Origin of the sequence: Clostridium sp. DL-VIII, assembly GCF_000230835.1 — a bacterium.
Taxonomy (GTDB): Bacteria; Bacillota; Clostridia; order Clostridiales; family Clostridiaceae; genus Clostridium.
The window spans coordinates 5,416,279-5,531,621 of the sequence record NZ_CM001240.1 but is presented as its reverse complement, the minus strand read 5'-3'; the positions used below and the strand labels follow the sequence as shown (position 1 = coordinate 5,531,621).

The 115,343-nt window shown below is 30.5% G+C and carries 97 protein-coding genes and 1 other annotated feature (2 of these 98 only partly in view); of the genes, 83 read left to right on the top strand and 14 right to left on the bottom strand.

The annotated features are described in order from the left end of the window. The 3 genes in view from CDLVIII_RS25275 to CDLVIII_RS25265 are tightly spaced (at most 34 nt apart) and all read left to right on the top strand, a layout consistent with a single transcriptional unit that may run on beyond the window. Positions 1 to 788 carry the 3' portion of a hypothetical protein gene (locus CDLVIII_RS25275; protein ID WP_009172331.1) on the top strand. Its footprint begins 1,468 nt before the window's first position, so only the last 788 of its 2,256 coding nucleotides appear in the window; the start codon falls outside the window, past its left edge; it ends in the stop codon at positions 786 to 788. Positions 789 to 803: 15 nt separating this feature from the next. After that, on the top strand, positions 804 to 1,922 hold the full coding sequence (locus CDLVIII_RS25270) for a glycoside hydrolase family 172 protein (RefSeq protein WP_009172330.1): 1,119 nt from the start codon (positions 804 to 806) through the stop codon (positions 1,920 to 1,922). A gap of 34 nt (positions 1,923 to 1,956) precedes the next feature. Then, a complete protein-coding gene (locus tag CDLVIII_RS25265) occupies positions 1,957 to 2,898 on the top strand; it encodes a carbohydrate kinase (protein ID WP_009172329.1) in 942 nt (313 codons plus the stop codon). An 85-nt stretch (positions 2,899 to 2,983) separates the two neighbouring features. On the opposite strand, the gene CDLVIII_RS25260 is transcribed toward CDLVIII_RS25265, so the two are convergent. Next, positions 2,984 to 3,778 (bottom strand): nitroreductase family protein, encoded by a 795-nt coding sequence (locus tag CDLVIII_RS25260; protein WP_009172328.1) that lies wholly within the window; start codon positions 3,776 to 3,778, stop codon positions 2,984 to 2,986. Between the two features lie 277 nt (positions 3,779 to 4,055). Continuing rightward, positions 4,056 to 5,291, bottom strand: coding sequence for an MFS transporter (locus tag CDLVIII_RS25255; protein ID WP_009172327.1), 1,236 nt, complete (start codon positions 5,289 to 5,291; stop codon positions 4,056 to 4,058). A gap of 85 nt (positions 5,292 to 5,376) precedes the next feature. Here CDLVIII_RS25255 and CDLVIII_RS32360 point away from each other — a divergent pair, with 85 nt between their 5' ends. The 6 genes from CDLVIII_RS32360 to CDLVIII_RS25230 all read left to right on the top strand — a co-directional run bounded on the left by CDLVIII_RS32360 (position 5,377) and on the right by CDLVIII_RS25230 (position 11,147). Further along, positions 5,377 to 5,877 carry a transposase family protein gene (locus CDLVIII_RS32360; RefSeq protein WP_050816292.1) on the top strand — a complete coding sequence of 167 codons (501 nt, stop codon included), beginning with the start codon at positions 5,377 to 5,379 and terminating at the stop codon, positions 5,875 to 5,877. Further along, positions 5,870 to 6,616, top strand: a complete 747-nt coding sequence (locus CDLVIII_RS32355) for an ISL3 family transposase (protein WP_050816291.1) — start codon at positions 5,870 to 5,872, stop codon at positions 6,614 to 6,616. The genes CDLVIII_RS32360 and CDLVIII_RS32355 overlap by 8 nt, the downstream gene beginning before the upstream one ends. A 244-nt stretch (positions 6,617 to 6,860) precedes the next feature. Further along, positions 6,861 to 7,679, top strand: a complete 819-nt coding sequence (locus tag CDLVIII_RS25245) for a helix-turn-helix transcriptional regulator (protein ID WP_009172326.1) — start codon at positions 6,861 to 6,863, stop codon at positions 7,677 to 7,679. A gap of 144 nt (positions 7,680 to 7,823) precedes the next feature. Continuing rightward, positions 7,824 to 8,501: a response regulator transcription factor gene (locus tag CDLVIII_RS25240; protein WP_009172325.1), complete on the top strand. Its 678-nt coding sequence runs from the start codon at positions 7,824 to 7,826 to the stop codon at positions 8,499 to 8,501. Further along, the gene (locus tag CDLVIII_RS25235) at positions 8,498 to 9,568 is read left to right on the top strand and encodes a HAMP domain-containing sensor histidine kinase (protein ID WP_009172324.1); all 1,071 of its coding nucleotides are present in this window, start codon (positions 8,498 to 8,500) and stop codon (positions 9,566 to 9,568) included. The genes CDLVIII_RS25240 and CDLVIII_RS25235 overlap by 4 nt, the downstream gene beginning before the upstream one ends. Positions 9,569 to 9,788: 220 nt before the next feature. Continuing rightward, positions 9,789 to 11,147, top strand: a complete 1,359-nt coding sequence (locus CDLVIII_RS25230; RefSeq protein WP_009172323.1) for an MATE family efflux transporter — start codon at positions 9,789 to 9,791, stop codon at positions 11,145 to 11,147. 17 nt (positions 11,148 to 11,164) lie between these two features. Here CDLVIII_RS25230 and thpR read toward each other — a convergent pair whose 3' ends face one another. Together thpR and CDLVIII_RS25220 are read right to left on the bottom strand one after the other, a co-directional pair. Further along, on the bottom strand, positions 11,165 to 11,707 hold the full coding sequence (thpR, locus tag CDLVIII_RS25225; RefSeq protein WP_009172322.1) for an RNA 2',3'-cyclic phosphodiesterase: 543 nt from the start codon (positions 11,705 to 11,707) through the stop codon (positions 11,165 to 11,167). A 261-nt stretch (positions 11,708 to 11,968) separates the two neighbouring features. Beyond that, a complete protein-coding gene (locus tag CDLVIII_RS25220; protein ID WP_009172321.1) occupies positions 11,969 to 12,823 on the bottom strand; it encodes an NAD(P)-dependent oxidoreductase in 855 nt (284 codons plus the stop codon). Positions 12,824 to 12,960: 137 nt separating this feature from the next. On the opposite strand from CDLVIII_RS25220, the gene CDLVIII_RS25215 reads away from it, so the two are divergent. Beyond that, a complete protein-coding gene (locus CDLVIII_RS25215; RefSeq protein ID WP_009172320.1) occupies positions 12,961 to 13,788 on the top strand; it encodes a helix-turn-helix transcriptional regulator in 828 nt (275 codons plus the stop codon). Between the two features lie 152 nt (positions 13,789 to 13,940). Here the strand turns inward: CDLVIII_RS25215 and CDLVIII_RS25210 are convergent, their stop codons facing one another. Continuing rightward, positions 13,941 to 14,501 carry a nitroreductase gene (locus CDLVIII_RS25210; protein ID WP_009172319.1) on the bottom strand — a complete coding sequence of 187 codons (561 nt, stop codon included), beginning with the start codon at positions 14,499 to 14,501 and terminating at the stop codon, positions 13,941 to 13,943. Between the two features lie 440 nt (positions 14,502 to 14,941). On the opposite strand from CDLVIII_RS25210, the gene CDLVIII_RS25205 reads away from it, so the two are divergent. The 10 genes from CDLVIII_RS25205 (at position 14,942) to CDLVIII_RS25160 (ending at position 26,692) form a co-directional block, all read left to right on the top strand. Next, positions 14,942 to 15,835, top strand: a complete 894-nt coding sequence (locus CDLVIII_RS25205; RefSeq protein WP_009172318.1) for a LysR family transcriptional regulator — start codon at positions 14,942 to 14,944, stop codon at positions 15,833 to 15,835. A gap of 433 nt (positions 15,836 to 16,268) precedes the next feature. Further along, on the top strand, positions 16,269 to 17,039 hold the full coding sequence (locus CDLVIII_RS25200) for a phage replisome organizer N-terminal domain-containing protein (RefSeq protein ID WP_009172317.1): 771 nt from the start codon (positions 16,269 to 16,271) through the stop codon (positions 17,037 to 17,039). A gap of 155 nt (positions 17,040 to 17,194) precedes the next feature. Further along, positions 17,195 to 20,137 (top strand): SNF2-related protein, encoded by a 2,943-nt coding sequence (locus tag CDLVIII_RS25195; protein WP_009172316.1) that lies wholly within the window; start codon positions 17,195 to 17,197, stop codon positions 20,135 to 20,137. 165 nt (positions 20,138 to 20,302) lie between these two features. Further along, positions 20,303 to 21,439, top strand: a complete 1,137-nt coding sequence (locus CDLVIII_RS25190) for a tyramine oxidase subunit B (RefSeq protein ID WP_009172315.1) — start codon at positions 20,303 to 20,305, stop codon at positions 21,437 to 21,439. 33 nt (positions 21,440 to 21,472) lie between these two features. Then, positions 21,473 to 21,784, top strand: a complete 312-nt coding sequence (locus CDLVIII_RS25185; RefSeq protein ID WP_009172314.1) for a (2Fe-2S)-binding protein — start codon at positions 21,473 to 21,475, stop codon at positions 21,782 to 21,784. 27 nt (positions 21,785 to 21,811) lie between these two features. After that, positions 21,812 to 23,389: an FAD-dependent oxidoreductase gene (locus CDLVIII_RS25180; RefSeq protein WP_009172313.1), complete on the top strand. Its 1,578-nt coding sequence runs from the start codon at positions 21,812 to 21,814 to the stop codon at positions 23,387 to 23,389. An 11-nt stretch (positions 23,390 to 23,400) separates the two neighbouring features. Next, entirely contained in the window at positions 23,401 to 23,730 is a 330-nt protein-coding gene (locus CDLVIII_RS25175) for a (2Fe-2S)-binding protein (protein WP_009172312.1), read from the top strand. Position 23,731: 1 nt separating this feature from the next. Then, positions 23,732 to 24,859, top strand: coding sequence for an FAD-binding oxidoreductase (locus CDLVIII_RS25170; RefSeq protein ID WP_009172311.1), 1,128 nt, complete (start codon positions 23,732 to 23,734; stop codon positions 24,857 to 24,859). A gap of 101 nt (positions 24,860 to 24,960) precedes the next feature. Continuing rightward, positions 24,961 to 25,365 (top strand): Rid family hydrolase, encoded by a 405-nt coding sequence (locus tag CDLVIII_RS25165; RefSeq protein ID WP_009172310.1) that lies wholly within the window; start codon positions 24,961 to 24,963, stop codon positions 25,363 to 25,365. 478 nt (positions 25,366 to 25,843) lie between these two features. Further along, a complete protein-coding gene (locus CDLVIII_RS25160; protein WP_009172309.1) occupies positions 25,844 to 26,692 on the top strand; it encodes a helix-turn-helix domain-containing protein in 849 nt (282 codons plus the stop codon). 88 nt (positions 26,693 to 26,780) lie between these two features. Here the strand turns inward: CDLVIII_RS25160 and CDLVIII_RS25155 are convergent, their stop codons facing one another. Then, the gene (locus tag CDLVIII_RS25155) at positions 26,781 to 28,109 is read right to left on the bottom strand and encodes an APC family permease (RefSeq protein WP_009172308.1); all 1,329 of its coding nucleotides are present in this window, start codon (positions 28,107 to 28,109) and stop codon (positions 26,781 to 26,783) included. 432 nt (positions 28,110 to 28,541) lie between these two features. Between CDLVIII_RS25155 and CDLVIII_RS25150 the strand changes: the two genes are divergently transcribed. From CDLVIII_RS25150 to CDLVIII_RS25075, 16 genes are all read left to right on the top strand, one after another. After that, entirely contained in the window at positions 28,542 to 29,258 is a 717-nt protein-coding gene (locus tag CDLVIII_RS25150) for a CoA transferase subunit A (protein ID WP_009172307.1), read from the top strand. 12 nt (positions 29,259 to 29,270) lie between these two features. Further along, positions 29,271 to 29,924, top strand: a complete 654-nt coding sequence (locus CDLVIII_RS25145) for a 3-oxoacid CoA-transferase subunit B (protein WP_009172306.1) — start codon at positions 29,271 to 29,273, stop codon at positions 29,922 to 29,924. A gap of 326 nt (positions 29,925 to 30,250) precedes the next feature. Next, on the top strand, positions 30,251 to 31,279 hold the full coding sequence (locus tag CDLVIII_RS25140; RefSeq protein WP_009172305.1) for an iron-siderophore ABC transporter substrate-binding protein: 1,029 nt from the start codon (positions 30,251 to 30,253) through the stop codon (positions 31,277 to 31,279). After that, positions 31,276 to 32,274, top strand: a complete 999-nt coding sequence (locus CDLVIII_RS25135) for an iron chelate uptake ABC transporter family permease subunit (protein WP_009172304.1) — start codon at positions 31,276 to 31,278, stop codon at positions 32,272 to 32,274. Before CDLVIII_RS25140 ends, CDLVIII_RS25135 begins: the two co-directional genes overlap by 4 nt. Beyond that, complete coding sequence (locus tag CDLVIII_RS25130; RefSeq protein ID WP_009172303.1) at positions 32,271 to 33,302, top strand: iron chelate uptake ABC transporter family permease subunit; 1,032 nt, start codon at positions 32,271 to 32,273, stop codon at positions 33,300 to 33,302. The genes CDLVIII_RS25135 and CDLVIII_RS25130 overlap by 4 nt, the downstream gene beginning before the upstream one ends. Next, positions 33,302 to 34,102, top strand: coding sequence for an ABC transporter ATP-binding protein (locus CDLVIII_RS25125; RefSeq protein WP_009172302.1), 801 nt, complete (start codon positions 33,302 to 33,304; stop codon positions 34,100 to 34,102). The genes CDLVIII_RS25130 and CDLVIII_RS25125 overlap by 1 nt, the downstream gene beginning before the upstream one ends. Before the next feature lie 285 nt (positions 34,103 to 34,387). Further along, complete coding sequence (locus tag CDLVIII_RS25120) at positions 34,388 to 34,708, top strand: multidrug efflux SMR transporter (protein ID WP_009172301.1); 321 nt, start codon at positions 34,388 to 34,390, stop codon at positions 34,706 to 34,708. A gap of 517 nt (positions 34,709 to 35,225) precedes the next feature. Further along, a complete protein-coding gene (locus tag CDLVIII_RS25115; protein WP_009172300.1) occupies positions 35,226 to 35,888 on the top strand; it encodes an ABC transporter permease subunit in 663 nt (220 codons plus the stop codon). Next, positions 35,869 to 36,549 carry an amino acid ABC transporter permease gene (locus tag CDLVIII_RS25110; RefSeq protein WP_009172299.1) on the top strand — a complete coding sequence of 227 codons (681 nt, stop codon included), beginning with the start codon at positions 35,869 to 35,871 and terminating at the stop codon, positions 36,547 to 36,549. The genes CDLVIII_RS25115 and CDLVIII_RS25110 overlap by 20 nt, the downstream gene beginning before the upstream one ends. A gap of 42 nt (positions 36,550 to 36,591) precedes the next feature. Then, positions 36,592 to 37,329 carry an amino acid ABC transporter ATP-binding protein gene (locus tag CDLVIII_RS25105; RefSeq protein WP_009172298.1) on the top strand — a complete coding sequence of 246 codons (738 nt, stop codon included), beginning with the start codon at positions 36,592 to 36,594 and terminating at the stop codon, positions 37,327 to 37,329. 86 nt (positions 37,330 to 37,415) lie between these two features. Then, positions 37,416 to 38,279, top strand: a complete 864-nt coding sequence (locus CDLVIII_RS25100; RefSeq protein ID WP_009172297.1) for a transporter substrate-binding domain-containing protein — start codon at positions 37,416 to 37,418, stop codon at positions 38,277 to 38,279. A 445-nt stretch (positions 38,280 to 38,724) separates the two neighbouring features. Then, a complete protein-coding gene (locus CDLVIII_RS25095; RefSeq protein ID WP_009172296.1) occupies positions 38,725 to 39,498 on the top strand; it encodes a class I SAM-dependent methyltransferase in 774 nt (257 codons plus the stop codon). A 133-nt stretch (positions 39,499 to 39,631) separates the two neighbouring features. After that, the gene (locus tag CDLVIII_RS25090) at positions 39,632 to 40,729 is read left to right on the top strand and encodes an L-dopachrome tautomerase-related protein (protein WP_009172295.1); all 1,098 of its coding nucleotides are present in this window, start codon (positions 39,632 to 39,634) and stop codon (positions 40,727 to 40,729) included. A gap of 481 nt (positions 40,730 to 41,210) precedes the next feature. After that, positions 41,211 to 41,486 carry a CD3324 family protein gene (locus tag CDLVIII_RS25085; protein WP_009172294.1) on the top strand — a complete coding sequence of 92 codons (276 nt, stop codon included), beginning with the start codon at positions 41,211 to 41,213 and terminating at the stop codon, positions 41,484 to 41,486. A 310-nt stretch (positions 41,487 to 41,796) separates the two neighbouring features. Then, positions 41,797 to 42,798, top strand: a complete 1,002-nt coding sequence (locus CDLVIII_RS25080; protein WP_009172293.1) for an acyltransferase — start codon at positions 41,797 to 41,799, stop codon at positions 42,796 to 42,798. 221 nt (positions 42,799 to 43,019) lie between these two features. Further along, positions 43,020 to 44,573, top strand: coding sequence for an ABC-F family ATP-binding cassette domain-containing protein (locus CDLVIII_RS25075; RefSeq protein ID WP_009172292.1), 1,554 nt, complete (start codon positions 43,020 to 43,022; stop codon positions 44,571 to 44,573). Positions 44,574 to 44,873: 300 nt separating this feature from the next. Here CDLVIII_RS25075 and CDLVIII_RS25070 read toward each other — a convergent pair whose 3' ends face one another. Both CDLVIII_RS25070 and CDLVIII_RS25065 read right to left on the bottom strand, forming a co-directional pair. Beyond that, complete coding sequence (locus CDLVIII_RS25070) at positions 44,874 to 45,695, bottom strand: methyl-accepting chemotaxis protein (RefSeq protein ID WP_009172291.1); 822 nt, start codon at positions 45,693 to 45,695, stop codon at positions 44,874 to 44,876. Positions 45,696 to 46,005: 310 nt separating this feature from the next. Continuing rightward, positions 46,006 to 46,824 (bottom strand): helix-turn-helix domain-containing protein, encoded by an 819-nt coding sequence (locus CDLVIII_RS25065; RefSeq protein ID WP_009172290.1) that lies wholly within the window; start codon positions 46,822 to 46,824, stop codon positions 46,006 to 46,008. A 99-nt stretch (positions 46,825 to 46,923) separates the two neighbouring features. On the opposite strand from CDLVIII_RS25065, the gene CDLVIII_RS25060 reads away from it, so the two are divergent. From CDLVIII_RS25060 to CDLVIII_RS25050, 3 genes are read left to right on the top strand one after another with little or no spacing between them, the layout of a single operon-like run. Further along, a complete protein-coding gene (locus CDLVIII_RS25060) occupies positions 46,924 to 49,035 on the top strand; it encodes an FAD-dependent oxidoreductase (protein WP_009172289.1) in 2,112 nt (703 codons plus the stop codon). 15 nt (positions 49,036 to 49,050) lie between these two features. Continuing rightward, positions 49,051 to 50,298: an NADH-ubiquinone oxidoreductase-F iron-sulfur binding region domain-containing protein gene (locus tag CDLVIII_RS25055; RefSeq protein ID WP_009172288.1), complete on the top strand. Its 1,248-nt coding sequence runs from the start codon at positions 49,051 to 49,053 to the stop codon at positions 50,296 to 50,298. Between the two features lie 42 nt (positions 50,299 to 50,340). After that, the gene (locus CDLVIII_RS25050; protein WP_009172287.1) at positions 50,341 to 51,798 is read left to right on the top strand and encodes an FAD-dependent oxidoreductase; all 1,458 of its coding nucleotides are present in this window, start codon (positions 50,341 to 50,343) and stop codon (positions 51,796 to 51,798) included. A 99-nt stretch (positions 51,799 to 51,897) separates the two neighbouring features. On the opposite strand, the gene CDLVIII_RS25045 is transcribed toward CDLVIII_RS25050, so the two are convergent. After that, positions 51,898 to 53,310 (bottom strand): DUF4317 domain-containing protein, encoded by a 1,413-nt coding sequence (locus tag CDLVIII_RS25045; RefSeq protein WP_009172286.1) that lies wholly within the window; start codon positions 53,308 to 53,310, stop codon positions 51,898 to 51,900. 413 nt (positions 53,311 to 53,723) lie between these two features. Between CDLVIII_RS25045 and CDLVIII_RS25040 the strand changes: the two genes are divergently transcribed. The 9 genes from CDLVIII_RS25040 (at position 53,724) to CDLVIII_RS25005 (ending at position 62,813) form a co-directional block, all read left to right on the top strand. Continuing rightward, positions 53,724 to 54,125, top strand: coding sequence for a nucleotidyltransferase domain-containing protein (locus CDLVIII_RS25040; RefSeq protein WP_009172285.1), 402 nt, complete (start codon positions 53,724 to 53,726; stop codon positions 54,123 to 54,125). Then, entirely contained in the window at positions 54,115 to 54,264 is a 150-nt protein-coding gene (locus CDLVIII_RS31635; protein WP_009172284.1) for a hypothetical protein, read from the top strand. The genes CDLVIII_RS25040 and CDLVIII_RS31635 overlap by 11 nt, the downstream gene beginning before the upstream one ends. 261 nt (positions 54,265 to 54,525) lie before the next feature. After that, positions 54,526 to 55,035: a QueT transporter family protein gene (locus CDLVIII_RS25035; protein ID WP_009172283.1), complete on the top strand. Its 510-nt coding sequence runs from the start codon at positions 54,526 to 54,528 to the stop codon at positions 55,033 to 55,035. A gap of 413 nt (positions 55,036 to 55,448) precedes the next feature. Continuing rightward, on the top strand, positions 55,449 to 57,215 hold the full coding sequence (locus CDLVIII_RS25030; RefSeq protein WP_009172282.1) for a right-handed parallel beta-helix repeat-containing protein: 1,767 nt from the start codon (positions 55,449 to 55,451) through the stop codon (positions 57,213 to 57,215). Positions 57,216 to 57,433: 218 nt separating this feature from the next. Further along, on the top strand, positions 57,434 to 58,051 hold the full coding sequence (locus tag CDLVIII_RS25025) for a hypothetical protein (protein WP_009172281.1): 618 nt from the start codon (positions 57,434 to 57,436) through the stop codon (positions 58,049 to 58,051). Positions 58,052 to 58,085: 34 nt separating this feature from the next. Then, positions 58,086 to 58,670: a nitroreductase family protein gene (locus CDLVIII_RS25020; protein WP_009172280.1), complete on the top strand. Its 585-nt coding sequence runs from the start codon at positions 58,086 to 58,088 to the stop codon at positions 58,668 to 58,670. A gap of 305 nt (positions 58,671 to 58,975) precedes the next feature. Next, the gene (locus tag CDLVIII_RS25015) at positions 58,976 to 60,031 is read left to right on the top strand and encodes a serine hydrolase domain-containing protein (RefSeq protein ID WP_242835801.1); all 1,056 of its coding nucleotides are present in this window, start codon (positions 58,976 to 58,978) and stop codon (positions 60,029 to 60,031) included. A gap of 192 nt (positions 60,032 to 60,223) precedes the next feature. After that, positions 60,224 to 61,564 (top strand): hypothetical protein, encoded by a 1,341-nt coding sequence (locus CDLVIII_RS25010; protein WP_009172278.1) that lies wholly within the window; start codon positions 60,224 to 60,226, stop codon positions 61,562 to 61,564. Positions 61,565 to 61,802: 238 nt separating this feature from the next. Then, positions 61,803 to 62,813 carry a U32 family peptidase gene (locus CDLVIII_RS25005; RefSeq protein WP_009172277.1) on the top strand — a complete coding sequence of 337 codons (1,011 nt, stop codon included), beginning with the start codon at positions 61,803 to 61,805 and terminating at the stop codon, positions 62,811 to 62,813. Positions 62,814 to 62,956: 143 nt separating this feature from the next. Here CDLVIII_RS25005 and CDLVIII_RS25000 read toward each other — a convergent pair whose 3' ends face one another. Continuing rightward, positions 62,957 to 63,829: a LysR family transcriptional regulator gene (locus tag CDLVIII_RS25000; protein WP_009172276.1), complete on the bottom strand. Its 873-nt coding sequence runs from the start codon at positions 63,827 to 63,829 to the stop codon at positions 62,957 to 62,959. A gap of 184 nt (positions 63,830 to 64,013) precedes the next feature. Here CDLVIII_RS25000 and CDLVIII_RS24995 point away from each other — a divergent pair, with 184 nt between their 5' ends. Together CDLVIII_RS24995 and fliB (CDLVIII_RS24990) are read left to right on the top strand one after the other, a co-directional pair. Further along, entirely contained in the window at positions 64,014 to 65,471 is a 1,458-nt protein-coding gene (locus CDLVIII_RS24995; RefSeq protein WP_009172275.1) for an MFS transporter, read from the top strand. 110 nt (positions 65,472 to 65,581) lie between these two features. Further along, positions 65,582 to 66,724, top strand: a complete 1,143-nt coding sequence (gene fliB / locus CDLVIII_RS24990) for a flagellin lysine-N-methylase (protein WP_009172274.1) — start codon at positions 65,582 to 65,584, stop codon at positions 66,722 to 66,724. Positions 66,725 to 66,992: 268 nt separating this feature from the next. On the opposite strand, the gene CDLVIII_RS24985 is transcribed toward fliB (CDLVIII_RS24990), so the two are convergent. Next, positions 66,993 to 67,859: a MurR/RpiR family transcriptional regulator gene (locus tag CDLVIII_RS24985; protein WP_009172273.1), complete on the bottom strand. Its 867-nt coding sequence runs from the start codon at positions 67,857 to 67,859 to the stop codon at positions 66,993 to 66,995. A gap of 110 nt (positions 67,860 to 67,969) precedes the next feature. Here CDLVIII_RS24985 and CDLVIII_RS24980 point away from each other — a divergent pair, with 110 nt between their 5' ends. The 7 genes from CDLVIII_RS24980 to CDLVIII_RS30270 all read left to right on the top strand — a co-directional run bounded on the left by CDLVIII_RS24980 (position 67,970) and on the right by CDLVIII_RS30270 (position 78,755). Next, on the top strand, positions 67,970 to 68,818 hold the full coding sequence (locus tag CDLVIII_RS24980; RefSeq protein WP_242835800.1) for a Cof-type HAD-IIB family hydrolase: 849 nt from the start codon (positions 67,970 to 67,972) through the stop codon (positions 68,816 to 68,818). 265 nt (positions 68,819 to 69,083) lie between these two features. After that, entirely contained in the window at positions 69,084 to 72,188 is a 3,105-nt protein-coding gene (locus CDLVIII_RS24975; protein WP_009172271.1) for an efflux RND transporter permease subunit, read from the top strand. Positions 72,189 to 72,253: 65 nt separating this feature from the next. Continuing rightward, on the top strand, positions 72,254 to 73,495 hold the full coding sequence (locus CDLVIII_RS24970; RefSeq protein WP_009172270.1) for an efflux RND transporter periplasmic adaptor subunit: 1,242 nt from the start codon (positions 72,254 to 72,256) through the stop codon (positions 73,493 to 73,495). Between the two features lie 563 nt (positions 73,496 to 74,058). Continuing rightward, the gene (locus CDLVIII_RS24965) at positions 74,059 to 74,736 is read left to right on the top strand and encodes a response regulator transcription factor (RefSeq protein WP_009172269.1); all 678 of its coding nucleotides are present in this window, start codon (positions 74,059 to 74,061) and stop codon (positions 74,734 to 74,736) included. After that, positions 74,733 to 76,109, top strand: coding sequence for a HAMP domain-containing sensor histidine kinase (locus CDLVIII_RS24960; RefSeq protein WP_009172268.1), 1,377 nt, complete (start codon positions 74,733 to 74,735; stop codon positions 76,107 to 76,109). The genes CDLVIII_RS24965 and CDLVIII_RS24960 overlap by 4 nt, the downstream gene beginning before the upstream one ends. Positions 76,110 to 76,361: 252 nt before the next feature. Then, positions 76,362 to 78,383, top strand: a complete 2,022-nt coding sequence (locus tag CDLVIII_RS24955; RefSeq protein WP_009172267.1) for a Na+/H+ antiporter — start codon at positions 76,362 to 76,364, stop codon at positions 78,381 to 78,383. 207 nt (positions 78,384 to 78,590) lie between these two features. Beyond that, entirely contained in the window at positions 78,591 to 78,755 is a 165-nt protein-coding gene (locus CDLVIII_RS30270; protein WP_009172266.1) for a DUF3787 domain-containing protein, read from the top strand. A 40-nt stretch (positions 78,756 to 78,795) separates the two neighbouring features. Here CDLVIII_RS30270 and nifJ read toward each other — a convergent pair whose 3' ends face one another. Further along, positions 78,796 to 82,323 (bottom strand): pyruvate:ferredoxin (flavodoxin) oxidoreductase, encoded by a 3,528-nt coding sequence (gene nifJ, locus CDLVIII_RS24950; protein ID WP_009172265.1) that lies wholly within the window; start codon positions 82,321 to 82,323, stop codon positions 78,796 to 78,798. A gap of 284 nt (positions 82,324 to 82,607) precedes the next feature. Here nifJ and CDLVIII_RS24945 point away from each other — a divergent pair, with 284 nt between their 5' ends. Then, positions 82,608 to 84,059, top strand: a complete 1,452-nt coding sequence (locus tag CDLVIII_RS24945; RefSeq protein WP_009172264.1) for an MDR family MFS transporter — start codon at positions 82,608 to 82,610, stop codon at positions 84,057 to 84,059. A gap of 113 nt (positions 84,060 to 84,172) precedes the next feature. Here the strand turns inward: CDLVIII_RS24945 and CDLVIII_RS24940 are convergent, their stop codons facing one another. Continuing rightward, positions 84,173 to 84,601, bottom strand: coding sequence for a hypothetical protein (locus CDLVIII_RS24940; protein ID WP_009172263.1), 429 nt, complete (start codon positions 84,599 to 84,601; stop codon positions 84,173 to 84,175). Between the two features lie 350 nt (positions 84,602 to 84,951). On the opposite strand from CDLVIII_RS24940, the gene CDLVIII_RS24935 reads away from it, so the two are divergent. From CDLVIII_RS24935 to CDLVIII_RS24895, 9 genes are all read left to right on the top strand, one after another. Then, positions 84,952 to 85,932, top strand: coding sequence for a substrate-binding domain-containing protein (locus CDLVIII_RS24935; RefSeq protein ID WP_009172262.1), 981 nt, complete (start codon positions 84,952 to 84,954; stop codon positions 85,930 to 85,932). Beyond that, complete coding sequence (locus CDLVIII_RS24930; RefSeq protein WP_242835799.1) at positions 85,913 to 87,418, top strand: sensor histidine kinase; 1,506 nt, start codon at positions 85,913 to 85,915, stop codon at positions 87,416 to 87,418. Before CDLVIII_RS24935 ends, CDLVIII_RS24930 begins: the two co-directional genes overlap by 20 nt. Next, entirely contained in the window at positions 87,396 to 88,703 is a 1,308-nt protein-coding gene (locus CDLVIII_RS24925; protein WP_009172260.1) for a response regulator, read from the top strand. Before CDLVIII_RS24930 ends, CDLVIII_RS24925 begins: the two co-directional genes overlap by 23 nt. Positions 88,704 to 89,549: 846 nt before the next feature. After that, positions 89,550 to 90,179, top strand: a complete 630-nt coding sequence (locus CDLVIII_RS24920) for a cyclase family protein (RefSeq protein ID WP_009172259.1) — start codon at positions 89,550 to 89,552, stop codon at positions 90,177 to 90,179. A 254-nt stretch (positions 90,180 to 90,433) separates the two neighbouring features. After that, positions 90,434 to 91,516, top strand: a complete 1,083-nt coding sequence (xylF, locus tag CDLVIII_RS24915) for a D-xylose ABC transporter substrate-binding protein (protein WP_009172258.1) — start codon at positions 90,434 to 90,436, stop codon at positions 91,514 to 91,516. Positions 91,517 to 91,578: 62 nt separating this feature from the next. Then, the gene (locus tag CDLVIII_RS24910) at positions 91,579 to 93,156 is read left to right on the top strand and encodes a xylose ABC transporter ATP-binding protein (RefSeq protein WP_009172257.1); all 1,578 of its coding nucleotides are present in this window, start codon (positions 91,579 to 91,581) and stop codon (positions 93,154 to 93,156) included. Position 93,157: 1 nt separating this feature from the next. Next, complete coding sequence (locus CDLVIII_RS24905; protein WP_009172256.1) at positions 93,158 to 94,327, top strand: sugar ABC transporter permease; 1,170 nt, start codon at positions 93,158 to 93,160, stop codon at positions 94,325 to 94,327. Between the two features lie 287 nt (positions 94,328 to 94,614). Beyond that, positions 94,615 to 96,753, top strand: a complete 2,139-nt coding sequence (locus CDLVIII_RS24900) for a PTS transporter subunit IIABC (protein ID WP_009172255.1) — start codon at positions 94,615 to 94,617, stop codon at positions 96,751 to 96,753. Between the two features lie 24 nt (positions 96,754 to 96,777). Next, a complete protein-coding gene (locus CDLVIII_RS24895) occupies positions 96,778 to 97,614 on the top strand; it encodes a PRD domain-containing protein (protein ID WP_009172254.1) in 837 nt (278 codons plus the stop codon). 98 nt (positions 97,615 to 97,712) lie between these two features. Here the strand turns inward: CDLVIII_RS24895 and greA are convergent, their stop codons facing one another. Continuing rightward, positions 97,713 to 98,177, bottom strand: coding sequence for a transcription elongation factor GreA (greA, locus tag CDLVIII_RS24890; RefSeq protein WP_009172253.1), 465 nt, complete (start codon positions 98,175 to 98,177; stop codon positions 97,713 to 97,715). Between the two features lie 155 nt (positions 98,178 to 98,332). On the opposite strand from greA, the gene fliB (CDLVIII_RS24885) reads away from it, so the two are divergent. From fliB (CDLVIII_RS24885) to CDLVIII_RS24810, 16 genes are all read left to right on the top strand, one after another. Continuing rightward, positions 98,333 to 99,550, top strand: a complete 1,218-nt coding sequence (fliB, locus tag CDLVIII_RS24885; protein WP_009172252.1) for a flagellin lysine-N-methylase — start codon at positions 98,333 to 98,335, stop codon at positions 99,548 to 99,550. Positions 99,551 to 99,823: 273 nt separating this feature from the next. After that, entirely contained in the window at positions 99,824 to 101,026 is a 1,203-nt protein-coding gene (locus tag CDLVIII_RS24880) for a 5-bromo-4-chloroindolyl phosphate hydrolysis family protein (protein WP_009172251.1), read from the top strand. Between the two features lie 51 nt (positions 101,027 to 101,077). Beyond that, on the top strand, positions 101,078 to 102,226 hold the full coding sequence (locus CDLVIII_RS24875) for a toxic anion resistance protein (RefSeq protein WP_009172250.1): 1,149 nt from the start codon (positions 101,078 to 101,080) through the stop codon (positions 102,224 to 102,226). An 83-nt stretch (positions 102,227 to 102,309) separates the two neighbouring features. Continuing rightward, positions 102,310 to 102,569: a binding site (T-box leader), on the top strand. Between the two features lie 181 nt (positions 102,570 to 102,750). Beyond that, a complete protein-coding gene (locus tag CDLVIII_RS24870) occupies positions 102,751 to 103,824 on the top strand; it encodes an iron-containing alcohol dehydrogenase family protein (protein ID WP_009172249.1) in 1,074 nt (357 codons plus the stop codon). Between the two features lie 407 nt (positions 103,825 to 104,231). Then, on the top strand, positions 104,232 to 105,131 hold the full coding sequence (locus CDLVIII_RS24865; protein ID WP_009172248.1) for a chemotaxis protein: 900 nt from the start codon (positions 104,232 to 104,234) through the stop codon (positions 105,129 to 105,131). A gap of 301 nt (positions 105,132 to 105,432) precedes the next feature. After that, positions 105,433 to 106,671, top strand: a complete 1,239-nt coding sequence (locus CDLVIII_RS24860) for a L,D-transpeptidase family protein (protein WP_009172247.1) — start codon at positions 105,433 to 105,435, stop codon at positions 106,669 to 106,671. A 229-nt stretch (positions 106,672 to 106,900) separates the two neighbouring features. Beyond that, a complete protein-coding gene (locus CDLVIII_RS24855; RefSeq protein ID WP_009172246.1) occupies positions 106,901 to 108,046 on the top strand; it encodes an alanine--glyoxylate aminotransferase family protein in 1,146 nt (381 codons plus the stop codon). 61 nt (positions 108,047 to 108,107) lie between these two features. Continuing rightward, positions 108,108 to 108,641, top strand: coding sequence for an ECF transporter S component (locus CDLVIII_RS24850; protein ID WP_009172245.1), 534 nt, complete (start codon positions 108,108 to 108,110; stop codon positions 108,639 to 108,641). A gap of 260 nt (positions 108,642 to 108,901) precedes the next feature. Then, complete coding sequence (gene rpiA, locus CDLVIII_RS24845; protein ID WP_009172244.1) at positions 108,902 to 109,582, top strand: ribose 5-phosphate isomerase A; 681 nt, start codon at positions 108,902 to 108,904, stop codon at positions 109,580 to 109,582. A gap of 131 nt (positions 109,583 to 109,713) precedes the next feature. Beyond that, a complete protein-coding gene (locus CDLVIII_RS24840; RefSeq protein WP_009172243.1) occupies positions 109,714 to 110,682 on the top strand; it encodes a Gfo/Idh/MocA family oxidoreductase in 969 nt (322 codons plus the stop codon). Positions 110,683 to 110,723: 41 nt separating this feature from the next. Beyond that, on the top strand, positions 110,724 to 111,575 hold the full coding sequence (locus CDLVIII_RS24835) for a MurR/RpiR family transcriptional regulator (RefSeq protein ID WP_009172242.1): 852 nt from the start codon (positions 110,724 to 110,726) through the stop codon (positions 111,573 to 111,575). A gap of 162 nt (positions 111,576 to 111,737) precedes the next feature. Beyond that, a complete protein-coding gene (locus CDLVIII_RS24830; RefSeq protein ID WP_009172241.1) occupies positions 111,738 to 112,658 on the top strand; it encodes an aldo/keto reductase in 921 nt (306 codons plus the stop codon). A 121-nt stretch (positions 112,659 to 112,779) separates the two neighbouring features. Beyond that, entirely contained in the window at positions 112,780 to 112,959 is a 180-nt protein-coding gene (locus CDLVIII_RS31630; RefSeq protein ID WP_035301924.1) for a hypothetical protein, read from the top strand. A gap of 200 nt (positions 112,960 to 113,159) precedes the next feature. Then, positions 113,160 to 113,726 (top strand): sigma-70 family RNA polymerase sigma factor, encoded by a 567-nt coding sequence (locus CDLVIII_RS24820; protein WP_009172240.1) that lies wholly within the window; start codon positions 113,160 to 113,162, stop codon positions 113,724 to 113,726. Further along, positions 113,727 to 114,629, top strand: a complete 903-nt coding sequence (locus CDLVIII_RS24815) for a DUF4367 domain-containing protein (RefSeq protein ID WP_009172239.1) — start codon at positions 113,727 to 113,729, stop codon at positions 114,627 to 114,629. A gap of 159 nt (positions 114,630 to 114,788) precedes the next feature. Next, positions 114,789 to 115,343, top strand: the 5' portion of a protein-coding gene (locus CDLVIII_RS24810) for a M15 family metallopeptidase (protein ID WP_009172238.1). Its footprint extends 126 nt past the window's final position; only the first 555 of its 681 coding nucleotides appear in the window; it begins with the start codon at positions 114,789 to 114,791; the stop codon falls past the right edge of the window.

Here is a 115,343-nt window from a genome sequence, read left to right as displayed (position 1 = left end):
AATTTTGGGATGAAGGAATTGATTTCTTATATGACGTAAATGATGGAGAGAATATAAATTTATTAATGCATGATGGAGAAGAATCAGATACTACTTTAATTCCTTATTATGGGTATAAAAAATATGATGATGAAATATTAAGAAATTATGAGAAATTTTCTGCTAGTGATAATAATCCAACATATTCTTGCTTAAGCAGAGGTATTAAATGGGGAAATAAATCTGGAGCTACATTTCCAGGGTATATTACATTTTTATGTGCTTCTGTAAATCATGATAGTATGAGCGGTAACAATGGATATATGACTGAACTTAAGAGATTAATAGATTTAGATGGATCTTGGTGGTGGTGGCCGTATAAGTTAAATAGTAAGACAGGAAATGTGGAGAGAATGAACGAATGTGGAAAGTGTTCATGGGGATCTGGAGTTTTTTCCACTATTTTCATAACACAGTTTTTAGGAGTTAACTATGATGCACCAACTAAAACTTTATTATTTAGACCATTTTCACCTTCAAGCAATTTTCACTGGGAAAATGCTAAATTTGGATACAGCAGCTTTCATTTAAAATATTGTATAGATAATAATTCAACAGAGATATCAGTAACCAACAATAATAATTACAGTATTACTTTAGAAGCAGAAATAATAGGAAGCGGACTTCCAACTATATGTAAAACTGGTGAAAAACTAAATTATTCAAGAGGAAAGTTTTTGAATAATGAAACTGTATTAGTAAAGAAAGAATTATTACCTTATGAAGAAATTGAAATAATATTAAAATAGAAGAGGTGAAATTATATGAATTTATTAGATAACATAACTATATTTAATAATGAGAGGTCTAGAGCCATAACTCCTGAAAATCCAACAGGAGAAAAGGGAAGAGCTTGTATGGCTGATAGCTGTCTTGGAAAAGGCAGAAAGGGAAAATCTAACATAAAGCTTCCGATGAATGAAGAAACCGTAATAGCTGATATAGAAGGTCCAGGAATAATAAAGCATATGTGGATGACTATTAGAGATAGAACTGAAAAAGGAGCATTTGTATTAAGAGATGTAGTGCTTAGAATATATTGGGATGGATGTAAAGTGCCTGCAGTTGAAGCGCCTATTGGAGATTTTTTTTGTAACGGATTCGGTGAAAGATGTGATATAGCTTCTCTTCCTATCGTAGTATGTCCTAATGGAGGATTTAACTCTTATTTTAGAATGCCATTTAAAAAAAGAGCTAAAGTTACTATAATAAATCAACATCCAAAAGATATAACAGCTTTTTTTTATACAATAAATTATTCGTTGGTTGACGAGATTGATAATGATTCTTTGTATTTCCATGCAGTATGGAATAGAGAAAAAATTACTAGATTGCAGGAAGATTATACTATACTTGAAAAAATAAAAGGTAAAGGATGTTATGTAGGAACATATATAGCTCTTACAGCATTAGAAAGATATTGGTGGGGAGAGGGAGAATTTAAATTTTATATAGATGGAGACGAGCAATATCCAACAATATCATCTACTGGATCAGAAGATTATTTTGGAGGAGCATGGGCATTTCATCAACTAGATAAAATGGGAAGACCATCTGCCAAAAACTATTCGACTTTATTTTTAGGGTATCCATATCAGTCTCACAGGGATCCTTCAAGAGACAGATTTGAAACCGGAAAATTAAATGCAGTTCATGCTTTTGGAGACGATTCACTACCTAGACATGGATTATATAGATGGCATATTCTAGATCCAATTATATTTTTTGAAGATATAAAAGTTCAACTTCAACAAATAGGAAATGATGATTTGGAATTATTTGAACGTCAAGATGATATTGCCAGTGTTGCATATTGGTATCAAGATTCTCCAGAAGGCATTTTTAGAAAGTTTCAAGGTAGAAGAGATAGAATTCCTAGATAAATATTGAACTTTAATAATGGGGAGGAAATTAATTATGAAGAGTGTAGTTTGTATGGGTGAAGCATTAATAGATTTTATACCAATCAATGCAAGAAAAAATTTAAAGTTAGTAGAAGAGTTTGTAAAAAAGCCTGGTGGAGCACCAGCTAATGTGTCTGCCGCTATATCAAAATTAGGAGGAAAAGCATACTTTTTAGGATCTGTTGGTGATGATTCGTTTGGAGATTTTTTAAAGGATAAATTTATATGTAACAATATAAATTCGGAATTTATGTATAAATTAAAAAATAAAAAAACTACTGTTGCGTTTGTATCACTAACCGAGGAGGGAGAAAGAGATTTCGAGTTTATACGAGGTGCCGACGAATTTCTAAATTATGAATTAATAAAAGACGAATTAATCGATTTTGATTTATATCATTTTGGGAGTGCTACGGCTTTTTTGGGAGGATATCTAGAAGATAGTTACTATAAATTGAAACGATATGCATTAGATAACAATAAAATCATTTCTTTTGATGCAAATTACAGAGAAGATTTATTCAAAAATAATAAACCTAAGTTTATAAAAGGATGTTTAGACTTTATAAAAGATAGTGATATAGTAAAGTTAAGCGAAGAAGAAGCTTATTTGATTAGTGAAAAAAAAGATATTGAGAATGCAGCAGATTATATATATAAATTAGGGTGTAAAAACTTAATTATTACTTTAGGTAGGAGAGGTGCAATGCTGATAAATAATGAAAAAAGAATTATAATACCATCACATGAAGTAAAGATGGTAGACTCAACAGGAGCTGGAGATGCTTTTATAGGAGCAGTAATTGCTCAGATATTAAATGATAAAAAGAATATAGAAGAAGTTATAAAATTAGCAAATTTAGTTGGAGCTATTACTACAACACGAGTTGGAGGGTTTGAATCTATACCTGATTGGACAGAAGTCAATAACTATATAAAAGATAACAATTTATAAATGTCTTTTACTACTAAAGGAGTATTAGAGAACATAATAAAAGCCACCCGCTGTTTGCGGGTGGTTACTTACATATAAAGTAATATCACTGATTTATAAAAGTAACCTCTAATGGATTTTTATCAACTAATCTTGAATAAGTATATTTAGGATATCCCACCATAATAGCACCAGTGATTTTCTTATTTTCAGGGATGTTAAATAATTTAAGTAATGGGGAATTATCTTTCATAGCAATTCTTTCAAACATCCCAGCCCAACATGAGCCTAAGCCTAGTGTTGGTGCATATAACTCCAAATATGTTAATGAAAGAATTGAATTTTCTCTTCCTCGTGGAAAGTTTGAATCAGCAGTTGCTAGGACAAGACTGGATGCTCCACGCAAAATTGTATCAATTCCTTTTTCACGGTATGGTTTTGTAAATTCGCTCGATACATTAACCTTTTCAAATTCTTCAATAACAATTTTAACAGCTTTATCAAGTATCTTTCTATCATCTATGATAGTATAAGATATTCCTTGAAGATTATGTCCACTAGGAGCAAAATGTGCAATATTCACAAGATCTATTAATTTTTCTCTTGGGACAGGAGTTTCTTTATATGAGCGGATTGAACGCCTTGAACGAAGGAAGTGTTCTGCCTCTTCAGGGCTTAGTTTTGGAAATTTTTTTGAGCTGGTTTGATTGGCTAATGGTGTTTTTATATTATCAATTGCTTCCCGTGGACATATGGCCACACAATGACCGCAGGAAATACACTCTTCACCGCAAATTTCTTTAGGTCCATTTTCACTAAGTTCTAATACACGTTCTGGGCACTCATTTACGCACAAACCACATTTAATACATTTATCTTGATTTACAGTTATTAAATTCATTTTTATCTTCTCCTTTAATTTAAACATATTCCTTTAAGTAATAAGATTTATTTAATAGTATTATCGTATTAAAGATATCTATAATATGCTTAACAATACAAAATTAATGAAAGTAAATTCTTTTTAATCCATTATACAATTAAAGAATTCTTTTAAATAGATGATAAATTATCATAGGATAAATAATCACAGCAGTATTATCATTATTAGCAGTAAATAATTTTTTAGGAATATGAGTTTGTTATTTTTTTGATTATATCTTAAAGTATTTTACAAATTACTGATGAGTTGGTTGATTTTTAGAGACAAATACACTTGAAGATTTAGCACGATCGTCTCTATTTAAAAGATTGTTAGTGATTAAATAATAAACACCTGCTAGTAAAAGTACGCTGCAGCTTGCAATTGTAATTCCAATAACACCAAATGAGTGATATACAGAGGTACTTATCCATGAGCCAAGGGATCCACCTAAGTAATATCCAACCATATAGAGGGAATTTAATCTACTATGATTTTGGAGACTAAGCTTATAAATCCTTCCTTGATTTAAAGACATATTCATCCTTGAACCAACATCTAAAGTAAATGTTACAAGAATTATAATTATGAGTTTAGACCAGCCTATACCTAAGATTAAAAAAGAGACAAACATTATAGCTAAAGCAAAAAGGTTCCATAAGCTTACTTTTTTGCTATTTGTAAGTTTTCCTGAAAATCCAGCAGCTAACGCACCTGCTATACCTAAAAATCCAAAGAGTCCGACTATTGCACTTCCATAATTATAAGGAGAACCTTCTAAAATAAAAGACAATGAAACCCAGAAAATATTAAAGGCACAAAAGGCAGCAGCACCAAAAACTATTGTTTCTCTTAATACTTTTTCTTTTTTTAATAATGGAGGTAAAGATAATATGATATTTTTATAGGAACTTTCCTTTTCTACATTATCCTTTGGAAGAGAATAAAATAAATATACTGCAAAAATTAATAAAACTATTGCCGCAAATTCATGTACTCCTCTCCAACCAATTAATTGGCCTAGAACTCCACCTAGTACTCTTCCGAGTAAAACTCCAAGAAATACTCCGGTTAATAAGTGACCAACTATTATACCTCGTTTTTCTGACGAGATATTTGATGAAACAAATGGGATTATAAGTTGCGCTGAAACACTTGAAATCCCCATAAAAAAGCCTACAACTACTATTAAATTAAAGGTAGAGACTAAAGTCATTAAATATAATAATATAGCTGAACAAATAATACTTAAAATTATTAATTGCTTTCTACTATACCTGTCTCCTAGTGGAACAATAAACAACAATCCCATTGTATAGCCTATCTGTATAGCTGTTATAAGTTTACCAGATGCTGAAGCAGGTATAAAAAAATCATTGGAAATATTGGTTAATAAAACTTGATCGTAGTACAAATTAGCTATTATAATTGCACAAATAATTGATAAAATTAATAATAATTTGGGCTCAACACTAAAAACTGTGCTTGACATAAAATAATTATAAAATTAAATGAAAAATGCATTCAAATTCCTGTATTCTATAAGTGACTAATCCAATAGAATTGAAGGAGTTTAAATGCAATTACAGGATATCACTAATATATTAAATTTACAAGGAATAAATGTTATCAATTTTATCTATGGTTTTGAAGATAGAATTTGTATTGAAATCCAACCTACAGAATATACTCAACCTTGTCCGTGCTGTAAGAGTTTTAAAATAATAAGACGAGGCTCATCTGGAATTAGAAGAGTAAGGCATCTTCCTATATTTCAAAACGAGGTAATATTAAAGGTTCCTAAAATAAGAATGTCCTGTAAGGATTGTAATGCCTCTTTTTCATGGCAATATTCATTCCTGACTGGAAAGAGTCGTTATACTAATGAATTTCAAGAGTTTATTGCAACTAAAGTACCAGGAGCAACGGTTATTCACTGTGCTAGAACATTGAAAATACCATATTCTACAGTTGAAAGAATATATAAAAATTATATTGACTATGTTGTTCCACAATTGCAAGCAAAAGTTATATTAGAAAGTTCTAACACTAACAAGCTTATAACTTGGAATGGATGATTTTGCTATAAGGAAAGGACATAGTTATAATACTGGAATTCATGACCTTCGTAACGGAACATTACTTGAAATAATTCCAGGAAGAAAACTTGAAGAGCTTAGAAGTCATAAGACTGTAAATCCAGAACTTTTTGAGCTCCGACCTTTTGCTATAGTAATGGATTTGGCTCCATATTATCACACATTTGCAAAAGAAGTATACCCAGATGCTATACGTATTGCGGATAGGTTTCATGTTAATAGCTATGCTATGGAAGCTCTTAGAGGCGTAAGAAAACGCATAAGTTGTGATTTAACTCCTGCGGCACGGACAGTATTGAAAAGAAATAAATCAGTACTTGAAAAACGGAATGAATATCTTACATCAAAAGAGGTTGAGATGCTCCAGCAGTTGTTGTCATTATCACCTGACCTAAAAGCAGTATATGAGTGGAAAGAGGAACTTATTGAGTGGTATGACTGTTGTTCAAGTGTTATACAGGCAACAAATGTATTTGATAAATGGTGTAAAAAAGGACATTCACTAAATATACCTGAGGTAGAACGTGCTTTGGTTACTTTTGAAAACTGGAGACAAGAAATAATTAACTATCATCATTGTAGATATACCAATGCCGCTGTTGAAGGTAGAAACGGTAAAATTAAAGCAATTCAACGCAGACACTATTTTACAAGGAATAAAGACTACTACAAAGGAAGAATTTTATTAGAATGTAATAACCATTTCTTGACAGCTTAAGCTGTCAAGAACATATTTTGATGTTGAGCCATAATTTGTTTGAAAAATTTTTGTTTTTTAAAGCTTTATCCATTTTCACATCTTCCTCTCTATAGCTTATGAAGATAGTGTATAATGAAAGTATTATTTTAAATAGAACCTAAGTTATCATATGATTAATAATACTATGTTTAGCAGATAAGAAGTAAGTGATAAAATTATTTGTATTATCATTAATGATTAAATATAAATGGGAGAGATAATAATGATATCTAAAAACAAAGAACTTGGATTATTTTTAAAAAAGAAAAGGTCAACATTAAGACCAGAACAATTTGGACTTAATTTCGATAAAAAAAGAAGAGTGAAAGGGCTAAAGAGAGAAGAAGTTGCAGATTTAGCGGGAGTGAGCATTGACTGGTATGTCCGCATTGAACAAGGACAAAATGTTAATCCATCAATAGATGTGTTGCTTTCTTTGAGCAGAGTTTTGCAATTAAATAATGAAGAAAAAAGATATTTATTTAATTTATCAGATAAAAAATTGCCTATAGAAGACAGTGCCACCGTTACTATTTCTAATACATTACAAAAATTCTTGGACAATCAAAATCCTAGCATAGCTTATGTTACAGATAGTAAATTAACAATGATTGGATGGAATACGGCAGCGCTAAAGGTTTATGGCAATTATGAAGAAATGAATGAAAAAGAAAGAAACTCAGTTTGGAGAGCTTTTAATGTTGATTATCTAAAGGAACTATTAGATAATTGGGAAGGTCATTCTAAATTACGTGTTGAACAATTGAGAGCAAATTACGGCTATTATGAGAATGATAACACAATAAATGCAATTATAAATGAATTAAATGAAAAAAATCCTCTATTTAATAAATGGTGGAATAATCGAGGTATCATGGGAACACCAGAGGGTCAAAAACTTTTACATCATCCTTTAGTAGGAGATTTATATCTAAGTTATATTTCATTTAGATCTACAGAAATAGAGGGGGCAAGTATCACCATTCAAATGCCTATAGATGATTATACAAAAGACAAATTAAAGCAGCTTATGTTAACATAAATTATGTTGCTTAATTGTGTACATAATATATTAGTGGATTTTAAGTGCCATGCTTTGCGTATGCCTAATAAAAACTAGAATTTTAATTCGGTTTATATTGCATTTACATTCATAGTATATATTTACAAGAGGAAGGTGATAGATTTGAATAAAATTTTAGTTATAGATGATGACGGTTATATTAGAGAGCTTATTTGCACAGTACTCAAAAATGAAGGATTTTCTGTGTCAGAAGCTGTAAATGGGAAGGATGCCTTAGAAAAGTTTGGAGAGGAAAAAATTGATCTTTGTGTTCTTGATATTATGATGCCTCAAATGGATGGCTACGAATTTTGTAAACAAGTACGCAGATATTATGAAGATATGCCAATTTTAATGCTGACTGCCAAAAGTGAACTTTCCCAAAAGGTAAAGGGCTTTGAACTTGGTGCAGACGATTATTTAACAAAACCCTTTGAGGTTGATGAGCTGCTTGTTCGAATAAAGGCGCTTTTAAGGCGTTATAAAGTAGCGGCTTCGCAGGCTATTACTATTGGTAATTTAGTCATGGATAAAAGTAGTTACAGCGTTATTAGTAACAATGAACAATGCGATATACCCATGAAGGAATTTGAACTTTTATTCATGCTTGGAAGTTATTCTGGTAAAACCCTTTCTCGTGATAGGCTGATTGAAGAGGTTTGGGGTATTGATTTTGAAGGAAACGAACGAACCCTTGACGTTCATATAAATCGTCTTAGAGAAAGATTTCCATTTGAGGTTTACAAGTTTAAAATTACTACAATTCGTGGACTTGGCTACAGATTGGAGGAAGTGAAGTGAGAGGAAACGAACCTTGGATTTCAATGATACTAATTTTTTTTACAACATTACTTGGTATTACTAGTGGATATTATATTTTCATATTTATTTCAGGGCAATTAGAAAGCATGCCTTTATATCTAATCTTTATTGTTCAAAGTTTTCTTTCAGTTGTGATATATTTTGTAAGCTTGAAAATATATTTCTATTTACACCGGCGATTTACTAATAAGAATAGAAAATTTGACCTTTCACGTTTTCAAATATTAAGTGGAGCTATTGAAGCTATGAACAAGATAGCTTCTGGTGATTTTAATGTCCTTGTTAAAACAAACGAGCTTGACCCTTTTAATGAAGTAGCAGATAATTTTAACAAGATGGCTAAAGAGCTGGGTTCCTTGGAAAAACTGCGTCAAGATTTTATATCAGATGTATCACATGAAATACAATCACCGTTAACATCTATCTCAGGATTTGCTGCGCTTTTAAAAAAAGGAAATTTAAGTGAAAGCCAAATATCACATTATGCCAATATAATAGAAACTGAAAGTAGAAGGCTATCTAAATTAAGCGAAAATCTATTAAGATTATCTAATTTGGAATCAGAAGATAATAATTTAAACTTAAAGAAATATCAAATAAATAAGCAGATTGAAAGTATTTTACTCATGCTAGAACCGCAGTGGTCGATAAAAAATATAACACTTGATGTTTCTCTTGAGGAAACCATAATATGCGGAGATGAGGATTTATTAAGCCAGGTATTTATAAATTTGCTTAATAATGCTATTAAGTTTACGCTAGAAAACGGAAATATAGGCGTTAACTTATCAAGCGATGAAAATTCAATTGTATGTAAAATCTCCGATACAGGTATAGGCATTTCACCGCAAGATCAACCGCGAATTTTCGAACGGTTTTATAAAGCAGATAAATCTCGTGACCGTTCTCTAGGTGGAAACGGACTTGGACTTTCAATAGTAAAAAAAATTATTGATTTACATGGTGGGAAAATATCTCTCATAAGTGAAATTGGAAAAGGTACAAAATTTACTGTTTGGCTTCCTAAGGTACAATCAAATAAATAGAAATTAATATATTTATAACCACAGTCTGAGTTAATAGATTGTGGTTTTTCTTTTTGTTTACATTGCGTTTAAATTCCATTTAAGTTTAGTTTAAATAGAAACTATATACTATGTTTGTAGAAATCAAACAGGAATTAGAATTAATAATATTGAAAAAAGGTTGGGCCTTATTGTTAAATGCTAATTTCATTACTTATACGACATGAAAGGAGTTTTTTATATGGAAAACATAGAAAATATGGATCAAAAATCACTATACTATCTAGAAAAGGCACCTGTTACGAAAGCAATAATACACATGGCTTTTCCTATGATACTAAGTAGTATCACATCAGTTGTCTATAATATCATCGATGCTTTTTTTATAGGTAAGCTTAATAATACTGCAATGATGGCGGCAGTGATGCTTGCACTGCCATTTTCATCAGTATTAATGGCACTTGGGCAAATGTTTGGGGTAGGTTCAGGAACATATATATCAAGACTTTTAGGTGAGGGCAATACAGATGATACCAAAAAAGTTAGTTCAATTAACTTTTGGTCATCAATGCTTATGGGTATTATTTTTATGATGATATGTCTGCCCTTTTTATCTTCTATTTTGCCGATTTTAGGAGCAAGTGGTGAAACTCTGCAACATACAAGAAATTTTATTATGATACTTGTTATTGGTGCTCCAGTTATTATTGTTAATATGGCGCTTGAAGCAGCTGTACGTGCGGAGGGAGCATCAACTGTTTCTATGACTGGTACTATAGGTGGTATTATAATTAATATAATACTTAATCCTTTATTCATTTTCGGTCTTAATATGAATGTTATGGGATCAGCGTTGGCGTCTGTTTGTGGTAATATAGCTTCCGTTTTGTATTTTATATATTATCTACAAAAGAAGAGTACTGTTCAGAGTTTGTCAATTAAGTACTTTAAACCAAGTAAAAAAATTTATGGTGAAATTTTTAAGGTTGGAGTTTCAGCTTTATTACTTAGTGGATTTATGGTCATTATAGGTCTGCTTTTCAATAATTATTCTATGATTTATGGTGACAATGTTGTGGCTGGATTTGGAGTTGCACAAAGAGTTGTTCAAATTGTAGATTGTATTGGTATGGGCTTTGCAATGGGAGTTGTACCACTAATTGCATTTGCTTACTCTGCTAATAACCAAAATCGTCTCATGGAAATTGTTAAAAAAACCATATTGTATATTTTGGGTTTAACATTAGTTATAGGAGCAGTTATAAGTATATTCAGGTTACAGATTATTGGCCTTTTCAGTATTGACCCAGAGGTTATTGCCATTGGTGAAATAACTCTCATAGCTCAACTTTCCTCAACTATGTTTGCTGCCCTATGTGAATTTTTTACTGGAATCTTCCAAGCTCAAGGAGCTGGTGTACAATCAAATGTTATGGCCGCTGTAAGAGGTATTTTATTTATTCCTATTTTGATTGTAGGAAACTTAATATTTGCTGTTAATGGTGTTATTTGGGCTATGACAGCTACAGAGGGAGTATCATGTCTTATAGGAATTATACTATGGCTTAGGGTTAGACAGAAAAATTTGACTGAAATATAAGCAAATAAAGAAATGAGTTAAATTAAGTTAACTTGATAAATGGGTACGCCGTTTAGTTTTCCATCTATCTCTTTACTTGCCATTAAGCTTATTGATTTTACTGGAATCATAATTCTTTCAAATTGAATTAGATTATCCAAGTTTGCAGAGTCTTTATTAAATAAGACTCTTCGTCCTAGAGTTATATGGGGCATAAAAAGCTTATCATAAAATGGTAGCTTTCCTTCTTTTAATGAGAGAGAAAGCTCCTTATGAAGCTTAGATAGGGCAGCATTTTCTTCTATTCCAATCCATAAAATATTTGTCCTTTTTTTCTTAAAAACACCTAAGTTACTTATTGATAATTCAAAAGGATTTATGTTTAAAACTGCTTTATCTATAGCTTCTTCTATTTTGGTAATCAGAAGTTCATCAGCTTCACCTATGAACCTAATTGTCAGATGAAAGTTATTCTTTTCTGTAAATTTACCTTCGGTGCAATGCTTTTTTATATCCGATGTTATTTTATTAAAATAATTCTTAGTGTTATCTTCAAAATCTATAGAAATGTAGACTCTCAAGGGATTTTTTCATCCTTTCCTTTAAGTTATAATAATTATAATTCATATTTAGTAAATAATGAAGTTGATTCTATAAAGCATATTTATATAGCGGTTTTTCTAGTTAAATTCTTTTATCATTTGAGTAGTAGTTAGCTAGTGATCCATCATAATTTATAATTTGCCTATTATGATCTTTTTCGTCTAAAACTAAACTAACAATAAATTTTATATTTGAAATTTATTGTTAGTTGTATGCTTTTTAGCTCTTATAAATTACAACTATAAGGCTCCCATATCTTTAGCAACATAAATAGAAGGATATTTTGGATGGAAATTTAGTTCCTCTTTAATGCGAGCCGGATCTGCAGTTAATTCCCATAGGTTATTCATAAGCCATCCATCTTTAGTAGGCGTTTGCTCTGGCCTTTCATACAATTTATATAATTCACCTATAGCAATAGGATTATCATCTGCAACGTTATATATGCGGCCGCCAATACCAGGTGTGCTGGCAGCAAGTAATAATGCTTGATTGACATCTTCATGATGAATCATAGATTGCTTTCTTAACGGATTCCAGTTAATCATGTAAGGTAAGATCTCTTCAATGTGGGGATCACCATCACCATAGACAAATGATAATCTCATAATACGAACATCTAGCCCTTGATCACTATGCAATTTTAGTAAAGCTTTCTCGGCAGCAAGCTTTGTTTTTGGATACATTAAATTAGATGGTATAAGAATATCATCTTCTCTACATAGTCTGTTTACATTCAAATCGCGATATACATTGCCTGTGCTGGTAAAAACGAATCTTGTGACATCTGCATCTAGCGCTGCTTTAGCTAATTCAATAGTTGAATCTAGATTCACTGCTGTAGCTATTTCTTCACTAATATCACCTCGGAATTGAGCTGCTGTATGTACTACGGCATCAACACCTCTTATATTGTCAGCGAGATTTTCATTATTTAAAAGATCACCTATGATTACTTCAGCACCTTGTTCTTTCAGTGTGAGTGCTTGTTCAGCAGTTCTTACGAGAACGCGAACAGCATGCCCTTGTTTAAGTAGATATAATACAAAACGGCTTCCAACTTTGCCTGTTGCTCCAGTTAAAAATATTTTCATATTAATTCACTCCAATCTAAACGGTTTTGTTTAAAAATTATTTTTATGTTATATTACTAATATATCAGGGGTATAATAGTTTAACCATATTGTGGTTATCGTATGATTGAGAGCGGTAGGATAAAGGAGGAAAATAAATGAAAGAGAGTATAGTACAGCAATCGTTAGGTGAATTTTTACGTGCAAGTAGGCAGCGACTTACACCAGAACAGGTTGGCTTGCCATCACATGGACGCCGCCGAACACCAGGACTTCGACGTGAAGAGGTTGCTCAACTTGCAAATATCGGTCTTTCTTGGTATATATCTATAGAACAGGGGAAAGACGTACACCCATCTCATCAAGTATTAGAAAGTCTGGCTGCTGCATTAAGGTTATCTGATGATGAACGTCGATATCTTTTTTTATTATCCAAATCAGATGAATTAGAAGAAATAGAAGTTTATAAAGAAGTTAGTAAAGGATTAGAAAGAACTGTTTTTGCATTAGAACCTAATCCTGCATACATAATGAATAAATACTGGGATGTACTATTATGGAATCGCGCAGCAGAATTTTTATTTAGGTTTCCTTCATATTCTAAGAATTTAGATACAAAGCCAAACATATTGCAGCAATTTCTGACTGATCCATTCAAAAGAGAGATAAATTCAGAGTGGGAGGAAAAGGCTAAAATCATGATTGCGAGATTTAGGGCAGATTGTGCTAGGTATCCTCAAGATGCGAGGTTAAACGAAATGATTGAGAAATTTAAGCAAGAAAGTGAATTATTCAGGATATGGTGGCCTCGTTATGAAGTTAAAAATGTTACTGATTGTCATAAAGTATGGAATCATCCTAAAATTGGAGAATTGGAGTTTGAACATGTGAATTTGCAATTATCAAACTATACTGATTTGAAAGTAATGATTTATACAGCTTCACCTGCTACAGCAGAAAAAATTAAACAAGAAATAGTGATATAGGTGAGGCTGGTAATGCTGTGCAATTTAAGTGATAGAAATTCACTCTGAAAAGATTAAGCAAATGGGAAAATATAATTGAATAAAAGTATATGATTTATGCACATACCTTTATTCAGTTGTGAGCGATAATAACTTTCGCTCAGCGTCTAAATTTATTTTACAATATTTATAGTTCCTTCTTTTCTAGGTGTAGCCTTTGCATTGCTATTATTGCTAAAACCTAAAGCAGCAGTACCTAATATAGTATAATTTTCAGGAATACCAAGTTCTGAAAGTATACCTATAACATTAGGATCATCTCGAACGATACTTAAAGACGATATCCAGCATGAACCAATATTAAGTGAGTGAGCAGCTAGCATTATATTTTCAAGTGCTACAGCAGCGTCTGCTTCTTTTTCTGGCGAGTTTTTATCACAGGCTGTGATAATTATAGTAGGAGCGTTATAGAATGGATTGAAATTAGGTATATTCCCCATCTTTTTATATTGCTCTATAGAGGAATTTTGCAAGGCTTCTTTTATTACAGAAATTAGCTGATTGATTTTCTCTTTATTTTGAACTACAGTGAAATGCCAGCTTTGAGCGCCTTTATAACTTGGAGCAAATTTTGCTGTTTCTAAGATTATGTTTAAATCCTCATCGGAAATCTGCTCATCCGTATAAGATCTTATACTTCTTCTTGTTAAAATATTTTTGATTACTTCATTCATAATTTTTCTCCTTCATTAAAGAAATATTTTATTTTACCTTAGTGGTTATTATTGAATATGCATTTAAAAATTATAATATCTTAATAAACTAGCTTATAATTTTTATAAATACATGAGTAGATTTTATAATTGATTTATTAAGTTTTAAAGTTGATTTAGAAAGTAATATAATGATATCAATAAAACTCTAAGACGTCTAATGGAACTTTTTCATTATATATATGAATAAAAGTCATACATAGTTATGGTTATTTAATACTTAACCTTTTACCTAGGGTATGTTTTAATAAATATGTATTTGATAAATAATCTACGCAAAGGTTGAAAGTAATATATTATTTTAGTATAGTAATTTTCTAACGAGAGGTTTGAGTACTAAGTAGAAATGTTATCTTACCAATTGAGTTTAAAGATTATAAACTAAGGAGGTTATATATAATATGAACTGGCAGCAATTGGAATACTTTAAAGTTATAGCAGAAACGCAAAACTATACTACAGCGGCTGACTTACTACTGGTAACTCAGTCAGCTTTAAGCAAGGCAATTGCAAAATTAGAAGAGGAGTTGGGAGTTCATTTGTTTGAAAAGAATGGGAGGAATATAAAATTAACCCGCTTTGGCAGTATATTTTTAAAGCATGCAGAAGCTGCAATAAAAGAAATTAATGATTGTGTCCAGGAATTGCAGAATATAATTAATCCTATGGCAGGTACAGTTTCTATTTCGTCACTTTATACTATTGGAACATATTTTATTCCAACGATTATAAGTGATTTTTTGAAGGAAAATCCAAATATAAAATTTGAATTCGGAATAAATTCGACTAGCAATATTTTAGAGGGTTTAGAGAATGGCAAATTTGACCTAGGTTTTTATGATGAACTTGAAAATAGTGAGGAATATGAAAAAATAGAGTCAGTTCCAATAAAAAATGATGAACTTGTTATAATAGTACCTAAAAATCACAGGCTTGCTGATCAAGCAGAAGTAATGTTAAAAGATTTAGAAGATGAAACTTTTGCACTTTTTTCTGAAAATATAGCAAATAAAATGTGTTCCATTTTTAGAAAGGCAGGTATTATGCCAAAGATTGTAGTGAAGCCTAATGAGAGCAGTATGGTGGTTACTGGCTTTGTTGGTGCAGGATTAGGTATTTCTATTATTCCAAACATACCCAATTTAATAACAGATGAAGTGTCAGTAATTAGAATAAAAGAACCTCAATGCTACAGGACTATTCGTATGGGGTGGTTAAAGAATGGATATATAACTCCAGCTAGTGAAATATTTAAAGATTTTGTTGTAGCAGCCACATCAAAAACAAAAATTTAAACATATATTAAATTAAGCGTGACAGTTATGTAGTAGGCCTGAATGTGAATGAGCCTCACAATAAGTATAAATTTAGAAAGGCTTACGGTATTGGTTCTATGAAAAGCAGTATTGAGGAAAACAAGTAAAAAGAAATTTATAGCAAAGGTTAAGTATTTTAATTTGCCACACCATATACCCCACTAAAATTTAGATTTTAGTGGGGTATATTAGTTTATAAAGGGTTTCATAATTTTTTTATAAAATAAAAACTTTAGGAACTTAAATTTTAATAAGAACTAATAATACAATAGGTAACGTAGAAATTTTAGTAAATATATAGGATTGATGATTAAGTAAAAAAATTTATAAATATATTGTTATTTTACAAAGTAAAACATATATCCTAATTGAAAGCATATGAAAGTAAAAAAATTTAAGGAGATTGATGAAGATGAGAGAAAGAAAATATGTTAAATTCAAAATAGATATGTTTGAGGATACAAAATTTAAGATGATAGATAGAATGCCTGAAAGGGATGTTATTTTTTATATTTGGACTAGAATTGTGGCTTTGGCAGGAAAAGTTAACTTAGAGGGCAGTTTATACATGTCAAAAAATATTCAATATACAATAGAGACTTTAGCTATAGAATTTAATAGAGATGTAGATCAAGTTCAACTAGCATTAGATACCTTTATAAAATTAGAAATGGTGGAAGTTACTAAAGATAATATTTATAAGGTGAAAAACTTTGCCAAGCATCAAAATATTAAAGTTAAATCAAAAGATATAGAGGAAGAGATAAGGGAAGAAGCGATTCAATTAAAAAGTGAAGAAACTAAAATTAATGTTAATGTTGATAATAAAGAGCTGGAAAATAAGAAAGAAGAAAATGATAATAATTCAAATGGAAAACAAGATGATAAGGAAGAAAATATAAATAATAATATTAAGGATAAAAATGAGGACTCAGAATTTATTATTACAAATGTTAATCAAAATGATAATATTACTGATAAGGTCAATAACAATTCTCAAAGTACACCTATACTTTTAGAAATAGGAAAGAGTAAAAAGTCAAGCAAGAGGAAAAGAAAGAATATTGATATTAAGGTTACTGATGAAGAAATTAATGATGATAGTATAGCTAGTATCTATGATGGAGATAAAAAACCTTTAAGAAAAGATGAAACTGTAGTTAGTGAGTGGGCTTTTAGTTGATTTTCGCAATTAATGGCTTGAAAGTTACTATGTTATAATATTATCTATGAAAAATATCATTATTTTTATAAAAAGATATAAATAAGCACCATAAGCAGCTTGAAGTAAAAAAGAATATATAAAATTACTGGCTAACCACTGAAGGGAGTGATTCTTTGAAACTTAATGAACTAAAAGAAGTAGTATTTAAATCGGCATCTCATGCTATGAAAAAAGAAGGGGAAGAGGCTTTTAATAAAGGCTTAGTTGCTTATTTTAAAGGTAAAAAGATAGAGAATATATATCATATTTATGGCAGAGTGAAAGATAAAAGTAAACTTAAAGAGTTTAATACTCACATTAAAATTAATCTTCAGAAGAAAAAGTTAGATGGAGTAAAATGCTCTTGCGATGAGTTCAAGGAATTTGCTTCAAACGGATATACCTTAATGTGTAGTCATATAACTGCAACCAGCTATAAATTTTTTAGTCTATTATCAAAGGGAAATGATGGGACAAAAGAGGATTCAGAAAATAGCATTACAGAAAAGTATAGAATATGGGGAAATACCGAAACTACAAGGCTTATTCGAAAAACAGAGAAAGAAGCTGAATATTATGAAGTACTTACAGCTTCAAGAAGTGAAAAACTTATACTTAAGCCGAGTGAACTTAGAATATTCTTAGAAGGAATAGAGAGTAGAAAAATTAAGTTTAAATTTGAGCATATAGAATTTACAGTACCTATTTTACATAAGGATATGCCAATAACTTTTAACTTAAAAGAGGATAATAAACTGATGATTCTATCAACTCAAAAGCAGCTTCCTGTACCTCTAAATTCAAATAATGATGTTTATTACTTTAAAAATGAACTATATCTTCCTTCAAAAAGTCAGAGTGATAATTATGCAACTTTACATGAAAAACTTAAGGATCATGGAGAAATTATTTATAAGAAAGATATACACAATTATATTAGAATTATTTCAATTCTAAGCAGTATAACAGAAAACATTAACATTGCAGAAAGCTTAAGAAGTTTTGCATCTAGTGCTTTGAAACCTGAATTTTTGGTATTTGAAGAGGATGGAAACATTTATTGTGATGCAATTTTAAATTATGGAAGCAAAAAAGTTAATATACTAAATAAGATTAGTAGAGAAGATAAATTTATAAGGGATCTTAGAAAAGAAGAGAAGCTTCTCTTAGAAATGGAAAAAAGAAACTTTATAAAGATGAAAAATAGATTCATGTTCACTGGTGGAGATGGAGAATTATTTAATATATTAAAAGGCATGGAAGACAGTATTGAGGCTTTGGGAAAGATTACTTTAGGTAGTGGGCTTAATGATAAAAAAATATACGATTCGGAATATATACAAACAGGTTTGTTTGAGGGAGATGGAGAATATAATTTTTCTTATAATATAGAGAATTTAGATACAAGAGAGCTAAACAGTGCATTTGAAGCTTATAGAAACAAGAGTAGATTTTATAAAACAAGAAACAATGAATTTTTGGATTTTGAAGATGATAGTGTAAAAGAATTTTTTAATCTTTTTGAAGTATTAAATATTACCGATGATTTAGTAAATGGAAGTATTAAAGTAGAAAAAGCTAAAGCATTATATTTATATGAAAATATAATGAACAAGGGCTTATGTAGTATTAAAAGTAACAATGAGTTAAAGGAATTAGAAAATAAGTTAACTAACATAAGTAAAAGAAAAATGTCTTTGCCAGATACATTTGTTGGGGAGCTTAGAGAATACCAGATGAAGGGCTTTAAATGGTTTAAAACCTTAAGTGAATTAGGTCTTGGCGGCATACTAGCCGATGAAATGGGCTTAGGTAAGACAATTCAAACCATTGCATTTTTGCTTTCAGAAAAAGGTAAAATAACCTTAATTGTCTGTCCTACTTCTTTAATTTATAACTGGAAGGATGAACTTCATAAGTTTGCTCCAAGTCTAAAAGTAGTAATTGTACATGGAGCACAAAGAATTGAAACACTAAATAATATTCATGATTATGACGTAATCTTAACAACCTATGGAACCTTGAGATTAGATATAAATTACTACGAAGATATTATTTTTGATTACTGCATAATTGATGAAGGGCAAAACATAAAGAATGCTTCAGCTCAGAATACAAAAGTCATAAAGGAAATCAAGGCTAAGACAAGGTTTGCTTTAACTGGGACACCTATTGAAAACAATCTAATAGAACTTTGGTCTATATTCGATTTTGTAATGCCAGGATACTTGTATTCTAAAGAAGTATTTCAGGAAAAATTCATTTCAAGAGGAGAAGATAATTTAGAAAGCCTTAAACTTTTAATAAAGCCATTTATTTTAAGACGAACTAAAAAAGAGGTAATGCGTGAACTGCCAGATAAAGTAGAAAAGAAGATTTTAATTGAAATGACACCTTCTCAAAAGGCTTTATATAGCAATTACATTAAGAGAATAAAGGTAAAAATTAAGAATAATAAAGATGGGAAAATAGAGATACTTTCATATCTGACTAAACTTAGACAGATATGCTTAGATCCTTCACTTATATTAGAAGACTACAATGGTGGAAGTGGGAAATTAGAAGCAGCAGTTAAGCTTATTAAAGAACATATTGATACTGGCAATAAAGTTCTTTTGTTTTCACAATTTACTTCAGCCTTAGATAAAATTGGAGAGCGCTTAAATAATGAAGAGATTAACTTCTTTCATTTACAAGGAAAGACCAGGCCAAAAGACAGAATTAAACTTGTTAATCAATTTAACAGGAGTGATGCTGTAAAAGTATTTTTGATTTCCTTAAAGGCTGGAGGCACTGGCCTTAATTTAACTTCGGCTAATCTGGTTATTCATTTTGATCCGTGGTGGAATCCAGCAGTTGAAGATCAAGCAACGGATAGAGCCCATAGAATTGGTCAAGAGAAAGAAGTAAAAGTAATTAGATTAATTGCTAAAGGAACTATAGAGGAAAAGATTATACTGCTTCAGGAAGACAAGAAAGAATTAATTAATGATATTCTCACAGGAGAACTTCAAAATAGCAGTTTACTTAGCAGTCTGTCAAAAGAAGATTTAATACAGTTGTTTGATAGGGAGTGAGTGCTTTATTAAATTAAAAAAGATTTCGTTCCGATTTTTACAATTTTTGCTTGCATAGATGGAGTAATATAATACTCAAGAAAGGCAAAGAGGTCTAGCTTCAAAGAAGAAGTTAGATCTCTTTTTTTATAAAAAATAATTATATTTATAGGAGGTAATGAGAATATGAACGAAACAAAAATAGATTTTTTATATTTAAATGAAGACGATATGATTAAGGCTGGAGTTAAAGAAATGGCTGGATGTGTAGATGCCATGGAAGAAATGTTCAAGTTGTTAAAAATTGGAGATTATCGTATGGGTGGGCCTAATGGAAATTCACACGGAGTTATGATGGTTTTCCCTGAAGAATCGCCATTCCCTAATATGCCTAAGGATGGTCCAGACAGAAGATTTATGGCAATGCCTGCTTATTTAGGCGGTAAGTTTGATATGGCGGGAATGAAATGGTATGGTTCAAATACAGAAAATAGAGATAAGGGGCTTCCAAGATCAATACTTATGTTAACTTTAAATGACAAAGATACTGGCGCTCCAATTGCATATATGTCAGCAAATATTTTAAGTGCTTATAGAACAGGTGCAGTTCCTGGTGTTGGGGTGAAATATTTTGCTAAAGAAGATTCAAAGGTTGTCGGAATTATTGGACCAGGGGTTATGAGTAAAACAGCATTTGCAGCAACTATGGCTGTTAGATCGGAAATTGAAACTGTAAAAATTAAAGGAAGAAGTAAAAAATCAATTGATGGATTTATAAAGTATCTTAATGAAGATTATCCACAAATTAAAGACATCATTGTTGTAGACACAATAGAAGATGCTGTTAGAGATTGTGATATTGTGCACATTGCTACATCAAGTCCAACGGGTGATATAAATGAATATCCATATATAAATGAAGAATGGATTAAACCAGGTTCAGTATTATGTTGTCCAGCAGCAGCAAGATTTGATGATGATTTTATTTTAAATAGAGCAAGAACTGTTACAGATAATATTCAATTGTACGAAGCTTGGGAAGAAGAAATGGAGTTCCCAGCATATAATTCTATTCCAATTCCAGCAGTACACTGTATGGACTTAATTGCAGAAGGCAAAATGAGCAAAGAACAAGTTGATGATTTAGGGGATGTATTAATTGGTAAAGTGCCAGTACATCGCAAAGAAGATGAAATTGTTATTTATTCAGTTGGTGGTATGCCAGTAGAAGATGTTGCATGGGGGACTATAGTTTATAGAAATGCTATTGAAAAAGGAATTGGGACTAAGCTAAATCTTTGGGATGAGCCACAATTAGCTTAAGTTTAATTATTACAGTTGAAAGGAGATCTTTATATGAGAATTGAAAAGCATCCAATTTTAGGTGAGCCTAATAAAGGACGTTTAGTGAATTTTGAATTTGATGGGAAAGCATTTGAAGGATATGAAGGAGAACCAATAGCAGCAGCGCTAAGAGCCGCGGGTGTATTAGTTCATAGACATACTAAAAAAGGATCACCAAGAGGCATATTCTGTGCTATTGGTAGATGTACAGACTGCGTAATGGTAGTTGATGGTAAGCCAAATGTAAGAACTTGTGTAACACCTCTTGTAGAAGGTATGAAGGTTCAAACGCAATATGGTGTTTCAGCCCAAAAAGAAGCATAAAATTTTTATGAAAGGATAGGTATTCGTATGAAAAGATATGATTGTATTGTTGTTGGAGCAGGGCCAGCGGGTCTGTCAGCAGCTATAGAAGCAGCAAAAAGAGGACTAAAGGTTGTTGTATTTGATGAAAATTTTAAGCCTGGTGGACAACTATTTAAGCAAATACACAAGTTCTTTGGATCAAAAGAGCATAGAGCAAAAATTAGAGGCTTTAAAATAGGTGAAGAGCTTTTACAAGAAGCAAATGATGCGGGAGTAGAAGTTGTTTTGAATGCTATAGTTATTGGTCTTTATTTAGATAAAGAAGTTACTGTAAAGATAGATGATGAAGTTATTCATTATAAAGGAGACGCAGTAATAATTGCAACAGGTGCATCTGAGAATATGGTTACTTTCGATGGATGGACACTTCCAGGAGTAATTGGTGCAGGTGCAGCCCAAACAATGATGAATCTTCATGGAGTACAACCAGGAAAGAAAATTCTTATGCTTGGCAGCGGAAATGTTGGAGTAGTTGTAGGATATCAACTTAGACAAGCAGGATGTGAAGTAGTTGCAATAGTAGATGCGGCACCTAGAATCGGTGGATATGGGGTTCACGCTGCTAAGGTGGCTAGATGCGGAGTTCCTTTTTATTTATCTCACACTATAATCAAAGCAGAAGGTGAAGAATGTGTAACAGGAGTTACTATTGGTGAAGTTGATAGCAGCTGGCAGATAATACCTGGAACAGAAAAACATTTTGATGTTGATACTATATGCCTTGCAGTAGGACTTTCTCCTATGTCCCAGCTTACTAAAATGGCTGGCTGCATCATGGAGGAAAATCCTAAAAAAGGTGGGTATGTTCCTGTTTGTGATGAATATGGTGAGACTTCAATTAAAGGAATATTTGCAGCAGGAGATGTTTCAGGAATTGAAGAAGCAAGTTCGGCTATGATAGAAGGAAGAATTGCAGGGGTAGCAGCTTCTTATAGATTAGGATTTATTGAGAAAGAAGAATTAGAAGAAAAGGCAGAGGAATTGGAAAAGGCATTATCTAGTTTAAGACAAGGTATGTTTGGTCCAGAAAATAAAGGAAAAGATATTGAAAAAACAGATGAAGGCTTTGAGGTTTCAAAAAATCTTCTTAAGAAAGGATATTTAACTGATGAAGAAGTGACAAAATATCCAGGGGTTAAGTCTATGAAGGGAATACATCCAGTTATAGAATGTTCACAAAATATTCCTTGTAATCCATGTCAAGATGCGTGCCCTAAAAGCTGTATCAAGATTGGAATAAATATTACCTCTCTTCCAGTCGTCGATGAAGAATCAACATGTATTGGCTGTGGAATGTGCGTTGCATCTTGTTCTGGACAATCAATTTTTCTTGTGAATGAAGATTTTGAAGAAGGTTATACTTCAGTTACTCTTCCTTATGAATTTTTACCGCTGCCAGAAAAAGGTGCAAAAGGCATTGGACTCGATAGAAGTGGAAAAGAAGCATGTGAAGTGGAAGTAGTAGATGTTAAATCTGTTAAAGCCTTTGATAACACAAACTTATTAACAATAAAGGTTCCAAGTGAAATGGGAATGAAAGTAAGATTCTTTAAGCAGGCATAGGAGGTAAGATTATGAGTAAAGTAAATGATAGATCAAGAGATATAGGTGAATTTATTTCGCAGCCTGACGATGATATGATAATCTGCCGCTGCGAAGAAATTACAAAGGGTGAAATACGAAAAGCAGTACATGATGGTATGTTTACCATAACTGAAATTAGAAGATATTTAAGAACAGGTATGGGTCTTTGTCAGGGACAAACCTGCGGTAAATTGGTTAAGGGGATTGTAGCAAGAGAACTTAAAATATCACCTTTAGAATTAGAACCAGCAGTATCACGTGCACCTATGAGACCTATAGAAATGGAAGTCTTCGGAAATGAACAAGTAGGAGGTAAATAGCATGAAAAACAGTGCAGATGTAATAATCATTGGAAGTGGTGTAATTGGAAATGCAGCAGCATACTACTTATCAAAAAAAGGCCATTCTGTTATTGTCCTCGATAAAGGTGACAGTATCGGAGATGGAGGTTCAACAAGAAATGGCGGAGGAGTTCGTCAATCAGGACGTGATAAGAGAGAACTTCCACTTGCCATGTATGGGATAAAAAATCTTTGGCCTAATCTTTCAGAAGAATTAGGAGTCGATGTAGAATATTATCAAGAGGGTAATTTAAGATTAGGTAAAACAGTAGAGCATATGAAGATACTGACTAATCTTGCAAAGAATGCTCAGGATTGTGGACTTGAGGTAAACATAATCTCTGGAGATGAGGTAAGGGAAATTAATCCATATCTTTCAGAGGAAGTTATAGGTGCAAGCTGGTGTCCTACTGATGGACATGCTAATCCTTTGACTACAACTTTAGGTTTTTATCGTAAAGCAAGAGAATTAGGTGCTCGTTTTATTACAGGAGAAGAAGCTGTTGAAATTAGAAAAATAAAAGGAAAAGCTAGGCAGGTAGTAACTAAGAATAATGTATATGAAGGAAATCATATAATTCTTGCAGCAGGCTATGAAAGCCGAAGGATAGCTGCTACAGTTGGGATAGATATTCCAATGAATAAAGTTTTGTTAGAAGTTCTTGTTACAGAAGCTCAAAAGCCAATGTTTTACCAAATGCTTGGTACTGCTGAAGCGGATTTTTATGGACATCAAAGTAAACATGGTTCCTTTGTATTTGGAGGTGCATCAGGTTATGAAGCTCTTAATAAGGATAATGGAACACCAACTACAGCAAGTATTACAGCTTCATGTATATGTAGAGGAATAATGAAGTACTTTCCAGACTTGAAAGATGCCAAGATAGTTCGTACATGGGCAGGCTGGATAGATGAGTGTAAAGATCACGTGCCAGTAATAAGTCATGTAGAGGAAGTACCAGGACTTATCCTTGCCTGTGCCTTTACTGGTCATGGCTTTGGAATATCTCCAACAGTAGGTATGCTCTTATCAGAAATGGTAGAAGGAAATGGAACTGCTCTTGATATAAGTGCTTTCCGTTATGATAGGTTTAAAGCTAAAATTTAGATATCAAATAATAAAAGATTAATTATTTAGTAATTATAAGATATAGTTTGATTTTTCAGTATGAGATTTTTTGTAAATAGTGTCAAAGAAGGAGAATTAATATGGATTTAACGAGAACAAATTATTCATCAGGCGCTCCATTAGAAGAAAAAACAGGATATTCTAGAATGGTAAAAGTAGGGCCATTTGTTTATATCGGAGGTACTACTTCTGTACAGCCTGATGGCACAGTTTATGGTGAAGACAGTGCTTATGAGCAGACAAAATATATTTTAGAAAAGTTAGTAAAATTGTTAGAGAAATCGGGTTCTAAAAAAGAAGAAGTAATTAGAATAAAAGGTTATACAACTGATATGAAGTATGGAGCTGAAATTGCAAGGGCTTATTCAGAGATTTTTCATGATATCAAACCGCTTTTTACAATGGTTGGTACTCCTATGCTTAATAGGCCTTCTCAGTTAATTGAAATAGAAATGGATGCAGTAATTATAACTAATGAACAATAAGAAAGCTTAGAAATACGAAGGAAAATACCAAGTCTAAATGGCCAAGGAGATCTACTTGGCTATTTTTTTACAATGATTTATTTGATGAATATATATGTTGTAATTAACAAATCATAAAGTTTAATTGATAGATACAATTTAAACATTTACAAAATTTTTCAAAATGTAAAATTATTATTGCAATATATAGAATTAAAAATAAATTTATTCCTATATAACCATGAAAAATGTATTCTCAATATAAAATAAATAATGTATAGTTGATATAAATATCTGTTTTTAAAATTTAATAATTATATGTTGAATGATTAATAATTATTAATGTGATTTTTTGAGGGATTTTAAAAAATATTTAACGATAGATGAAAGTTGATCAGAATTTACATATATGACTTTCTATTAATTATACTTTTAAAAGATGATTTTACAAATTAAAGTAAATTTAGTTTGTTTAAGAAAAAAGGGGAGTGAAGGAGATATGGTGGGGGAAACAAAAGGAAATATTATTAGGCCTAAGCAGCCATATTTTGTAATGACTACATCTCATTATTATAAGGCAGTTATAATGAATTATGGAATTTCTCATTTCTACTGCTTCCAAAAAGAAGATATTATAGAAAGACCTTTTATCGCAGTACCAGATGGGTGTATTGATATCCTATTCTGTTGTGATGATAAGGTTCCATATGCACATATATGTGGAACAGTTCTTCGTCCAACCTTGACTCATAATAGTGAAAATAAATACTTCTTTGGAGTAAGATTTTTACCAGGAAGCCCATTTAAATTCAAAAATATCACCATGTCAGACTTGGTTGAACAGGAAATCCCATTTTTAGAAGTGATAAAAGATAACGAATTGTTTGAAAAAGTTACTTCAAGTAGAGATTTCAATTATCAGATACAGGTGTTTTTAGAAAGATATATAAAGCTTTATGCTAATTTTAATGAAATAAATAAATACAAAGATTTAAAGAAATATATGCTGAACAACATTATGAAGACAGCAGGAAAAGTTAAAATTAATGAACTTGCAGAGGCAACTGGATATTCAGTTAGATATATAAATAAGACATTTTCGGAGGAGTTTGGATTATCTCCGAAAGTATTTTGTAAACTTATGCGGTTTCAATATTTATTAAGTACTTTAAATGAGTTAGATAAAGATATATTTGAATCTAATTTAGCGCAGATTTCTATGGATCTAGGATATTATGATCAGTCTCATATGATTAAGGATTTTCACGAATTTACAGATACAACACCTAAGATGTATATAAAGTCATTAAAAGAATCCGAATATAAAAAACGAATAATTATCATATAATGAATAAAAAGTAAAAGGAATATTCAGAGCAACAGGTGCTTTGAGTATTCCTTTTTTATAAGTAAGCTGCTTTGCTTTTTGAATGTTCTTAACTTAACTCTAACTGTGGGACAGGATTTCTAAAGAATTTTGTGACACCTGCTAAATATAAGCAGCCAGCTAACAGCCAAATTGCTCCGATTAAATGTGCATTTGCATCCAGATTAATAAAAATCCACATAGTTACTGCTAAGCCAATAGCAGGACATATTCCATAATTTATTATTTTCTTTTGTAAGCTGATTGGTTCATCATTTTTTAGTAAAAATCTACTGATTACTGCAATATTTAATAAGATAAAGCCTAGTAAAGCACCAAAGCTTACGATTGAAGTAATGAAGTCAAGGGAACAAAACAGTGAAATAGGTGTTATAATAATTCCTACTAATACAGTAGCAACTACGGGACTTTGTGTTTTTTTACTGACATATGCAAGTTGCTTTGGCAGTACTCCATCTCGTCCCATTGCAAAAAGTACTCTTGCAACTGCAACTTGTGAAGCTTGAGTTGTTGCTATTCCAAAGGAAACTATCAATGTAATTGTTGTTAATATATTAAGCCATGTTCCACCTACAAAGGTAACAACATCTGTGAAAGCAGTATCAGGATTTAAGTCTTGATAATTTGGATAAGCCATTCCTGCAAAAAAAGTAGTTGCAATAAATATTAGTCCAATAATCAAAATCGAAAGTATAATTGCTTTTCCTACAGATTTTTCTGGATTAATGGTTTCTTCTGCCAAGGTACTAATAGCATCATATCCTAAATAGCTAAGAATAACGATACCTGTTGCTTTTAGGATGCTAGACAAGTCAAACTGCTCAGGATTATAGAATGAAATCATGCTAAAATGAATTGTTCCATTAAGTAAAAGTCTTATAGTACAGCCTATAAAGGCTATAATCACAACAATTTGTAATGTAAATAGTATCCAACTGCATTTAGACATCAAATCTACACCTAAAACATTAATTACTGTACTAAAGACGATAAATATTAGTATCCAAGTCCAAGCTGGAACAGAAGGGATAAGTGCATTGCCATAAATACTCCCAATAATAACAACAGTTGCTGGCATTAAGAAATAATCTAATAATATGGCCCAGCCAGTTAGAAAACCTAATGCAGGTGATACACCTTTTTGAACATATACATATACAGAACCTGCTGTTGGAAACTTCTGTGCCATTACCCTGTAACTCATTCCAGTAAAGAACATAGCCACCATTCCTATCAAATAACATAATGCAACCATTCCACCAGATGGTCCTAAATATACACCATACATGCCTGCAGGAGCTAGAGGTATCATAAATACCAAACCAAAAATTACCAGATCGCTTGTTTTTAAAGTTCGTTTTAATTTTCCATGTTCCATAATAAACGCCTCCATTATATTCCAAATTATAAAAGGCAAGGGTATTCTGCTTAGCAGAGCACCCTTGCCCTAAATCCAATAAAAATTACTTTTAGATATATGTTTGTGAGAAGCTTCTTTCTGCTATAATAGCAAAATATAATTTTTAAAGATTGTAAATTTCGGAACAAAAGATTTAAAAACCTGCTCTAAAAGTAATGACTTTTATTAGCAGGTTTTTAAATTTAGAAAAATTTTATATGCGTATAAATATTTTTAAAAAAATTTAAAAAAATTTTTGAAAAAAAATACATTTTTAAGCCTTAATGGATTATAATAGGAATTATTAAATAATAATAATAATAATTTAAAAATTGAATTTTTAATATAGACTATTGATTTCATAGCAAATAGTTTATGTTAGAATATAAAAATTTGGAGGTGTATAGAGAAATGACAAAGATTAAAACAATACAAGAAGCAGTAGAAAGTATTAAAGATGGAATGAAAATTATGACGGCAGGTTTTTTAGGAATAGGTGCTCCATTAAAAGTTATAAATGCATTAGCAGAAAAAAATGTTAAGGATCTTACGCTTATCCAAGCTGTATCAGCTCATCCAGGAGAGACTCACGATATTGGGAAGCTAGTAGCCAATAAGCAAATAAAAAAATTTATAGGCTCACATATTGGAACTTGTCCAGAAATACAAGAGCAATATACTGCAGGTACATTAGAAGTGGAATTTATACCTATGGGGACTATAGTAGAATGTATAAGAGCTGGGGGAGCTGGACTTGGTGCAGTTATAACTCCAACTGGACTTGGAACTGAAATTGAAAATGGAAGAGATAAACTTACTGTAAATGGAAAGGAATACTTGGTATTTCCAGCAATAAAGGCAGATGTTGCATTAATCAAGGGATATAAAGCTGATAAACTTGGTAATATAATATATAGAGGAACAACTAAAGGAACAAATACAAATATGGCACTTGCAGCTGATTTGGTTATAGCTGAAGTAGATGAAATTGTTGAAGTTGGTGAAATTCCACCTGATAGCGTTGGAACACCAGGAATATTAGTAGATATGATAGTCCAAGGCGATTCTTTTGAAGAGAGAAAAAATTATTTTGAAGAATTATGGACAAGAACTAACCAAATAAAATAGGGGGGAGAAATTATGAATAGTAAAGAAATAATTGCAAGAAGAATCGCAAAAGAGTTTAAAGAGGGAATGGTTGCCAATTTAGGATTTGGAATACCTAATATGGCTGCAAACTATTTACCAGAAGGAATGGAAATAATACTTCAATGTGAAAATGGTGCATTGAAATTTGGAGCAACTCCAGGTATCGTTGAAGCTGATCCGGACTTAGCTAATTCTGGCGGAGCCCCAATTACTTTATTGCCAGGAGCATCAACATTTGAAATGGATCTATCTTTTGCAATAATAAGGGGTGGACATGTTGATATAACTGCATTAGGTGCTTTAGAGGTTGATCAAGAAGGAAATATCGCCAATTGGAATATACCGAAAGTTTTTGCACCAGGCATGGGTGGTGCAATGGATCTTTTAGTAGGAGCAAAATATGTAATAGCTGCCTTAAGTCATACTGATAAAAAAGGTAATCCAAAAGTGTTAAAGAAATGTACATTACCTCTATCGGCTAAACAATGTGTTAATCTTATAATTACAGATAAAGCGGTTATGAAAGTCACAGATAAAGGATTAATATTAATGGAAGTGGCACCAGGAGTAACGGTTGAAGAAGTAGTAAGCATCACTGATGCTGACTTAATAATAGCTGATGATATTAATGAAATGGAAATATAATATTATATGTATTGTAAATTTTTAATTGCAATATATATGTAAAATGAAAGGTTTTTAAATCTTTATAAATAAGTGTTAATAGTTAAAAAATGCTACTTTATATTTATAGAAAGTAGTATTTTTGTTTTGAATAAATAAGTTGTGTCTTAGGAGGACACTTTTTTGAAATCTCAGAGGTTAAAAAATGCAAGGTTGACAAATTTCACGGACCACTATAAAATAATACTGAAATGTAAATGATAATTATTTTCATTATCATTTAGTGCTTGAAGATTCAAATATAAATTAAACTCAATACAATCAACATAACAATTAGGAGGGTGATCATGAAATTAAAAGGAATAACGACAATCATTCTTGCTTGTACTTTATTAATAACAGGATGCTCAAGTCAGGCAGGACAAAATCAAGATAAATCTAATGTGGGGCAAAGTGTTTCTGTAACTTATCCATTAACAATTAAACATGCTTTTGGAGAAACTGTAATTGAAAAGCAGCCAGAAAAGGTTGTTACAATTTCTTGGGGAAATCAAGATGTTCCTTTAGCATTAGGAGTTGTACCAGTTGGCGTATCTAAGGCTAACTATGGAAAAGCAGACGAAAATGGTTTATTACCATGGACAGCAGAAAAGTACAAGGAATTAGGTGTAGAAAAGCCTGTTACTTTTGATGATATAGACGGTTTGGATTATGAAGCTATTAGCAATGCTAACCCAGATGTTATATTAGCTGCATATTCAGGAATTACACAAGAGGAATACGATATGTTAAGTAAAATTGCTCCTGTTGTAGCATATCCTAAACTTCCATGGCAAACATATTGGCGTGATCAAATAACAACTAATGCAACTGCAATTGGCAAAAAGGATGAAGGAGATAAATTAGTTTCAAATTTAGAAGATCTAATAGCGGAAAAAACTAGTGAGTACCCTAATCTTAAAGGTAAAAAAGCTGCATTTTGTTACTTTAACCCTGCTGATTTAGGTAAGTTCTACATATATCTCCCAACAGATCCTCGTGCAGCATATCTGACAGATTTAGGATTAGAATTTCCTGATAGTGTTCAAAAATTAGCGCAGACTTCAGATAGCTTTGCTCTTGAAATTAGTTCAGAAAATATTGATAAGTTATCAGATATAGATGTTATTGTGACTTATGGAAATGATACATTATTAAAGCAATTACAATCAGATCCATTACTTGGAACAGTTCCAGCAATAAAAAGAGGTTCGGTTGCACTTATAGAAGATGGATCAACACTTGCAGCATCTTGTACCCCTAGTGCACTATCAATTCCGAAAACAATTGATGAATATCTAAAGATAATTGGAGAGGCAGCAGATAAAGTACAATGAGAATTACAAAAACAATAGGAATATACTTAGTAAGTATTATTTTTCTAGGTATATGTATAATAGTATCACTAGCATGGGGGTCAAAAAATATAGAGTTTGGTCAAGCAATTAATGCTTTATTAAATAGTGACGATATGTCTTTTGCTTCATTAGTAGTTCGTGAACGTATTCCAAGAACTATTTTTAGTATTATGGCAGGAGCTTCTCTCGGAATATCAGGAGCTCTTATGCAGTCAATCACTAGAAATCCAATAGCAGATCCAAGTATCTTAGGCGTTAATACAGGTGCATCTTTATTTGTTGTAATTGGGATAGCATTTTTCAATATAAATTCAGCTAATCAATATATTTGGGCTGCACTGGCTGGAGCAGGGGTAACCTCAATATTTGTTTACGGTATAGCATCTATTGGAAGTGGCGGTATGACACCAATAAAGCTTGCTTTAGCAGGCTCAGCTACCAGTGCAGTTCTAACCTCTTTAGTAAGTGCAATTATACTTCCTAGAAGTGAAGTAATGGATAAGTTTAGATTTTGGCAGGTTGGAAGTGTGAGTGGTGCGACTTGGGAGAGCATTAATTTAATTCTGCCATTTTTAATAGTTGGATTGATAATAAGTATAGCAGCAACGCCAGCACTTGATGTTTTAGCTTTAGGTGATGAGGTTGCAACTGGTTTAGGTGTAAATATAGGGATTATTAGAATTATATGTGCAATTGCAGGGGTTATATTATGTGGTGCAATTACTGCAATTGCAGGACCTATTGGATTTGTAGGATTAATGATACCGCACAGCATACGTCTTATTTTTGGTTCAAATCTAAGGGGATTAGTTCCTATGTCAGCTATCGGAGGAGCAATGCTTTTAACAATTTCAGATGTTTTTGGAAGAGTAATTGGAAGTCCTGGTGAACTTCAGGTGGGAATTATTACTGCATTTTTAGGAGCACCAATTCTCATTATCATTGCAAGGAAAGCGAAGGTGAGATCTATATGATACAAACTACTCATCCTATGATAAGAGAAGGGCATACTAAAAGGAAAAAACGCATGATTAGTGTTAATATAAGTCTACTTGTTTTAACTGTAAGTCTTTGCTTAATTGCGCTTCTATATGGTAAAACTAATTACTCATTAAATACAGTTGTGAGAGTGCTTGGAGGAGAACAAATACAAGGAGCGACCTTTAATATAGCAACCCTGCGCTTGCCAAGAATGCTTTGTGGACTTTTAGCTGGTTTAGCTTTTGGAATAGCGGGAAATACCTTTCAAACTATGCTAAGGAATCCATTAGCTAGTCCTGATATTATCGGTATAAGTTCAGGTTCTAGTATTGCAGCAGTATTTTGTATATTAGTTCTTCATATGAGTGGAAGCAGTGTTTCTATAGCAGCAGTAATTTCTGGTGTTGTAGTATCAACACTTGTATATGTCTTATCTAAAGGGGCAGGATTTTCAGGCAGTAGATTAATACTTATAGGAATTGGGATACAGGCAATGATAAATGCGCTTATATCATTTTTATTAGTTAAAGCTTCGCAATATGATGTGTCGAATGCACTTAGGTGGTTAAGCGGCAGTTTAAATGGAATGAGTATGGACGCTGTACCAATTTTATTTATAATTGTAGTTATATTTGGAGTCATAATTTTATGTTTAACAAAGCAGCTTCAAATATTAGAATTAGGAGATGAGTTTGCTACTACACTTGGTGTTAAGATAAATTTAGTACGAATTATACTGATTTTAAGTTCAGTATGTTTAATTGCTTTTTCAACTGCTGTTACAGGCCCTATAGCTTTCGTTGCATTTTTATCTGGTCCAATTTCAGCAAGACTTGTTGGGCTGGGAGCACCAAATGTTTTAGCATCAGGTTTAGTTGGTGCATTATTAGTACTTGGAGCAGACATGATTGGTCAATTCATATTTAGTACAAGATTTCCTGTAGGTGTAGTTACGGGAATTTTAGGGGCGCCATATATGCTATTGCTACTAATATTTATAAATAGGAGGGGACAGGCATAATGAGTAAGAAACAACAACTATTTGAGGCAAAAAATATAGTAACTGGATATGACAAAAAGATTATAATTGATGGAATTGATATAGCTATTCCAAGCAATAAGATCAGTGTTATTATTGGAGCAAATGCATGTGGTAAATCAACTTTACTAAAAACACTTGCAAGGCTTATTAGGCCTGTTTCAGGAGAAGTTATAATTGATGGTAAAAAAATAACTTCAATGCCTTCTAAGGAATTAGCAAAGGTTTTAGGTCTGCTTCCTCAATCACCAATAGTTCCTGAGGGGATAACGGTTTGGGATTTAGTTTCAAGAGGCAGGTTTCCATATCAATCATTTTTAAGAAGTATGGATACAACTGATTTTGAAGCTATAGAGGAAGCTCTTGAAATAATGGGAATAACAGAGCTTGCTAATCGTAGTGTAGATGAGTTATCTGGAGGACAGCGTCAAAGAGTTTGGATTGCCATGGCACTTGCCCAGCAGACAGATATACTGCTTTTAGATGAGCCAACCACGTATCTTGATATTGCTTATCAAGTAGAGATTCTTGATTTATTAACAGATTTAAATCGCAAAAGAGGGACAACCATTGTGATGGTACTTCATGACATAAATTTATCCGCCAGATATGCAGATTATATATTTGCTCTTTGCAAGGGAAAACTTATTAAGCAGGGTACGCCCAAAGATGTTATAACTCCAGAATTAATTGATACAGTTTTTGGATTAGATTGTGTAGTAATACAAGATCCAGTGTCGTATTCACCTTTTATAGTACCAAGAGGAAGACATCATGTTTAACAGATAGTACTTATTGTAGTTACATTTTAGCTAATTTATATATTAGTGTTTAGAATATGATCTGTTAAGTGAGACGCCGGCAAATTATTAGAAATACTTGATTAAGAAACTAGTGAGGATTGAACTTTGTATTGAATAAAGTTTAGTCCTTTTAGTTTGCGTTTTAATCTTCTTACCATATGATTATATATTGATTTTTGGTAAAATTTGATATAATTAAAATGATAATATATCCATTATATTTTTTCTTAGGTATTAATAAACAAATTAGAATGAGGTGATTAAATGCCATATATATTTTTAGCCTGTGCGATAATGTTTGAAATATGTGCTACAACTTTAATGAAACTTTCAAATGGATTAACCAATATAAAATATTCAATAATTATGTTAATTTGTTATGTTTTTAGTCTGGCATCATTATCGCTATCTCTTAAGAATATAGAAATAAGTGTTGCGTATGCAATTTGGTCAGGAATTGGAATAGCAGTAATATCAGTAATAGGAATAATAATGTTTAAGGAAAATATTTCCTTGATTAAAGTTATATCTATTTTATTAATTATATTAGGAACTATAGGACTTAATTTATCAACTACACATTAAAAATCTATCAAAGTTATAATAAAAATTCATACAAAATTTGATTTGAATAGGTAATTACCGATGCGGTTATTGTTACAAATACATCGGTCGAATATATTATCTATTTGAAGAATACAAAACTCAAACTACACAAGACAAATAAAACATACGAGGCTTTGGCCTCGTTTTTTTGATTCTTTAATCAAATAATTGAATTGAATTAATTTAGCATTAGGGTATATCTCACATGAGCTTAATAAAGGCAGATGCATAAAAAAATATCTAAGAAATTGGAATCATAGAGAATTAATATGCGTGATTCATATGAAATGTAATGCTTGAAGAACAAATTTAGAATATAAAATGTGGTAGGTGAGTTTTAAAATATACTAAACCCATTGACATTGTATATAAAATACTATATCATATTAAAAAGATAGGAAATGTGTAAAATATCTTAAAAAATCTACTGTTAAAGAAGTAGATATATTTAGAGTGCCTAAAAGTATATAAACAAACATTTTGGTAAGGAGATTCTATGGAGATAAACAATACTTTTAATTTAGTTAGTATATTTGCAAAAGCTTCACTTGTGACAATAGAGGTGGCAGTTTTATCTATTATAATAGCTTTTATTATAGGGTTTATATGCAGTATAGCTATATATTATAAAATACCTGTATTAAAAACTATTATTTATATTTATGTGGAATTTTTTAGAAATACTCCTTCATTAATACAGGCTTATTTCATTTTTTATGGATTACCTAAAGTATTTATGAAGATAGATAGTTTTACTTCATCTGTAATAGTGCTTTCTCTCTTAGGGGGTGCATATATGTGTGAAGCTATTTATTCTGGTACAAAAGCAATTTCAAAAAATCAAAAAGAGCTTGCAATGGCAATAGGGTTATCAAAATTTGATACGTTGAGATATCTTATTTTACCTCAATCAATTTCAATTTCTATTGCTGCATTAAACAACAATGCTATTTTTTTAACCAAAGAAGTATCCACGATGAAAATAATTTTACTTCCTGAAATAGTTTATCAAGCTTTTGCAATAATAAGTTTACGTGCAGATTTGACTGTTCCTATTATTATAATGATGATTATTTCTTATTTGGTTATTTTGATACCAATGTCTTATGGATTTTCAATGTTAGAAAGGAAGATACGTTTTGCAGAATTTGGGAATTGATAATATAATACAAGCTTTTCCAAGGTTATTAGATGGTTTTGTTGTTACTATAAAATTATCCGCTATTTCTTTGGTATTATCTATTATTTTGGGATTTATAGTTGGCGTACTTATGACTTCAAAAAATAAATTAGTTAACATTGTATTAAGAGTCTTATTAGAAGCATTTAGATTAATTCACCCTTTAATTTGGTTATTTGTGTTCTTTTTTGGTGTGTCTTATGTTTTTAATATACAAACAGATAATATGGTTGTATCAATTATTGTTTTCACATTGTGGGGAACTTTCGAAATTGGTGATTTAGTAAGGAGCTATATAGAAAGTCTACCAAAAAGTCAGTTTGAATCAAGTGCAGCCATAGGGCTTACAAAAATTCAAATGTATAGATATGTAATTTTGCCACAAGTAGTAATAAGAAGCATACCAGCTATAGTTAATTTGGCAACGCGTCTTATAAAAACCACTAATATAGTATTTTTAATAGGTGTTTCAGAAGTGTTAAAGGTTTCGCAAAACATTATTCAGGTAGTATATTACAACAATCCTAATAGTTATATTTCGTTTACGATGTATTTCATCCTATTAATTGTTTACTTTATTATTTGTTATCCTTTATCATTGTTTTCAAAATATTTAGAGAAGAAAGTTTCGGTGATATAAGACACAATCAAAAACGAATTTTGCATACAAGAGGTGAAACACATGTTACTAAGTGTAAAAAATATTAAAAAATCCTATAAAGAAAATACTGTACTTAATGATATTAGTTTTGATGTGGAAAAAGGTGAGGTAATTTCTATATTGGGTCGTTCTGGCTGCGGAAAATCAACGCTTTTAAGATGTATTAACGGATTAGAAGAAATTCAAGGCGGAGAAATATATTTAAATAAAGAGTTAATTACAAAACCTGGAGCTAAATATAAACATTGGTGTGAGATAAGAAAAAAGATAAGTATGGTATTTCAAAGTTATGACTTATTTCCGCATATGAATGTTTTAAATAATATTATTTTAGGACCTATGAAGGTAGAAAAGAAAAGTAAAGATGAGGCTGTAAAAGAAGCTTTAAAGCATTTGGAGAGAGTAGGGTTAGCAGAAAAGAAATTAGCTTATCCAAGAGAATTATCTGGTGGACAAAAACAAAGGGTAGCTATCTGCAGGGCTCTTTCGATGAATCCAGAAATAATATTATTTGATGAGGTTACTGCTGCATTAGATCCAGAAATGGTAAGAGAAGTTTTGGATGTAATTAAAGGGTTAAAAGATCAAGGACTTACTATGCTCGTTGTTACACATGAAATGGCATTTGCAGAAAAAGTATCTGACAAGATTATATTTATGGAAGGCGGAAAAATTGCAGAAGTGAATACACCAGATAAATTTTTCAGCTCTCCAGATACAGTTGAAGCAAAAAGATTTTTAAATTTATCAGAGAATTAGTTGTCTAATAATTAGGTATCGAAATAAGATATTTAATGTTTTATATAAAATTTATATTTATTATTTATGGTTTAGGAGTGAATAAAATGAAGAAAACTAAAAAGATTTTAACAATTTTAGCTGGTCTTGCATTAGTAGTAGGGATGGTAGGCTGTGGAAATACAAGTCAATCAGGAGCAAGTGCACAACCTGGTTCAATAGCTGCAATTAAAAAAGCAGATACAATAAAAATAGGTATTTTTTCAGATGATGCACCATTTTGCTATCAAGATGCTGATGGAAGTTATAAAGGTTATGATGTAGAATTTGGTAAAAGAGTTGCTAAGGAATTACTTGGTGATGAAAATAAAATCACTTGGGTAGTTGTAAATCCAGCAGACAGAGTTGCTTATGTACAAACAGGAAAAGTAGACTTAATGCTTGCAGATTTCACAGTTACAGATGATAGAGCTAAAAGTGTAGATTTCACATTACCTTATGAAAAAGTTTCTATAGGTGTGGTTTCTAGCGAAAAGAATCCTATAACATCTGCAGATCAGTTAAAGGGTAAAACATTAGCTGTTAATACAGGTACTACACAAGATTCGTACTTCTCAACTAATGTTCCAGATGCAAACATAGTAAAAGTAGATGCTGTTTCAGATGGTTTCCAAGCCTTGACTTCAGGTAGAGCAGATGCTTTTTCACAAGATAATACAACAGTACTTGTATGGGCGAAAAAGAATCCTGGTTATGTAGTTGGTATTAAAGAATTAGGTAATAAAGATTATATAGCTGGTGCTGTTAAGCAAGGAAATAATGAATTATTAGATTATGTAAATGGCTTAATTAAAGGTAAATTAAAAGATGAACAATTCTTCCATAAAGATTATGAGGACACATTAAAGGCAAGTTTCCCAGACAATATTACTGCTGATCAAATTGTAGTTGAAGGTGGAGAAAAAGAATAAAAAATAGAGAATAGAAAATGGGGCTGTCGCATTCTTTAGTGCGACAGCCCCATTTTTATTGTACAGGAAAATATAGAATTTTCAGATAAGAAAACTCATTAAATCAGAAATTAGAAAGGTTTCACTTGACAATGAACAATGTACAAGTGTCAATAAAGGTTAAAAAATTCTATAAGGAATTTTACTCGAAATTGTATATTGTCAATTGCAAATTATCAATTGAAGCGTGGTGCAACCACTTTCCTCTGAGAAAATTTATCAAGTTCATGATACTAGGAGCACTATGTTTTTTTGGTTCTTATTGCCTTATCCAATTTCAGTATTTGCAAAGAAAGTTTATATTTTAACGCAATATATAGTATAATATTTGTTAGAATATATATAAAAGTAGTGTAACGGGAATTTAATAATTTCTAATATAATAATAGATGAGGAATATAAAGATATGACAAGTGAACTAGAGAAATACTACAATAAATTTTGCGAGGACAAAAGATTAACAAGAAAATATGGGCAAGTTGAATATATTACTTCAATGAAGTATATTCATGATTATCTAGATGATAGTAAAAATGCAAAAATCTTAGATGTTGGTGCTGGCACGGGGAGATACTCTGTACAACTAGCAAATGAAGGCTATGATGTTACTGCAATTGAACTTGTAAAGCACAATTTAGGTGTATTAAAGTCAAAAGGTAGTACAGTAAAAGCATATCAGGGAACAGCATTGGATTTATCAAGATTTTCAGATGATACTTTTGATATGACATTGGTATTTGGACCAATGTATCATTTATATACCTTTGAAGATAAAGTGAAAGCACTGCAGGAAGCAAAAAGAGTAACTAAGCCTTATGGTGTTATATTAGTAGCTTATTGTATGAATGAATATAGCGTAATAACATATGGTTTTAAGGAAAATAATATTCGTTCATCTATTGATAATGGAAAACTTACTGAGGATTTTCACGTTGTATCAAAGCCGGAAGATTTATATGATTATGTAAGAATTGAAGATATTAATAAATTGAACGAGGAAGTAAAACTTCAAAGAATAAAATTAGTTGCAGCAGATGGACCAGCTAATTATATGAGAACTGTTATAAGTGCTATGGATGACGATACCTTTAAGCTTTTTATGGATTATCATTTTTCTACATGTGAAAGACCAGATTTACTTGGAGCAAGCGGACATACCTTAGATATTTTAAGAAAATAATAATGAATTTAGTATGTATTTCATATTAATCATAAGCCTATGAAAGTCTAGAAATTAGATTTTTGTGGGCTTTTTTAATCTTGTTACAACAAATATATAAAAGGCATATTATAAGAATAAAAAGGAGAAATACATGAAACATAAAAAGCTGCCTGCAGAAAGATTTTTTGGTGATTTGAAACAAGTTTTCACTTTTTATGGAGCAATGCCTACTGGAGTTACTATTTCAGAAAATGGACGTATATTTGTAAACTTTCCTAAATGGGGAGATGATGTCAAGTTCACTGTAGCAGAAATAATTAAAAATAAGTTAGTTCCATATCCTGATTTAAGTACAAATGAGGTAGATTATGATAATTTAGATAAATGTTTTATAAGCGTGCAAAGTGTTGTTTCAGATGGTAGAGGAGCTCTTTGGGTATTGGATACAGCAGCACCAAAATTTTCGAGACCTATAAAAGGTGGAGCAAAACTTGTTTGTGTAGATTTAGCTACTAATAAAATTAAAAGAAGCTATACTTTTTCTGATGATGTAGTTTTACCTACTACTTATTTAAACGATGTGCGTATAGATTATCGTGTTGGAGATGAAGGATATGCATATATCACAGATTCAGCAGATAAGGGACCAGGTGGAATTATTGTAGTTGATTTATGCAGTGGAAAAGCATTTAGACGCTTAAATGGAGATAAATCAACTTCCTATGACAAAAATTTTCTTCCTAAAGTTGAAGGTAAGGTATTACTTAATAGAAGTAATAGTGGAGCAACCTCTAGAATTACAACGTCATCAGATGGAATTGCAATATCTCCTGATGGAGAAGTGCTTTATTACTGCGCGTTAGCAAGTCGAAACTTATATTCTATAGAAACGGAGCTTTTAAGAAACAGAAAGATTACAAACTCAGAATTATCTTCTTGTGTTAAATACTTAGGAGAAAAGGGTGCATCTGATGGTATGATCACCGATTCAAAAGGAACAATATATGCTGGAGATTATGAAAATAACAGCATTAGAATAATTTGGACAGACGGAACCATGAGAACTATTGCTCATGATCCACGAATACTATGGCCAGATACACTCTCAATAGGTACAGATAAATATTTGTATTTTACAGCCAACCAATTGCATAGACAAGCAAAATATCATTATGGAAAAGATTTAAGAGAAAAACCTTATGTGTTATTTAAAATGAAAATTAATGAATTACCTGCTCCTACAAAATAGTATTTTTTTATTCTTTAGGAATTTATAATAAAGTTAAAGCTGTGGATAACTTATTGAAAAGGCCAATTAAGTAGGTTTTGTGTGTCAAAAAGAATAAAAAATAAATCTTATTCGCCTGCCAGATTTTTCTCACATGCGTTCGAAAAGGCAGATGCGTAAAAAAATCTCCGGCTCCACAGTCGCCTTCGATTTTTTTATTAAGATTGACATCAATCACTTAAATGCCATAATATAAAATAAAAGGAAGTGATTTAACTATGTTTTTAGCAATAGTAGTTAGCTCCATGCAAAGATTGTAAGATGTGAAAAACTTTTGCTTGGAGCCAATATATAAAGTTTGAGTTTTTCATATTTTGTGCATATGAATGAAAATAATAGATGAAGTATAGGTAAATGTACTGAGCTATTAATTTTTTGATTATGCTAAAGCAAGCTTTGCATCTTCATTTATATATTAAATGTTGATTGGAGCGAAGAAATTATGAAATATGAAAAAGCACAAAATGTATTGCCAGACGGTATAATTGAAATAATTCAAGATTATATTGATGGTGGATATATCTATATACCTAGGAAAAATGAAAATAAAAAATCCTGGGGAGAGAATACTGAAACTAAAAGATATCTTAGAGCACGAGATAAAGAAATAATTAATGAGTATTACTCTGGAATGTCTGTTAAAGTGTTATCGGAAAAATATTTTTTGACAGAAGGAAGTATTAGAAGAATAATTAGAAAGCAAAGAAATTCTACTTAAGATTAAGGCATATTTTTCAAAGTTATTACTATGAAAGATATGCCTTAAGTGACGTTTTGTCTTTAAAAATGTATAATTTGGAAGTTTAACGTTACCAAGATTTATTACTTATACTATTATATTTGTATAAGTAAGGTGAGAGGCAAGAATACTGGGCTGTTATTTTTTTGATTGTGCCTAAATAGTTATAACAGTTTTAAAATAGAATTCATATAATCAATTATTTAACGTAAAGTTTAGTAGTGGGTATTTAAAAATTAGGAATATTAAAGAAAGTAATAAATTTAGTAAAGGGGAGTGAGTATGTTATATGGAAACAAAAAATAATGTTTATTATGGGATGGTTGATGTATTACGTTTAGTGTTTGCTATTTTAGTTATGATGATTCATACAATGGCATTTCAGTCTGTAAATGAAAATTTACGGATAGCAACTAGCATGGGGATTTGTAGACTTGCAGTACCGTTTTTCTTTATAGTATCAGGTTACTTTTTATATAATCGAATCAAATCGCCAAAAGAACCTAAAGCTACATTAAAAAGATTATTAGTACTCTATGTTTCATGGGTTCTTATAGAAACTGTAACTTTGATTCCAGTTGTATTAAGTAACTTAAATATGCCAATAAGAATTATTATTCAAAGATTTTTATTTATAGGTATTACAGGAAGCCTTTGGTATATATCTTCCTTAATTATTACTATTTTTATAATAGCGCCATTACTAAGAAGAGATAAAATAGCTTTTTTACTTATAGTTGGGTTTATATTATATTTATTTGGGACAAGCGGAGATACTTATAATGGATTATATGAAAATACTGTGTTAAATCCTTTAATTAAAGGCTACACAGGAATATTCTTTCTTCCTCAAGTAGGTATTACTGAATCAGTTCTTTTCGTAACTTTAGGTGCAGCAATAAGTAAATATAAATTAAATGAAAAAATAAAAAAAGCAGGTTTATTAAGTATAATATCTATAATAATATTATTAATTGAAACATTTTTATTAAATAAAACAGGTATTGCTAAAGATGCTAATATGTATTTATCTGCCATAATTTCAGCACCACTTATATTTATTTGGGCAATTGAGTATAGTAAAAATATTTCATCTAAAGTCTCTAAAGCCTGCAAGGAATACAGTATAGGGCTATATTGTTCACATCAGATAATAATGATTTGGATTATTATACTTTTACCTGCATTTGCTGCAAACTCAATGATTAAGTTTATATTTACCTTATGTCTATCTGCTTTAATAATCACCTTGATTAGAAAGACTAAATTAAAGAATATTATTTTAAAATAAGGCACATGAAAATAGTCTGGCAGATGGGCTTGTTATTTTTTTGATTGTGCCTAAATTAAAGCGTATAGAAATCTCTGGGATAGTTAGTATACTCACTCTGGGGATTTTTTATTTTTATAAATATTTCTTGCGATTATAAATATTGCAGAATTATTTATGAACTTGGTCTTTGCACTGGGGAATGATATTATTCATTATGAGGACACGAGGAGATGAATAATATGAGTATTTTATCAATCGAAAACATGAGTCATTCATTTGGCGATAGAATATTATTTAGCAATGCCTCTTTTAGATTATTAAAAGGGGAACACATTGGTCTTATTGGTGCAAATGGAGAGGGAAAATCAACCTTTATGAAAATTATTACAAATAAGGTTTTGCCAGATGGAGGTAAAATTGATTGGAATAGTAAGTTTAGCATTGGATATATGGATCAATGGGTTGATTTAAAAGAAGGAATTACTGCATTTAATTTTTTAAAGGAAGCCTTTATAAATTTATTTAATATAGAGAATAAAATTAATGATTTATATAGCAAGCTTGGTAATATGAATGAAGTGGAAATGGATAAATGTTTAAAAAAAATTGCAACTATGCAGGAAATTTTAGATAAAAGTGATTTTTACAGCATTAATTCCAGAATACAGGCAACTGCAGCTGGCCTTGGAATTAAGGAGCTCCTAGATAGGGATGTTTCAACATTAAGCGGAGGACAGAGGACTAAGGTTTTACTTGCCAAACTGCTTTTAGAGAAACCGGATATTTTATTATTAGATGAGCCGACTAATCATTTGGATGAAGAGCATATTGAATGGCTTAAAAATTATTTAAAAAACTATGAAAGTGCATTTATATTAATATCTCATGATAATAGTTTCTTAAATAGTGTAGTGAATGTAGTTTATCATCTTGAGCACAAAACCTTAACAAGATATGAAGGAAATTATGATTATTTTGTAAGGCTTTATGAAATACGAAAAGAGCAGAGGCTAATTGAATATAAAGAACAGCAAAATGAAATCGCAAAGCTTGAAGATTATATAAGAAAAAATAAAGCAAGAGCTTCAACTTCAAAGCAGGCTAAGTCAAGAGAGAAAAAGCTTAATAAAATTGAAAAGATAGAAATAAAAAAAGAAATTATAAAACCTCATTTTAACTTTAAAAGTGTAAGGTTGCCAGAAAGTATAATATTTAAAGCAAATAATCTAATCATTGGATATACTACACCTTTAAGTAAACCTCTAAATTTAAAAATGAAAAGAGGAGAAAAAATTGCAATAACAGGAGCTAATGGTTTAGGGAAAACTACTCTCCTAAAAACCTTGCTTGGATTATTAAAACCAATAGATGGTGAAATAACTTTAAGCGATTATAGAAAGATTGGATATTTTGAACAGGAAATCATAGAAGATAATACTGCTTCGGTTTTGTATGATGTTTGGAACACCTTTCCAGATTTGACTCAAACAGAAGTGAGAAGTAATCTTGCTAGATGTGGATTAACAAGGCAGCATATAGACAGCCCTATTAATATATTGAGTGGAGGAGAGCAGGCTAAAGTTAGGCTGTGCAAGCTGATTAATGAACCTAGTAATCTGTTGGTTTTAGATGAACCAACAAATCACTTGGATATTTATTCTAAAAACGAGCTTAAACGTGCCTTAAAGGAATATGACGGCAGCATAATAATAGTATGTCATGAACCAGAGTTTTATAAAGAAATTGCAACAGATGTATGGAATTGCGAGGAGTGGAGGTGTTGCAATAAATAATATCAATGAATAAATGTAAAGAAAAATACAAAATTTATATGGAGAACTATGTCACTATATAGTTTTTGCGGTACAGAAAATTCATAGGATATTATTGAATTTGAAGATGGTACTTTGTCTTCAAAAATAAAGCCCATGAAAATCAAAAACTTTGATTTCATGGGCCATTTTTTAATTCAGAATAAGTAAATATATACTTATCTAAATAATATGTATTTTTAATTTTAACAGTCATAAAATAACTAAGTTACTTTATTTAGATGCAAATTTATATTTATTTTATAAGGGTTGAAATTATTGTTATTGAATCTTTGCAATGTTTTTTAAAGTTTCAATAGAAGAAGTTATTTCACCCATAGAAGCAGTCAATTCTTCAGTAGCAGCAGCCTGTGAATCAGCAGCTAAGCTTGATTCAGATATTTCATTTTCAATGTGTGCTATTGATTCTTTTATTTGCAACATTACATTTGATATTTGCTTACCGGATTCGCTGCTAAGCTGCGATAATTTCTTCATTTCATTTGCAACCACACTAAAGCCTTTTCCTGCATCACCTGCTCTAGCTGATTCTATTGCAGCATTTAAAGCTAATAAATTTGATTGAGAGGCAATATTTTGGATTGAAACAAGTATTGAATCAATATATTGCAGCCTTTCATTAGTTGTTTTTGTATAGTTTACAATATTATTTATAGCAGCAGCTAATTTTTGAGAAGAATTTGCTATATCTTCAAGACCTGAACCAGTTTGTTCTATAGAACTGAAAATGTTTTCAGAAGAGTCCTGAATAATAGTCTGCTTTTCAAGGCTTTTTGCAATACCAACCGCTCCAAAGACATCACCATTATCATCAATAAGCGGGTAGCATATCCCTTGAAATACTATTCCAAATATTTCTTTCGGTAAAATATTTGAAGTGATTTTTTTTGTTCTTATAGCTTCAAGATAAGGGTCCCCCTCCTGTATCCTATCCCCTACATTTAATTTCATTGGAATTTTTTCATTAGGGTAATAAGCTATGAATTTTTCAGTATCTGTAATTGATACAGCAATATCTTCCTTAACCATATCTTTAAGTAGTGGAAGTACATCTTTTAATGAATTGATTATTTCTTTAGTCATATTTATTCACCTCTCATAATTTGTTAGTTATTTTACATTATACTACATAATTTTATAAAATTCACATATTATGAAATTAAATTTATATATATCGCAATTAGTTTTATGCATTTTACATCTAGATAGTTACTTAGCCTATAAGCCTTCCAAATGTAAATTTATTATTGCAACATAGTATATATATGTTGCAATTGAAAATTTACAATGTACAATTGACAATTATGGTTGAAATCCTTACAGGATTTCTTCAATAATTGTTAATTGTGAACTGTACATTGCAAATTGCAATATATATATAATAAAAGTTTGCTTACATGGGATGCATTATCTGAAGCTCCATCAAATAATTATATTTTGAACATGCAGATAAATCTACCATTTTTGATACTAAAAAAGCTGTAGTGTCAATTGTTATATTGTTGCTATTAGCATATTTAGTTAAATCATTTATGGCAGATTCAGTATTTTTTTCTGAATAAATAAAGCGTTGATTAATATATCTGCCTTCACGAAGAATTCTGGATTTTAATCCAGGTATTGCTTTATCAGAAAATATACCAAAGCCTTTAACTATTAACTTGTGTGTTTCAATATATTCTTGCAAGGAAATTAAGAGGCACATAGTATTATTTTCTTTACTATCTATAGTGATTATATTATTAATATTTCGATTTACATATTTATCTATATCATAAATGGATGTATCAAGTTCAACATAATAAAGTTTACGACTCATCAGATATTGTTCATATATTTGAATATTTGGAGGATGTTTCTTTCGATCTTTAATATCAGAAATTAGGGTATCAGTGATTTGTTTTGAGAATTCAAGAGCTGCAATTTTTTTATCAAGTTGCTCGCCATGAGCCTTTAAAAATGTTAATAATGTATCATAATCTTTGTTTTCATCAAGTAAATTTTTTATGTCTTCCAATGGAATTAATAAGGTTTTATTTAAATAACGAATAACATCAATTATAAAAAATTGATCATAACTGAAATATCGATATTTAGTGTCAGGGGAAATATAGCAAGGCTTTAATAAATTTAAATGATCATAATGGCGTAATATTTTAGGTGATATGTTCATATAGCGAGATACTTCTCCGATTGTATATAAATTTGTCATTTTTTTCACACACTCCTATTGACTTTACCATTATGGTAACGTTTATATTTATAGTATAAGTTAGTTTTTTTACTAAAGTCAAGAAATTTGGAGGTTAATATGAGTGAGATTAAAGTCGTAATAGATGGTATTGAATTATATGCTGACGAAAACAAAACTATAATGGAAGTAGCTGAAGAAGCTGATATTTATATTCCTCATCTTTGTCATCATCCAGACTTGGAGGCTGTTGGAGGCTGTAAGTTATGTGTTGTTGAAATAGCAGGTAAGGATAAGATTCAGACAGCATGCACTACAAAAGTTGAAAAAGAAATGATAATTAAAACAAAGTCTGAAAAGTTAGATTCTATGAGAAGGTTATCAATGGAATTAATGCTTGCAAACCATGTAGATGATTGCACAACATGCCCCAAATATTTAAAATGTGAGTTGCAGTCGTTAATACAATACTTAGGTGTAAGTACTTCAAGACTTAGAAGAACTTTAAATGCAGTTCCAGTTGAAACTGGCAATCCATTAATTATAAGAGATTTAAACAGATGTGTTGCATGTGGTAGATGCATAAGAGTGTGTAGAGATGTACGAGGAGTAGGAATTATAGGACTTGATAAGAATGAAGAAGATAGAACATATGTAGGAATTAAAGATAATCTATCCTTAATAGATGCTAACTGCCGTTTTTGTGGTGCATGTGTTGAAGTTTGCCCAACAGGAGCATTACAAGATAAAAAGGGAATATTCAAGGATGGAAACAGAAATGATGTATTGATACCATGCAAACATGAATGTCCAGCAGGAATCAATGTTCCTAAATATGTTAGATTTATAAAAGATGGAGATTATGAAGAAGCAGCAGCAGTAATTCGTGAGAAAGCACCATTTCCAAAATCTTTGGGACTTGTTTGTATGCGCTTTTGTGAGGCTGCATGTAGAAGAAAAGATATAAATGGGTCAGTTTCTATTCGTGATTTAAAAAGATTTGCAGCTGAAGTGGATTCACAAAAATGGAAAGAGAAAGCTTTTAAAAAGCAAAGTACTAATAAAAAGGTTGCAATTATAGGGGCTGGACCAGCTGGATTAACTGCAGCATATTATCTTGCAAAATTAGGACATAGTGTTGATGTTTATGAAAAACTTCCTGTTTCAGGAGGTATGTTATCAGCTGGTATACCAGATTATCGTCTGCCTAAGGAAGTTGTAGAATCAGAAATTGCTATTATCAAAGAAGCAGGAGTAAATATTATTACAAACAAGAAAGTTAACTCTATAAAAGAATTAATGGACAAAGAATATGATGCAGCTTTAATTGCAATAGGAACAGATAAGGGAGTGCGTATTCCGATTCCAGGTTCTAATTTAAAGGATGTATATGTAAATATTGATTTTTTAAGAAGAGATTTAATTGATTTAGATATAACTATGAAAAAGTCAGTTATTGTTTTAGGTGGCGGTAATGTAGCGTTTGATTGCGCAAGGTCAGCTAAGAGGCTTGGCTGTGAAAAAGTAGCTGTTGTTTGTCTGGAGAATGAGAAAAATATGACAGCCAGCCAAGAAGAAATAGATGAAGCAAAAGAAGAAGGAATTGAAATCTATAATAGCAGAACTTTTATAAAAATTGAGGAAAGTGAAGGAAAGGTTTCCGGACTTTTGTGCCAAGAAGTAGAAGATTTTCACTTTGATGAAAATAGAAAATTGGTCTTAAATATAAAACCAGATTCTGAACATTTAATTCAAGGAGAGATGGTGATTTTTGCAACAGGTCAAAAGGCAGATCTTACTGGCTTTGAAGAAATAGAAGTTAATGCTAAAGGATTAATTAATATTGATGAAACTTGTAAAACCAGTGTAGATGGAGTTTTTGCAGTTGGTGATGCAGTAACGGGAACTGCATCTGTAATTCAAGCCATAGCTGGTGCAAGGAAAGCAGCTTCAAATATTGATATATATTTAGGGGGAGATGGAAACATAGAAGAAATATTATCAACAGATCAGCCCTTAGATGGAAAGATAGAAATAGAAAAGGATTTTGCTCAAAAAGAATGTAATCATTATAAGTGCATTTCGGTTGATAAAAGAATTGATAATTTTAAGTTAATGACAGTTGGTCTGGATGAAAAAGCAGCACAATGTGAAGCTTCCAGATGTCTTCAATGTGATTTACGTCCTCAGCTTACGAAGGCAAAATTTTGGACAGAATATAAAGTTAAATAGGGAGGTGAGGAAAAAATGGTTTTGGAAGATATAAAAATATCAGGATATGGAATTAAAAATAAAAATGTGGCAGACAAATGGAAAAGGTCAAGCTTTAAGGAGTTGGCATGCCTTTTTATTGAAGACAGCAGACAAAGTGAAAATATTAAGTATTTATTAGAAAAATATATAAATGAAGCTGCTGATGGAATTAAGATATGCATGAAGGAACTAAAAATAAATGAATGTAAGATTTATCTTAGTGAATGTTATAGTGATTTCTTAATAGAATTAGAAAAGCAAGGTTTAAAAGTAATTTTAGTAGATAATCATAAAGCTTTTGAAGCAGAAGTATTTAATGAACACACTCTTGTTCATAATGCAGAAACTATGCTGGCACTTAGTCGTTTTTTATCTGAAGAAAGTTATGTCCCTAGAAAAATTGTTTCTATAGCCGGAGATGTTAAAAATCCAGGAGTATATGAAATTCCATTAGGTACATCTTTAAGAAAAATCATAGACGAATATGGTAATGGTACTGAATCAGGAAAGACAATAAAATTTGTACAAGTAGGTGGAAATACAGGAACTGTTTTTACTGAAGACGAATTAGATGTAGCATTCACATATGAAAATATGATTGGAAATGGCACAATAATGCAAGTGGGAAAAATTGAAGTATATAACATAGATACTTGTATAGTAAAATGGATTACTGAAAAAATGTTAGCTAATAGCAAAGAAACTTGTGGAAAATGTGTATATTGTAGAGAAGGAATATATCAGCTTTATAAAATAATAAAGGATGCAACTGAAGGTAAGGGTAAGGATAGCGATATAGATTTAGCAATTGAATTATCTGAAACTATAAAAGTTGGAACTTTATGTGATTTTGGAAGGAGTGCCTCAAATCCATTATATACTGGTATTAATAAGTTTAGAGATGAATTTGAAAAGCATATTGATAGAAAAATATGTAATACATTAGACTGCATTTCTTATGCAAATTATTATATTGATCCTAAAATCTGCGATGGCTGCAGTAAATGTATTGATTGCCATCAAGGAGCAATAAAAGGAGAAACAAATTTTATTCATATTATTGATCAAGATTCTTGTGATAAATGCGGAAAATGTGAAGAAATATGTAGCTTAAAAGCAGTTAAAAGATATGGAAATATAAAGCCTAATCTACCTTTAGAACCAATAGAGGCTGGAAGCTTTGAAGAAAGTGCATTTGTTGAAAAGAAAGGTCTTGGACTTGGAAGAAGAAGAAGAAAGTAGCTAGTAATTAAAATTTTATATAAATATTAGGAGGTAAGAAAAATGCGTGAAATGGAAGCAGATGTAATCATAGTAGGTGGAGGGGCAGCAGGAATGGCAGCAGCTATATCAGCTGCAGAGCAAGGAGCAGAAGTTATTGTATTTGAAAAGGCAAACACAACTGGTGGATGTGCAAACATGGCAATGGGGCTTTTAGGAGTAGAAACAAAAATGCAAAAAGAAAGACTTGTTGATTGTACAAGAGAAGGAGCATTCCAAAAATTTATGGACTATACTCATTGGCGTTCAGATGCTAGATTGGTGAAAAACTACCTATATAAATCAGCTAGTACAATTGAATGGTTAGAGGAGATGGGAGTAAAATTTGCATTGCCATCAAAATACTTCCCAGGTTCAGAAGCAACATGGCATATTGTACAACCCAAAACTGGAGCACCAGGTCTTAGAGCTGCTGCTACCATGATTAAAGCAATGACTGATAGAGCAGAAGAATTAGGCGTTAAGATATGCCTTGAAACACCAATTCAAAGCTTAATTAAAGATGATGGTGAAGTTATAGGGGTAGTTGCTAAAGATAAAGATGGAGAAATTGAAGCATATGGTTCAGCAGTTATTATTGCAACAGGTGGTTTTGGAGACAGTCCAGAATTCATTAAAAAATATACAAAATTTGAATGGGGAAAAGATCTATTCTCTTATAGAATTCCAGGACTTACAGGTGATGGAATAAGTATGGCATGGGAAGCTGGCGCAGCAAGAGACAGAATGGATATGGAACTAGTTTTCTTTGCACCTAATACAGGTGGATATGCTCCAATAGAACTTCCATTTAGACAACCAAATCTTTTTGTTAATTTAGATGGAGAAAGATTTTATGATGAAGCTGTAGTTGAAAATCCTGTATTCTCAGTTAACGCTATTTGCAGGCAAAAAAATAGAACTGCATTTTCAATTATAGATGAAAGTATTATGAAGCTATATGAGAAAAATGGGTTAGATTTAATTAATGTAGTTACTTCAAATATAAGTATGGATGATTTTAAGCAGGAAATGAATGATCTAATCAAGAATGGAAATGATGTTTTATTTATTGCAGATTCTATTGAAGAATTAGCAGATAAAACAGGAGTTGATAAGGAAGGACTTGTAAAGACAATCAATGAATATAATGAAAGCTGCAAGTCAACAGATACAGTATTTAATAAAAATCCAAAATATCTAAAACCATTAGTTGGACCAAAATACTATGCTTTAAAGTTTGCTCCAAGTGCATACGGAAGCTTAGGTGGAATTAAGATTAATTACAACACAGAAGTAATTGATACTGAAGATAAAGTGATACCAGGTTTGTTTGCAGCAGGAACAGATGCAAATTCTGTATGCAATCCTGATTATGTATTTATACTTCCAGGAAATACTCTAGGATTTGCAGTAAATTCAGGAAGAATCGCTGGTGAAAGTGCTGTTAAATACATTAAAGAGCATTTTACAGAAGAATAGAAAAGTTTAATTGCTTTTGTAGAATTTTAAAGGTAATGCTTTAAACCCACTAAAATCTATATTAATCTAGATTTTAGTGGGTTATTTATTTTCATATGCCTAAAGTGGTGTATTAACACCATTTACCTTAGCTTGTTCATCATCATCAATTGGAATTACAATACATTTCTTTCCATCTATTATCTGTGATTTTATTTGAGCTACTTTTTGAGGTTTTACTTGAAGTACTATATCATAGTTTGGAACTGAATTTTCCTCAGCATCTATTTCGGATTCGGATTCTAGCTCAGCTTCGGAGGCTTGTTCTAAATTAATATTAGCATCTGTTTCTAAAGCAATATCTGCTTTTGCTTCAAAGGTGTTATTATCATCTGACTCTAAAGCCAATTCAGGTTCTGCATCTAAAGCTGATTCTTTTTCTGGATCTAAGTTAGTATCTTGCTTTGTTTTTTCAAGTCTTTCTTCAAGTATTCGTACTTTCTTTTCAAGTGTTTCTTCCTTTTTTCTTTGTTCATTTGCGGCAAGTACTTTTTTATCAATTAAATTTTCTGCTGCAGGAGGAGTATCACCAAATTCTCTAGAATATAATTTTTCAATTTTTTCCGTAATTTCTTCAGGAATTCCACTTTCAATTAAAATATCTTGAATATTATCATTATTTAAAACTATGGGTTCAGAGTTCTTACCATTAACAGTAGTATGATCATCTATCATAGTATTTAGAGTATCTTGAATTTCCATAATTAAGCGGTCAGATTTTTCATCATCATATCCAATAGCATTACGAATAATAGTATGGAATTTTTCTTTTTGCTCAGTTGCAGTTTGTTTTGAACTACAGCCTAAAACTTCTTCCATAAATTCAGGATGTGGCTCTTTTGCATCTTTTGTGTAATACATGATTGAATTAATATCAGTGCTGCGGTCTATAAAAGCTGGAAATACAAATCCAAGATCTGGAGGACCAACTACCCAGTCTCTAATACGTGCTCCGATTCGATTTTCATCCTCAATATATCCAAGGCCTGGCTTGGAGAGTGATACTGGGCATATTGCACATAAAATATATTCATATACTTCTTCTGATTCATCTAATTTTGAATTATCTGTAGTTTTTGTCATGACATCATAAGCATCATGAAAGATAAGTATCAAAAAATTACCTGTATAGTCATAACTATCTATGATTAATTTGTAGAAGTTATTAAGTAGAACGTCATTTTTTAAGCTGCTTTTTTTTAGTTCTATTAGAGAAAGCTGTCTGCTGCCTACACCTTCTTCCTCAAGAGGAAAATTAAGTTCAAGAATATTATTTCCGATTGTACCTGATAATGTTTTTTTCGCAATCTCTAAGTATTTGAAAAATTCTTCTTCCCTTAGATTAAGGAAGGTTTCTTTAAGATTTAATACAATATTTTTTTGACCATCTACATAGCAGCCACACATTTTGGTAAATGTACATTCGTCCTTTTTTAAACGTCTTTTTAATTCTAATATATCTTTTTTTCTCATATATCGCCCTCTCATTTCATGAGTTATTAAGCACGTAAAAGTTAGCAAGTCCAAATTAGCCATGAATGTTTTTATTAGATACACCAAGGCAGATTAACTTGTTAGTTTTTTATGTGCTTTAGTACATAGTAAGGAGTATGTTACATAATATAGTATAGTGTTCAAGGAAGATGTCTGCAAGTATATATGTTGCAATAATAAAATTGCATTTAGGATGCATGTCCCTTAAGTAAATATTCATAGGTTAAATGTAGAAAAGCATTAATCTCAGTGTTAAAGACAATTTAAAAATCTAACGAGGAAATTAGGTTAGTGCAATTTTGGGTTTAATGTGAATAATTTATGGGATATAATATAATTAATAGGAAGCCAAAGAGTCAAAAAGAAATTAGAATATTTTAGGAGGGATTAATTTGCAGATTCAATTAGATAATGCTATTGAAATACTAAAGAAGGAATTTAATCCTATAGTCATATACTTATTTGGTTCAGCGGCCCAAAATAGACTTAGGGATGACAGCGATATTGATATTGCTTTTTTAACTGATAATGATGTAAATGATTATGAATGTTTCATTAAAGCTCAAGAGCTGGCTGATGTTTTTAATAGAGATGTGGATTTAATAAATTTAAATGCATCATCAACGGTATTTAAGGCTCAAGTAGTAGGTACAGGTAAAATAATATATTGCAGCGATGAAACTAAGAGGATGTATTTTGAAATGAGGGCTTTTAAATCATACGCAATGTTAAATGAAGAACGTGAAGTTATTTTAAAGAAGATTAAAGAAAGAGGAACTGTATATGGGAAATGATGTTATCTTTAATAAAATTGAAACTATTGAAAGGTGCATAAATAGGATTAAAGAAGTATATGATAATAATCCAGATAATTTAAAAGAGTATACAAAGCAGGATTCAATAATTTTAAACGTCATAACGTATAACTTGTAATAAATACAGCAATTTGATATAATCGTATAGGTTAAAATAACATATGGTCAGTTCGAAAGCCTCCTGACTTAAAATAAAACTACGGTTAAATAATTAAGGACAATAAAGATTTAAACTAATTTGTTATTAGTGGAATCTTTTATTTTTGTTGAGTTTATTTATCGTAGGATATGTCCTACGATTTTTTTCATTTGAAGGCTTTTGAAAAATGATATGTAATGTTGACTTAAAAAGTATTGTTAACAGAATGGAGAAATTTATATGAATAATGATAAAACAGTAAATAGATTAGTTAAAACAGCTATTGTAGCAGCTCTTTATGCAGTTATAACATTTGTATTAGCGCCAATAAGCTATGGACCTATACAATTCAGAATATCCGAGATAATGGTATTACTGGCATTTTTTGATCCTTTTTATATTGCAGGACTTACCATTGGATGTTTTATTGCAAATATGCTCGGGCCAAATGGAATTATGGATATTATATTTGGTACTTTAGCAACCTTTATTAGCGTTTATGCTATTTCAATTACAGGAAAGTTTGTAAAGAATAATAAAACTTCATTAATAATAGCATCATTATGGCCTACTATTTTTAATGGTATAATAATCGGATGGATGCTTAACTATGTTTATCAGCTTCCGCTTTTATTATCAATAGGAGAAGTTACAATTGGAGAATTTGTTGTTGTTACAGTAGTTGGAGTACCGGTTATTAAATTACTACAAAATAGGTTTGATAAAGTGTTTGTAATCTATAAGAATTAAAATAAATAATCACTATTTTTAGAATTATGGCAAAAATAATTTTCGAGTTTATTGCATTTATAATAAGCTGCTTAGATTTCACATAAAGCCCATGAAAATCTATAATTTAGATTTTTGTGAGGCTTTTTTATATTATCTATAATTATTAAAGTATATAGCATAATCAGAAATAAAAAATCTAATATAAAAGTAATATATTATTAAAAAGTCAATATATTTTCATTAAAAGTACATTATTGGTAATATTATAGATATTCATATAAGAATAAGAAAAAATTGTATTTTAAGATTTATTTTATACCTTTTGAGGAAAAAGTATGTATTTAAATTAAGTATCGTGAGAATATGTAATTGTAAACGTATAATCAAGATTGCTCTATGTAAACATAAATTAAAGGAGAGGCGATGATAAGATGAAAAAAAGAATTACAAAAAGCATGAAGGTTCAAAAGGTTTCAGAGAAGGTAATGTTAGCAGCCTTAGCATCATCAATGGTAATAGCACCAGCATTTGGTGTTAGCGCCAGTACTATAAGTACTGGAAATACAGTAACTAGTACAAGTAGTACTACCCAGGCAGCAGTATCTTTAGTATCAGCTAAAGCTACAACATCACTTGTAGAAAGCAGTACAGTATCTATATTAGATAGTGAAGGCTGGTTAGAATCAGCTAATGTAGAATGGAGCCCAGTTAGCGGAGCTACTGGATATGATGTGTATTATAAAGGAGCATCTGCTTCAGATTCTTCGTACAAGCAAATAGACAATGACTTAATTAGAAAATATCCATCATATTTTAGAGCAGATGTGCTAGGTCTTGCAGCAGGAAATTATGTAATAAAAATAGTTCCCGTTGCAAATAATGCAGAAGTTACCTCAGAACAGACAATTACAAAGACACTTAGTGTAAAAGCAAATACAAGGGAAGGCTTTGCGTTTTCTTCAGCTTCACCAATGGGGACAGGCTCAGGTGGATATAATAACGATGGCACTATAGCAAGTAATGCACAAGTATTATATGTAACATCAGACAATGTAAACACTATAACAGCAGATGTTATAACTAATAGCAAAGGAACAAAAACAACCTGCACAGGTCTTGTTGATATTTTGGCAAAACGTCAAAAGGGATATGATAAGACACCTCTTATTATTCGTATGATAGGTGAAGTCAAAGCATCAGATATTAATGGTCTTAATAGCAGTGGATATCTTCAATTAAAAGGCTGTTATAATGTTACACTTGAAGGTGTAGGAGAGGATGCTACAGTCTATGGATGGGGAATACTTGTTAGAGATGCTCATAATGTAGAAGTTAGAAATCTTGGTATTATGCTATTCCCTGATGATGGAATTTCACTTGATACTGATAATGAAAATATTTGGATTCATAATAATGATATTTTCTATGGTGCAGCTGGAAGTGATGCTGACCAGGTAAAAGGTGATGGATCTTGTGACATAAAACTATCAGACTATATTACAGTTTCATATAATCATTTTCATGATTCAGGGAAATCATCACTTTGCGGTATGAGTGACACAGAAGACTTTCATGTAACATATCATCATAACTGGTTTGATCATTCAGATTCAAGGCATCCTAGAATTAGGGTCGGAACTGTTCACGTGTACAATAATTATTTTGATGGCAATGCAAAATATGGAGTTGGTGTTACTAAGGGAAGTTCAGCTTTTGTAGAAGCAAATTATTTTAGAGATTGCAAATATCCAATGTTAACATCTTTACAAGGTACAGATATCTATAATAATAGTAAAGGAACCTTCTCAGGTGAGGAAGGAGGAATGATTAAAGCTTACAATAATAAAATAGAAGAAGCTTCGAGATTAGTTTATGCTAATCAAGATTCAACTCAATTTGATGCATATTTAGCTGCCTCAAGAAATGAAGTTGTTCCAAGCACATATAAAACTTTAAGCGGAGCTCACACTTATAATAATTTCGATACAAGCTCATCAATGTATAAATATACTCCGGATTCTCCAGAAAATGTTGAAAGTGTTGTGACTACTTATGCAGGAAGAATAAATGGGGGAGATTTTATATGGAATTTTACAGATGCTGATGATGCAGATGATAGTTTAAATACACAATTGATGGCTAAAATTAAAGGTTATCAATCTGATTTAGTATCTGTAGGAGGAAATTCAGTAAATTAAATAGTAACTGCAAGTATATTATTTTAAAAATTGAGTTTTGCATTCATCATATAACTCATGAAAGTTCTTATAGTGTAGATTTTCATGAGTTATTTTAATTAATTATATCATTCATTAGTTAAACGTGGGGCGGCCTGAAGAAATGTAATATTTATTTACGTGGCGGCTTTTGGAATATGCTATAATAATCTTATTATTTGTTAAAGGAGAAGGGTAGCATGTCTTTATTTAGTAGAAGCAGATTAAAAGTAAAAAATAAAGAAGATGGAAATAAATTTAAGAGCCTTATAGAATATTATGAGATAGAACAAAAAGATGAGTTTAATGTAAATGTTTTAAAAGAGCTGATTGGAAATAATCTATGTCTGGGAGTCATAGATTCTAAACTATTATATAATGGAGCTCAGGAAGAATCAGAAATTACATTTGAGGAAATAATAGAGAGATTAGATAGTATAGACATAGTATATAAAAAAATTGAGATAAAGAAAATACCAGAAATATCGATGTTTGGTTTGACTATTAAAAAAGGATCTAAGAAAACTGATAAAGATTATATTATTGGATTTGTTGTTAATAAAGATAATTTTAAGGATATAGAGAAGTACATAAATAAACTTAATATATATTATTTTATAGATAAAACTGGACTCTGTGAGGAAGCGTTGCTTCAAAAGTTAGAGAGAAATTATGAAGATATAGATGAAATCGGTAATTATTTTTGCTGTCAAATCTTTAATAATAATTTTATGAATCAGCTAATTATTTCATCGGAAATTGAATTAGCTTCAGAAATTAAAGAAGTAGTTAATAGATGCTATTTAGAGTTAAAATAATATGGAATATAATTATTAAAAAAGGAGGACTAATATGGAAAATGTGATTCAAAATATAAAGTCGAGAAGAAGTATAAGAAAATATAAAAAAGAACAAATAAAAGACGAGGATTTATATACAATCTTAGATGCAGGAAAGCATGCACCTAGTGGAGGAAACTCTCAGACATGGCATTTTACAGTGGTTCAGAATAATGAAATTCTTTTAGAATTAAATAGATATATTAAAGCAGCTTTTGAAAGACTAGAAGTAGATGAAAATACGTATAAAAGCAAAAAAACTGGCAAAATTGCTTCAAAAAATGATGACTACAGTTTTTATTACGGGGCTCCAACTGTAGTTATAGTATCTAATGATTGCACTTATAGTAATGCAATGGCAGATAGCGCCTGCGCCATAGAAAACATGCTCTTAACTGCAAATTTCTTAGAACTTGGAGCATGCTGGATAAATCAAATAACTTGGTTTGATGGCGATGAAAATGTAAGAAGCTTATTAACACGTCTTGGAATTCCAGAAAAGCATAAGGTTTGCGGCTCACTATGTGTTGGTTACATAGACGGCATAAAGCCAGTGAAGAAGATGTTAAAAGAGAATACAGTAACAATTGTAAAATAATAATAAACAATAACACTAACGAAGATCTAACATTTGGATTTTCGTTAGTGTTTTATTTATAGATATAAATTAAGTATTAATGTATTTACACATGAACAAGAAAGTTAGCCTTAAAGAATATTTTGAAGAAGAATTATGTTATAATATGAGAAAGTTAGAAGAAAAATAACAATATTGTACTTAAATGAAAATTAGGTATTATTGCATTTTTAGGTTTGAGGAATATAAGGATGATAAAAAAATTTATATTATATGTAACATGTTTAATAATTGTCAATTTATTATTATTAAATGGATGTGTAAGTGTGAATAATAATGAAGGAAATGAGACGACTGGTTTAAAAGAAAGCACAAATGGGATTAGTAAAAATACTCAAGCAAAAATAATTGATTATATTAATAATTATTCTAAGGATAATGAGTTTAATGGCGCAATTCTCGTCTCAGATGGTAGCAACATAATATTAAATAAAGCATTTGGAATGGCTGATTATGACAATAACATTGAAAATACAACGCAGACAGTTTTTGAAATTGCATCGTTAACAAAACAGTTTACAGCAACAGCAATTTTAATGCTTCAAGAAAAGAATCTTTTAAGTGTTCAAGATCCTCTCAGTAAATATATTCCGGATTATCCTGAGGGAGATAAAATAAAAATTTATAATCTTCTTAACCATTCGTCAGGAATTCATGATTACGTAGATTCAGCTGAATCTATAGAGAGTGAAAATGATTCATTTACTTTGGAAGAACTCATCGAATTATTTAAAAATGAACCGCTTGATTTTGAACCTGGAACAGAATTTGGGTATAGCAATTCAAATTATATATTACTTGGATATATAATAGAAAAAGTATCCCAAAAAAAATATGAAGACTATATAGAAGAAAATATATTAAAACCTTTAAATTTAACTAATACAGGTTTTTTAAGCAATAAGGATACAATAAAGAATAAAGCCATTGGCTATTCTAGAATAGATGCAAAGAACAATGAATACGAAAAGGCGATTGATGAAGAAGGACCAATCATAGCTTCGGCTGGAGAGATATGTTCAACTACTGAAGATTTATATAAATGGGAGCAGGCTTTATTTGCAGAAAAAATAATTAATAGAACATCCTTAAACGAAATGTTTACTCCTGGAATAACCAGTTATGGGTATGGGTGGTCTATTGATGAAAGTGTCGAAGGGAATAAAGTTGTTTCTCATATTGGAAATCTTCCAGGATATACTTCCTATATAGGAAGAAATATTTATAAGAAATATTCAATTATTATATTAAGCAACAAAGATGATGATCCTTATGTTAGTTATTTATATACTGGAATACTTGAAATTCTAGGAGATAAATAATATATATATTGCAATAATAAAATTACATTTAGGATGTCTATCCCCTAAATAAATATCCAGAGGTTAAATGTGGAAAATCAATTGCAACATATATAAAATGATAAATTTAAAGGGAATAATTAATGGAAAAATAAACTTAAAATCATTTGAAAAAAAGTTAAAGGATATGACATTATTTTAGGAGGTATTATATTGGAACCAGAAGAAGTTGAATTATTGCCATCTGGGCTTGTAAGTTGTTTATTAGATGACAAAGAAGTACGCATATTAAAAATATCTCCTAAAAGACTAACTGTGCGCACCGCTGAGGAAATAAGTAAAATAGATTGCATAAAAGTAGTATTTTATATATTTGATGAGTGTAGATATGAAGAAATAATGATAGAAAATTATAGTATTTTAGAAAAAAGAAAAGGTGATTTTGATTTAACTTATATTTTTGATATCAAATCACAGGAATATTTAATTAATGTAAGAAAGATTTTTAAAAATTATTCAAACTATATTACATTAAAAACCTTTGGGGATAGTAATGAATTTTCAAAGGAAATGGTTGATTATCCAGCAGAACTTGATTATGACTTTTATGAATATTATTTAGAGCAGAAAAAAGACTGGCTGTCAAAGCTAAATTATTCAGACTATAATGAGAATTCTCTAGATTCAATAGAATTAGCTATCACTTTAGATAATTATATTTTGTATAAAGAGTATAGAGATAATAATATAGAAGCATTTAAGAATAGTTATTTAAAAGAAAATTTTGTAGACAATCATAAGTTATTTCAAAAGGATATAAACAGACTTTATATTGGAAATGAATTTTGCCATAATTTATTTCCAGAAGTAAAACTGTTAATGAATATGATGCAGAAAGCTAAGCGGGAAGAACTTCAAATAACACTATGTTTTACATATATGAGAGATTGCTTTATAGAAAAAACAAAGGATATTATAGATAAGGTATACAGCTGGTGTAATGAAAATAATAAATCAATAGAGATTATAGTAAATGATTTTGGAATGCTTAAGCTGCTTGAAGATAAAACTGATTATTTAAAGTTGTCACTAGGAGTGTTATTAAATAAGCGAAAAAAAGATCCAAGATATATTTATAAGAAAGTATATATGGAAAATAAAAAGCTTATGGCAGAAAATAGCCTTAATAGTTCAATTTTTAATAGCTTTTTGAAAGAATGTAAAATAGAACGATATGAATATGAAAATTGTGGTTATAGAATAGCTATTGCAGAAGGACATAATAGTATGCATATTCCGTTTTATGTAACAAATACCTCACAATATTGTCCCCTATATGCAATGTGTGAGAGCTTTGATAGAGGAAATCAGAAACTTGTTGATGGCTGCCAAAAGTACTGCACTGATTATGTTTTTGCTTATCCAAAGCATTTAAAAATGGTTGGAATATATAATTCTTTATTTGCTTTTGATGATACTTTGCTTAAAGATCCAAAAGAATTAGAGTATTATATAAGTAATGGGATAGATAGAATAGTTTTAAATTTTATATGATATAGGCGTAATAAAGAAGGTAATAGATTAATATACTTGTCTATTGTTTTTTCATGTGTTTAGGCACATGAAAATAAATAACAAGTCCAAAATTGCAATGGATATTTTTCATCAGGGCAGGAAATAAAATGAGCTCATAGCCAAGCCTATTAGGACATTTTGTTGACGTAGCATGATGGGAAATAGCCTTGCAAGTGGACTCGTTATTTATTTGATAGTGGCTTAGGAGGAAAACGTAATGAAGATAGTAGCAGGACTAGGATCTATTGATGATTATATAACCCTTGTGAAAGCTGGAGCAGATGAAGTATTTTGTGGATATGTTCCGTATGAATGGAATAAGAAATATAGTAATTTGTTTCCGTTAAATAGAAGAGAAGTGCTTTACTATAACATTCAGATAGGATCTTTTGAAGACATGAAGATACTTAAAAAAATGGTTGATATATATAAGGTACCGGTGAGTATAACTTTTAATTATTTATATTATCTTGAAGAACAATATGAAATGATAGCTAAAATGATAAAAGCTTTAATAGATATTGGATTTAATGATTTTATTATAGCAGACATTGCACTTATACTATATTTAAAAGAAAAGAATATAAAATGCTCTGTACATTTAAGTGGTGAATGTGCTGAATTAAATCGTCTTTCCATTGACTTTTTTAATAAGCTTGGTATATCACGATATATATTTCATAGAAAGAATTCAATCGAAGATATGGAATCATGTATAAGTAATAGCAAAATGGAAAGTCTGGAATATGAAGCATTTATCTTAAATGAGAGATGCCATTATACTGGAGCTTTTTGTAATTCGCTGCATTGTGATGAAATGATACATTTGTGTAAAATGCCATATCATTTATCAAAAGTGAGTAAATATGCAAATAATTTTAAGGATGTTGAGAGGAAGATTGAAGTTTATTATCAAGAGCAGGAAAATAATAATAATGAAGAATTTTATGTGGAAGATCAATGTGATATGGAAAATGAAATAGAAGATTCGTATGTTCTTGGAAGTACTGGCTGCGGGCTATGTTCTTTAAAAAGATTAAAGAAGGCTGGGGTTACACATTTAAAAGTGGTTGGAAGAGGAAATTCCATTGAGAATATGAAAAGAGACGTGGAAAATTTAAAGATAGCCATAAACATGTTAGAGGATATTGAGGATAGCAGTACTTATGAAAAAAGAGTAAAAGACAAGTTGTTTAATGGCAAATGCAATGGACAATGTTATTATTAAATATAATGATTTTAAAGGTGATGAGTTTATTTATTAATAGAAAAAAACACAAAACTCATAAGAATTCAGAACATGGATTCTTATGAGTTCTTTATTATACTTATAATATCATTAGTTGTGAATGGTTTTAATTAACTAAGACTCTAAATTCTTTTATATGGTGTATTTAACTCAATAATTTCGATAAATTTTGAAAGAGAACTAGTCATTAAAGAATCTTTCCGCCTTATAAAAAATGTTTTTGTAGTATTGTATTTATCAGGTACTGAGAATGATTTTAGAAGTCCTTTCTTTTCATAATATTCAATAGTAGACTTGGGTACAAAGGATGCACCAAGATCAGCAATAACGCCTTCAATAATAGAAGTTAAATTATTAAATTCCATATATCGAATATTATGAATGCTTTTGGATTTGAGCCAGTTTTCAAGCTGTGTTCTATTAGGACATCCTGCTGTACTCATCAAAAATGGTTTTGAATATAGATCTTCTATATTATCATATTTAGGACTTGATATTAGAACTAAGGTTTCTTCGACTACAAGTTCACTTACGATATTCTCATCACTAAAGGACTGAGCTTTGACAAAAGCTCCATCTAACTGGAAGTGTTTTATTTTATAAATAAGTTCATCTGATTGACTTGTTATAAGAGACAGATCAACTTTAGGGTAAGCTTTATGATACTGAGATAAGATTTCAGGAAGACGTATTGCAGATACTGTGTGAACAGCACCAATTGATAAACTTCCTGAAGGATCGCAACAATCATTTAAGGCTTTATCAGCTTCATCCAATAAATAAATGATTTTTTCGGCATAAGCTAGTAATTTCTCACCTGTAGGAGTTAAAATCATACCTCGCTGTCTATAAAAAAGTTGTGTATTTAAATCAGACTCTAATTGTTGAATTCTAGCTGTAACATTAGATTGAACATATCCCAGAGCCTGCGCAGCCTTTGTTATGCTGCCTGCTTGAGCAACAGCTCTGAAAATTCTTAATTCACTACTTTCCATTTTATCACCCCAATATATAAATCACTAAAAGTGAATCTTTATATCTTATATAATCATTTTACATGATATATAATCTCTTGTAAACTATATATAGAAAACAAAATTAAATGGCTTCGATGGGATGAATCATATAAGCGTTTATCTACACTCGAAAATTTATTCCATTTATAAATAAGGAGATTATATGACAAATTCTAAATCACACAAATGGAGCATTCTACTTGTTGTTACATTAGTTTCATTTATTACAAATTTAGATTCAACTATAGTAATAATAGGATTACCTAAGATGATGGAGGGATTAAATATCTCTGTAACATCGGGATTATGGATAATTACAGGTTATATTATAGCAAGTACAGTTTTAATATTACCTGCTGGAAAATGGGCAGATACAGTTGGAACAAAGCGTATTTTCATGTTAGGACTTATAATTTTTGCATTTGGTACAATACTTTGTGGAATTGCAAGTTCAGGATTGACTTTAAATTTATATAGGTTAATTCAAGGAGGTGGAGCAGCCTTAGCCATGGCAACTGCAACTCCAACTATAATTAAGACTTTTCATAATAGTGAGCTTGGACTAGCCTTGAGTATTAATGCTACTTCATGGGTTATTGGAGCAATAATTGGACCAGTAGCGGGTGGGGCTTTAATTAGCAGCTTTGGTTGGAGATCAATATTTTTTATTACAGTACCTTTTGTATTTCTTTGCATAATTGGAGCATTTTTAGTAATGGAAGAGACTAAACCTAATATTAATCAAAAAAATGATTGGATAGGCATACTAACATTTAGCCTAGGGTTAATATTAACGATGATAGTACTTTCAGAAGGACAATCATTAGGATGGGTATCATATAAAACTTTAGGATTATATATAGTTACAATTTTATTATGGATTGCATTTATAATTACAGAATTACGTGTAGAAAATCCATTATTTAATTTCAAGTTGCTTTTGTACAGAAATTATTCAATTGGACTTGTAATTACATTATGTTATTGCATTGCATATTTTTCATTACCTTTATTATTGAGCATATACTTGCAAAGTGCATTACATTTAAGTCCTACGATGTCAGGGCTATTAATGATTTCACTATCTGTACCACAGCTTATATTGGGCCCATTTGCAGGTAAACTTGTAGATCATATAGGATCATTAAAGACTCTTACATTTGGAATAGTATTTCTTATTATAGGAATATTCTTTCTTGGAAATCTTGGGGGAGAGCTATCAATTAAAGCTATAGTCGCACCATTAATATTATTATCAATAGCAAATGGATTAGCCTGGCCATCGTTAGCGAAAACTGTATTGTCAGCAGTTCCTAAAGAACAAGCGGGTTCAGCATCAGGTATGCATTATACTATAATGAATGTTGGTAAAGCATTAAGTCAGACACTAGTCATATTAACAATAGAAATGATTATACCTGCTGATGTAGTTTCTAAAGCGATAATAGGAATAGGAAATTTAAACATTATAAATATAAATGGTAACTTGGTTAATTCTATAGATTCTAGTTTTAAATTTTTCACTGTTTTTTTTATAGCTGCATTAATTTTAAGTTTTATTCTTCTGTATTTAAAAAGTAAAAGCAGTTCTGTTAATGAAGAAGCAGCGAGTAATTTATAAAATTTTATAGATTATTTCATAGATGAGTATACGAAAGCAAGAAAATTCTATTATAATGATTAATGTTAAAGTTAATATTAATCATTATAATAAAATTGGAGTTAAATTATATGAATAGAGCAACAAATACCTTGAAGATCTCAAATTATGAAAAGTTTAAGTGCATAGCTGATAAATGCAGGTTTACCTGTTGCGAAGGCTGGGATGTTAGCATAGATGCAGATATATATAATAAATGGAAAAAAGAGAAATTTGATTATATTTTAGATAATGTAAAAACAAAAAAAGGCAAAGGCAAAAAAGAGTATTTTGTAAATAAGAAAACTGAAGAAGCGTGCCCATTTCTAGATAAACAGGGATTATGTAATATAGTGAAAAGTAATGGGGAGGAGAGTTTACCTTTAACTTGTCATGTGTTTCCAAGATTGGAGAGCATCTTTGAAGACAGGAAAGAACTTTCGTTATCATGTGCATGTCCTGAAGTAGTAGAAATCATAAGTAGTATGGATGGAAAAATAAATATGTCTTTGGAAAATGGTACTGATTTAAAAAGTAATTCTTCAGAACTTAAAATTAGGGGAATTCTAGTTAACCTTCTGCAGCAGGAAAACTTTTCACTAGAGCATAAGATGATTATTGGATTTCAAATGCTGTCAACTATTTTAGAAAATGAGAGTTTTAGTGAAGATGATTTATTAGAAGAAATAGAAAAGTATAATGATAGAGAGTATATAAAGCATCGTATAGATATGTATAAGGAAATAGAACTAAACGTAAATGAGTCAATTGAAGAAATTAATTATCTATTTCTAGATATTACACAGAATTATAAAGAAGTTCCTATTTTTAAATCTGTATTAACAAGTATTTCCGAATATGCTCAAGATATTGAAATTACAAGCATTTGTGCTAAATGGTATAATTATAAAGATTTACTTAAGCAATATGATAATTTCATTGAAAATTGTATTGTATCGAAAATTTTAAGCAGCTGCACAAGTAATGATGTTGAGGAATTTACGGTTTCATTCCAGATGATCATATTGGAGTATTTACTGGTGAGGTATGCTGTATTTTTGAAGTATTGTATGGATGAAAAAGAAGAAATAAATATTGAATATCTAAAGGATTATATTGTTGCCTTTTCAAGGATTATTGAAAATAATACTGAAGCTGTTTTAGAATTTTTTAGAGAAGGTTTTGGTGATGTGCTTATAGAAGTCGGATATCTGTGTTTTATAACATTATTTTAATAGTTAATAAGTAAGTATAAATTATGTGAGAAGAATTTAAAGCTACTTTAGTCATAGAACCTGCGAAAATTTACATTTGGATTTTCGCAGGTTTTTATTTATTGAGATTGAAAAAAATTTTTAGATAAATGCAGAGTTAAGAGATATATTTGAAAATAAATATCTGTTTTAATAATATGTATATAACTAATACCTATTATTGAATATAATTGAAATGAGGACGATAAAAATCTGAAGAATGCATACAAAAAATATTTAAGAAATTATATTATTCTTCTACTTGTCGATGATCTAATCTATTAAATTCATTTAAACGGTATTCCATATTTTTTTCGTAATCCTTATTAAAAATACAAGAAAATATTATATCCAGGACATATTGCGTAGCAATATGAGATGAAAAGTGTGATATCTTTTTCTTTAAATTTTCTTTACTGGAAACAAAGATATGATAATTAAATAATTTAGTTAGATAGTTTTCTTGAGCTGAGCAGATGACTAATGTTTCAATTTCTTTTCGCTTTAGAACTAAAGCAATTTCTTTAATTTCAGGAGTTTTTCCTGAATAGGAAAGAATAATTGCTACTTGTTTATTTTTACTATTAGAAGCAGCGGCACGGTATACTTGGTTCATAGGTACTAAAGAGACATTAACGTACCTTCCAATGCTTTGCATTTTATCTTGAAAGTTTAAGGCTGTTTGTATGTTATTTGTAACAGCATACATATCAACTATTTCAGCATTATAAATTAAGTCAACTGCATCCTTAAGCTGCTCAGTATCAAAAAAAGAGAAGGTATTGTTTAGGGTATCAATGTAAAGTTGTTTTATATTAACAGCAATTTGAAATTGTGAATCATCTTTTTTAAAAGGGAAGTTTATATCAATAATTTCTGGTTTATTCATTTTAGAATATAACTCTTCAACAAATTTGATTTTAAATTCTTTAAAACCATTGAGGCCAATTTTTTTACATAATCTATGTATAGTAGATATTGATGAAAAAGATACTTTTGCCAATTCATCTAATGACATACCAGCAACTTGCTCTTGATTTTTTAATATGTAATCAGCAAGTAATTTTTCTGTTTCTGTTAGATTATTTGCATATAGAAGCAAGTTATAAATTGTCATGTTAAATGCCTCCTTAATAAATTTCATATTTTCATTTTAGCATTAATAAGAAATATTTTCATCAGAACAATTTATAGAGTTACAAAGAAGCAGCAGGAAAAATATATAGCATGGAAGGAGAAATAATAATGGGATATAAATTAATAGCTTGTGATATGGATGAAACATTATTAAACGACAATCATGTAATTTGTCAAAGAAATATTAATTTAATAAAAAGAGCCAAAAATGAATATGGGGTTAAATTTGTACCGGCCACAGGGAGAGGCTATGAATCTATTAAACGTGATTTAAAAGTTTTGGGATTGTATGATGAGGCTGGAGAATATGTTATTTCTTTTAATGGAGGTGCATTAACAGAGAATAAAGAAGGTAAATTGCTAAAATTTAAAGGGTTAATGTTTGAGAAAATGAAAGAAATTTTTGAGTATGGTTTGACGAAAGACGTTTGTATACATGTTTATACAAAAGATAAATTATATATTTATAATTTATCAGAAAGCGAGAAGGAAAGGCTCAAAAACCAGAAATTAGAATGCATTATTATGAAAGAAAATACAGTAGATGCTTTAAAAGATGAACCAATTGCTAAAATTCTATACCAGAATATAGATGTGCCATATTTGATGAGTTTAGAACCAGAAATGAAGAATATTACAGATGGGCATTGTGTTATAAGTTATTCATCAAATCGGTACATGGAATTCAATGCTCTAGGTGTGGACAAGGGAAGCGGTTTAATTGATTTAGCAGAAATTTTAGATATTGATATTAAAGATATAATTGCTGTAGGGGATAACTACAATGATATGTCCATGTTAAAGGTAGCAGGATTATCAGTAGCTGCTGGAAATGCTGTTGAGGACGTGAAAAAAGTCTGCAATTATACAACTGAAGCTGATAATAATGAAGGTGTTGTTGCTGAATTAATCGAAAAATTTATATTTAAGGAATATTAATAATATTGAAGTTTGGTGATGCAAAATGATGGAACAGCTGCAAGACCAATAATAGAAATACATAAAGATAATTATTAATAATTAAACCCATGACAATATTTAATTTTAATATTGCCATGGGTTATTTTTTTTATCACATAATTTCACATAATTCTATGATAATTTTTACACAAATATTGTTTAAAATGAAAACAAGCTTAAAGAAATGAAGTTTCTTAGTGAAATTTATATATATAATTATTTTATTCGATTAGGAGGAGAGGAAATGAAAATTACTGAATTAGCAGTAAAAAAACCTTTAAGCATAATTATAGTGGTTGCTTTGATTATGGGACTAGGAATATTCGGATATGCAAATTTAGGAGCTGATTTATTTCCAGCAATTGATGCTCCTGTTATAACAATAACAACTACATATAGTGGGGCAGGTACCAAAGAAATAGAAGAAAATGTCACAAAGCCAATAGAGGATGCGGTATCTGGCATAAGCGGTATTGATACCTTAAAGTCTGGATCAGTGGAAGGCTATGGCTACACCATAATTAAATTTACCATGAATACAGATATGAACTCAGCATTTATGGATGTTCAACAGGCATTGGGAGATATTTCAAATAAACTTCCAGAAGGCGCTTCAAAACCTGTTATAAAAAAGGCAGATAAAAATGCAGCTCCAGTTATGATGATTTCAGTTTCAAGTTCATTACCTTATGGCGAACTTTATAACGCAGCAGATGATATTCAAAAATCTTTAGAAAAGATCAGTGGAGTTGGGGAGGTGACTTTAGAAGGAGCAGTTCAAAAGGAATTAATGATTGATGTTGATAAAACTTCTATGGAGCAATATGGCATAAGCATTAATACTATCGTAAGCAAGCTGCAAAGTGAAAATGTAAATATTCCAGCAGGTCAGCTTAAGCAGGAAAATTCTAAAGAGACCATGAGGGTTCTTGGTGAGTTTCAAAATATAGAAGATATAGAAAATATTCAAATACCAATGACAAATGGAGGAACTATAAGACTTAAAGATATTGCAGATATAAAGCTGGATTATCCAGATGAAAGTGAACTAGTAAGGTTAAATGGAGAAAGCTCCATAGGTATATTCGTAAAAAAACAAAGTGATGCAAATATAGTTGAAACAACAAAGGCTGTTAAAGAAGAGCTGAAAAGTATAGAGAAGACTTTGCCAAGTGGAATTAATGTTAGTATAGCAGACGATTCTTCTACCTTTATTAATGAATCTTTATCAGAAGTTAAAATAGGTCTTATTGAAGGTATAATCACAACAAGTGTTATAATGTTTCTATTTCTAAAGAGTATAAAATCTTCATTAATAGTTCTTGTTGCAATACCTACATCGCTTCTTGCCACATTTTTTATGATGTATGTTTTTAATTTTACACTTAATATGTTATCACTTTTGGCTTTATCTTTATCAATAGGAATATTGGTAGATGATTCTATAGTTGTACTCGAAAATATTCAAAGGCACCTGAGTCAGGGGAAGGGACTTATAAGAGCAGCTATAGATGGACGTGATGAAATAGGAATGGCAGCTATATCAATAACCTTATGTGACATAGTAGTCTTTGGGCCAGTTGCTTTCATGTCTGGAATGGTTGGACAATTTTTCAGGCAGTTTGGACTTACAGTAATATTCGCAACAATATTTTCGCTTATTGTTTCTTTCACTCTTACTCCAATGTTAGCGTCAAGATTACTTAAGGAGAAAAAAGATGATATAGAGATCAATGATCATAAAGTTAAAGCTAAAAAAGGATTTATGACAAGGCTATTTGATAAAGCAAATGAAGAATACAAAAGATTTTTGCTCTGGTCACTAGATAATAGATGGAAAGTTGTAAGTATTGTCATGGTAATGTTCACACTTAGTATATTACTTATTCCTTTTAAAGCTATTAAGACAGAATTTCTGCCAACAACAGATCAAAGTAAATTTACAATTAATGTTGATTTAAGTCCTGGTTCAGATATAACGGATACAGATGAAAAAGTAAAGGAATTAGAAGAACATTTACAAAGTGTACCAGAAGTAAGTGAATATTTTACTGTAATTGGAAGTGATAATGAATCTTCAGCAACGATTAACGTTAATTTAAAAGAGAAGAGTAAAAGAAAGAAGAGTCAAGGTGAGGTTGCTCAGGAAATACGGGAATGGAGCAAGAGTTTGACAGGGGTTGATGTTTCTGTAAATGAAAGCAATGGACTTTCACAAGATAATGGAGATGGAGCAAAGCCTATTGCTATAAATATAATTGGTCCTAATGCAGAAGTTTTAAAAGATCTAGGTGATAAAACAGAGAGTATGGTAAAAGACATTAAAGGAACAACAGATGTTAGTAATAGTATGAAAGCTAACGAAAATGAAATTGATGTTGAAGTTGATAGAACAGCAGCTGCACAATTTGGAATTAAGCCATCAGATATTGCAAGTGCTCTTAAGGCGGCATCTAACCAAGGCACAGATGCTGGTGTATATAGAAAAGATGGTGATGAATATGATATGACTGTCAAATTTCAAGATGGACAAGTTAAAACTAAAGATCAGATGTCTTCAATAATGATAGCTAATTCCTCTGGAACACAAGTACCATTAGATCAAGTTGCAAAGGTGTCTTTAGGTGATAGCCCACAGGAACAATTAAGAATGGATAGAGATGAAATGGTGACTATATATGCAAATGTACAAGGCAGAACAGTAGGAAGTGTAAATACAGATATTAAAAAAGCTATTGAAAATGAAGATATGCCTACAGGTTATGAAGTGACTTACGGAGGAGATCAGCAAAATATGGTTACTTCTTTTAAATCGCTAATTGAAGCTTTGGCTGTATCTATAGTACTTGTATATATGATATTGGTTGTTCTATATGAATCTTGGCTTACACCTTTTTTAAGGATGTTATCACTTCCATGTGGAATGATCGGAGCATTAATAGCTTTGGTCATTACTAGAAATACTTTAAATATCGTAACAATGATTGGACTGATAATGCTTGATGGTCTTGCTTCTAAAAATGGAACTCTGCTTATCGATTATACGAATACATTGATGAAGAGAGGAATGCCTTTAAGAGAAGCTCTTATAGAATCAGGAAGTACAAGACTTAGACCAATCATGATGACTACAATAACTATGATTGTTGGTATGCTTCCAACAGCATTGGCCATGGGTCAAGGAAGTGAATATAGATCAGGAATGTCTATAGCACTTATTGGGGGCATGATTACCTCTACAATATTATCTCCAGTACTTATTCCAGTTGTGTATACACTGATTGATGATATGAAAAAGAGAATTTTAGAGAGAAGAAATAGTAAAAAAGGGGTCAGCAATAAACTATAGAGGTATAACTAAACTATGCTAAAATAGCTGAAGCGCGTGATATTTAAAGTGAAAGGAGACAAATTATGAAAAGTATTAAACTTAGAAAATATACAATATTGGCAAGTATTATCTTAGCAGCATCAATGCTTCTTGCAGGATGCACTAAAAGTACTAGTAATACAAATGATCCTAAGAATGTTAAAACTGTTGCTGTTAGTACAACTTCTATTGAAAATTATACAGAGTATGGAAGCACCTTAAAAGCGAATAGTGAGGTAACAGTTGCTCCAAAAATATCTGGCAAAATCGCAACTATGAATGTTGAAGTAGGGCAACAAGTTAAAAAAGGGGATGTATTATTTACGTTAGATTCAGCTGAATTACAGGCACAATATAAGCAGGCGCAGGGTGCTTTGAGTTCGGCACAAGCTAATTTAACCCTCACAAGTGATTCGGAGTTTAAGCAGAAATTAATTCAGGCTAAATCAGATCAAAGTTTAGCACAAAATGCATATAATGATGCTAAAAGTGCATTTGATAAGGTAAAAACACTATATGAGGCAGGAGCTTCTACCAAGCAGGATTTAGACGATGCACAATCTAAACTTAATTCAGCTGAGACACAGCTTAACTCGGCTAATGATAACTTAAATCTTTTAAATAATAAAGTTGGAAGTCAGACGGCAGCTGTAGCTGAGTCTCAGGTGGAACAGGCACAGGGTGCAGTAGATTTAGCTCAGGCGCAATTAGACAATACTGTAGTTAAAGCACCAATTGATGGAGTTGTTTCAGAAAGAGATAGTGATGCAGGAGAAATAGTATCAAGTTCTAAAAGTGTAATTACTATAGCAGATAATAGCAGTTCTATTGGTGAAATAAACATAAGTGATAAGGATTTATCTGGTATAGCAATAGGAGGATCCGTGGAAGTAAAAGTTAATTCTCTTGAAGATAAGAATTTTGAAGGAGTTATAGATAATATAAGCCCCACAGCTGATTCTAAAACTCAATTATATAATGTAAAAGTGAAACTGGTGAATGATGACGCTTCTTTAAAATCAGGAATGGTAGTGAAGATATTGCTTCCAAATGATAAAAAAGATAATATACTTGCACTTCCAAGTAATGCAATAGTTGTGAATAATGGAGTTCAATATGTATATGAAGTAGCTCACGATAAAGTGAAAAAAATACCAGTAAGTGTTGGAATTTCTGATGGAAAGTATACCGAAATAACTAGCGGCGTAGAACTTGGGGATAATGTTATTATAGAAGGACAGAGTTTTTTAAATGATGGCGATAAGGTCAATATAAGTAATTCCTAAAATTTATATAGGTAACCCAACTATAACTTAGACTTATGTGGTAACTTACCGAAATCATAAATATTGTTACTCCTAAGGACTAAAAAAAATATAGCTGAAGGTTCTAAGCAGCAGGTTGCACACATTTCAGCATGCTCCCGCTTTCAGCGTGACAAGCTAAAATGTGACAACCTACAGCTAAGAACCTTAATCAGCTCATTTTTTAATGCCTTCTTCGTAAAAATATTTATGATTTCTGGTGAAGATATTCACTTAAAAGTTGGTAAATATAATAGTATATTTATCTACTAAGTCTAAATCATGATTTGTATACCTATATTAATAATACAAAAAAGTAAATATAGGACGTCAGAATTTCTAATAATAATATTAAATAACTAGTGAGATAGAATTAAGTGGTAATGTTATAATAGAGGAACAAAGTTATACGTAAAGAATCATTGATTTGATATTCTTATTTATAATACTTTATTAGAAAATCAAAATATACTTTAGAGTATGAACTATGGAATTAATTATAGAATGTGTAGGAATTTAATTTAGTCCATAAAGGTGGTGTTAAGATGAATTATAATATTTACTTAGTAGAAGATGAAGAAAATTTAAATCAGATATTAAAATCTTATCTTGAAAAAGAGGGCTTTAATGTAACTTCTTTTTTTAATGGTGAAACAGCAAGAGCAGCTATTGAAGTTAATCCACATTTATGGATATTGGACATTATGCTGCCAGATATTGATGGATATCAGCTTATAAAAGAAATTAAAGAAAATAATAAGCAAACACCTGTTGTTTTTATATCTGCACGTGATGCTGACTTAGATAGAGTGATTGGCTTGGAGCTTGGCAGTGATGATTACATTGCCAAACCATTTCTACCTAGAGAGCTGGTTATACGTACAAAAAAACTTATTGAAAGGGTATATGGCCAAGAAGTAGAAAGAGATGTTCAGACAGTATCTCAGATTTGTGGTTACACTATAGATGAAAAAAAACGTATAGTAAAGAGAGAAGAAGAAACAATTGCTTTAACTTCAAAAGAATTTGATATTCTCATGTTATTTGTTAAAAATCAGCTTATTGCTTTTTCAAGAGAACAAATATTACATAATATTTGGGGAGATGAGTATTTCGGAAGTGATAGGGTTGTAGACGATCTTATAAGAAGGCTTAGAAAAAGAATGCCAAACCTTAGAATAGAAACGGTTTATGGTTATGGATACAGGATGGTTAAGGAATGAGCAGAGTTTCAAAATTTTTAAGTAATAAATCAATTGCTTTTCAAATATGGATTGTTTTCTCAGCTATGATGCTTTTTATTATAGGCATTCTAGTAACTATAAGTTTATTAACCTTTAAAAATTTTCTTTATGATAAAGCCTATGAACTCATAGAGAATTCACAAAAAAATGTAATTACAAATATGGTGGATGGCAAAAACTATACCCAGTTTTCAGGTACAATTTCAGAGAATAACAATGGGGAAAGGATATTAAAAAGTATTATTTATCCAATCGCTACTACAGAAAATATAGAGCACATTCTTTCAGATGAAAAATCTTCTAAAGAATTATGGAATGAAGTATTAAATCAATATGAAAATCAAACTTCAGAAAGTCAAAGATATACGTATGTTAGAAATAATGATAATGTATTTTACGTAATAAGAAAATACAGTTTTGATGATAAAAGTGGTTTTGTCTTTTCATATACAAGAGATCTTCAGGCTGAGAAACTATATAAGCAGATTGCTAGAAAGATCATTTTGATGACTATCATTGCAAGCTTTTTTAGTTTAATAATAGTTAGAAAACTTGCTAGTTATTTATCAAAACCTATAAAGTCATTAAAAGAAAACGTAGAGAAGATTGGTCAAAAGGAATGGAATACTCCAATAAGTGTAGATAGAAAAGATGAGATAGGTGAATTATCTGAGGCAATTGAATCCATGAGGCAGCAGCTTGTAAAAAATGATGAAGCTCAGCAATGGATGCTTCAAAATATATCCCATGAATTGAAAACTCCTGTGATGGTTATAAGAAGTTATGCTCAATCTGTTGGAGATGGAATATTTCCTAAAGGCGACTTGAGTAGTACAATGCTTGTAATTGATAGTGAAGCAGAAAGACTAGAGAAGAGAATAAAAGATCTGCTTTATTTAACTAAGCTTGACTATTTGTTGCAGCACAAAAGAATAGAAGAAATTATTAATATGAAAGAATTAATTGAGGAAACCGTCGATAGATTTAGGTTCAGAAGAGAAGAGCTTAATTGGAAGCTAGAACTAGAAAATATAATAATATTAGGAGACTATGAACAGTGGAAAGTCATAGTTGAGAATATTTTAGAGAATGCAATTAGATATAGTAGAAGTAAAGTTAGAATTAGTGTAAAGACAAGTGGTGATTCAATATTACTTGAAATATATAATGATGGAGAATTAATTGAAGAATCATCGTTAAATGAGTTATTTAAGCCCTTCAAAAAAGGTAAAAAAGGTAAATTTGGATTGGGGTTAGCAATAGCTAAGAGAATTATAGAATCTTATGATGGGCATATATGGGCGACCAATGAAAATGTTGGAGTATCTTTTAAGATAGAATTAAAAAAATAGAAGATATCACAGATTGTGCTTTGTCTTCCGCTTAAGACCTCTTTAAAATCTAAATTAGATTTTAGGAGGTTGTTTTAATTAACATATAAAATCATACTAGCAATAAGAAATGGCATGCAGGTAAAAAGTAAGATTAACAATATTTACATAAAAAATATTGATATAGTTTTTTTAAAACTATATATAATACTTAATTATGTGTATAATATTAAATAATATGGAGGCTAAGGCCGTTAAGAAAGGAGAGATGAAATGGATTTATTAATGATTGTATTGTTACTTATGGGGTGTTTGCTAATTTCTAATATTATTAGTCATTACATTCCATCAATCCCTGCCGCTTTAACCCAGATTATATTGGGAATAATTTTAGCATTTGCTTTTAAGCAGAATTCTTTTGAATTAGAAGAGAAATGGTTTTTTCTTTTATTTGTAGCACCTATTCTATATAATGATGGAAAATATTTTCCTAGAGATGAATTATGGAAAATGAGGCGGTCAATATTCGGCAATTCTTTAATATTAGTTTTATTAACAACTATTGGAGGAGGATATTTTATTCATTGGATGATACCAGGTATACCTCTTGCTGCAGCTTTCGCATTAGCAGCTATTTTATCACCAACTGACCCGGTAGCAGTAAATGGAATCGCAAAGCGTATTCATATACCTGAGAAGGTACTAAACCTTGTTAAAGGAGAATCTTTAATAAATGATGCATCTGGAATAGTTGCCTTTAATTATGCAATAGCCGCTGTAGTGACTAATCATTTTTCACTTGGAGGAGCAATTTTAAATTTTTCATATGTGTTTTTAGCAGGAGCAATTTTAGGTTTAGTTTTTGCTTTAATTTCAACCTTAATAAGATTTACTTTACGTAAAGAGGGCATAAATGATGTTATTTTTTATTCTCTGTTTCAAATATTAACACCATTTGGTATTTATATTATTACAGAAGAGCTTTTACATGCATCAGGAGTTATTGCGGTAGTTGTTGCAGGTATTGTTCATTCTTTAATAAAGGAGAGAACAGAAACTAGGCAAGCTGAAGAACAGGTTATAACAGAAAATATATGGTCCATTGTTTTATTTATTTTAAATGGAGTTGTATTTTTATTATTGGGATTAAATATTCCATTATCAATGAGTGAAACAATATCAGACCCTAATATAGGAAACTTAAAGGCTGTTGCATATGTTATTGCTATAGGAGTAGTTATTTTGACAATTCGTTTCGTTTGGTCTTATTTATCTACATATTATGAATATAGGTTAAATAAAAGTAAAGATGTTGAAGGTCCAAGTGTAAAAATAGCTTTATTAACTAGTTTGACTGGAGTCAGAGGTACAGTTACAATGGCAGGTGTTTTATCAATTCCCTTCTTCTTAGAGAATGGAGAAGTGTTTCCAGAAAGATCCCTTATATTATTTTTAACCGCTGGCGTAATATTATTTACACTGATATCTGCAACAGTATTTTTACCGTTTTTAAGTAAAGGAGAAGAGGAAGAAAAGGAACAGCTTATTAATGATAATTTAAATAAAGCAAAAAATAAACTTATAGTATCTGCGATTAATACTATAAAATCTGAAATAAGCGATGAAAATGCAGCTGCAGCATATGAATTAATCAATGAGTATAAGTGGATATCTAGAAACAATCAATTGCTGACAAGTGAAGCAGGTAATAACCGAGAAAAAATAACAGAGTTAAGATTAATGGGATTAAAAGCAGAGAGAAAATATATACATGAACTCATGAATAAAGATGAAATAAATGAAACTATATTCAAATTTTTTGAAAGATTTTTTGATCATAGAGAAGAAAGTTTTTTGTGTAGTAGACGTCAGGATACCATGTATCTTGTAGGAAAATTAATGAGATGGTTCAAACATTTTTATCGTATTAATCGTAAAGCAAAAAATATTGAAATGGATAAGCTGAAATTAATAAGGGATATACAAATAAGGGCAGTTCAATCAGCTATTGAGGTTTTAAAAGAATATTCAAAAAAATATGGTGAATCAGATATTATTCAATTAGTGATTTTTGATTACAAGAGTATGATTAATAGGCTAAAGGGAGCAACAGCTAAGTATAATGAAAATAGCATGGAACAAAAAGAAGAATTGAGAATAAAAGCCATGGACACAGAACGCTCTCAGATTCGATATATGTATGAGTCAGGAAAAATTAATAGAGAGGAATCCAATGAATTAAGAAGATATTTAAACTACATTGAAAGTGCTGTTTTATATAAGCATGTTGAATAAAAAGTAAATCCTTTAGAAAAATAATATTTGATATACATATAAGCCATTCTAGAATTAGTATATTTTAATAGATTAAATCTATAAAATAAACGTATTACAGTTATACTTTTTCTTTCTAAGCTAATACTATTATTGAAGTATTATCAAAAAAATAACACGCTAATTTCATAAAAAGGTATTAATGTACTAATTAAAGGAGGCTTACATATGACGAATAAATTTAAAGAAAAATTTGCTGCTATGCCTATAGAAAAACATGAGGCAGCAGCTTGGGCAAATGAAGAAAATACACAGCCAGTTTCAAATGTAAATATTCCTAGCGAAATACAAGTTGGAAATGCAAAAGACTATGTAGATACAAATCAAAAGTAAATGAAAAATCCCCAAATTAATGGGGATTTTTTATTTTGAATTAATAATTCATATCAGACATACGTTTATATGTATCATATTTTTCTTTTGCATTCTTCTCTGATTCATCAAATAATTTATCTGCAACTTCAGGAAAGACGTTCATTAGGGATGCAAAACGTATTTCACCATTTAAGAAGTCTTTATATGGAGCGGTAGGTTCTTTTGATTCAAGTAAAAATGGATTTTTACCTTCATCTTTTAGTTGTGGATTATATCTATATAGATGCCAGTATCCAGAGTCAACAGCTTTCTTTTCTTCCTTTATGCTGTTTCCCATACCAACCTTTATTCCATGGCTTATACATGGAGCATAAGCTATTATAAGAGATGGTCCAGGATATTTTTCAGCTTCAGCTATTACTTTAATTGCGTGATTCATATTTGCACCTATTGCTATTTGAGCAACATATACGTAACCGTAACTCATAGCCATAAGTCCTAAATCTTTCTTTCTGGTCTTCTTACCTGCTGGTGTAAACTTAGCAACTTGACCTGTTTGAGTTGATTTTGAAGCCTGGCCTCCAGTATTTGAGTAAATTTCTGTATCCATTACAAATATATTTACATCATCACCCATAGCAAGAACTTGATCGACTCCTCCATAACCAATATCGTATGACCAACCGTCACCACCGATTATCCAATGAGATTTTTTAATTAAATAATCTTTTCTTTCTAATATTTCTTTTGCTATTGTATTGTTAGAATACTTGGAATCATTTAATACTTCTAAAACTTTAGCAGAAGCTGTTTTTGATTCAGATCCATTATTGAAATTATCAAGCCATAGCTTAAATATATTTTTAGCGTTATCATCAAAGTCTGAGGATCCTAATCCTTCATTTATTAAATCAGCAAGCTTTTCTCTAATTTGTTTAACTCCTAGGAAGATACCATATCCAAATTCAGCATTATCTTCGAACAATGAATTAGCCCAAGCAGGACCTCTTCCTTCAGCATTAGTAGTGTAAGCTATTGATGGAGCACTTGCACCCCAGATAGACGAGCATCCAGTTGCATTTGCTATGATCATTCTTTCTCCAAAAAGCTGAGTTAAAAGCCTTATGTATGGAGTTTCTCCACATCCTGGGCATGCACCATTAAATTCCAAAAGAGGCCTTATTAATTGGCTGCCCTTTAGGGTATTTCTGTCGATCAAATCTTCCTTAGGAGTAAGAGTCATAGCATATTCCCAATTTTCCGCCTGCTCTAATATTTGCTCTTCTGCATGTTTCATTATAAGAGCTTTGCCAGGAGCAGGACATACATCAGCGCAGTTACCACAGCCTGTGCAGTCTAATGGAGCTACTTGAATTCTATATCCATAATTTTCTAAACCTTTTCCGGCTGCCTGCTTTGTAATAAAATCTTCAGGAGAATTTTTCTTTTCATTGTCATCAATTAAGAATTGGCGAATGGTTGCATGAGGGCAGATATATGCACATTGACCACACTGTATGCATTTATCAGTCTGCCATTCAGGTACGTTAACTGCTATACCACGTTTTTCATGAGCAGTAGTACCGAGAGGGAAGGTACCATCTTCCATTCCTTTAAAAGCGCTAGTTGGAAGTTCATCGCCTTCAAGTCTTGCCATAGGGCGTTGAATATTTTTAACAAAGTCTGGTTCATTCTTTATTGTTCTGTTTTCATCTTTAGCACTACTCCAAGAATCAGGAATGGTAACTTCATGAAGGGAATTTATGCCCCTGTCCACTGCATCGTGATTCATTTTAACTATTTTATCACCTTTCTTACCATAAAGATTAGAAATAGAATCTTTTAAATATTTAACTGCATCTTCTACAGGTATAACATTCGCAAGTTTAAAGAAAGCAGACTGCATTATCATATTTATTCTGTTTCCTAGACCTATTTCACCTGCAATAGCAATTGCATCAATTGTATAGAATTTTATATTATTTTCTGCTAAATATCTTTTATATAGCGCTGGCAATTTCTCTTCAAGTTCATCCTCATTCCATGGACAGTTAAGGACAAATATGCCGTTCTTCTTTAGCCCTTTTAATATATCAAAGTTGTAGATAAAAGATTTATTATGACAGGCAACATAGTCGGCATTATAAACTAAATAAGGAGATTTTATAGGTTTTTTTCCAAATCTTAAGTGGGATACAGTAGTACCTCCAGACTTTTTACTATCATAAGAAAAATAAGCCTGGGCATACATATCAGTGTTATCTCCTATTATTTTAATAGCACTCTTATTTGCTCCAACTGTACCATCAGAACCTAAACCCCAGAATTTACAGCTTATAGTTCCTTCTGGTGTAGTGTCTATTATATCTCCTTCAGGCAAAGAAGTATTAGTTATATCATCTACTATTCCTACAGTGAAGTGGTCTTTTGGTTTATCAGCTTTTAAATTATTAAAGACTGAAATAATCTGAGATGGTCTTGTATCTTTAGAGGCCAAGCCATATCTTCCACCAACTATAAGCAGCTTATTTTCTTGATTATAGAAAAGTTTAGTTACATCTAAATATAGCGGCTCGGCAGGAGCACCAGGTTCTTTGGTCCTATCTAATACTGCGATTTTCTTCACAGACTTAGGAAGAACATTGAAAAAATATTTCTCGCAGAATGGTCTGTATAAATGAACCTTTATCATACCTACTTTCTCGCCTTTTTTCACTAGGTAATCTATAGTTTCACTTATGGTATCACAGGCAGAACCTATGGCTACTATGATGTTTTCAGCTTGTGGATCTCCATGGTAATCAAAGGGATGATATTCCCTTCCAGTAATATTTTTAATTTCTTTCATATAATCTTCAACTATATCAGGAACAGCATTAAAGAATGGGTTTTGTGCTTCTCTTCCTTGAAAATATATATCAGGATTTTGTGCTGTACCTCTGACTACAGGATGTTCGGGATTTAGTGCTCTATCTCTAAAAGCTTTTAAAGCATTTCTATCTACAAGATCTGTTATTTTATCAAAATCAGGAACTTCAATTTTTTGATATTCATGAGATGTTCTAAAACCATCAAAGAAATGTAAAAATGGTACTCGGCCTTTTATAGCACTTAAGTGAGCAATGCAGGCTAAATCCATTACCTCCTGAACATTTGAAGATGCAAGCATAGCAAAGCCTGTTTGTCTGCAGGCCATAACATCTTGATGATCGCCAAATATTGATAAGGCATGAGTTGCTAGTGCACGGGCACTTACATGAAATACTCCAGGTAAAAGCTCTCCTGCTATCTTATACATATTAGGTATCATGAGCAGCAAACCTTGAGAAGCCGTATATGTAGTAGTTAAGGCGCCACCTTGAAGTGAGCCATGTACTGCCCCAGCAGCACCAGCTTCGGATTGCATCTCAGCTACCTTAACTGGCTGATTAAACATATTTTTCTTTCCATGGGCAGACCATTCATCTACTCCTTCGGCCATAGGAGTGGAGGGAGTTATAGGATATATCGCAGCAACTTCTGTAAAATTATAAGAAGCATATGCTGCAGCTTGGTTTCCATCCATTGTTTTAGTAACCTTTTGCATTATAATTAATCCTCCTTATATCATATATTGTACATAAATTATCTGAATTTTTTTATCTCATTTATTATTTGAAAACTGAGAAAAAGTATACTTAATTAAAATTACATTTAACAAACAATGTTTAACTATAAATAATTTTAAAGATGCTTAATAATTTAACTTCCATTTATTAAATTTGCGAAGGGCAAGTTTGTGTTGCACAAAAAGTTTACTATAGATATAATTATAAAATCTGATTAAATAGATATGATCAAGAAATTAAAACAAAGGAAGTGATTTAAATAATGGAGTCGCGAAAAAGGAATATAGTAATAGCATTAATGGTAGCAATGTTTCTAGCAGCAGTTGAGGGAACAGTTGTCACAACAGCTATCCCAACTATAGTAAAAGATTTGCAGGGATTTGAAATTATTAGTTCAGTTTTTTCAGTATATTTATTAACCTCTGCAATTTCAACACCTATATATGGTAAACTAGCGGACTTATATGGAAGAAAAAATATACTTTCAATAGGAATAATAATATTTTTAGTAGGAAGTTTCATGTGCGGCTTATCGCAGAATATGTACATGTTAATCATATTCCGTGCAATTCAGGGAATAGGTGCAGGTTCAATATTTACAGTTACATATACAATTGTAGGAGATGTTTTTGAGCTGGAAGAAAGGCCTAAAATTCAAGGACTTATAGGTACAGTATGGGGAATTGCAAGTCTTATAGGACCATTTTTTGGAGGAGTTTTAATTGACGTGCTGTCTTGGCATTGGATATTTTTTATAAATATTCCTTTTGGAATATTATCAGTTATACTTATTCAAAGAAATTTACAAGAAGACTTAAAAAAGACAAAACACAAAATAGATTATCCAGGAATTATTACTTTATCAATAGCTATGATTATATTTTTAAATATTTTTGTATCAACTGATGACATAAGTTCTAATGATAGTATGTTTGTTGGAATATCGGTGCTTCTGACAATTATATTTTTAATAGCATTCTATAAAATAGAAAGAAAAGCAAAAGAGCCAATAATTCCATTTGATATATTCACAAAGACAAGTACAATGGTAAATCTAGTAAGTTTTTTAGCTTCTGCTGTATTAATTGGGTCAAATGTTTATTTACCAATATATATACAAAACATATTAGGTTTTAGTGCTAAAATATCAGGCCTAGCTTTAGCACCAATGTCAGTTGCCTGGCTCTTAGCCTCAGTATTTTTAGGAAAATGTATAGTGAAGATTGGAGCAAAGTCCGTAATAATCATATCCAATGTTATTTTGATTATTGGTACAGCACTATTGCCAACATTAAACATAAATTCTCAATTAATATTAGTATTATTATATGTTGCTATAATGGGTTTTGGATTTGGAGGCGCATTTACAACATTGACTATAATTGTTCAAGAATCAGTAGATTATAGTAAAAGAGGTGCTGCAACGGCTACTAATTCGTTGCTTAGAACATTAGGACAAACAATAGGAGTAAGTGTATTTGGAAGCATATTTAACTTATATATAGTTAAATATTTTACTCAGATTGGAATAAAAGGTGTAGAGCCAAGTAATTTATATAATTCCTCTGCATCTAACCTCACTGTAACAAGTGAACAGATAAAGTTGTCTTTAAATAGTTCTATACATATTCTTTTTATAATACTAGTAGTAATAGGTATATTATCGCTGATATTATCAATAGTAATGCCTAAAATAGTAAAAGGGCAGAAATAGTACAAATCCACAACAAATACTAAATGCTAGTGTTTGTCGTGGATTTTATTCTGAGCCAGTAATATATAATATATTTATTTCTTAAAATATATCTAAATTCTAAAGGTGATTTTTCATTTTTTAAAATAGTCCTTAAATTTATTTTTGTCTAAGTTTAAGTATGCCAATATACTTATCATTGCTAAAATTAAAATAACAATCCCAGCAACTATCTTTATTATTGATGCTTTAGATTCACTGGTTGTGTATTTATTTTCAGTACTGTTTTCTTTTGAATCTTCATTTTGACTTGAGCTAGAATTAATTCCTGTCTTTATAATTGGAAAAGTATTATTAATATTTGAGAAGTTACTTGTTTTAGTGGTAATAATAAGACTTGAATCAATTTTATTTTCATTTGTTTGGGTTAAATCTTGAATTATATTAGTCTCTTTTATCAAGTTATTATTTGTTTCTGCAAAAACTGTCATGCTGGTAGTTATTAATAAAGAAGAAGTTAATAAAATATCAAATATTATTTTTTTACAACTTATAATATTCATATCTATCTCCTCGTATGGGTTATTATTCCAAATTATATATTAAATAATAGACATCAAAGGTTAATAGGGTTTAATGATTAAGTTAATTAAATGTAAAATGGTTGAAATCCTAAGTTAAATTTTTGTTTTATATAATATTTATAAATTTTGAAATTTTTAAAAATAGACTCCGCTGGGATAATTAATTTATGGTCTGATTTAGTTATAATATAGAAGATATATTTATGAAAAGCTATACAAAGATATTGACTAAGTAATAGAAGAAATATAGAATAACATTATTAAATGACATTTAAAAAGAAATTTAAAATGTTCTGCAATCGAATACAATAGGTGAGGAGCTTGTGGTAATGAAATATTTTAATAAAACTGTAGGCATTATTTTAGTTGTAATTTTTCTAGTGAGCAATTTATATTTTGTATACTTATTAAATAATAATAAGACAAGCAAGGAACCAATAAAGCCTAAAATAGTATTGATATCACATATAAAGACGAATCCTTATTGGCTAAGTATAAAGGCCGGTGCAGAAAAAGCGGCTAAGGAGAGGGGAGCAGTTGTTGAATTTTTAGGACCTACGACTGCAAGCACAGAGGAAGGATTAAAGTTATTTGAGATGGCCGAGTCAGCTAAGGTTAGCGGAATTATAACTTATGTTCAGGAGGAAGGAAAATATACAAAGGATATAAATAGAGCTATGGAAAAAGGTATACCAGTGGTTACAATAGATTCAGATGAAGAAAATAGCAATAGGTTAGCATATGTAGGAACGAACAACATTTTAGCGGGACAAGTTGCCGGAGCAGAAGCAGTAAGGCAGATAGGAAGAGATGGAAATATAGCTATAGTGATGGGAGGAAAGGATGTTAAAAATCAAAAGGAAAGAGTGGAGGGATTTAAAGAATATATAACTTCTAATTCTAATTTAAAAATCGTGGATGTGGATTCTTCAGATGCAATGCTTTTGGAAGCTGAAATAATAACTAGGAAAATATTAAATAGAAATAATAAAATTGATGCATTATTCTGTACTTCAGCCCTTGATGGAATAGGAGCTGCAAAGGCAGTAAACGATTTAAATGATAAAGGTAAGGTGAAAATAATATGTTTTGATGATCTGGATGAAACGTTAAAGAATATACAAAATGGATTGGTAGCATCAACAGTAGTACAAAAGAGCAATGAGATGGGGTATAGAGCAGTCAATATCATAATGGATAGAATTGAAGGAAAAACTAATAATTATTCAGAATCATTAACTGATGTACAGTTAGTTAATAAAACTAATATAGGTACTTATAAGCAGGGAGATGATAATTTTGAAAATTAAAACCTTAAATAACAAGTTTATTATGTTTGTCATATGCTTAATTATTCCAATAGGAATCTGTAACATCATATCTTTGGCAATGAGTAAAAATATTGAGGATGAATATGTAAGCATGCTCAATAATATGCTTGTGACTAATGAAATTAAGGAAAATATAAATGATTCTTTAGATAATTTCAATCAATATATATTAAATGGTACGGAAAGTAGTAAGAAAAGTTATGAAAATGAAATATTCCAGGCAAAACAAAAAATAAAGACTTTAAAAATTAATTCTGATGATACCAGTCAGTATATCTTAAGGGATTTAAATAATACCTTGGATTCTTACGCAGAAGATTCACAAAAGACAATTTATGCCTATGAAAATAAGGAAGGATATATTTTTTATTATGATGATTTTATAGCGGCTAAAAACATTGCGTCATATTCTGAAGAATATGCATCGAAATTAATGCAGAATTATTTGGAAACTAATAGCATAGCTTATAAAGAATTAAATAGAAAAAGTAGTTTAATATATGGATTTTTAAGTGTTTATGTAATATTAATTTTAACTATGTGCGTAATATATGCCCTAATCTTTATAAAAAATATATCAAAAGGCTTAAAGGGGATTGTAGAGACGTCCAATAAAGTATCTAAAGGTCAATTTGAATACTATGATGGAAATAAAACTGACATATATGAATTGGATGTGCTTACAGATACTTTTAATACTATGGTAAAAGATATAAAAAATCTTATAAAATCAATTAACGAAAAGCTAACTTTGGAAAAAAAATTAAAAGAAGAAGAGATGAAAAATCTTCAATATGAAAATGCTCTAAAAGAATTTGATTTAAAGGTACTGCAATCTCAAATTAATCCACATTTCTTATTTAATACCTTAAATTGTATTAATGCCACAGCAATGATGGAAAATGCAGTAACAACAAGTAAGCTAATAAAATCAGTGTCTAACATTTTAAGATATTCACTAAGGAGCATGAATGCAAATTCATCATTGGAGGAAGAAATAAATATTGTAAAAGATTATATCTACATTCAAGAGTGTAGATTTGATGACAGAATTAAATTTAAATTAAATGTTAATATGGATATAAAAAAAGTGATGGTTCCTGGAATGACAATACAACCATTAGTTGAAAATGCCTTTATTCACGGAATTGAAGCTAAAGAAGAAGGCGGGTATATAGATATAAATATAAATGATGAAAATGGAAATTGTAATATTATAATTGAAGACAATGGCATTGGAATTAAGAAGGAAATATTAGAGAAGATTAATAATTACAATTATGATTTAAAACATATCGGACATACAACTGGTCTTGGAATAAATATAGTTGAAAAGAGACTTAGATATTTATATAACAAAGGAAATATGTTTAAAATAGAAAGTGAAGAAGGTAAAGGGACAAGGGTTTATTTAAAAATACCTATAATGGGGGATGAAAGTAATGATGAAATTATTACTTGCTGATGATGAGAAGTATGATAGAGAAACATTAAAATATATAATAAAAGATAGGTTTTCAGAAGAACTCGAAATATATGAAGCTAAAAATGGAAGAGAAGCAATTGAAATATCGGAAAGTGTTAAGCCAGATATAATAATAATAGATATAAAAATGCCAGGAATAGATGGAATACAGGCATTAAAGGAAATAAGTGCCAGTCTGCCAAATCTTTATAGCATAATTTTAACGGCCTATGATTATTTTGATTTTGCATTAGAAGCTGTGAAGATAAATGTTAAAGAATATTTGTTAAAGCCATTTGCAAAAGAAGAAATAGTTGAAAAAGTTTCTCTTGGAGTTAAGTGGGTTAAAAAGGAACAAGATAAAAGGAAAAGTGAAATTGAGGATAAGGAGAAGATATATACTTTATTGCCTGTTCTTGAAAATCAGCTAAGCGATTTAATAATAAATGATAAAATTAAAGGTGTAGATTATAGCATGTATTTGCAGTGTTTAAATATGAATTTCAAAAACAGTTATGCAATGGTCATATCACTAAAAAATAAATATGAATATGGTGATATTAACAGTGCTGAAAAAGACAAAATAAAGATGAAGATAGGAGAATATATTAAAGAGTATGTTAATAGAAGATATAAATGCATAGGAAATTATGTGTTCTATGAAGAATTGACATATTTTATACAAATTGATAATGAGGATAGTAAGGATTTTAAGAATCTAGAAGTCAATCTTGCTTTTAATTTAAGAAGAGAAATAAAAAAGAGATTCAACGTTTCAATAAGAGCAGGACTGGGGAAAATAGTTAATTCAGTAGAAGAAATGATAGAATCTTATAGACAAGCTATGAAATCTTTGGTTTACAATTCAGATAGTGTAAATATAATTCACATAGATGATATAGATGATAAATTGGTCAGTGACATGCTTAATGAGATAAAAACAAATCGAAGTAAGAATATTAATAATAAGGTGAAAACGAAACTATTTGAAAATGTAAAAAATTTTATTAAAGAAAATATTGAAACAGAACTAGAACTCGAAAGGGTTGCTAATAATTTTGGCTTAAGCGTGTATTATTTTAGCAGAACCTTCAAGGAGGTAACGGGAATTAATTTTTCGGAATATGTGAATAAATGCAGAATAGATATAGCTAAAGAATTACTTTCGAGTGGAGAGCTGAGTATCAAAGAAGTCTGCTACAAAGTAGGATATAATGATCCCAATTATTTTAGTAAAGTATTTAAAAAGTATGAAGGAATAAGTCCAGTTAATTTTAAAGCATAGATATCCAATTTTGAACTTATGTTGTGATTAACCGAAATTACATACATATTTATTCCATAGGACTTATGAAATTTTCACTGGAAAGTTCTAAGTGAAAGGTTGCACCCATTTCTGCATGTTCCTCAAACAAGTTGATGACAAGCAGCAAATGGAACAACCTATAGAGGAAACTCGACTCACTTTCGTTCGCTGAGTGCTCACAGAGTAAGCGACCATCATCAAATCATAGATTTGAGATGTCTGCTTAAGTGATTCACACAAAATCATAGATTTTGGTTCACTACTTAATAACTTTAGAGCAGCTCAATTTCAAATGCCTATTTCACAAATATGTATGTAATTTCTGGTATAAAGACACACAAAAGTTCAGCAATTATAAATAATAATTCTAGAGATAAGTCTAGTTCATATGTTGCATATCTATAAAGTTAATGTTTTGTGTCTAATCACTGGAATTTTATTAAATTAGAGCAAAATTTTACTATATTAAATCACGTTAGGATAACTTTTATTAAGGGGAGAATAAAGGTTATCCCAACGTGATTTTTGTAATAGCATTCTTAATGATTTCATTATCAGATAGAAATTATTGAGAAGGGTATACCTGGAAATATCACTAAATTAAGATGAATAATTTTAATAACAATGTTGATTAAGGAAAAGTAAATAAGTTATAATTTATAATAATGGTTTCTCAACAATATATTAATGAAATTTAATTTTAATAGCATAGTTAGGAAAACATTGCTTATTCATTGAAAACGTTTGTTATTTTTGATTGTGCATAAAGGGAATCTGAAAAACATTGATATTGCATAACAACTTGATGAAAGAGGAGGAATTTTTATGAAAATCTATGATATTTCGATGTTAATTCACAAGGACATGCCGGTTTATAAAAATAAAGAGGAGAAAAAACCAAAGGTTATTGTGACTGCTAATTATGAAGTAAATTCTTATTATGAGACACGTATTGAGTTAGATACACATACAGGAACTCATTTAGATGCTCCACTTCATATGATAGAGGGAGGAGATACAATAGAAAATATAGACTTATATAAGTGCATTACTCCATGTAAGGTTTTTGACCTTACTTCTGTTCAAGAAAGAGTTACAGATAAAGATATAAAAGATCTTGATATACAGGAAGGTGATTTTGTAATCTTTAAAACTAAAGACTCTTTTAAAGATGAATTTGATGAAAATTTTGTATTTCTTGAAAAAACAGGAGCTGAATATTTGAGAGACAAAAAAATAAAGGGAATAGGTATGGATGTTTTAGGAATTGAAAGAGCTCAGCCAAATCATGAATCTCACAAGGCTATATTAGGTAATGATATAACAATATTAGAAGGATTGAGATTAAAAGATATTAAAGAAGGCAAATATTTACTTTGTGCACTTCCTCTTAAGGTAAAGGGAACAGAAGGAGCTCCAGCAAGAGCAGTGCTAATTGATAATATCAGTTTTTAGAGTTTTTGTAATGTTTAGAAAACAAAATATTACTTAGGGAGGTTAAGTTTTTTAAAATAATCTAGGTTAATATCTTATGAATAAGATTTAATCTAGGTTATTTTTTATGCTTTAGGAATTTTAATGGTAAATAATTGCTATTCTAAGACAGCAATATAAAGATAGAACTCAGCAAATAAATCCATTTTAAACGTTTTCTTAATAAAATATAATTTTAATTGTAAATTAGAGAAAAGCAAAAAGGGGAGAAGAATATGAAATCAAAAAAGATGATTAAATTATTAGGTCTAGCTTTAAGTGGAGTATTGATATTTTCAGCATTAACAGGATGTGGAGCTAAGAATAGTACGCAAACAGCTGCTAGTGGTGGAGACAAAAAAATAAAGATTGGTGTAAGTTTTGATGATTTAAGACTTGAAAGATGGCAGCATGATAAAGATATTTTTGAAGAGGAAGCTAAGAAGCTTGGTGCAGAGGTTGTTTTCCAATCTGCAAATGGTGATGACCCAACACAAATGTCTCAATGTGAAAATCTTATTTCTCAAGGAGTAAATGTATTAGTAATAATACCACATAATGGAGAGACAATAGCACCTATAGTAGATGAAGCTCATCAAAATAAAATAAAAGTTTTAGCTTATGATAGGTTGATTACTAACAGTGACTTAGATGATTATATATCATTTGATAATGTTAAAGTAGGAGAATTGCAAGGAAAAGCAATTACAGATAAAACTCCAAAAGGAAATTATTTCATGATGGGAGGTTCTCCAACAGATAATAATGCAAAATTATTTAGACAAGGGCAAATGAATATAATTAAACCACTTGTAGATAAAGGTGATATAAAAATAGTAGGAGACCAATGGGCAAAAGATTGGTTAGCTGAAGAAGCTATGAATATAATGGAAAATGCATTAACTGCAAATAATAATAAAATCGATGCTGTTGTCGCTTCAAATGATAGTACTGCTGGTGGAGCAATACAAGCATTGCAAGGACAAGGCTTAGCAGGAAAAGTATCAATTTCTGGACAAGATGCTGATTTGGCAGCATGTCAAAGAGTTGTAGAAGGAACTCAAACAATGACAGTATATAAGCCTATTAAAGATCTTGCTACACAAGCAGCTGATTTAGCTGTAAAAATGGGTAAAGGTGAAAATGTTGAAACTAATGGAAACGTAATAAATAACGGACAAAAAGATGTTCCATCTGTATTACTTACTCCAATAGCAGTAACAGCAGATAATATGAACGATACTGTTGTAAAAGATGGCTTCCAAAAGTTTGAAGATGTATATAAAAATGTACCAGAAGATAAAAGACCAAGTAAGTAAATAACATATTAGGGCTTAAAGTATAAATTTAAGCCCTAATATAGAAAGGAGAGATGTATTTCATGAGTGAGTATATTTTAGAAATGACAGATATAGTTAAAGAATTCTTTGGAGTAAAAGCATTAGATGGAGTAACGTTGAAAGTAAAACAAGGAGAAGTACATGCGCTTTGTGGTGAAAATGGAGCAGGAAAATCTACTCTGATGAAAATTTTAAGTGGAGAATATCCTGTTGGTTCATACTCAGGGAAAATAGTTTTCGAAGGAAAAGAACTTAAGCAAGTAGGTATAAGAGATTCTGAAAAAGCAGGCATAGCAATTATTCACCAAGAATTAGCTATTATTAAGCAGCTATCAATAGCTGAAAATATTTTTTTAGGAAATGAAATTAATAATCACGGAATTATAAGTTTTAGTGAACAATTAAATAAAACAAATGAATTATTAAAAAGAGTTAAGCTTAACATTAGTCCGCTTACTAGAGCTGGCGATTTGGGAATTGGTCATCAGCAATTAGTTGAAATTGCAAAAGCTTTGTCTAAAAATGCAAAATTACTAATCCTTGATGAGCCTTCAGCATCACTAAGTGAGGGTGAAGTTGAGGTTTTAATGGAAATACTAGACGACTTAAGGAAAGACGGAGTTACATGTATTTATATATCCCATAAATTAAATGAAGTTACAAGAATATGTGACAATGTTACAGTAATTAGAGATGGGGCAACAATAGGTCAAGTACCTGTTAAAGAAATAAATCAAGATAAATTAGTGCAAATGATGGTCGGAAGAGAAATGAAAAATTTATTTCCACGAGAAGAACATGATATAGGAGAAGTATTTTTTGAAGTAAGGAATTTTAATGTTTTTGATCCTTTTAATAGAAATATAAAAAGAGTAAAAAATGCTAATTTTACACTAAGGCGTGGAGAAATACTTGGAATTTCAGGATTAGTAGGTTCAGGCAGAACCGAAATGGTTGCAAGTATATATGGCAGCTTCCAAGGCGAAAAAAATGGTGAAATATATTATGAGGGAAAAAAAGTTAATATCCAAAATCCAGGACAAGCATTAAGTAAAGGAATAGCCATGGTTCCAGAAGATAGAAAGAAAGATGGAATAATTGCTGGAATGAGTGTGGCTAAAAATATAACAATGAGTAATCTCATAAAATATAAAAAGCCGCTTAATGTAATAGATAATGATAAGGAAATGATGGATATTCTTAAATATATTGACGATATAAAGATTAAGACTGCATCAACAGAATTACCAATAAAAAATTTAAGTGGTGGTAATCAACAAAAAGTAATACTCGCCAAAAATCTTTTAGCTGAACCTAAAATATTGATATTAGATGAACCAACTAGAGGAATTGATGTTGGAGCGAAGTATGAGATTTATAAGTTGATATTTAAATTGGCTAAACAAGGAATATCTATAATAATGGTTTCATCTGAATTAACAGAGGTGCTTGGAATTAGTGATAGAATTCTAGTAATGAATGAGGGCGAAATAAAGGCAAGCTTGGAGAATAACAATTTAACTCAAGAGATGATTATGAAATATTCTGTAGGCAATAAAAACGAGGATAAAAATGTGATTAAGAACGAAGAGACTATAACTTCTGTAGGAGGGGTATAAAATGCAATTAAGTAAGAGTGTAGATTCAGAGAAAGTGAAGAAGTCGGGGTTAAATGTAATATTTAAATCTAAGATGACAACAATATTAATAGCAACAGTAGCAATATGGCTTTTATTTACCGTTTTGACAGGAGGAAACTTTTTGTCAACAAGAAATTTATCCAATTTAATTAGACAAATGTCAATTACAGGAGTACTTGCAATAGGTATGGTTTTTGTAATTATTTTAGGAGAGATAGATCTTTCAGTAGGATCAACTCTCGGATTACTTGGAGGAATTGCAGCAATACTAAACGTTTGGCTCGGTTTCTCAGCTGTACCAACTATAGTAATAACATTAATACTTGGGATAATCATAGGAGCTTGGAATGGATATTGGATAGCATTTAGAAATGTGCCCTCCTTCATAGTTACCTTAGCAGGTATGCTTATTTTCAGAGGTGTATTAATAGGCGTTACTAATGGAAATACTGTAGCACCACTTACAAACGATTTTAAAGTAATAGGACAAGGATATTTGCCAACAGTTTTAGGATACTTATTAGTAGTTCTAGCAGTTGCAGGTGCAGCATATTTAGTCTTAAATAATAGAAAAAACAAGATTAAATATAACATTGCAGTTAAACCAATGACTTTTGATGTTTTGATTATAGTAGCAATTGGAGTCGTATCATTAGTATTAGTATTAATTTTAAATGATTATCAAGGATTTCCAATACCAGCATTTATAATGTTAGTTTTGGCATTAATCTTATCATTTATAGGAACAAAAACTATATTCGGAAGAAGAGTTTATGGAATAGGCGGAAATAGAGACGCCGCAAGATTATCAGGAATAAATGTAAAGAAACATATTATAGTTGTATACTCAATGGTAGGTTTACTTGCGGCAATAGCCGGTATATTATTAACAGCCAGATTAAATGCAGGTTCAGTTGCAGCTGGCCAAAATGCAGAACTAGATGCAATAGCATCCTGTGTTATAGGTGGTGCAAGCTTAAGCGGTGGTAGTGGTTCAGTAGCTGGAGCATTAATTGGTGCTCTTGTAATGGCAAGTGTAGATAATGGTATGAGTATGATGAATACACCAACGTTTTGGCAATATATTGTTAAAGGATTAATATTGTTATTTGCAGTATGGATTGATATATCATCTAAAAATAAGAAATAGTAATTAGTGAAGTTAATACTAAAAGTAAAATTAATTGTATTACAATAGCATGAAAAAATAGAAAAAAATAAATTTAAAGTATGTCCAAAAGTTTACAATGAAAACATTGACATGCAGTTATAGATATGCTAGAGTGAAATAAATGATATAGTATGTAACTGGTAGGTATGCATTAACTATACATAAATATTTATTGAAGATGTTTATGTTAGTTAATGCTTTTTTGCACGTAAAAGGCATAAGGCATCTAAAATGTGCAAAAAAGATCTCATGTAAGGAGAAGAATTATGAAAGATAATATTTTTAGTGTTTTGCAACGTGTAGGAAGATCTTTTATGCTTCCGATTGCTATTTTACCAGTAGCAGGTTTATTTTTAGGTATAGGTGAGTCGTTCACTAATAAAACAATGCTGGATACTTATGGACTTGCAGGTTTAATTGGACCTGGCACATTTGTCAATGCACTTCTTTCAGTAATGAATGATTCAGGAAACATTGTATTTGAAAATCTACCTTTAATATTCGCAATAGGTGTAGCAATAGGCATGTCTAAGAAGGAAAGAGAAGTTGCAGCGTTAGCAGCAGGAATTGCATTTCTTATAATGAATGCATCAATTGGTGCCATGATTAAAATTCATGGTGGAACAGAGGCTCTTTTAACTGGTGCATCAACTTCAGTACTTGGAATTACTTCATTACAAATGGGGGTTTTTGGTGGGATTATAGTGGGGCTTGGTACAGCAGAATTACATAATAAGTTTTATAAAATTGAATTACCGCAAGTATTATCATTTTTTGGTGGAAGTAGATTTGTTCCAATTATAAGTTCAATTGTTTATTTAATAGTTGGAATTTTAATGTTCTATATTTGGCCCCCAGTTCAGGCTGGTATTTACAAAATTGGAGATCTAGTACTTGCATCAAGTTATGCAGGAACATGGGTTTACGGATTGATGGAACGTTTATTAATACCGTTTGGCCTTCACCACGTATTTTATTTACCATTCTGGCAGACAGCCGTTGGAGGTACAGCTGAAGTAGGTGGAAAAGTTATTGAAGGTGCCCAAAATATTTTTTTTGCAGAACTTGGAACTCCAGGAATAACACATTTTAGTGTTTCTGCAACAAGGTTTATGTCAGGTAAATTTCCGCTTATGATATTTGGTTTGCCAGGAGCAGCGCTAGCTATGTATCAATGTGCTAAACCTGAAAAGAGAAAAGTGGTAGGTGGATTATTATTATCAGCAGCATTAACTTCAATGCTTACTGGTATAACAGAACCAATTGAATACACATTTCTATTCGTAGCACCAGCATTATATGTGGTGCACTGTGCGCTTGCGGGACTTGCTTATATGCTAATGCACATTCTAGGTGTTGGAGTAGGTATGACTTTTTCTGGTGGATTTATTGATCTATTCTTATTTGGTATTTTACAAGGAAATGCTAAAACAAGCTGGATATGGATTGTAGTTGTAGGAATTATATATTTTGTAGTATACTATTTATTATTCACTTTCTTAATTAGGAAATTTAATCTAAAGACTCCAGGCCGCGAAGATTCTGATGAAGTTAAACTTTATACCCGAAGGGATGTAGAAGAAAGAAAGAATGCTCAAAATGAAGAAGCAGATGAACTTTCAGCTATGATATGCAGAGGTCTTGGAGGAAAGAAAAATATTTCTGATGTTGACTGCTGTGTAACTAGATTGAGGTGTACAATACACAACGCCGAATTGGTAAATGAAGATTTATTAAAGCAAACTGGAGCATCAGGAGTGTTTCACAGAGGGTCAGGTGTTCAAATAATGTATGGACCAAGAGTAACGGTTATAAAATCAAATTTAGAAGATTATTTGAATGGAGCACAAGATGAGGAAGTTACTAGCCATACAGTAATAGAAAAAGAATCAGAAAAAAATATTGATAAAGATATTAAAAAACAAATTCAAGGAAAAATTATAAGTACAATAATTTTAAATAGCCCATTAACAGGTGAAACAAAAGATTTATCTGAAGTACCAGATGAGGTATTTGCAAGCAAGATAATGGGAGATGGGGCTGCGATTGTTCCAAGTGAAGGAAATGTCATAGCTCCAGCAGATGGAGTGATAAGTTTTGTATTCCCATCAAAACATGCAGTGGGGTTAACAACAACTGATGGACTTGAACTACTCATTCACATAGGAATAGATACAGTAAAGCTTGATGCAAAGGCCTTTGAAACTTATGTGGAAGAGGGAGATCAAGTAAAAGCTGGGGATAAAATATTAAGTTTTGATTTAGAATTTATAAAAAATAATGCACCGTCTATTGCATCACCATGCATTTGCACTGCATTAAATAACAATCAAAAAGTGCGTTTGTTAAAAACTGGTAACATTAGAGCAGGAGAAGCTTTAATTGCAGTTGATATATTTAAATAATAAATAAAAAAGGGGAGGCATAAAATGTTCAGAGTGATAAAAGCACTAAATCATAACGGTGTGCTCGCTATAAACATGGATAACTATAAAGAGTATATCTTGCTCGGAAAAGGTATAGGTTTTGGGAAAAAGGTCAATGAACGTATTGAAGCTCCAGAAAATGCACATATATATCTTTTGCAGCAGGAAACTGAAAGAGGACTTACGAAAGAGATAATAAATAATATAGAGCCTCAGATCTTAGAAATTGCGAATAATATCATTATGGAAGCAGAAAAGAAATTTCAAAAAGTAGACGTGAATATTTTATGCCCACTTGCAGATCACATTGCATTTGCAGTAAAAAGAATAAAAAATAATGAACAAATTAGTAATCCGTTAGCGCAAGATATTAGAGCTTTATTTCCAGAAGAATATGAGGTGGCATGTAAAGGAAAGGATATCATCAAAGAGATAGAAGGAATTGAAATAAATGAAGATGAGATCAGCTATATAGCAATTCATATTCATTCAAGTTTGGGAAATGAAAAAGTATCACAAGCAATGGAAATAGCAACGTTAGTTAGGTCATGTATTACGTCCATTGAAGAGAGTACAGGAAAGAAAATAGATATAGAATCATTATCCTATAATCGTCTTATGAACCATATCAAATACATGGCGGCAAGGATGTTAAAAGGAGAAACAATAAAGCTTGATATGAATGATTACATTAGTGAAAGATTTCCAAAATCATTTGAAATTGCTGAAGGAATATGCAAAAAATTAGGTAAGGAATTAAAAAGAGAAATCAAAGCTGTTGAAATTGGATACCTTGCAATGCATATTGAAAGAGTATTTGCAGATGAATTAGAGCAATAAAGAGTGGAGTAGTTTGTGGCTATTCTTCACTACTAAAGCTAAAACCCATAGCAATTCAGAAATGTGTTGTTATGGGTTTTTGTGTAAGAAAGTATTCTTTATAATATATCTAATATCTCTACTGTGTATTTTTCACCAGGAGCTTCAACTTCAACTACATCATGAATACTCTTACCGAATAACGCTTTTCCTAAATCTGATTCTATACTTATAAGCATATTTTCAGGGTCTAAATCCATAGTTGTTACTAAAGTAACAACAGCTTCATCGTCATCTTCTATAAATTTAATTTTAGCCTTACTGTTAATTCCTAGCACAGATTTATCCACATGTTCATCATCTATTACAGTTGCTGTTGAAATCATAGTCATTAAATATTGAATTCTGTTATCATTTTCTCTATAATTTGCACAAGCTTCTTTATATTCTGCATTTTCAGATCTATCACCATGGGCAGCAGCTATTAATTTTTCTTTTGCTATTTCAGCTCTTTTTACGGTTAATCTATATTCTAATTCTTCTTCTAATTTGTTCATATTCTCTTTTGTAAGTGTATTATGCATAGAAAATTCCCCCTAAAATATATTATGTTAATATTATATAATATATATAGAAAAATAAAAGGTACTTTTAAATATTATGATAAATCGCATTAAAAATATGATGTTAGATGTGGTTGTTATTTTTTGATCGTGCCTGATATATTAGGAGATGAAAAGTGAGAGAAAATATTAAATTGAGATGCCCTGAATATTTTAAGGAATTCAGGTGCATTGGTGGAATGTGCGAAGACAATTGCTGTGGTGGATGGGATATACACATTGATAAAACAACTTTTGAACAATATAAGAAAATACAGGACAAAAGAACCAATAAATATGTTAATAAAAATATATTTATTAGAGATAATTGCAAAAATATTAATATTGATTACGGTCAGATAAAATTGAAAGATAATAAGTGTCCATTTTTAGATAAAGACAGATATTGTTCTATTCAGTTAAAATTAGGAGAAGAATATTTATCAAATGTCTGTGCCTCTTTTCCAAGAGTCATAAATAAAATAGATGATTATTATGAAACGTCTCTTGATATTTCATGTATAGAAGCTGCAAAAATTATACTTTTAAAAAGAGATGGAATAGAGTTTGAGGAAGCTGAAGATACTTTAGGAAAGTATGCAATATCAGCAAGTATTATTACTGATGATAAGGCCATTAAAGATACAAATCTTAAATATATAAAAGAGATAAGAGACATTAGTATAAAAATAATAAAAAATAGAAAATTTGAATTAAGTGAAAGATTATATATTCTTGGCAGCTTTTTAGAAATTATAAGAAAGGAATTATGTTATGACTATAATAATGTAGCTCAATTTATAAATAGATATAAGATAGATTCTTTTGGCGGGGAATTTAAAAGAAATAAAATAAATTATATGCTTCAATTATCATTTTTTAGGGATATGCTAGAAAAACTAGATATAATTGAAGGTAATTATAGTGATTATTTCAAAGAAAGAATGAAAGAAGTTATGCTTGGATTTAGATTTAATGAGGATGAAAGCTTAATGGAAAACTCAGATGTTTTTCTAAAAGCTTATGATATATGTGAAGAAAATATCTTTAGAAATTATAGTTACATTTTTGAAAATTATTTAGTTAATCACATGTTTAAAGAACTTTTTCCGTTTTCAGAAAGTGATATATTAATAAATGACTATATTATGATGCTAATTAGATTTTCATATATAAGATTTTATATTGTAGGACAGTATATTTACAAAGGGACAATTTCAATAGATGATATAATAAGGTTTATTCAATCCTTAACAAAAGAAATTGAACATGATAAGACTTATTTAAGTGATATTCTTCAATACGTAAAGGAAAATGAATTAGATAATAGAAGATTTGCTACGATACTTTTATAAGTATTTTACTTTAGATATGTGAAAATAAATAGCTCGGTATATAAGCGATGTAGAATGATAAAAAATATACTTGTTATTTTTTATTGAGCTTTATTTAGTAAAAGAATGATTTGCGACAAATTGTAATTTGTACGGGAATGAGATATAATAAAGCAAAAATATTATGACAATTACAAGAAATATTGCGAGTTTAATAAGGTTATTTGTTGTTCTATTCTATATTGTGTTCATATAATATTGCAAATTGTAAGAAAATAATTTGGAGGAAAGAGCATGGGCAGAAAAGATTTTTCTAATTTAGAAGATCAAATTAGGGATACAGTTAAAAATGCATTTGATGCTATAGATTTTGCGGGAATAAAAAAAGATATTAATGACAAAACTGAAAGCACCATAAATGAAGTTAAAATAAAGATTAAAGATAAATCACATCATTTAAATAAAAAACTGAAATATAAAGTAAATGATAATTATGAAGAGTTTAATAATATAACTATAAAAGATAAGAAGACTAAAGATATGTATATAGCTAAAAGGCCTGTTGGAAGTATATCTGGTATTTTATATACCGTATTTGGAGCAATTGGAAGCGGAACTCTTGGAATTTTGTTAATTGTTTATTCAATACTTACATCAATTATGGTGGGATTCGCAACTTTTAATTATGTTAGTCTTGGAATTATGGTGGCTTTTTTTTCAGCAAGTGTAGTTTTGACCTTAAGAGGAAGATATTTGAGGAAGAGAGTGAAGCGTTTTAAGGAATACGTTACTTGTCTTGGAGGAAAATATTATTGCCCAATTGAAGAATTAGCTGAGTCAATTAGAATGAAAAATAAATTTGTTGTCAAAGATTTAAAAAAGATGATTGAATTGGATATGTTCCCACAAGCACATATAGATGATGAGCAGACTTACTTTATGTTAAATAATGAAACTTATGAAAATTATCTGAATGCTCAAAAAGTTCTGAAGGAACGCGAGGAAGAAGAACTAAGAAGAGAAAATAAATTAAAAGAAGAAATAAATAACCCAGCAAAGAAAGCGTTGAGAGATACGATTGAAATAGGAAAAAATTATATTGAAGAAATAGGAAACGTAAGTGATTGCATACAGGAGAAGGAAGTTTCAGAAAAGTTAAATAAGCTTAAAAATATTGTAAGTCAAATTTTTAGAAATATAGAGCATAATCCTCGAAAGCTGACAGAAGTTAATAAGTTTATCAATCACTATCTTCCAATGACCTTGAAATTAGTAAATGCGTATAAGGAATTAACGGAGCAGACAGTTCAAGGAGATAATATAAAAAATGCAAAAAGTGAAATAGAGAAAGCTATAGATAGCATAAATGCTGCTTTTGAAAAATTATTAGATGATTTATTTGAAGAAATTGCTTTAGATATATCTACAGATATTTCAGTTCTTGAGACACTATTTACGCAGGAAGGATTAACTAAAAAAGATTTTGAGAAGGAATAGTATACATCACTAGGAAAGAAAACAGCTAACCATGAGAAGGAGGAATTAAAAGTGAATGATGAATTTAAAGAAGATATTGAAGTTACGCCAAGCTTAACCTTTGAACCTTTTAAAGAGGAAGCACCAATTTCTAAAGTAAAGGAAGAAATAAATCAGGCAGAAGCTTTTGATGAAGGTAATTTAACAGTAGAAGAAAAAAAGATGGTAGATGAATTTGTGGAGAAAATTGATATAACTAATACAAATTCAATTTTGCAGTATGGGGTAGGAGCGCAAAAGAAGATCGCGGATTTCTCTGAGACAGCTTTAAATAATGTAAAGACTAAGGACTTAGGTGAAGTAGGAGAAATGTTATCTAACGTAGTAGTTGAATTAAAAAATTTTGATGCAGGTGAAGAGAAAAAAGGGCTCTTTGGTTTATTTAAAAAAACTTCAGAAAAAGTCTCTCATATGAGAGCAAAGTATGAGAAGGTTGAAGGGAATATAAATAAAATTTGCAGTTCACTTGAAAATCATCAAATACAACTTTTAAAAGATGTTGCAATGCTAGATAAGATGTATGAAATAAATAAAGTATATTTTAAAGAGCTTTCAATGTATATATTAGCAGGAAAGAAGAAACTTCAAAAATTAGAAAAAGAAGAACTGCCAGTTTTAGCGGAAAGAGCAAGAGTAAGTGGACTACCAGAAGATGCACAGGCAACAAATGATTTTATGTCTCTTTGCAACCGCTTTGAAAAGAAAATTCATGATTTAGAATTAACTAGAATGATTTCTCTCCAAATGGCACCTCAAATTAGATTGGTACAGAATAATGATTCTCTAATGTCTGAGAAAATACAATCTACTATCGTTAATACTATTCCACTTTGGAAGAGTCAGATTGTACTTGCCCTAGGAGTAGCACATTCTAACAATGCAGTTAAGGTTCAAAATGAAGTGACAAATATGACTAATGAACTTTTACGTAAAAATGCAGAAACTTTAAAAATGTCAACTATAGAAACTGCTAAGGAGTCTGAAAGAGGAATTGTAGATATTGAAACTCTTAAAAATACTAATGAATCATTAATTACAACTCTTGACGAAGTACTTCGAATTCAAACAGAAGGTCGAGAGAAGCGTAAGGCTGCTGAAGTAGAGTTACATAATATCGAGGAGCAGTTGAAAAATAAACTTTTAAGTATTAGGCAGCAATAAAATAATGTGGTTAGAAGTTACAAGTTACTTGAACTTCTTGACATCATGAAAATTCAGGTCTATAATTATGGAAAAGTTAAACAATAAATACGAAGATTGAGAAAAGTAAATTCTATAGCATTTAGCAGAGAACTTATCATTTGCTGGGAGATAAGATTTGTGAAAGAATTGAAAATCACTCATGAGTAGTTAGCTGAAGATATTATTATTGTGTAAGCATGACCGGTAGCAACCGTTATATTGCCTAATATTAAATAGGGGTTCCTATAGATATTTTGTTCGAGAGGTTACTTTTTTGTAACAAGTAGAGTGGTACCGCAGAGTCTTAGGCTTTGTCTCTAAAATAATAGAGACAAAGCCTTTTTTATAAAATGAAACTTTTCAGGTGGAGTTTTATACTCCAGCTGAATTTAGTTGAACTTATCCAGGAGCGTGCAGCCGTTATCTCCCACTTGAAGAAGAGTGAGTGTTACGGATGCTAGCTATCGGATAAAAAATAATATAAATAATCAGGGGGCAAAAAAGTGAGTAATTATAGTGTATATTTACCAAGTTATAGTATAGGAGAGGAGGTTTATAATGAAATTCCAAAGATCTGTGAACCTTATGGAAAGAAAGCAGTAGTTGTTGGAGGAAAAACAGCAATGGAAAAATCCAAAGAAGCCATTTTAGAAGGGGTTAAAGGTTCAAATATAGAAATAATTGATTTCGTATGGTTTGGAGGAGACTCATCATATGAAAATGTTGAAATGCTTAAGAATAATAGAGCAGTAGTGAATGCAGATATGATATTTGCAGTAGGTGGTGGAAGAAGTATTGATACAAGTAAAACAATGTGTGATCAAACTGGACAGGCATTGTTCGTATTCCCTACTATAGCTTCAAATTGTGCAGCAATAACAGCGACAACAGTAATTTACGATTGTGAACATGTATTTAAGGAATTATATTTCCCTAAAAAACCAGCTTTACATTGTTTCATAAATACAAAAATAATATCAGAAGCTCCAAGTGATTTTATTTGGGCAGGTATTGGCGATGCATTGTCTAAGGAATATGAATGTACATTTTCTTCAAGAGGAGATGAACTTGATCACACTAATCTTTTAGGCGTTGATATAAGCCGTAATTGTGTGGAACCGCTTTTGAAGTATGGTAAAAAAGCTTATGAAGATGTTAAAGCTAACAGAGTATCAAAGGAATTAGAACAAGTAATCCTTAATATAATAATCACTACGGGACTTGTATCAGTTCTTGTAATAAATGATTACAATAGCTGTCTTGCACATTCGGTATATTATGGATGTACAACATTAGAAAATATAGAAAAAAATCATTTACATGGCGAAGTAGTTTCTTATGGTGTTTTAGTCATGCTTACATGTGATAAGCAATTTGAAGAACGTGATAGAGTTTATAAATTCAATAAGAGTCTTGGACTTCCAACCTGTTTAGCGGATATTGAAGTGGAAGAAAAAGATATCAATAAAGTTCTCGACAAAGCAATGGAAACAGGGGATATAAAGCATGTACCTTATGAAATAACAAGAGAAATGATTTATAATGCAATAATGGATTTAGAAAAGGTACAATTATAAGATGTAAATATTCACATGGAAAATAATATGAAGTAGTAATAAAGCAAACTGCACTTAATAATATAAAAATACTAAAGTTTAAGTGCAGTTTTTATTATGGTTATAATTAAATTAATTATTTAAAGGATGTTTATAAATATACTATTCAAAAGTTACTATTAATTATATATAAATGATATAATTATAATAAAGAAAGAAAATATGTTGTCGATAATAGAATTAGACATTTAAGTTTAAAATGTAGAATGAAACAAGTTGTTGGACATATGTGTATTTATTATAATAAATACATAGGAAGAAATATAAAATTACATATTAACATAACTTTATGATATTTAAAGAGCGATTTTTGACTTATACATAAAGTTTATGCATTATATAAAATTTGAGTGAGGGGTAGAAGCGCTATGAATAATAACATATTATTAGAATCAGGCACTGGAGAATTAGAAATAATTGAATTTATTGTAAATGGAAATCATTATGCAATTAATGTGGTAAAGGTCAAAGAAGTTATAGAGATGCCAGGAAATTTAACTAAGTTACCGGATCCTAAGCCTGAGATAGCTGGATTAATATTATGTAGAAATGAAATTCTTACATTAATTGATTTAAAATATATTTTAACAAAACAAATAACTAAAAAGCTTGGTAATAAAGTCATAGTTTGCGAATTTAATAAAATTAAAGTTTCATTCAATATTGATGATATAGTAGGAGTTCATCGTATTAAATGGAGTGAAATTAGAAAACCTGATGATTTATCAGAGAATTCACTAGCTGTTGGGAATATACTTTTAGGTGAAAAAGTAATACTTATGCTTGACTTTGAAAAAATAGTTACAGATATTGCTCCAAGCGTTGGTATAAGTGAAGATAGAATTGTAAAAGTCGATTATAAGGATAGATCTGGAGTGAAATTAATTTTAGCCGATGATTCAGCTTTAATTAGAAAACTTTTAAAAGATACTCTTACAAAAGCAGGATTTAGAAATTTGAAAATTTTTGATGATGGTAAGCAAGCATTAGAGTTTCTTAAAGGGGTGGCAGAAGAAAAAGGAGATAATTTTACTAGTGAAGCGCAATTGCTTATTACAGATATAGAAATGCCACAAATGGATGGTCTTACACTTACAAGAAAAGTAAAAGAAGATGAAAAATTAAGAAAATTACCTGTTATAATATTCTCATCATTAATCACAGCGGAATTAAAACATAAAGGAGAATCAGTTAAAGCTGATGCGCAATTGAGTAAGCCAGAAGTAGGTGAGCTTGTTGATACAATAGATAAGCTTCTAGATATGTAAGTGAAGTTTAATTTTTGAGAATAACTGGAAATAATGTTTTATAATAAAATAAGCAAGATACAATTATATTGTTAAAGGACATGAATGAAAGTTCATGTCCTTTAATAATAAATTTTTATTAAAATAAGAGAAAAAGGTTAGTTGTAAAAAAATGGAAAGTAGTATATAATGCAAAAAGAGATTTGATAAAAAATACTATATAATTATGAATTGATTTTTTACGACTCACGAATAAGCTTAAGGGAGGGAAGTGAATTAATATTAAGTGGAAAAAATTATGATATATTAGGGGGAGAAAAATATGAGAAGCAGATTAAATAAGATGTTTATAAGATTAACGTATTTTACTTGCATCTTATGTATTATGGGGTTCATTTCATGCATCAATTCAGTAGGTGTTTTTGCAAAAGATGTACAAGAAAATGAGGTATCGAATGAAAAATATACATTAATATTGGAAGAGAGAGATGGAATTAAAGAACAGATTAATGGAGAAGATATTAAATTAAAGAATGACGCAGATAATACTAAGGGAGTTTCTTTTGACTCAAATTTATTAAAGAGTTATATAGATAAACTATCTTGTTTTGATACTAGTAAAATAGTCGAACCTCAAAATGCAAGATTAATATATGATAATAATAACTATGTAATCTCAAAAGAAGTTCTTGGAAATAAAGTTAATAAGGATATATTGTATAATAGCATAGTTAAGGCAATTGAAAATAAAGAGACAACAATAGATTTAGAAGCGAAGAGCTGTTATGAAAATCCTACACGTTTTGAAACTTCACCAGAGATTATTAATGCTAGGGATACAGCTAATAAATATTTATCTTCATGTATAACTTATAAATTTGCTGGATTAACATGGGTTTTAGATGGGACTACTATAAAGGATTGGATTAGTTTAGATGCAAATTTTCAAATTGTACTCGATGAATCAAAAGTGAAGGATTATGTGGATGCTTTAGCTAATACTTATACTACAGAGCTAGGAAATAATATAGCGGTTAGTGGTGGATATGATGGTAATAATCATGGCTGGATAATTGATAGTTCACAGGAAACTTCAGCATTGATTGATAATATAAAAAGTGGACAAACCATTACGAAGAATCCTATATATGCGCAGACATCAGCAGCAAGCTATTTTAGCAATGTAGGAGCTACTTACGTGGAGATTGATATGACAAAACAGCATTTATGGTTCTATAAGGATGGCTATCTTGTTGTGGAAGGTGATGTTGTTACAGGAAATGAAAGTAATGGTAATGCAACACCAGCAGGAGTATATAAACTATATTCTAAGTTACAGGATACTGTACTAAGAGGTGAGGATTATGCTTCACCAGTTAGTTTTTGGATGCCTTTCAATAGAAATATAGGTCTTCATGATGCGAATTGGAGAGTAGAATTTGGCGGGGAAATTTATAAGACTAGTGGCTCTCATGGATGTGTGAACCTACCATATGACGTAGCAAAGACTATATATTATAATATTAATGTAGGTACTCCTGTTATTTGCTATTACTCTTAGATTAAAGATTTTATCTTTAAATACTGATAATTTAAATTAAATATTAGAGAGAGTTTTAAGATTATTGTTTAAAACTTTCTCTTTTTTAATGGAAAAATATTATTATAAATTTTTGATAAATAAGTTTTATAAGTACGGCATAAAATTGTACGGATACAATTTACTAATTGTATTTTATATGATATTTTATAAATATTAAATTGCAAAAGAAAAGAGAGGAGGTATATTTATGAATAACAAATTTGTTTATGCTCCTGGTCCTACAAGTGTGAGAGAAAATGTAAGATTTGAAAGAGCTAAAATAACCACAAATCCAGACGTTGATGAAGAGTTTGTGGAGTTTTATAAAAATACTTGTGACAAAATTGGAAAGATAATAAATACAAAGAATCCTGTTTATATATTAAGTGGGGAAGGAATTTTAGGGTTAGAAGCAGCATGTGCATCTCTTACTGAATCTGGAGATAGGGTGCTTGTTTTAGATAATGGAATTTATGGAAGAGGTTTTATGGAATTTGTTGAAATCTATGGAGGAGAAGGGGTATATTTTTCAGATGATTACAGCAAAGCTATAGATATAGAAAAATTAAAAGGATTTTTAGAACAGGACCATAATTTTAAATATGCTACAATAGTTCATTGTGACACACCAACAGGCGTTTTAAATGATTTATCCAAGATATGCAGATTGTTAAATGAGTATGGAATTTTAACAGTTGTTGATTCTGTTTCTGCAATGGGTGGTGAAGAAATAAGAGTTGATGATTGGAAAATTGATATTGCTCTTGGTGGATCTCAAAAGGCATTTTCAGCTCCAGCTGGATTAACAATGGTTAGCATTAGTGAAAGAGCTAAGGCAGCAATGAAAAATAGAAAAACTCCTATAGTAGGTTTTTATTGCAATTTAAATATTTGGGAAAATTATTATAAGGATAAATGGTTCCCATATACAATGCCAATAAGTGATATTATGGGATTGAGTAAAGCAGCAGATAATATCTTAGAAGAAGGTATTCAAAATGTCCTTAACAGGCATGAAAAGATAGCTGATGCAACAAGAAAATCCGTGAAAGAATATGGACTTGAACTATTTTTAGATGATGGATATTCTAATACTGTTACAGCAGTTAAAATACCAGAGAGCATAGGTGCTCTAAAGCTTAAACAGTATATGTTAGAAAAATACAATACGTTAATCATAACATCCTTAAAGCCATATGATAATGAAATTTTAAGAATAGGACATATGGGGGAAAATGCACATGAAGAAAAAATAGTTTATGCATTAAATGTTATTGATAAAGGATTGAAGGAGTTAGGTTTTAAAAGTGATAAAGGATTAGTTGGATTATTTAATAAATATTTAGATAAATAATTATAGTTAAAATAGTGGAGTTACAATAAATTTGTAAAAATACATAAAGGGGGGTAGAAAGATGGAAATGAACAAAGGAAAAAGTAAATTTAAAACAAAAGATATGGTGCAGACGGCATTATTAACAGCACTAGTATTTGTAGCAACTGCATTTATAAATGTAAGGTTACCAATCGTAGCCAGCGGTGGATTAGTTCATTTAGGAACTGTAATGTTACTTATTGCAGCAATTGTTTTTGGAAAAGAAAAAGGTGCTATAGCAGGTGCAGTGGGAATGGCAATATTTGATTTATCTTCAGGCTGGGCACTTTGGGCGCCATTTACTTTTATTATAAGAGGAATTATGGGATATATGATTGGAACTATTACTTGGAGTAAAAATAAAGATGGAAATAATATTGTAACAAATATTATTGCGGGAATTTTATCAGGTATCTGGATGATAGTTGGATATTATATTACTGAAGTAATTCTTTATGGAAATTGGCTATCACCAATGGCATCAATACCAGGAAATATAGCACAAATTGTTTTAGCATTAATAATAGGCACACCAATTGCTAAGATCCTTAAAAAATACGTGAGATATTTATAAGAAAAAAGATGTTTCATAGTAGGCAGACTACTATGAAACATCTTTTTTGATTTTGTCCTATTTCATAATTTTAAAATAATGAGATAAATTATTAGTAGTATATGCCGAGAAAAAATAGTTTCGTGATAAATACTATTGACGAAATAAATATATCATACTATTATAAAATTATAGAATATTTAAGCAAGGCATATGAAACAAAATAGTCAGCGAGTGATTTGTTATTTTTTTGATAATGACTAATAAGGAGGGGATATAAGATGAATGATAACGATTTAAAAAGAATCTGTGCAAAAGAAGCAATGAAATATATAAAAAATGGTATGACGGTAGGACTTGGAGGAGGCAGAAGCATTGCCTATTTAGTAGAGTATATTAAGGCTGATAAGGATCTTAAGCTTAAAATAGTTACGCCTTCTGTAAAAACAAAAATGCTTTGCATAGAAAATGGCTTAGAAGTTCTTCATACGTCTTTTGTGGAAAAGATAGATGTTGCATTTGATGGCTGTGACCAAGTTGATGAAAATTTAAATGCAATGAAAAGTGGCGGTGGAATTCACACAAATGAAAAGTTAATTGCCAGCATGGCAGATGATTATATTCTTCTTGTGGATGAAAAAAAAGTTGAGAAAATGCTAACATTTAAATCACCTGTTGTTATAGAAATATTGAAGGATTCTTTGAAATATGTTGAAAGAAAAGTATTAGAATTAGGTGGAAAACCAGAGATTAGAAGCAGTGATATAAAAGATGGCTTTACAATAAGTGATAATGGTAATTTATTAATGAATGTATCTTTCAAAAATATAAGTGACATAAAAAAGCTTAATGATGAATTAATAAATATATGTGGAGTTATTGAAACATCTCTATTTATTAATGTTATTACTAAAGCAATAATTGCAAGCGAAAATAGTATAAGAGTGATTTCTAAAAATTAAATATATATGTTGCAATTAATTTTATGCATTTTACATCTAGATATCTACTTAGCCTATAGTAATTCCAAATGTAACATTATTATTGCAACATATATATTAAGATAAAAAATAAAATAATATGAGGTGAAGATATGAGTAAAGTGAATTGGGCAATATTGGGCCCTGGAGCAATTGCAGCAGATTTTGTAAAAGCTATTAACGAAGTTAATGGAAAGACATATGCAGTAGGAGCAAGAAATACTCAAAAAGCAAAAGATTTTGCAGATAAATATGGTATTGAAAAAGTCTATGGAAATTATGATGAAATGTTAAAAGATGATAAAATTGACGTTGTTTATATAGCAACACCTCACTGTAATCATTATGAATATATAATGAAGAGCTTACAAAATAATAAAAATGTGCTTTGTGAGAAAGCGATTACTGTAAATGGTAATCAATTAAATGAAATTGTAAATTTGGCAGAGCAAAAAAATTTAATTGTCGCAGAGGCAATGACAATCTATCATATGCCCTTATATAGAAAATTACGTAAGCTTGTTGATGATGGAAAGCTTGGAAAGATAAAAATGATACAAGTTAACTTTGGAAGTCTTAAGGAGTATGATGTTACAAATAGATTTTTTAGTCCGGATTTAGCAGGTGGAGCACTTTTAGATATAGGAACATATGCTTTATCTTTCACAAGGTTCTTCCTTTCAAGTAAGCCGGAGGAAATCTTAACAACAGTTAAAAAGTTTGAAACAGGAGTTGATGAACAGTCAGGGATAATACTTAAAAATCCTGATGATGAAATGGCTGTAATTTCATTAACTATGAGAGCTAAACAACCTAAAAGAGGAATAGTGTGTGGTGAACTCGGATATATAACTGTTGAAAATTTCCCTAGAGCAGATAAGGCTACCTTCACTTACCCTGATGGAAGGATTGAAACTATAGAAGAAGGCGATATGTCAAAAGCACTAATTTATGAAGTAGAAAATATGAACAATTATATTATTAATAAAAATAAAAATGGTACTTTAGAATTATCCATTGATGTTATGAATATAATGGATGAAATAAGAAAGCAATGGGATTTGAAATATCCTTTTGAGTAGAATGGATTATTTTCATATGTCTTAAAGGAGTATTTTTAAAGGTGAAAAAAGTAGAAAAAAGTGTATTAGATAAAATTCTATCTGTTTATAATGAGCTATATGAAGCGGAAAAGAAGATTGCAGATTATGTTATAAACCAAAAGGAAGAAGTAATTGAGATGACAGTTTCAGAATTAGCAGCTCAAAGTAACGTTAGTGAAGCCACCATAGTTAGATTTTGCAAGAAATGTGGCATGAAAGGTTTTTATGATTTAAAGATAAATATAGCTAAAGATATGGTGAAATTAAAAGATAGCACTGTGTCTAATAAATTAGACTCTAATAATATAGCGCAATCTCTTCAAAACATCTTAGCTAATAAGATTGAAGAGTTAAAACAAACTATTTCAATGATGGATGAAAAGGAAATTAAAAAAATACTGGATATTATTAAAAATGCAAGAATTGTTCAATTTGCAGCAGTGGGAAATACAATACCTGTTGCAATGGATGGAACATATAAATTCAATCAACTAGGAATATGTTCTGTAACTAATACAATATGGGAAACCCAGCTTGCGTTTACATATACCCTGACAAAAGATGATGTAGTTATAGCAATATCAAATTCGGGATCATCAAAAAAACTTGTGACTTTATTGGAGATTGCAAATGAAAGAGGAGCAACAACCATATCCATTACAAATCATGAGAATTCTCCAGTAGCTAATGAAAGCAAGTATCATATAAATACATCTACTAGAGAAAAATTATTTTTAGATGAATTTAGCTTTTCAAGAGTATCTGCAATGGTTGTAGTAGAAGTTTTATATTTACTCTTAACTCAAGATAAAAAAGATTCATATAATTGGATTAGTCAACATGAACAATCTATAGCAGATGCTAAAGTATAAAGTGAAACTTGGCTTCAGGGAGTTTTCTAGGTGCCCCTTGAGGGTAAATCTTCAACTGAAGGTTAGTTGAACTTATTTAGGGTCGTCACACTGTTATCTTTCGATTTAGAAGATGGGAATATTACGGTGGCTAGACATCAAATAAAAGAGAGGATGAGGAAAATGAAAAATATAAACCTTGGAAAATGTGGAATTGAGGCTTCAGAAATTGGACTTGGATGCATGAGAATGGCTGGCATTGAAAAAGGAGAGGCAGAAAAAGTAATTAAAACATCTTTAAATGAAGGAATTAACTTTTTTGACCATGCAGATATATATGGAGGCGGAAAATCAGAAGAAGTTTTTTCAGAAGCAATTGATATGAATTCATCAATTAGAGAGAAAATGATTATTCAAACTAAATGCTCTATAGTTCCTGGTGTAATGTATGACTTTTCAAAAGATCATATTTTGAATTCTGTAGATGGAAGTTTAAAAAGATTAAAAACAGATTATGTAGATATATTATTGCTTCACCGTCCAGATACACTTATGGAACCCGAAGAAGTTGCAGAAGCTTTTTCAAAATTACACAATACTGGAAAGGTAAAATATTTTGGGGTTAGCAATCATACTCCAATGCAAATAGAACTGCTTAATAAATATTTAGATAATAAGATAATTATTAATCAGCTGCAATTTAGTATAATGCACACTGGAATGATAGATTCAGGATTAAATATGAATATAAAAAATGATGCTTCAATAGATATGGATGGAGGAGTACTAGAATATTGCCGTCTTAAAGATGTAACTATTCAAGCTTGGTCTCCATATCAATATGGATTTTTTGAAGGTGTATTTTTAGATAATGATAAATTCCCAGAGTTAAATAAGAAGATTAATGAAATTGCAGAAAAAAAGGGAGTAACTAATACTGCAATAGCAACTGCGTGGATACTAAGACATCCAGCAAAAATACAAACCATTGCGGGTTCAATGAATTCTAATCGTATTAAAGAAATATGTAAGGCATCAAATATAACTTTGACAAGACAAGAATGGTATGAAATTTATTTAGCAGCAGGAAATAAACTACCATAAGTTAAAATTAATGCTGACCAAGGGTGAAATTAAATTTTACTTTTGGTCAGTTTATTTTTTGCAAAATATTTGTAATGAAATTAAAGGAACAGCGTATTAGTATATGTAAGTAAAAGTGGATATGTTAGATGTTATAGATTGCAGTAAGTTAAGTGGTTATACTTGTTTTGATATTAAGTTGCCTTCTTATTTACCAGAAGGATATACATTTGAAAAAGCCAGCTTCTATAAAGACAAGTCAGGTAATGTAAAAGATAGCAAATATGCAGATTTATATATTTCCAAAAACCTATATAGGTGAGATTTGGTATACAAACCAGCATAATTGTGAAAAAATTAAAGTATTGAAAAAATTTTGCATATAATTTTAACTTAAAAGTAATCGAGCATATAAATATATATATTAATGAAAAAGCTTGTAATGGAATGGCTTATATAGCGTATTAATATATGAAAGTAGCTTAGCTAAGCGTATAGGTGCTACAGGGAGGAGATTAAAAAGTGAATCCAGTTACAACAATTAACTTTTTGCAAAAAGAAAAAAATATATATAACAGCATGAATGAAAAAGAAGGGTTTGCAGAGATTTTTGAACTTTATTATAAAAGACTGTATAACTACACTTACTATAGAGTTAATTCTCACGAGGCGGCAGAAGACATAACAATTCAAGTATTTGAAAAGGTAATGATAAAGTTTCATACTTATATAAACGAAAAATCAAAATTTGAAGTTTGGATATTTACTATTGCTAGAAATACTATAAATGATTATTTTAGAAAACAAAAGAGGCATAAAATTATATCTATTGATAATATTATTAACTTAATATCAAGAGATAAAGGACCAGAAGACTTAATGCTTAAAAGAGAAAGGAATAATAACTTGATGGATGCTTTAAGTATTTTAGATGCTAAGGAACGTAATATTGTTGCATATAAATTTGGTGCGAATCTAAAGAATGTTGAAATTGCAAAAATATTAAAAATAAGTGAAAGCAATGTAGGAGTAAAGCTCCATCGAATCATGAAAAAGCTAAAGAGTGAAATGGAAAAGGAGGGTAAATAAGTGAAACATTATGGAACTTATGAAATTAAAGGAAATTTTATAGAAGGTATAGATGAGGAATTTAAGGATTTAGCCGTAGGTTTGAGTAAAATAGATTTTAGCAAGGAAAGCAATAAAGATTTTATATTTAATACAACTATAAAAAAAATTAGTAATAAGAGAAATAATAATGTTAATAAAATAAAGAAAACAGGTATAGCAGTTGCATCATTACTAATTATATCAACAATATTAGCTCAAACAACCTTTGCGAAAGAAGTGGTGGATAATATTATTAAGACTATATCTTTAGGTCACTTTTCAGCAATACAATATAATGATAGTAAGGAGGAAGAGTATATTCTACCTAATAGTCTCAAAGGAAAGATTTTTGATAAGAATGGAAATGTCCTTGAAAAGATCACAAAAGATATTGATGGGATATACACAAAAGACGGGGAGAAAATTGCTACATGGAATGCTGCTGATGGCAGTGTGACTACAGAAAAACAAGCAAAAGAGGAGAAAGAAAAAGCTAAAGAAAATACATTAACTGTTATAGATAGCAGTAAAGTAAATGGCTATACTCACTTTGAGGTTAAGCTGCCTTCGTATTTACCAGATGGATATAAATTTGAAAAAGCAGAATTCTATAAGGACAGTGATGAATATGCAACCTTGTATTTTAAAAATAAAGAAACAGGGAAAGAGATTTATATGCAGCAAAGATTTGCATGTGAAGATACAAAAGCAACACTTGCAACTGATGGTGATATAGAAAATATTAAAATTAATGGTGTAGATGCTATCTTAGAAGATGAACATAATATTGATTGGGAAGTGAATAATGTAGTATATTTTCTAAACAGCGGGAAGGACTTAAGTAAAGATGAAACTATAAAAATTGCAGAATCAATAAAATAAAAAGAATTTTATTTTATTGAAATCAAGGCATAGTTAGATGGGTTTGTATGTTCTTGGAAAGAACTTGCAAACTCATCTTAATGTTTAGAAAAGGAGAAAACATACAAGAAGGTGTATTCTTAGAACTACAATAATCTTGATTATGGAGGAATATGAATTGTGAAAAAATTAATAATAATCCTATTGCTAATCTGCGTAGCAATAATGGGAGTTCATCTTATTTATGATAAAACAGTAGATGGCACAGTATATAATAATACTGATGTAAAATCCAATGACTATTTAATTTTAGTAAATAGAACTCATATATTAAATAGCGATTATACACCTGCAAACTTGATAAAACCTAACGTTAGATTTGTATCTAGTTCAGCAGATGAGGAGAGGATGATGCAGGGAAATGCTGCTAAAGCATTAGAAGAATTATTTAAGGCTGCTGGTAAGGAAAATATAAATTTATATGGTGTATCAGCCTATAGGTCTTATGAATCACAAAAACAAGTTTATGAGCAAAGAATAAAGAAAGTTGGAAAAAAGCAGGCAGATGAATATGTGGCACAACCAGGTACAAGTGAACATCAAACTGGATTTGCAATTGATGTAACGAATGAGCAAGGTGCAGAAAACAAGCTTAAAATAGATTTTGGAGAAACTAAAGAAGGTAAATGGTTAAAATCTCATGCTCAAGATTATGGCTTTATTATGAGATATCCT

What these genes read in the sequence shown, in the direction of transcription:
- CDLVIII_RS25270 (WP_009172330.1), top strand. Translation starts at nt 804, where the DNA reads ATGAATTTATTAGATAACATAACTATATTTAATAATGAGAGGTCTAGA.
- CDLVIII_RS25265 (WP_009172329.1), top strand. Translation starts at nt 1,957, where the DNA reads ATGAAGAGTGTAGTTTGTATGGGTGAAGCATTAATAGATTTTATACCA.
- CDLVIII_RS25260 (WP_009172328.1), bottom strand. Translation starts at nt 3,778, where the DNA reads ATGAATTTAATAACTGTAAATCAAGATAAATGTATTAAATGTGGTTTG.
- CDLVIII_RS25255 (WP_009172327.1), bottom strand. Translation starts at nt 5,291, where the DNA reads ATGTCAAGCACAGTTTTTAGTGTTGAGCCCAAATTATTATTAATTTTA.
- CDLVIII_RS32360 (WP_050816292.1), top strand. Translation starts at nt 5,377, where the DNA reads ATGCAATTACAGGATATCACTAATATATTAAATTTACAAGGAATAAAT.
- CDLVIII_RS32355 (WP_050816291.1), top strand. Translation starts at nt 5,870, where the DNA reads ATGGATGATTTTGCTATAAGGAAAGGACATAGTTATAATACTGGAATT.
- CDLVIII_RS25245 (WP_009172326.1), top strand. Translation starts at nt 6,861, where the DNA reads ATGATATCTAAAAACAAAGAACTTGGATTATTTTTAAAAAAGAAAAGG.
- CDLVIII_RS25230 (WP_009172323.1), top strand. Translation starts at nt 9,789, where the DNA reads ATGGAAAACATAGAAAATATGGATCAAAAATCACTATACTATCTAGAA.
- CDLVIII_RS25220 (WP_009172321.1), bottom strand. Translation starts at nt 12,823, where the DNA reads ATGAAAATATTTTTAACTGGAGCAACAGGCAAAGTTGGAAGCCGTTTT.
- CDLVIII_RS25215 (WP_009172320.1), top strand. Translation starts at nt 12,961, where the DNA reads ATGAAAGAGAGTATAGTACAGCAATCGTTAGGTGAATTTTTACGTGCA.
- CDLVIII_RS25210 (WP_009172319.1), bottom strand. Translation starts at nt 14,501, where the DNA reads ATGAATGAAGTAATCAAAAATATTTTAACAAGAAGAAGTATAAGATCT.
- CDLVIII_RS25205 (WP_009172318.1), top strand. Translation starts at nt 14,942, where the DNA reads ATGAACTGGCAGCAATTGGAATACTTTAAAGTTATAGCAGAAACGCAA.
- CDLVIII_RS25200 (WP_009172317.1), top strand. Translation starts at nt 16,269, where the DNA reads ATGAGAGAAAGAAAATATGTTAAATTCAAAATAGATATGTTTGAGGAT.
- CDLVIII_RS25190 (WP_009172315.1), top strand. Translation starts at nt 20,303, where the DNA reads ATGAACGAAACAAAAATAGATTTTTTATATTTAAATGAAGACGATATG.
- CDLVIII_RS25185 (WP_009172314.1), top strand. Translation starts at nt 21,473, where the DNA reads ATGAGAATTGAAAAGCATCCAATTTTAGGTGAGCCTAATAAAGGACGT.
- CDLVIII_RS25180 (WP_009172313.1), top strand. Translation starts at nt 21,812, where the DNA reads ATGAAAAGATATGATTGTATTGTTGTTGGAGCAGGGCCAGCGGGTCTG.
- CDLVIII_RS25175 (WP_009172312.1), top strand. Translation starts at nt 23,401, where the DNA reads ATGAGTAAAGTAAATGATAGATCAAGAGATATAGGTGAATTTATTTCG.
- CDLVIII_RS25170 (WP_009172311.1), top strand. Translation starts at nt 23,732, where the DNA reads ATGAAAAACAGTGCAGATGTAATAATCATTGGAAGTGGTGTAATTGGA.
- CDLVIII_RS25165 (WP_009172310.1), top strand. Translation starts at nt 24,961, where the DNA reads ATGGATTTAACGAGAACAAATTATTCATCAGGCGCTCCATTAGAAGAA.
- CDLVIII_RS25160 (WP_009172309.1), top strand. Translation starts at nt 25,844, where the DNA reads ATGGTGGGGGAAACAAAAGGAAATATTATTAGGCCTAAGCAGCCATAT.
- CDLVIII_RS25155 (WP_009172308.1), bottom strand. Translation starts at nt 28,109, where the DNA reads ATGGAACATGGAAAATTAAAACGAACTTTAAAAACAAGCGATCTGGTA.
- CDLVIII_RS25150 (WP_009172307.1), top strand. Translation starts at nt 28,542, where the DNA reads ATGACAAAGATTAAAACAATACAAGAAGCAGTAGAAAGTATTAAAGAT.
- CDLVIII_RS25145 (WP_009172306.1), top strand. Translation starts at nt 29,271, where the DNA reads ATGAATAGTAAAGAAATAATTGCAAGAAGAATCGCAAAAGAGTTTAAA.
- CDLVIII_RS25140 (WP_009172305.1), top strand. Translation starts at nt 30,251, where the DNA reads ATGAAATTAAAAGGAATAACGACAATCATTCTTGCTTGTACTTTATTA.
- CDLVIII_RS25135 (WP_009172304.1), top strand. Translation starts at nt 31,276, where the DNA reads ATGAGAATTACAAAAACAATAGGAATATACTTAGTAAGTATTATTTTT.
- CDLVIII_RS25130 (WP_009172303.1), top strand. Translation starts at nt 32,271, where the DNA reads ATGATACAAACTACTCATCCTATGATAAGAGAAGGGCATACTAAAAGG.
- CDLVIII_RS25125 (WP_009172302.1), top strand. Translation starts at nt 33,302, where the DNA reads ATGAGTAAGAAACAACAACTATTTGAGGCAAAAAATATAGTAACTGGA.
- CDLVIII_RS25120 (WP_009172301.1), top strand. Translation starts at nt 34,388, where the DNA reads ATGCCATATATATTTTTAGCCTGTGCGATAATGTTTGAAATATGTGCT.
- CDLVIII_RS25115 (WP_009172300.1), top strand. Translation starts at nt 35,226, where the DNA reads ATGGAGATAAACAATACTTTTAATTTAGTTAGTATATTTGCAAAAGCT.
- CDLVIII_RS25105 (WP_009172298.1), top strand. Translation starts at nt 36,592, where the DNA reads ATGTTACTAAGTGTAAAAAATATTAAAAAATCCTATAAAGAAAATACT.
- CDLVIII_RS25100 (WP_009172297.1), top strand. Translation starts at nt 37,416, where the DNA reads ATGAAGAAAACTAAAAAGATTTTAACAATTTTAGCTGGTCTTGCATTA.
- CDLVIII_RS25095 (WP_009172296.1), top strand. Translation starts at nt 38,725, where the DNA reads ATGACAAGTGAACTAGAGAAATACTACAATAAATTTTGCGAGGACAAA.
- CDLVIII_RS25090 (WP_009172295.1), top strand. Translation starts at nt 39,632, where the DNA reads ATGAAACATAAAAAGCTGCCTGCAGAAAGATTTTTTGGTGATTTGAAA.
- CDLVIII_RS25085 (WP_009172294.1), top strand. Translation starts at nt 41,211, where the DNA reads ATGAAATATGAAAAAGCACAAAATGTATTGCCAGACGGTATAATTGAA.
- CDLVIII_RS25080 (WP_009172293.1), top strand. Translation starts at nt 41,797, where the DNA reads ATGGAAACAAAAAATAATGTTTATTATGGGATGGTTGATGTATTACGT.
- CDLVIII_RS25075 (WP_009172292.1), top strand. Translation starts at nt 43,020, where the DNA reads ATGAGTATTTTATCAATCGAAAACATGAGTCATTCATTTGGCGATAGA.
- CDLVIII_RS25070 (WP_009172291.1), bottom strand. Translation starts at nt 45,695, where the DNA reads ATGACTAAAGAAATAATCAATTCATTAAAAGATGTACTTCCACTACTT.
- CDLVIII_RS25065 (WP_009172290.1), bottom strand. Translation starts at nt 46,824, where the DNA reads ATGACAAATTTATATACAATCGGAGAAGTATCTCGCTATATGAACATA.
- CDLVIII_RS25060 (WP_009172289.1), top strand. Translation starts at nt 46,924, where the DNA reads ATGAGTGAGATTAAAGTCGTAATAGATGGTATTGAATTATATGCTGAC.
- CDLVIII_RS25055 (WP_009172288.1), top strand. Translation starts at nt 49,051, where the DNA reads ATGGTTTTGGAAGATATAAAAATATCAGGATATGGAATTAAAAATAAA.
- CDLVIII_RS25050 (WP_009172287.1), top strand. Translation starts at nt 50,341, where the DNA reads ATGCGTGAAATGGAAGCAGATGTAATCATAGTAGGTGGAGGGGCAGCA.
- CDLVIII_RS25045 (WP_009172286.1), bottom strand. Translation starts at nt 53,310, where the DNA reads ATGAGAAAAAAAGATATATTAGAATTAAAAAGACGTTTAAAAAAGGAC.
- CDLVIII_RS31635 (WP_009172284.1), top strand. Translation starts at nt 54,115, where the DNA reads ATGGGAAATGATGTTATCTTTAATAAAATTGAAACTATTGAAAGGTGC.
- CDLVIII_RS25035 (WP_009172283.1), top strand. Translation starts at nt 54,526, where the DNA reads ATGAATAATGATAAAACAGTAAATAGATTAGTTAAAACAGCTATTGTA.
- CDLVIII_RS25030 (WP_009172282.1), top strand. Translation starts at nt 55,449, where the DNA reads ATGAAAAAAAGAATTACAAAAAGCATGAAGGTTCAAAAGGTTTCAGAG.
- CDLVIII_RS25025 (WP_009172281.1), top strand. Translation starts at nt 57,434, where the DNA reads ATGTCTTTATTTAGTAGAAGCAGATTAAAAGTAAAAAATAAAGAAGAT.
- CDLVIII_RS25020 (WP_009172280.1), top strand. Translation starts at nt 58,086, where the DNA reads ATGGAAAATGTGATTCAAAATATAAAGTCGAGAAGAAGTATAAGAAAA.
- CDLVIII_RS25005 (WP_009172277.1), top strand. Translation starts at nt 61,803, where the DNA reads ATGAAGATAGTAGCAGGACTAGGATCTATTGATGATTATATAACCCTT.
- CDLVIII_RS25000 (WP_009172276.1), bottom strand. Translation starts at nt 63,829, where the DNA reads ATGGAAAGTAGTGAATTAAGAATTTTCAGAGCTGTTGCTCAAGCAGGC.
- CDLVIII_RS24995 (WP_009172275.1), top strand. Translation starts at nt 64,014, where the DNA reads ATGACAAATTCTAAATCACACAAATGGAGCATTCTACTTGTTGTTACA.
- fliB (WP_009172274.1), top strand. Translation starts at nt 65,582, where the DNA reads ATGAATAGAGCAACAAATACCTTGAAGATCTCAAATTATGAAAAGTTT.
- CDLVIII_RS24985 (WP_009172273.1), bottom strand. Translation starts at nt 67,859, where the DNA reads ATGACAATTTATAACTTGCTTCTATATGCAAATAATCTAACAGAAACA.
- CDLVIII_RS24980 (WP_242835800.1), top strand. Translation starts at nt 67,970, where the DNA reads ATGGAAGGAGAAATAATAATGGGATATAAATTAATAGCTTGTGATATG.
- CDLVIII_RS24975 (WP_009172271.1), top strand. Translation starts at nt 69,084, where the DNA reads ATGAAAATTACTGAATTAGCAGTAAAAAAACCTTTAAGCATAATTATA.
- CDLVIII_RS24970 (WP_009172270.1), top strand. Translation starts at nt 72,254, where the DNA reads ATGAAAAGTATTAAACTTAGAAAATATACAATATTGGCAAGTATTATC.
- CDLVIII_RS24965 (WP_009172269.1), top strand. Translation starts at nt 74,059, where the DNA reads ATGAATTATAATATTTACTTAGTAGAAGATGAAGAAAATTTAAATCAG.
- CDLVIII_RS24960 (WP_009172268.1), top strand. Translation starts at nt 74,733, where the DNA reads ATGAGCAGAGTTTCAAAATTTTTAAGTAATAAATCAATTGCTTTTCAA.
- CDLVIII_RS24955 (WP_009172267.1), top strand. Translation starts at nt 76,362, where the DNA reads ATGGATTTATTAATGATTGTATTGTTACTTATGGGGTGTTTGCTAATT.
- CDLVIII_RS30270 (WP_009172266.1), top strand. Translation starts at nt 78,591, where the DNA reads ATGACGAATAAATTTAAAGAAAAATTTGCTGCTATGCCTATAGAAAAA.
- nifJ (WP_009172265.1), bottom strand. Translation starts at nt 82,323, where the DNA reads ATGCAAAAGGTTACTAAAACAATGGATGGAAACCAAGCTGCAGCATAT.
- CDLVIII_RS24945 (WP_009172264.1), top strand. Translation starts at nt 82,608, where the DNA reads ATGGAGTCGCGAAAAAGGAATATAGTAATAGCATTAATGGTAGCAATG.
- CDLVIII_RS24940 (WP_009172263.1), bottom strand. Translation starts at nt 84,601, where the DNA reads ATGAATATTATAAGTTGTAAAAAAATAATATTTGATATTTTATTAACT.
- CDLVIII_RS24935 (WP_009172262.1), top strand. Translation starts at nt 84,952, where the DNA reads ATGAAATATTTTAATAAAACTGTAGGCATTATTTTAGTTGTAATTTTT.
- CDLVIII_RS24930 (WP_242835799.1), top strand. Translation starts at nt 85,913, where the DNA reads ATGATAATTTTGAAAATTAAAACCTTAAATAACAAGTTTATTATGTTT.
- CDLVIII_RS24925 (WP_009172260.1), top strand. Translation starts at nt 87,396, where the DNA reads ATGATGAAATTATTACTTGCTGATGATGAGAAGTATGATAGAGAAACA.
- CDLVIII_RS24920 (WP_009172259.1), top strand. Translation starts at nt 89,550, where the DNA reads ATGAAAATCTATGATATTTCGATGTTAATTCACAAGGACATGCCGGTT.
- xylF (WP_009172258.1), top strand. Translation starts at nt 90,434, where the DNA reads ATGAAATCAAAAAAGATGATTAAATTATTAGGTCTAGCTTTAAGTGGA.
- CDLVIII_RS24910 (WP_009172257.1), top strand. Translation starts at nt 91,579, where the DNA reads ATGAGTGAGTATATTTTAGAAATGACAGATATAGTTAAAGAATTCTTT.
- CDLVIII_RS24905 (WP_009172256.1), top strand. Translation starts at nt 93,158, where the DNA reads ATGCAATTAAGTAAGAGTGTAGATTCAGAGAAAGTGAAGAAGTCGGGG.
- CDLVIII_RS24900 (WP_009172255.1), top strand. Translation starts at nt 94,615, where the DNA reads ATGAAAGATAATATTTTTAGTGTTTTGCAACGTGTAGGAAGATCTTTT.
- CDLVIII_RS24895 (WP_009172254.1), top strand. Translation starts at nt 96,778, where the DNA reads ATGTTCAGAGTGATAAAAGCACTAAATCATAACGGTGTGCTCGCTATA.
- greA (WP_009172253.1), bottom strand. Translation starts at nt 98,177, where the DNA reads ATGCATAATACACTTACAAAAGAGAATATGAACAAATTAGAAGAAGAA.
- CDLVIII_RS24880 (WP_009172251.1), top strand. Translation starts at nt 99,824, where the DNA reads ATGGGCAGAAAAGATTTTTCTAATTTAGAAGATCAAATTAGGGATACA.
- CDLVIII_RS24865 (WP_009172248.1), top strand. Translation starts at nt 104,232, where the DNA reads ATGAATAATAACATATTATTAGAATCAGGCACTGGAGAATTAGAAATA.
- CDLVIII_RS24860 (WP_009172247.1), top strand. Translation starts at nt 105,433, where the DNA reads ATGAGAAGCAGATTAAATAAGATGTTTATAAGATTAACGTATTTTACT.
- CDLVIII_RS24855 (WP_009172246.1), top strand. Translation starts at nt 106,901, where the DNA reads ATGAATAACAAATTTGTTTATGCTCCTGGTCCTACAAGTGTGAGAGAA.
- CDLVIII_RS24850 (WP_009172245.1), top strand. Translation starts at nt 108,108, where the DNA reads ATGGAAATGAACAAAGGAAAAAGTAAATTTAAAACAAAAGATATGGTG.
- rpiA (WP_009172244.1), top strand. Translation starts at nt 108,902, where the DNA reads ATGAATGATAACGATTTAAAAAGAATCTGTGCAAAAGAAGCAATGAAA.
- CDLVIII_RS24840 (WP_009172243.1), top strand. Translation starts at nt 109,714, where the DNA reads ATGAGTAAAGTGAATTGGGCAATATTGGGCCCTGGAGCAATTGCAGCA.
- CDLVIII_RS24830 (WP_009172241.1), top strand. Translation starts at nt 111,738, where the DNA reads ATGAAAAATATAAACCTTGGAAAATGTGGAATTGAGGCTTCAGAAATT.
- CDLVIII_RS31630 (WP_035301924.1), top strand. Translation starts at nt 112,780, where the DNA reads ATGTTAGATGTTATAGATTGCAGTAAGTTAAGTGGTTATACTTGTTTT.